General features: G+C 52.0%; 115 protein-coding genes and 3 pseudogenes (1 of these 118 cut by a window edge). 64 read left to right on the plus strand and 54 right to left on the minus strand.

Annotation, left to right across the window (positions count from 1 at the left end):
* A pseudogene (locus tag Abin_RS07500) lies at positions 1–271 on the minus strand (IS701 family transposase); the annotation flags it as partial.
* A 14-nt stretch (positions 272–285) separates the two neighbouring features.
* Positions 286–1,605, minus strand: a complete 1,320-nt coding sequence (locus Abin_RS07505; protein WP_048845748.1) for an AIPR family protein — start codon at positions 1,603–1,605, stop codon at positions 286–288.
* Between the two features lie 300 nt (positions 1,606–1,905).
* On the opposite strand from Abin_RS07505, the gene Abin_RS07510 reads away from it, so the two are divergent.
* On the plus strand, positions 1,906–2,607 hold the full coding sequence (locus Abin_RS07510; protein ID WP_084593531.1) for an SCO family protein: 702 nt from the start codon (positions 1,906–1,908) through the stop codon (positions 2,605–2,607).
* A 2-nt stretch (positions 2,608–2,609) separates the two neighbouring features.
* Here Abin_RS07510 and Abin_RS07515 read toward each other — a convergent pair whose 3' ends face one another.
* The 7 genes from Abin_RS07515 to frmR all read right to left on the minus strand — a co-directional run bounded on the left by Abin_RS07515 (position 2,610) and on the right by frmR (position 9,727).
* Positions 2,610–3,959, minus strand: a complete 1,350-nt coding sequence (locus tag Abin_RS07515) for a PepSY-associated TM helix domain-containing protein (RefSeq protein ID WP_048845749.1) — start codon at positions 3,957–3,959, stop codon at positions 2,610–2,612.
* An 11-nt stretch (positions 3,960–3,970) separates the two neighbouring features.
* Positions 3,971–6,301: a TonB-dependent receptor family protein gene (locus Abin_RS07520; RefSeq protein ID WP_255319342.1), complete on the minus strand. Its 2,331-nt coding sequence runs from the start codon at positions 6,299–6,301 to the stop codon at positions 3,971–3,973.
* Between the two features lie 70 nt (positions 6,302–6,371).
* Positions 6,372–6,761: a hypothetical protein gene (locus tag Abin_RS07525; RefSeq protein WP_020936718.1), complete on the minus strand. Its 390-nt coding sequence runs from the start codon at positions 6,759–6,761 to the stop codon at positions 6,372–6,374.
* 226 nt (positions 6,762–6,987) lie between these two features.
* The gene (fghA, locus tag Abin_RS07530) at positions 6,988–7,815 is read right to left on the minus strand and encodes an S-formylglutathione hydrolase (RefSeq protein WP_025829447.1); all 828 of its coding nucleotides are present in this window, start codon (positions 7,813–7,815) and stop codon (positions 6,988–6,990) included.
* Positions 7,816–7,839: 24 nt separating this feature from the next.
* On the minus strand, positions 7,840–8,241 hold the full coding sequence (locus Abin_RS07535) for a VOC family protein (RefSeq protein WP_048845750.1): 402 nt from the start codon (positions 8,239–8,241) through the stop codon (positions 7,840–7,842).
* Between the two features lie 59 nt (positions 8,242–8,300).
* Entirely contained in the window at positions 8,301–9,410 is a 1,110-nt protein-coding gene (locus Abin_RS07540) for an S-(hydroxymethyl)glutathione dehydrogenase/class III alcohol dehydrogenase (protein WP_003618980.1), read from the minus strand.
* Between the two features lie 41 nt (positions 9,411–9,451).
* Positions 9,452–9,727, minus strand: coding sequence for a formaldehyde-responsive transcriptional repressor FrmR (gene frmR, locus Abin_RS07545; RefSeq protein ID WP_025829448.1), 276 nt, complete (start codon positions 9,725–9,727; stop codon positions 9,452–9,454).
* Between the two features lie 733 nt (positions 9,728–10,460).
* On the opposite strand from frmR, the gene drt3a reads away from it, so the two are divergent.
* Positions 10,461–11,693 carry an antiviral reverse transcriptase Drt3a gene (gene drt3a, locus Abin_RS07550; protein WP_048845752.1) on the plus strand — a complete coding sequence of 411 codons (1,233 nt, stop codon included), beginning with the start codon at positions 10,461–10,463 and terminating at the stop codon, positions 11,691–11,693.
* A complete protein-coding gene (drt3b, locus tag Abin_RS07555) occupies positions 11,686–13,692 on the plus strand; it encodes an antiviral reverse transcriptase Drt3b (RefSeq protein WP_146867676.1) in 2,007 nt (668 codons plus the stop codon). Before drt3a ends, drt3b begins: the two co-directional genes overlap by 8 nt.
* Positions 13,693–14,147: 455 nt before the next feature.
* On the opposite strand, the gene Abin_RS07560 is transcribed toward drt3b, so the two are convergent.
* Positions 14,148–15,368, minus strand: a complete 1,221-nt coding sequence (locus Abin_RS07560; RefSeq protein ID WP_048845754.1) for an HNH endonuclease — start codon at positions 15,366–15,368, stop codon at positions 14,148–14,150.
* Positions 15,369–15,731: 363 nt separating this feature from the next.
* Here Abin_RS07560 and Abin_RS07565 point away from each other — a divergent pair, with 363 nt between their 5' ends.
* Both Abin_RS07565 and Abin_RS07570 read left to right on the plus strand, forming a co-directional pair.
* Positions 15,732–16,307 (plus strand): P-loop NTPase family protein, encoded by a 576-nt coding sequence (locus tag Abin_RS07565; protein WP_146867679.1) that lies wholly within the window; start codon positions 15,732–15,734, stop codon positions 16,305–16,307.
* A 520-nt stretch (positions 16,308–16,827) separates the two neighbouring features.
* On the plus strand, positions 16,828–17,355 hold the full coding sequence (locus Abin_RS07570) for a hypothetical protein (RefSeq protein WP_146867675.1): 528 nt from the start codon (positions 16,828–16,830) through the stop codon (positions 17,353–17,355).
* A 103-nt stretch (positions 17,356–17,458) separates the two neighbouring features.
* On the opposite strand, the gene Abin_RS07575 is transcribed toward Abin_RS07570, so the two are convergent.
* Positions 17,459–18,274, minus strand: a complete 816-nt coding sequence (locus tag Abin_RS07575; RefSeq protein ID WP_048845755.1) for a hypothetical protein — start codon at positions 18,272–18,274, stop codon at positions 17,459–17,461.
* 320 nt (positions 18,275–18,594) lie between these two features.
* On the opposite strand from Abin_RS07575, the gene Abin_RS07580 reads away from it, so the two are divergent.
* The 6 genes from Abin_RS07580 (at position 18,595) to Abin_RS07605 (ending at position 25,049) form a co-directional block, all read left to right on the plus strand.
* Positions 18,595–18,915, plus strand: coding sequence for a hypothetical protein (locus Abin_RS07580; RefSeq protein WP_048845756.1), 321 nt, complete (start codon positions 18,595–18,597; stop codon positions 18,913–18,915).
* Positions 18,916–19,760: 845 nt separating this feature from the next.
* Entirely contained in the window at positions 19,761–20,111 is a 351-nt protein-coding gene (locus tag Abin_RS07585; protein ID WP_048845759.1) for a hypothetical protein, read from the plus strand.
* A 6-nt stretch (positions 20,112–20,117) separates the two neighbouring features.
* Entirely contained in the window at positions 20,118–21,626 is a 1,509-nt protein-coding gene (locus Abin_RS07590) for a tyrosine-type recombinase/integrase (protein ID WP_048845760.1), read from the plus strand.
* A 376-nt stretch (positions 21,627–22,002) separates the two neighbouring features.
* Complete coding sequence (locus Abin_RS07595; protein ID WP_048845761.1) at positions 22,003–22,926, plus strand: replication protein RepA; 924 nt, start codon at positions 22,003–22,005, stop codon at positions 22,924–22,926.
* Positions 22,927–23,134: 208 nt separating this feature from the next.
* The gene (locus tag Abin_RS07600; RefSeq protein ID WP_048845762.1) at positions 23,135–24,178 is read left to right on the plus strand and encodes an Aca2/YdiL-like domain-containing protein; all 1,044 of its coding nucleotides are present in this window, start codon (positions 23,135–23,137) and stop codon (positions 24,176–24,178) included.
* A gap of 4 nt (positions 24,179–24,182) precedes the next feature.
* A complete protein-coding gene (locus tag Abin_RS07605; protein ID WP_048845763.1) occupies positions 24,183–25,049 on the plus strand; it encodes a ParB/RepB/Spo0J family partition protein in 867 nt (288 codons plus the stop codon).
* Positions 25,050–25,159: 110 nt separating this feature from the next.
* On the opposite strand, the gene Abin_RS07610 is transcribed toward Abin_RS07605, so the two are convergent.
* Complete coding sequence (locus Abin_RS07610) at positions 25,160–25,369, minus strand: hypothetical protein (protein WP_146867674.1); 210 nt, start codon at positions 25,367–25,369, stop codon at positions 25,160–25,162.
* A gap of 59 nt (positions 25,370–25,428) precedes the next feature.
* Here Abin_RS07610 and Abin_RS07615 point away from each other — a divergent pair.
* The 19 genes and pseudogenes from Abin_RS07615 (at position 25,429) to Abin_RS07705 (ending at position 45,718) form a co-directional block, all read left to right on the plus strand.
* Positions 25,429–30,555, plus strand: a pseudogene (locus tag Abin_RS07615) (DEAD/DEAH box helicase family protein).
* Positions 30,556–30,742: 187 nt separating this feature from the next.
* Positions 30,743–32,647, plus strand: a complete 1,905-nt coding sequence (locus Abin_RS07620) for a ParB N-terminal domain-containing protein (protein ID WP_048845764.1) — start codon at positions 30,743–30,745, stop codon at positions 32,645–32,647.
* Between the two features lie 308 nt (positions 32,648–32,955).
* A complete protein-coding gene (locus Abin_RS07625) occupies positions 32,956–33,357 on the plus strand; it encodes a DUF6876 family protein (protein WP_035379820.1) in 402 nt (133 codons plus the stop codon).
* Positions 33,358–33,454: 97 nt separating this feature from the next.
* Positions 33,455–33,775: a hypothetical protein gene (locus tag Abin_RS15820; protein ID WP_258027420.1), complete on the plus strand. Its 321-nt coding sequence runs from the start codon at positions 33,455–33,457 to the stop codon at positions 33,773–33,775.
* A gap of 47 nt (positions 33,776–33,822) precedes the next feature.
* Positions 33,823–34,194, plus strand: coding sequence for a hypothetical protein (locus tag Abin_RS07635; RefSeq protein ID WP_048845765.1), 372 nt, complete (start codon positions 33,823–33,825; stop codon positions 34,192–34,194).
* Positions 34,195–34,530: 336 nt separating this feature from the next.
* Positions 34,531–34,692 (plus strand): hypothetical protein, encoded by a 162-nt coding sequence (locus tag Abin_RS07640; protein ID WP_158319902.1) that lies wholly within the window; start codon positions 34,531–34,533, stop codon positions 34,690–34,692.
* A gap of 22 nt (positions 34,693–34,714) precedes the next feature.
* On the plus strand, positions 34,715–35,620 hold the full coding sequence (locus Abin_RS07645; protein ID WP_048845766.1) for an ArdC family protein: 906 nt from the start codon (positions 34,715–34,717) through the stop codon (positions 35,618–35,620).
* Positions 35,621–35,631: 11 nt separating this feature from the next.
* The gene (locus Abin_RS15825; RefSeq protein ID WP_231551665.1) at positions 35,632–36,006 is read left to right on the plus strand and encodes a hypothetical protein; all 375 of its coding nucleotides are present in this window, start codon (positions 35,632–35,634) and stop codon (positions 36,004–36,006) included.
* Positions 36,007–36,049: 43 nt separating this feature from the next.
* Positions 36,050–36,439: a hypothetical protein gene (locus Abin_RS07655; RefSeq protein ID WP_052948192.1), complete on the plus strand. Its 390-nt coding sequence runs from the start codon at positions 36,050–36,052 to the stop codon at positions 36,437–36,439.
* A gap of 265 nt (positions 36,440–36,704) precedes the next feature.
* Positions 36,705–37,100 (plus strand): single-stranded DNA-binding protein, encoded by a 396-nt coding sequence (ssb, locus tag Abin_RS07660; protein ID WP_048845767.1) that lies wholly within the window; start codon positions 36,705–36,707, stop codon positions 37,098–37,100.
* Between the two features lie 34 nt (positions 37,101–37,134).
* Positions 37,135–37,356 carry a hypothetical protein gene (locus Abin_RS07665; protein WP_048845768.1) on the plus strand — a complete coding sequence of 74 codons (222 nt, stop codon included), beginning with the start codon at positions 37,135–37,137 and terminating at the stop codon, positions 37,354–37,356.
* Positions 37,353–38,729 (plus strand): DUF3991 and TOPRIM domain-containing protein, encoded by a 1,377-nt coding sequence (locus Abin_RS07670; RefSeq protein ID WP_255319341.1) that lies wholly within the window; start codon positions 37,353–37,355, stop codon positions 38,727–38,729. Before Abin_RS07665 ends, Abin_RS07670 begins: the two co-directional genes overlap by 4 nt.
* Before the next feature lie 355 nt (positions 38,730–39,084).
* A complete protein-coding gene (locus Abin_RS15620; RefSeq protein WP_064776430.1) occupies positions 39,085–39,423 on the plus strand; it encodes a hypothetical protein in 339 nt (112 codons plus the stop codon).
* Positions 39,420–41,477, plus strand: a complete 2,058-nt coding sequence (locus Abin_RS07680; RefSeq protein ID WP_048845771.1) for an ATP-dependent helicase — start codon at positions 39,420–39,422, stop codon at positions 41,475–41,477. Before Abin_RS15620 ends, Abin_RS07680 begins: the two co-directional genes overlap by 4 nt.
* Positions 41,478–41,685: 208 nt before the next feature.
* Positions 41,686–42,570: a DNA/RNA non-specific endonuclease gene (locus tag Abin_RS07685; RefSeq protein ID WP_052948193.1), complete on the plus strand. Its 885-nt coding sequence runs from the start codon at positions 41,686–41,688 to the stop codon at positions 42,568–42,570.
* Between the two features lie 96 nt (positions 42,571–42,666).
* On the plus strand, positions 42,667–42,876 hold the full coding sequence (locus tag Abin_RS07690; RefSeq protein WP_048845772.1) for an antitoxin VbhA family protein: 210 nt from the start codon (positions 42,667–42,669) through the stop codon (positions 42,874–42,876).
* Positions 42,877–42,886: 10 nt separating this feature from the next.
* The gene (locus Abin_RS07695) at positions 42,887–43,975 is read left to right on the plus strand and encodes a Fic/DOC family protein (RefSeq protein ID WP_084593532.1); all 1,089 of its coding nucleotides are present in this window, start codon (positions 42,887–42,889) and stop codon (positions 43,973–43,975) included.
* A 106-nt stretch (positions 43,976–44,081) separates the two neighbouring features.
* Entirely contained in the window at positions 44,082–44,462 is a 381-nt protein-coding gene (locus tag Abin_RS07700; RefSeq protein WP_048845773.1) for a S24 family peptidase, read from the plus strand.
* Positions 44,459–45,718 carry a Y-family DNA polymerase gene (locus tag Abin_RS07705; RefSeq protein ID WP_048845774.1) on the plus strand — a complete coding sequence of 420 codons (1,260 nt, stop codon included), beginning with the start codon at positions 44,459–44,461 and terminating at the stop codon, positions 45,716–45,718. The genes Abin_RS07700 and Abin_RS07705 overlap by 4 nt, the downstream gene beginning before the upstream one ends.
* Positions 45,719–45,752: 34 nt before the next feature.
* On the opposite strand, the gene Abin_RS07710 is transcribed toward Abin_RS07705, so the two are convergent.
* Positions 45,753–46,412 carry a PIN domain-containing protein gene (locus Abin_RS07710; protein ID WP_146867673.1) on the minus strand — a complete coding sequence of 220 codons (660 nt, stop codon included), beginning with the start codon at positions 46,410–46,412 and terminating at the stop codon, positions 45,753–45,755.
* Between the two features lie 668 nt (positions 46,413–47,080).
* Between Abin_RS07710 and Abin_RS07720 the strand changes: the two genes are divergently transcribed.
* The 3 genes from Abin_RS07720 to Abin_RS07730 all read left to right on the plus strand — a co-directional run bounded on the left by Abin_RS07720 (position 47,081) and on the right by Abin_RS07730 (position 48,766).
* The gene (locus tag Abin_RS07720; protein WP_048845777.1) at positions 47,081–47,695 is read left to right on the plus strand and encodes a hypothetical protein; all 615 of its coding nucleotides are present in this window, start codon (positions 47,081–47,083) and stop codon (positions 47,693–47,695) included.
* The gene (locus Abin_RS07725; protein ID WP_146867672.1) at positions 47,692–48,069 is read left to right on the plus strand and encodes an ABC transporter substrate-binding protein; all 378 of its coding nucleotides are present in this window, start codon (positions 47,692–47,694) and stop codon (positions 48,067–48,069) included. The genes Abin_RS07720 and Abin_RS07725 overlap by 4 nt, the downstream gene beginning before the upstream one ends.
* Before the next feature lie 61 nt (positions 48,070–48,130).
* Positions 48,131–48,766: a hypothetical protein gene (locus Abin_RS07730; RefSeq protein WP_048845779.1), complete on the plus strand. Its 636-nt coding sequence runs from the start codon at positions 48,131–48,133 to the stop codon at positions 48,764–48,766.
* Here the strand turns inward: Abin_RS07730 and Abin_RS16165 are convergent.
* On the minus strand, positions 48,721–49,323 hold the full coding sequence (locus Abin_RS16165) for a nuclease-related domain-containing protein (protein WP_084593533.1): 603 nt from the start codon (positions 49,321–49,323) through the stop codon (positions 48,721–48,723). The genes Abin_RS07730 and Abin_RS16165 overlap by 46 nt on opposite strands.
* Before the next feature lie 526 nt (positions 49,324–49,849).
* Here Abin_RS16165 and Abin_RS07740 point away from each other — a divergent pair.
* Positions 49,850–50,596 (plus strand): hypothetical protein, encoded by a 747-nt coding sequence (locus tag Abin_RS07740; RefSeq protein ID WP_146867671.1) that lies wholly within the window; start codon positions 49,850–49,852, stop codon positions 50,594–50,596.
* 167 nt (positions 50,597–50,763) lie between these two features.
* Positions 50,764–51,417, plus strand: a complete 654-nt coding sequence (locus Abin_RS07745; protein WP_048845782.1) for a hypothetical protein — start codon at positions 50,764–50,766, stop codon at positions 51,415–51,417.
* A 551-nt stretch (positions 51,418–51,968) separates the two neighbouring features.
* Here the strand turns inward: Abin_RS07745 and Abin_RS07750 are convergent.
* Positions 51,969–52,508, minus strand: a complete 540-nt coding sequence (locus Abin_RS07750) for a MucR family transcriptional regulator (RefSeq protein WP_052948194.1) — start codon at positions 52,506–52,508, stop codon at positions 51,969–51,971.
* A gap of 852 nt (positions 52,509–53,360) precedes the next feature.
* A complete protein-coding gene (locus Abin_RS07755; protein ID WP_048845846.1) occupies positions 53,361–53,708 on the minus strand; it encodes a hypothetical protein in 348 nt (115 codons plus the stop codon).
* A 585-nt stretch (positions 53,709–54,293) separates the two neighbouring features.
* On the opposite strand from Abin_RS07755, the gene Abin_RS07760 reads away from it, so the two are divergent.
* From Abin_RS07760 to Abin_RS07805, 10 genes are all read left to right on the plus strand, one after another.
* Positions 54,294–54,974: a hypothetical protein gene (locus Abin_RS07760; RefSeq protein WP_048845784.1), complete on the plus strand. Its 681-nt coding sequence runs from the start codon at positions 54,294–54,296 to the stop codon at positions 54,972–54,974.
* A 59-nt stretch (positions 54,975–55,033) separates the two neighbouring features.
* A complete protein-coding gene (locus tag Abin_RS07765; RefSeq protein WP_035379253.1) occupies positions 55,034–55,333 on the plus strand; it encodes a hypothetical protein in 300 nt (99 codons plus the stop codon).
* Positions 55,326–55,472 carry a hypothetical protein gene (locus Abin_RS07770; protein WP_166443789.1) on the plus strand — a complete coding sequence of 49 codons (147 nt, stop codon included), beginning with the start codon at positions 55,326–55,328 and terminating at the stop codon, positions 55,470–55,472. Before Abin_RS07765 ends, Abin_RS07770 begins: the two co-directional genes overlap by 8 nt.
* A gap of 724 nt (positions 55,473–56,196) precedes the next feature.
* Positions 56,197–56,685: a single-stranded DNA-binding protein gene (ssb, locus tag Abin_RS07775; RefSeq protein ID WP_048845786.1), complete on the plus strand. Its 489-nt coding sequence runs from the start codon at positions 56,197–56,199 to the stop codon at positions 56,683–56,685.
* Positions 56,686–56,747: 62 nt separating this feature from the next.
* On the plus strand, positions 56,748–57,185 hold the full coding sequence (locus Abin_RS07780; RefSeq protein ID WP_048845787.1) for a hypothetical protein: 438 nt from the start codon (positions 56,748–56,750) through the stop codon (positions 57,183–57,185).
* Positions 57,182–57,598 (plus strand): hypothetical protein, encoded by a 417-nt coding sequence (locus Abin_RS07785; RefSeq protein ID WP_048845788.1) that lies wholly within the window; start codon positions 57,182–57,184, stop codon positions 57,596–57,598. Before Abin_RS07780 ends, Abin_RS07785 begins: the two co-directional genes overlap by 4 nt.
* A gap of 70 nt (positions 57,599–57,668) precedes the next feature.
* Positions 57,669–57,941 carry an antitoxin gene (locus Abin_RS07790; protein WP_048845789.1) on the plus strand — a complete coding sequence of 91 codons (273 nt, stop codon included), beginning with the start codon at positions 57,669–57,671 and terminating at the stop codon, positions 57,939–57,941.
* Positions 57,938–58,348: a type II toxin-antitoxin system VapC family toxin gene (locus tag Abin_RS07795; RefSeq protein ID WP_048845790.1), complete on the plus strand. Its 411-nt coding sequence runs from the start codon at positions 57,938–57,940 to the stop codon at positions 58,346–58,348. The genes Abin_RS07790 and Abin_RS07795 overlap by 4 nt, the downstream gene beginning before the upstream one ends.
* 48 nt (positions 58,349–58,396) lie before the next feature.
* A complete protein-coding gene (locus Abin_RS07800; protein WP_048845791.1) occupies positions 58,397–58,900 on the plus strand; it encodes a hypothetical protein in 504 nt (167 codons plus the stop codon).
* A 369-nt stretch (positions 58,901–59,269) separates the two neighbouring features.
* Positions 59,270–59,434: a hypothetical protein gene (locus Abin_RS07805; RefSeq protein ID WP_255319340.1), complete on the plus strand. Its 165-nt coding sequence runs from the start codon at positions 59,270–59,272 to the stop codon at positions 59,432–59,434.
* A gap of 64 nt (positions 59,435–59,498) precedes the next feature.
* Here Abin_RS07805 and Abin_RS07810 read toward each other — a convergent pair whose 3' ends face one another.
* The 10 genes and pseudogenes from Abin_RS07810 to Abin_RS07855 all read right to left on the minus strand — a co-directional run bounded on the left by Abin_RS07810 (position 59,499) and on the right by Abin_RS07855 (position 67,202).
* On the minus strand, positions 59,499–59,954 hold the full coding sequence (locus tag Abin_RS07810; RefSeq protein WP_148315670.1) for a hypothetical protein: 456 nt from the start codon (positions 59,952–59,954) through the stop codon (positions 59,499–59,501).
* A complete protein-coding gene (locus Abin_RS07815; RefSeq protein WP_048845793.1) occupies positions 59,902–60,714 on the minus strand; it encodes a hypothetical protein in 813 nt (270 codons plus the stop codon). The genes Abin_RS07810 and Abin_RS07815 overlap by 53 nt, the downstream gene beginning before the upstream one ends.
* A 96-nt stretch (positions 60,715–60,810) precedes the next feature.
* Positions 60,811–61,275, minus strand: a complete 465-nt coding sequence (locus Abin_RS07820) for a hypothetical protein (RefSeq protein WP_048845794.1) — start codon at positions 61,273–61,275, stop codon at positions 60,811–60,813.
* A gap of 2 nt (positions 61,276–61,277) precedes the next feature.
* Positions 61,278–62,126, minus strand: coding sequence for a hypothetical protein (locus tag Abin_RS07825; RefSeq protein ID WP_048845795.1), 849 nt, complete (start codon positions 62,124–62,126; stop codon positions 61,278–61,280).
* 116 nt (positions 62,127–62,242) lie between these two features.
* Entirely contained in the window at positions 62,243–62,959 is a 717-nt protein-coding gene (locus Abin_RS07830; RefSeq protein WP_174766859.1) for a hypothetical protein, read from the minus strand.
* 549 nt (positions 62,960–63,508) lie between these two features.
* A pseudogene (locus tag Abin_RS07835) lies at positions 63,509–64,438 on the minus strand (Tn3 family transposase); the annotation flags it as partial.
* Positions 64,439–64,530: 92 nt separating this feature from the next.
* Positions 64,531–65,115 (minus strand): recombinase family protein, encoded by a 585-nt coding sequence (locus tag Abin_RS07840; protein ID WP_040133501.1) that lies wholly within the window; start codon positions 65,113–65,115, stop codon positions 64,531–64,533.
* Positions 65,116–65,385: 270 nt separating this feature from the next.
* A complete protein-coding gene (locus Abin_RS07845; RefSeq protein ID WP_040133499.1) occupies positions 65,386–65,787 on the minus strand; it encodes an ester cyclase in 402 nt (133 codons plus the stop codon).
* An 11-nt stretch (positions 65,788–65,798) separates the two neighbouring features.
* On the minus strand, positions 65,799–66,569 hold the full coding sequence (locus Abin_RS07850; RefSeq protein ID WP_040133497.1) for an MBL fold metallo-hydrolase: 771 nt from the start codon (positions 66,567–66,569) through the stop codon (positions 65,799–65,801).
* A 54-nt stretch (positions 66,570–66,623) separates the two neighbouring features.
* The gene (locus Abin_RS07855; RefSeq protein ID WP_040133494.1) at positions 66,624–67,202 is read right to left on the minus strand and encodes a TetR/AcrR family transcriptional regulator; all 579 of its coding nucleotides are present in this window, start codon (positions 67,200–67,202) and stop codon (positions 66,624–66,626) included.
* A gap of 359 nt (positions 67,203–67,561) precedes the next feature.
* On the opposite strand from Abin_RS07855, the gene Abin_RS07860 reads away from it, so the two are divergent.
* From Abin_RS07860 to Abin_RS07880, 5 genes are all read left to right on the plus strand, one after another.
* Positions 67,562–67,996, plus strand: coding sequence for a hypothetical protein (locus Abin_RS07860; protein WP_255319339.1), 435 nt, complete (start codon positions 67,562–67,564; stop codon positions 67,994–67,996).
* 183 nt (positions 67,997–68,179) lie between these two features.
* Positions 68,180–68,488 (plus strand): hypothetical protein, encoded by a 309-nt coding sequence (locus Abin_RS07865; RefSeq protein ID WP_048845796.1) that lies wholly within the window; start codon positions 68,180–68,182, stop codon positions 68,486–68,488.
* Complete coding sequence (mobF, locus tag Abin_RS07870) at positions 68,485–71,691, plus strand: MobF family relaxase (RefSeq protein WP_048845797.1); 3,207 nt, start codon at positions 68,485–68,487, stop codon at positions 71,689–71,691. The genes Abin_RS07865 and mobF overlap by 4 nt, the downstream gene beginning before the upstream one ends.
* A gap of 65 nt (positions 71,692–71,756) precedes the next feature.
* Positions 71,757–72,029, plus strand: a complete 273-nt coding sequence (locus Abin_RS07875; protein WP_048845798.1) for a hypothetical protein — start codon at positions 71,757–71,759, stop codon at positions 72,027–72,029.
* A 212-nt stretch (positions 72,030–72,241) separates the two neighbouring features.
* Positions 72,242–72,532: a hypothetical protein gene (locus Abin_RS07880; protein WP_146867669.1), complete on the plus strand. Its 291-nt coding sequence runs from the start codon at positions 72,242–72,244 to the stop codon at positions 72,530–72,532.
* Here the strand turns inward: Abin_RS07880 and Abin_RS07885 are convergent.
* From Abin_RS07885 to Abin_RS07975, 20 genes are all read right to left on the minus strand, one after another.
* Positions 72,525–73,838: a DUF1173 family protein gene (locus Abin_RS07885; protein ID WP_048845800.1), complete on the minus strand. Its 1,314-nt coding sequence runs from the start codon at positions 73,836–73,838 to the stop codon at positions 72,525–72,527. The two genes, Abin_RS07880 and Abin_RS07885, sit on opposite strands and share 8 nt — an antisense overlap.
* Positions 73,835–76,186, minus strand: a complete 2,352-nt coding sequence (locus Abin_RS07890) for a type IV secretory system conjugative DNA transfer family protein (RefSeq protein WP_048845801.1) — start codon at positions 76,184–76,186, stop codon at positions 73,835–73,837. The genes Abin_RS07885 and Abin_RS07890 overlap by 4 nt, the downstream gene beginning before the upstream one ends.
* 1 nt (position 76,187) lies before the next feature.
* Positions 76,188–76,814: a hypothetical protein gene (locus Abin_RS07895; RefSeq protein ID WP_048845802.1), complete on the minus strand. Its 627-nt coding sequence runs from the start codon at positions 76,812–76,814 to the stop codon at positions 76,188–76,190.
* 12 nt (positions 76,815–76,826) lie between these two features.
* A complete protein-coding gene (locus Abin_RS07900; protein WP_048845803.1) occupies positions 76,827–77,975 on the minus strand; it encodes a secretion/conjugation apparatus DotM-related subunit in 1,149 nt (382 codons plus the stop codon).
* Positions 77,972–78,487, minus strand: a complete 516-nt coding sequence (locus Abin_RS07905) for a lytic transglycosylase domain-containing protein (protein WP_371862216.1) — start codon at positions 78,485–78,487, stop codon at positions 77,972–77,974. The genes Abin_RS07900 and Abin_RS07905 overlap by 4 nt, the downstream gene beginning before the upstream one ends.
* Before the next feature lie 2 nt (positions 78,488–78,489).
* The gene (locus Abin_RS07910; RefSeq protein WP_048845805.1) at positions 78,490–78,921 is read right to left on the minus strand and encodes a hypothetical protein; all 432 of its coding nucleotides are present in this window, start codon (positions 78,919–78,921) and stop codon (positions 78,490–78,492) included.
* The gene (gene icmT / locus Abin_RS15625; protein ID WP_048845806.1) at positions 78,918–79,166 is read right to left on the minus strand and encodes an IcmT/TraK family protein; all 249 of its coding nucleotides are present in this window, start codon (positions 79,164–79,166) and stop codon (positions 78,918–78,920) included. Before icmT ends, Abin_RS07910 begins: the two co-directional genes overlap by 4 nt.
* Positions 79,166–80,332, minus strand: coding sequence for a type IV pilus twitching motility protein PilT (locus Abin_RS07915; protein WP_048845807.1), 1,167 nt, complete (start codon positions 80,330–80,332; stop codon positions 79,166–79,168). Before Abin_RS07915 ends, icmT begins: the two co-directional genes overlap by 1 nt.
* On the minus strand, positions 80,329–81,363 hold the full coding sequence (locus tag Abin_RS07920) for a type IV secretory system conjugative DNA transfer family protein (RefSeq protein WP_048845808.1): 1,035 nt from the start codon (positions 81,361–81,363) through the stop codon (positions 80,329–80,331). Before Abin_RS07920 ends, Abin_RS07915 begins: the two co-directional genes overlap by 4 nt.
* Complete coding sequence (locus Abin_RS07925; protein ID WP_035381384.1) at positions 81,356–81,814, minus strand: DotD/TraH family lipoprotein; 459 nt, start codon at positions 81,812–81,814, stop codon at positions 81,356–81,358. Before Abin_RS07925 ends, Abin_RS07920 begins: the two co-directional genes overlap by 8 nt.
* A gap of 136 nt (positions 81,815–81,950) precedes the next feature.
* Positions 81,951–85,034 carry an ATP-binding protein gene (locus Abin_RS07930; protein WP_048845809.1) on the minus strand — a complete coding sequence of 1,028 codons (3,084 nt, stop codon included), beginning with the start codon at positions 85,032–85,034 and terminating at the stop codon, positions 81,951–81,953.
* A gap of 12 nt (positions 85,035–85,046) precedes the next feature.
* Positions 85,047–85,322 carry a hypothetical protein gene (locus tag Abin_RS07935; protein ID WP_048845810.1) on the minus strand — a complete coding sequence of 92 codons (276 nt, stop codon included), beginning with the start codon at positions 85,320–85,322 and terminating at the stop codon, positions 85,047–85,049.
* A gap of 362 nt (positions 85,323–85,684) precedes the next feature.
* On the minus strand, positions 85,685–86,131 hold the full coding sequence (locus tag Abin_RS07940) for a hypothetical protein (RefSeq protein WP_255319338.1): 447 nt from the start codon (positions 86,129–86,131) through the stop codon (positions 85,685–85,687).
* Positions 86,132–86,224: 93 nt separating this feature from the next.
* Positions 86,225–86,761: a hypothetical protein gene (locus tag Abin_RS07945; protein WP_048845811.1), complete on the minus strand. Its 537-nt coding sequence runs from the start codon at positions 86,759–86,761 to the stop codon at positions 86,225–86,227.
* Positions 86,762–86,771: 10 nt separating this feature from the next.
* On the minus strand, positions 86,772–87,950 hold the full coding sequence (locus Abin_RS07950; RefSeq protein ID WP_048845812.1) for a hypothetical protein: 1,179 nt from the start codon (positions 87,948–87,950) through the stop codon (positions 86,772–86,774).
* Positions 87,951–88,023: 73 nt separating this feature from the next.
* Complete coding sequence (locus Abin_RS07955; protein WP_048845813.1) at positions 88,024–89,259, minus strand: DotG/IcmE/VirB10 family protein; 1,236 nt, start codon at positions 89,257–89,259, stop codon at positions 88,024–88,026.
* Complete coding sequence (locus tag Abin_RS07960) at positions 89,259–90,239, minus strand: DotH/IcmK family type IV secretion protein (protein ID WP_048845814.1); 981 nt, start codon at positions 90,237–90,239, stop codon at positions 89,259–89,261. The genes Abin_RS07955 and Abin_RS07960 overlap by 1 nt, the downstream gene beginning before the upstream one ends.
* Positions 90,240–90,243: 4 nt before the next feature.
* Positions 90,244–90,879, minus strand: coding sequence for a DotI/IcmL/TraM family protein (locus tag Abin_RS07965; RefSeq protein WP_048845815.1), 636 nt, complete (start codon positions 90,877–90,879; stop codon positions 90,244–90,246).
* 135 nt (positions 90,880–91,014) lie between these two features.
* Positions 91,015–91,902: a hypothetical protein gene (locus Abin_RS07970; RefSeq protein ID WP_146867668.1), complete on the minus strand. Its 888-nt coding sequence runs from the start codon at positions 91,900–91,902 to the stop codon at positions 91,015–91,017.
* 417 nt (positions 91,903–92,319) lie between these two features.
* Complete coding sequence (locus Abin_RS07975) at positions 92,320–93,165, minus strand: helix-turn-helix domain-containing protein (protein ID WP_048845817.1); 846 nt, start codon at positions 93,163–93,165, stop codon at positions 92,320–92,322.
* A gap of 217 nt (positions 93,166–93,382) precedes the next feature.
* Between Abin_RS07975 and Abin_RS15830 the strand changes: the two genes are divergently transcribed.
* From Abin_RS15830 to Abin_RS08005, 6 genes are all read left to right on the plus strand, one after another.
* Entirely contained in the window at positions 93,383–93,862 is a 480-nt protein-coding gene (locus tag Abin_RS15830) for a hypothetical protein (RefSeq protein ID WP_255319337.1), read from the plus strand.
* Between the two features lie 407 nt (positions 93,863–94,269).
* Positions 94,270–94,833 carry a hypothetical protein gene (locus Abin_RS07985; protein ID WP_052051449.1) on the plus strand — a complete coding sequence of 188 codons (564 nt, stop codon included), beginning with the start codon at positions 94,270–94,272 and terminating at the stop codon, positions 94,831–94,833.
* Positions 94,833–96,008 (plus strand): hypothetical protein, encoded by a 1,176-nt coding sequence (locus tag Abin_RS07990; protein WP_084593536.1) that lies wholly within the window; start codon positions 94,833–94,835, stop codon positions 96,006–96,008. The genes Abin_RS07985 and Abin_RS07990 overlap by 1 nt, the downstream gene beginning before the upstream one ends.
* A gap of 14 nt (positions 96,009–96,022) precedes the next feature.
* Positions 96,023–97,399 (plus strand): hypothetical protein, encoded by a 1,377-nt coding sequence (locus tag Abin_RS15835; RefSeq protein WP_255319336.1) that lies wholly within the window; start codon positions 96,023–96,025, stop codon positions 97,397–97,399.
* A 7-nt stretch (positions 97,400–97,406) separates the two neighbouring features.
* Positions 97,407–99,800, plus strand: a complete 2,394-nt coding sequence (locus tag Abin_RS08000) for a DotA/TraY family protein (protein ID WP_048845819.1) — start codon at positions 97,407–97,409, stop codon at positions 99,798–99,800.
* Between the two features lie 25 nt (positions 99,801–99,825).
* Entirely contained in the window at positions 99,826–100,221 is a 396-nt protein-coding gene (locus Abin_RS08005; protein WP_035379645.1) for a hypothetical protein, read from the plus strand.
* Positions 100,222–100,602: 381 nt separating this feature from the next.
* Here the strand turns inward: Abin_RS08005 and Abin_RS08010 are convergent, their stop codons facing one another.
* The 3 genes from Abin_RS08010 to Abin_RS08020 all read right to left on the minus strand — a co-directional run bounded on the left by Abin_RS08010 (position 100,603) and on the right by Abin_RS08020 (position 102,576).
* Positions 100,603–101,217: a hypothetical protein gene (locus Abin_RS08010; protein ID WP_048845820.1), complete on the minus strand. Its 615-nt coding sequence runs from the start codon at positions 101,215–101,217 to the stop codon at positions 100,603–100,605.
* Complete coding sequence (locus tag Abin_RS08015; RefSeq protein ID WP_255319335.1) at positions 101,214–102,017, minus strand: thiol:disulfide interchange protein; 804 nt, start codon at positions 102,015–102,017, stop codon at positions 101,214–101,216. The genes Abin_RS08010 and Abin_RS08015 overlap by 4 nt, the downstream gene beginning before the upstream one ends.
* Before the next feature lie 250 nt (positions 102,018–102,267).
* Positions 102,268–102,576: a conjugal transfer protein TraA gene (locus tag Abin_RS08020; protein WP_146867667.1), complete on the minus strand. Its 309-nt coding sequence runs from the start codon at positions 102,574–102,576 to the stop codon at positions 102,268–102,270.
* 338 nt (positions 102,577–102,914) lie between these two features.
* Between Abin_RS08020 and Abin_RS08025 the strand changes: the two genes are divergently transcribed.
* Positions 102,915–103,193, plus strand: a complete 279-nt coding sequence (locus Abin_RS08025; RefSeq protein WP_048845822.1) for a DUF2312 domain-containing protein — start codon at positions 102,915–102,917, stop codon at positions 103,191–103,193.
* A gap of 396 nt (positions 103,194–103,589) precedes the next feature.
* Here the strand turns inward: Abin_RS08025 and Abin_RS08030 are convergent, their stop codons facing one another.
* Positions 103,590–103,889 carry a hypothetical protein gene (locus Abin_RS08030; RefSeq protein ID WP_048845823.1) on the minus strand — a complete coding sequence of 100 codons (300 nt, stop codon included), beginning with the start codon at positions 103,887–103,889 and terminating at the stop codon, positions 103,590–103,592.
* A gap of 70 nt (positions 103,890–103,959) precedes the next feature.
* On the opposite strand from Abin_RS08030, the gene repC reads away from it, so the two are divergent.
* From repC to Abin_RS08045, 3 genes are all read left to right on the plus strand, one after another.
* A complete protein-coding gene (gene repC / locus Abin_RS08035) occupies positions 103,960–105,279 on the plus strand; it encodes a plasmid replication protein RepC (protein ID WP_048845824.1) in 1,320 nt (439 codons plus the stop codon).
* Between the two features lie 152 nt (positions 105,280–105,431).
* Positions 105,432–105,725 (plus strand): hypothetical protein, encoded by a 294-nt coding sequence (locus tag Abin_RS08040; protein ID WP_048845855.1) that lies wholly within the window; start codon positions 105,432–105,434, stop codon positions 105,723–105,725.
* Positions 105,722–106,768, plus strand: a complete 1,047-nt coding sequence (locus Abin_RS08045) for a Fic/DOC family protein (protein WP_048845825.1) — start codon at positions 105,722–105,724, stop codon at positions 106,766–106,768. The genes Abin_RS08040 and Abin_RS08045 overlap by 4 nt, the downstream gene beginning before the upstream one ends.
* Before the next feature lie 12 nt (positions 106,769–106,780).
* On the opposite strand, the gene Abin_RS08050 is transcribed toward Abin_RS08045, so the two are convergent.
* From Abin_RS08050 to Abin_RS08065, 4 genes are all read right to left on the minus strand, one after another.
* Positions 106,781–107,866, minus strand: coding sequence for a Fic family protein (locus Abin_RS08050; protein WP_048845826.1), 1,086 nt, complete (start codon positions 107,864–107,866; stop codon positions 106,781–106,783).
* A 2-nt stretch (positions 107,867–107,868) separates the two neighbouring features.
* Positions 107,869–108,159 (minus strand): type II toxin-antitoxin system RelE family toxin, encoded by a 291-nt coding sequence (locus Abin_RS08055; RefSeq protein WP_048845827.1) that lies wholly within the window; start codon positions 108,157–108,159, stop codon positions 107,869–107,871.
* Positions 108,156–108,398, minus strand: a complete 243-nt coding sequence (locus tag Abin_RS08060; RefSeq protein WP_045543213.1) for a type II toxin-antitoxin system RelB/DinJ family antitoxin — start codon at positions 108,396–108,398, stop codon at positions 108,156–108,158. The genes Abin_RS08055 and Abin_RS08060 overlap by 4 nt, the downstream gene beginning before the upstream one ends.
* 131 nt (positions 108,399–108,529) lie before the next feature.
* Entirely contained in the window at positions 108,530–109,036 is a 507-nt protein-coding gene (locus tag Abin_RS08065; RefSeq protein WP_048845828.1) for a hypothetical protein, read from the minus strand.
* Between the two features lie 497 nt (positions 109,037–109,533).
* Here Abin_RS08065 and Abin_RS08070 point away from each other — a divergent pair, with 497 nt between their 5' ends.
* The 4 genes in view from Abin_RS08070 to Abin_RS08085 are tightly spaced (at most 22 nt apart) and all read left to right on the plus strand, a layout consistent with a single transcriptional unit that may run on beyond the window.
* Positions 109,534–109,800 (plus strand): metal-sensing transcriptional repressor, encoded by a 267-nt coding sequence (locus tag Abin_RS08070; protein ID WP_048845829.1) that lies wholly within the window; start codon positions 109,534–109,536, stop codon positions 109,798–109,800.
* 22 nt (positions 109,801–109,822) lie between these two features.
* Positions 109,823–111,064 carry a TolC family protein gene (locus Abin_RS08075; protein WP_084593538.1) on the plus strand — a complete coding sequence of 414 codons (1,242 nt, stop codon included), beginning with the start codon at positions 109,823–109,825 and terminating at the stop codon, positions 111,062–111,064.
* The gene (locus Abin_RS08080; protein WP_048845830.1) at positions 111,061–112,218 is read left to right on the plus strand and encodes an efflux RND transporter periplasmic adaptor subunit; all 1,158 of its coding nucleotides are present in this window, start codon (positions 111,061–111,063) and stop codon (positions 112,216–112,218) included. The genes Abin_RS08075 and Abin_RS08080 overlap by 4 nt, the downstream gene beginning before the upstream one ends.
* 5 nt (positions 112,219–112,223) lie before the next feature.
* Positions 112,224–114,664 carry the 5' portion of an efflux RND transporter permease subunit gene (locus Abin_RS08085; protein WP_048845831.1) on the plus strand. Its footprint extends 643 nt past the window's final position, so 2,441 of the gene's 3,084 nt are visible here — the first part of the coding sequence; the start codon lies at positions 112,224–112,226; its stop codon lies beyond the right edge, outside the window.

Below are 114,664 nucleotides of genomic sequence, written 5' to 3' on the forward strand. Positions count from 1 at the left end.
CATCGCGAAGGGCATCGGCATCCCAGTGCCCGCGCCCCAGAAGCGCCTGCTGCCGCCATGGACCAGGATCTCCTGCAGCTTCCGCTCGCATCCATCCCGTCTTGCGTGGTTCATTGCCAATCAGAACGTCAAGGAAGGCGCACGCAGAAGCCGCAACACGCTTCTGCCTAAACAGCGGCGCGATCCGCTCCTTGGCGGACCGAAGCCCGGACGCCCACAAATCCAGCGTCTCTTCAACTGACGCACCGCCACTCATCATATCCTGAATCATGGTTACCCATAGATTCAGAACTCAATACAAAATGCAACTGTAGTGCTAGTCCTCAAAGCATCAGAATACTCACCGCGCTTCGGTTCATAGAGTAGTCCGGTCTTCCTGAAGACGATTTCCGCGATCTCGCGGTTTTGATCATTGCTCGCGGTGCGGTCGATCGAAGACACTGCCGTCTGCGAATTCGTGGCGGACGAGATGCTCAGGATGAGGTTTTTCTTTGCTTCTTCGTTGATCTGCGGCAACGTTATGATCCTGACCATCACTTCCTTACCAGAGAAGAGACGTTCGCGATCGATGTCAGATCTTTCGTCAAATATCCGCGCAAGGGTATATGCGGTCTGCCCGCCGTTGATAATCTGAGGATTGACGATCTCCACTTGAGCTCGGTTCTGAGATCCGACACGCTCGTTCACGTAAGTCTCATCCGAGACAATGGTAATCCCGTTATTTAAAATCGCAAACTCGCCGGTATCGATGTCGACGATGCTATGGTAGATTCCCTCGTTCGTCCGCTGCTCCCTGAATTCGAGATAAGACCTCGGATTATAGCGCAGGATGGAGTTCTTGTATCGTGACATGATCCTAGCGATTTCGATCGTCGGCACAAGAACGACTGTAACCTCACTAGGTCCGTGTGCTGTGATGATCTCCGCACTCAAGCGGGAGCGGTTGGACTTGTTGCTCAGATCAATCTGGAGCCGCATGCTTGAGGTGTAATATTGCTCGCCGCGGATGGTCGGCATAACCAACTCGCCGTAGCAGCGGTCGAAGTTGACGATGTTGGTCTCGTCTCCATGGAATAGCCGCTCGACAAGAACATATTGCTCAGCCTTGACATTCGCGAGAATTGTAACTCGTGTCTTGTACCGCGCGATGTCGGAGATCTTTTGAAGCTTTTCGATGAATGCCAGAATGCGACCATTGTAATTCTGCCCGTCGATGCTCTGGCGATGCCCATTAAGTACCCGGTCCAGATCGATCGACATGATCTCTTCCGGAGAAATATTTTTGGACTCAAAGTTGCTAGACCCGACCCTGAACTTAGACTGGATGATGTCTAGAATCTTGTTTTCAGTGTCTATGTGATAAGCGTCGATCCCACCGTCATAGCTCCCATCCGTTATCGTTAGTTCACGGTCTTCGAAACTCAGTATTCCGTAGGTCGCGGCCAGGTAGAGATGGATGAACGCTCGAGCTCGCGCCTGATTTTGCCGTTCTTCCGTACTGCTGTCGAACAGGGAGCTACGTTTCTTAACCCCCTTCCCCTGTCGCACATATTCATCAAGGATATGTGTCAGGATGGCGTATTTTCGAGTCTGTCCCGCATTCATTTTTGGTCCCTATGTAGCCGACTTCGTAATCACCGATCCGGCCAAAACTGATTGCTATTCAATATCGCGGGAAGATATCCATACAGCCGCCCGGAGACAATGTTCGGACGGTAGATAGATTCCAATTGCCAGCCGAGCGCAGTAAGATTGATGTCTGCTATGCGGAAAGCGATATTAGCAACTGTATGCCCGATATGAGGGCGTCTGCCGCCTGTCCGCTTCACGTTTCTTGAGCGGACAGGCAGTTCAGGGGGGAGAACGGAAGGTCGGCTTTATGTTTGAAGGCAATAAAAAGCGGCCATGGAAATTGAAAAGAAATGTCTTGCTGTCGTCCGACGTACTGTTTGCTACGATGGCGCGATGACTCGCAAGAAACCCATAAAAATTGCATTAACCAAGCAAGTCCCTCTTTCGAGACGACAGGAGTGGAAAAAGATATTTCCTCTTCTTTGTATCATAATGTTCCTGTTTTCTGGGGCTGCGGGACTAAGACTATTTCTGACGTCGCAGCAGCATACACAGATTGGCGGGCCTTACACTCTGGTTAATGGTCATGGGCAGACTGTCAGTCAGGCGGATTTTGAAGGGCATTATACGCTTCTGTATTTTGGCTATACGCACTGTGTAGATATCTGCCCGTTGACACTAGCGACCGTGTCAGCCGCTCTTGATGAGCTTGGTAAGCGGGGACAAAACATTATTCCCGTATTCATTTCAGTTGATCCCGAACGTGATACTCCTGCAGTGTTACAGGAGTATGTTGAACGTTTCTCCCCTCATATTGTCGGTCTGACTGGATCCGAAAGCCAGCTTCAGCCGGTTATGAAGGCATTTCATGTCTCAGCACGACGTCGTGCCCCCAATGGTTCAGGCTATCTCGTCGATCATAGTTCGCTCCTTTACCTCATGGACGGACAAAATCATCTGGTTGGCATGATCCCCGTTGATGCCAGTGCCCATCAGATTGCAAGCGAACTCAGACGGCTTTTACCATCCTCCTGATGTCAGGTCGGGCCTAATCTCGCAAACATCCGGTTTGCGAGAACCAGAACAAATAATGCGACCCCCAGTTCTGGTAGAAGCAGCCCCAGAATGACAAGGGTCGTCATACCGACAATCCCATATTTCTGAGAGGGCATGGCCGGCGGAACCCCCAAGGAGCCCACAGGTTTGCGTTTAAGCCACAACACTGTTGCTGCACTGCTCATCATCAGTAAGCCGACTGCCACTAAAAGGTTGATAGCCTGATTTATCCCTCCAAAAAGTTGGCCCTCATGCGCCGCTACACCGTAGCCAATGATCCGATCCATAAAGCCTTTCTGGGCAAACGTTTCCTGTGTCATCACATGGCCGTCGGGTGTTACCGTCACACTTTTCCGCAAAGGTCGGTTTTGTGTGTCGGAACGCACCGTCCACAGAGAGCCAGACGGTGTAATGATTACCGGAGCAGGCAGGGAAAGAGTGCTCGCAGTCTGTACAACAGTATTCAGGCTGCTTAGCAAGTCTCCTGCCGGAAAAGTGGAGACGGTTGGCATGTCCATACCGGGCATATCCATACTGTCTTTTACGGGAAGGTTATGTGGTTGTCCGACCGGGTACCCTGCTATGACCGTGGCGGCTGGAATCGCGCCAATTTCCCACTCCTTGACAGAGGTCAGGCGACCAACCGTGTTCTCGACCGATTGCAGGGCATGTCCCCAGACGAAAGACCACGGTAGACCGGACACCAGAAACAGCACCAGAAATACTGACGTCCAAACACCAGTGACCGCATGGAGGTCTCGCCAACGGGTCCGTCCCTTTGTTCCAAGACGTGGATAGACAACGCCTGCCAGTCCGCGCTGATGACGTGGCCACCACAGCAGCAGGCCTGTCACGATGAGCATAATGGTCCATGATGCAACCATTTCCATAATGACAGAACCCACATTACCCAAAAGCAACTGGCCGTGCAGCCGAAAGACCAGCCGCTCAAATCTGCTTTCTTCCAGAACAGTTTTCAAAATGGTGTGGGTGTTCCTGTCCACATAGACCCGCACGGCCTCTCCGTCTGGTCTGCTGACCAGAATACGTGCGGCACTCTCCGAAGTCCGCGGAAGTTCATAAGCCAGGAAAGCCCCCTGCGGCACTGCTGATAAAGCAGCCTGAACGTCATGCTTGGGAGAGGGCGACTGAACTGTGGGCAGATGGTCATATCGCCAGTCAATCCAGTCATCAATCTGGGGTTTGAAAAGATAAACCGCCCCGGTCAGAGAAAGAAAAGCCACAAAAGGCAGGCAGAACAGCCCTGCGAAGAAATGCCAGCGCCAGAGCGTGCGACGGTCTGGCCAGAGAGTGGCACTGTGTATGGTCATGGTACTATCCCTCAAAACCTGATGCGCACGCCGCCGAAATACGCACGGGGCGAGCCTGCGTAGATGGAACCTGTGCTGTTCATGAGTGTCGTGGCACCAGCCTGCTGACCACTGGCCTGTAGTTTATCGCTGATGTTGGTGGCACCTGCGATATAAGTCTGGTTAGCAACGTTCTGCACCTCGAAATACCAGTGCAAACGATGCGCCCAGCCGAACCGGGCGGGAGGATCATAATGCATTTCAAGATTAAGCAGCGCATACCCCGGCGCTTTCAGACGATTGGCGTTATCTAGCCAGTAAGAATCACGCCACGTAACTTCCGCATATCCGCCCAGCCCTTCCAGTAAACCGTCAGGCTGGTCGTAAAGAAAGCGGGCATTAAGAAAATTGGGAATGACCCCAGGGATATAGTGCCCATTACGGCTGAAGCTGCGTGAGAGCGTGCTGTTGGAAAGAACCTCGGTGTAATTGGTATAAACCTGATTATCGTAGGTGTAACTCAGTTTAACCCGACCGCCGGGAAGCATTTTCGGCATAGGTTTCCACTCCACACCAAGAACAACACCACGATGTTCAGACGCAGGTGCGTTGAAAGTGTAGGAGCCAACGGTGTTGACCCCGGCAGACTGGCTGACCAACTCATTTTTATAAAACTCGTAAAAACCTGTTGCCTGAATGCTGACCGTCGAGGAGGGGTGCCAGTCGGCGCCCAGATCAATACCGACACTTGTCTGGCTTTTCAGCTGTGTATTGTTCCCGTATTCCCCTTGTTGCGTAATGAAAAGATTGGAAGAAGATGGCGTGCCATAGGCTGTGCCGACACGGGTATGCAGTGTCCAGTCTTTTGACGGCGTATAAATCAACGCGCCTTCTGGCGCGAGATTGAAATAGAAACGATTGGCTGTGATGGCTCGCTGGCTTCTGGCCATCGCGGAGTAGCCATAGAGTGTTTCGGTTGCGCCAATATCGGAATATGTGCCGCCAAGCCCTACGACGATGTGCCAGTCAGGTGCAAAATGCCAGTCTTCCTGAAAGCGTACGCCAAGATTCCACTGGTGCCCGTAGCTTTCGGAACTCATGGCCCCCCGTGTCGCACCGCCAAGGGGCATGATGTTGTAAGTCTGCGAACCAAAATCGAGATAATCAAAACTGACGCCAGCAAACGTTTCCAATGCTCTGCCAGCAAGTTCGGCGTGGTTGGTGATGTCGCTACTGACATTATAGGAATTATAAGGACCGACATACGCCGTGGGCGACGTGGGTTGATCGATATGGCGCTGATCGTAAGTAAACTGGTTTCGCCACGTTGTGTGGCTGTTGAAATCATGCTCCCAGCGCAGGCCAACCACCGTGCGTCGATCAAAGCGGCCCAATCCGGCGGCTTCAGGACTCATGGCAACCTTCGCGCCATAGCGGCCATTGACCAGCAGATTGACAGACGCGCAGCCTGCCGCCGCACTGGACGCATTGGTGCACCCTTGCTGGTAAGGATTGGCCCGATACTGGTTGAGTGACACTCTTGCTGGCAGAAAAGCATCCGTGACGTTGTTGACGAATTTCAGGATAAGACGATCCGATGACGTCAGATTGACACGCAGCCGCATATTTTCTGTCGAGGTATTATAACGGCTATTGGCAATGAAGCCGTTTCCACGCACATCGCTGCCAAAGATCATCAGATCATAGTGTCTATTGCCAAAACCGAGCGTTGCATAATTGTTGAACATCCCGAAACTGCCGAAATCGGAGCCCAGTTCCAGTCCGTGGATGTCTGTGCCCTTTCGCGTGCGGAAATTGATGGCACCATTAATGGCGTAATTACCATACAGGGTTGAGGCAGGCCCCTCGAAAACATCCACACCCTGATAGGCATGAGGATCAATCAAATCGGCCCGGGCGGTCCCATCGGGTTGGGTCATGGGGAACCCATCTTCCAGAACCTGAATATTTTTAAGTCCCCATGATTGACGATCTCCTGAGCCACGAATGGACACGTTCGTATCGCGAGGGCCATTCCCCTGAGTGAAGCTGACGCCAGGAATGGTCACCACCATATCGGCAACACTTTGGCTAACCTGGTTCGCGAAACTATTTCTGTCGGAACTATAAGTCGTCTGGCCCGCGGGACGCGTAAGGGCAGAGGATCGACTTAATCCCGTTACAAGAATCTGTTCAGTTTTGAAGGGATTTTTTTTGGTTCTGGACGCAGGAAGAACACGGTTGCTCAAAGGTGGGCGAGGCTTCTCTGTGCCGACGGCAGCGTAGGTAGTGGTAGCCGAGAAAATGGCGGCAGCGACCATTGTCCCGTAAAACGGGAGTGAAAAATAAATAATACGAAACATGTGAAGGGACCTGAAGAGACAGCACAAAATGCTCACCTGCATGGCAGGTGAGCGGCTCTTTCAATTCAGATCAGGCAGGAGGTCCCTGCGGGCAGAGAGAAGTCCGTTTTGGTGTTGGCGGCCCCCGGATGAATGTGAACATCCATGACTGACGAATGGCAGCAACACATAATCCCACAAAAAGACAGAAAACGATGCCTACAACGAGCAGGTCCAATGCTTCGGACAGAAGAAAGCCGTCATCATCGGGGGCAGTTGAGCGATGGTGCTGTCCGTCTGGATCAGACGAAGTGCTTAGATCGTCGCAAAGAATGCTCAGCTTTGTAAGGGTGTTGAGGGGATCGTCGATTAGTGTCGCAGGGGAAGCAATTCCGCCAAATGTCAGGCGTGCAATCAGTGCAAGCAATACGAGAGGCCAGAAGGCCAGCAGGTAAGTTGGACTGTGAGCACGTGGAGTCATGTGTCACCGTTACATCAAGTTCTCTCTGTTAACCAGTCCATACCGATCGCTTCAATCCTACCATTCAATGACGACATCTCTGATCTTTGAGCAACATTGCATGTCTGATTCCGGATAGAAGGAGCAGAAAGCTGTCAGCTGATTTTACAGTTTGAAAGATGCCCCTAACAGATTTCATCTCCACTCAAAGCCAAAAAATTCCGGATCCAAAAAACTCACAATCTATTCATCGTAGTTTACTCACGAAATATCTGAGATGATCTGCAATAAAACTGGCTACAAAATAATAGCTGTGATCGTAATCAGGACGAAGATTCAGGATAAGTTCCTGCCCTGCATTCCGTGCGGCTTCCTGGAGCAGTTCTGGCCTGAGCTGTTCTTTCAGAAACTGGTCCGCCAGACCCTGATCTATCAGAACAGGTAGTCTTTCCTTCGCTGTCCGCACAAGTTCAAGCGGGTCATAGGCTACCCAACTGGCACGATCCGGACCCAAATAAGCACTGAATGCTTTTTCACCCCATGGTACCTGCGTTGGCGCCACAATGGGTGAAAAGGCTGACACAGAACGATAGCGGCCAGGATTACGCAGTGCGATCATGATGGCGCCAAATCCACCCATCGAATGTCCCGCAATGCCTCGCTGCTGCGTAACCGGAAAGCTCGCCTCAATCAGCGCAGGAAGTTCCGTGACGACGTAATCATACATCCGATAATGCGCAGCCCACGGCTCCTGCGTCGCATTGAGGTAAAATCCGGCACCCTGTCCAAGATCGTACGCATCGTCATCAGCCACACCCACGCCCCGTGGACTGGTATCCGGCGCGACAATGGCGATGCCCAGTTCTGCGGCCACGCGTTGCGCGCCAGCCTTGCCAATGAAGTTCTGCTCCGTACATGTCAGACCGGAGAGCCAGTAAAGAACGGGAACCTTTTCAGTTTTTGCCTGCGGCGGCAGGTAGATCGCGAAGTTTGCTTCCACACCCAACGACACGGACTTGTGTCGCCAGACTTCCTGCACGCCCCCAAAAGAGGCGTGTGTTTCCTTGCGTTCCATGGCTCTCACTGCCTTTTGCGCATGTCAGTTACCGTCCGTGAAGGTATAACTGCAGATCTTGTTCCCTGCCGGATCCCGGAGATAGGCAGCGTAAGCGCCCGGTAAGTGGCTTCGCGGGCCGGGTGCGCCTTCATCGGTTCCCCCATTGGCAAGACCTGCGGCATGAAAAGCCTCCACTTCGGCGGGTGTCGCTGCTGCAAAACCGATGGTGACACCGTTGCTTGAGGGCGCTTCACCGTTGCCAGGACGTGCAATGATGAAGGCTGGCTTTTCGCGGCCATACAGAATCCACCCATGCCCGAACGGCCCCAGGTTTTTTATGCCCAGAGCCGCAAGCGCGGCGTCATAGAATTTCGCGGATACCGCAGTATCCACTGCCCCAAGAAAAACGTGAGAGAAAACATCGTCACCGGAAATAACTGCCATGATCGTTCTCCTGTAATTTCCAACCATTGGAAATGATGTTGCGCGGTGAGACGTAGACCTTAGAAATGAATGACGGAACGGATGGATTTTCCTTCATGCATCAGATCGAAGGCCGTATTGATGTCTTCGAGCGGCATGGTGTGGGTTACGAAAGGCGCAAGTTCGATATCGCCACGCATGGCATCTTCGACCATGCCGGGAAGCTGGCTGCGTCCCTTGACCCCACCGAAAGCCGAGCCGCGCCACGAACGCCCCGTCACAAGCTGGAAGGGACGGGTCGAAATTTCCTGACCGGCCCCTGCCACTCCGATGACGATCGACTGCCCCCACCCACGATGCGCGGCTTCTAACGCCGCGCGCATGACGTTGACGTTTCCGATACATTCAAATGTATGATCAATACCCCAGCCGGTCATTTCCACAAGAACCTGCTGAATCGGTTTGTCATAATCCTTGGGGTTGAGGAATTCCGTGGCGCCGAATGCTTTAGCAAGTTCAAACTTTTCCGGATTGGTATCAATAGCGAAAATCCGGCCAGCCTTTGCCTGTCGCGCTCCCTGAATCACCGCCAGACCAATCCCGCCCAGCCCGAAGACGGCAACCGTATCTCCCGGCTGCACCTTGGCCGTGTTGTGTACCGCACCAATCCCTGTGGTGACGCCACATCCCAACAGACAGACATGCCCTGGATTGGATGCGGGATTGATTTTTGCCAGAGAAACCTCGGCGACAACCGTGTATTCGCTGAACGTCGAACACCCCATGTAATGATGGATCGGCTGACCTTTGTAGGAGAAGCGTGTCGTGCCATCCGGCATCACACCTTTACCCTGTGTGGCGCGCACTGAAATGCAGAGATTGGTTTTTCCCGACTTACAGAACAGACATTCACCGCATTCCGCCGTGTAAAGCGGAATGACATGGTCGCCGGGGGCAACGCTGGTGACCCCTTCTCCGACCTCGATGACAATTCCCGCGCCTTCGTGACCCAAAACGGCTGGGAACAGTCCCTCGGGATCATCCCCTGACAGGGTAAACGCATCAGTGTGGCACACACCCGTATGCGTGATCTGCACGAGCACCTCACCAGCACGAGGAGGCGCTACATCGATCTCGACAATCTCAAGGGGCTTACCCGCCTCGAAAGCAACTGCGGCCCGTGATTTCATGATTTTTTCTCCAAATAACCTATCAGCCAGCATCGAGGGCATTACCGGAGATAGGATCGAACGAGTGACACCACATTCTCGATCGAACCACTGGCAGCATCACGATCACCGGCACACTCAACAAATTCTTCCCGCAGGTGGCTTTCGAGAACACCGGCCATTAATCCGTTGATCGCTCCCCGGATAGCCGCCACCTGTTGCAGCACCGGACCGCAATCAGTTCCCTTCTCCAAAGCCTGTTCCAGCGCATCAAGTTGCCCGCGAATACGGCGCACGCGGGTCAGAACGCGCTTTTTCTCAGCTGGTGTGTGCGGCACGAACGCTTACTCCCGAATATACTACCCTTGAGTATCCTCGTCATACTATAGGGCAGTATGACGAGGATATAAGGGCGTGCTTGTCATATGATCCGATCACAATTCCGTATCGCTGAAATTTTCATCGCAACGTCCATGGGTTGCCCGTCTGTGTCTTGGGATCATTCAATAGGTGCAATCAGTGAGATCCAGACAATCTCTGCAACGAGGCTTTGAAGCGCTGATGTCCGCTATTTGGCAAACAACCTTGTGGTCCAAACGACCGACATGAGGCGAAAGCAGAAGGTCCGCTTAGCGCGGCGTAAGCAGACAAGCGGCAATCGCCCTCTTTGCGGACACGTGAGCCTATGAATAGCTTTCCGCGTAGCGGACATCAGGAAGGAAGCAGTCGGCTGGCAGCTAAGGCCTCTGGCGGTGCGGCGGATCGCGCCGTGACTGACCCGAGCCGACTCCCTTTGATGATGCTGGAGGTGCTCCGCCTTTTAGCTGGAGCCGAGAGGCCGGTTCCTTGGGAGCTGCCGCTCGTCACGGAAACCGCGTGCGGCAAGGGGCAGTGCAATGCAGACTTTCGGGCCAGATGCATGAAACACGGTTTGGACAAGAGTTGACGGAAGGTAGTCGTCCGCCGCATGTACGAAAGTTCCATAGGCCCTCCAGAAATTACATCTTTCCTATTCGATCAGTTTCATCATAGAATTGAACAATGTATTGTCTCGAACACCTATGAACTTTGATGTATGATCCCACATTCGGCGGCGCAGCACTCGCCCGACAGTTGAATAAAAGTGATTTTCTAAAAGAACCGGCCTTGAAGAACGAGGCCCACAAGGCCGCTATAGTAGCACAGGCTGTGGCGATTGCTCGCAATGGGTTTGCTTACTTGCCGTTGACCCCAAATAGCTTAGCAGGGCGAACGGTCTTCCAGGTCACCGATCTGGCAAGCGATCTGGTATTACGAAAGGCGGCTCAAAATATTCGTCGAATCACGGCGTCAAAGCAGGGAAGCCGGATCGAGATCATTCGTCGTCTAAAATTGTTCTGTGAAGAAGGCATTCCTTTCACCGTTGTAAAGATGGACATAAAAAACTTCTATCCTTCGGTTGATCAGGATTTTCTATCTATCCAACTAAACAAGAGGCTTGTGACCGCGCCCAGCACGGGATCGGTAATAAAATCCTTAATTAATCAATGTAGAAGTAATTCCGTGGGCGGTCTGCCCCCAGGATTGGCAATAAGTGCAGAACTCAGCGAGTTCTACATGCAGGATTTTGATTGCCATATGCGCGAAGTGCTAAAGCCACACTACTTTGCACGATACGTAGATGATATAGTTGTTATTTTGCCACATTTGGACAACCCCAAGGCACTTAAGAAATTAATTGAAGATATTTTACCTAATGGTTTGAAGTTAAACTTCTCAAAATCGAAGGCATATACTTTTGGAAATGCGAATATAAAGTCACCATCTATTGAGCATAGCTTCGATTATCTTGGCTTCAAGTTCAATGTTTATCAAGTGGGTAAAGACAGACCGTATTCGCGCCGAGTTGATCTGGATATTGCTTCATCGAAGGTAAAAAAGAACAAGACTCGAATTGTGAAGTCCCTTCTACAGTATTTATCTGACGGAAACTTTGACGACCTTAGAGATCGTATCCGTATATTGACATGTGGCTATCAGTTCTTTGATGAGCGGCAGCAAAAGAGACGAAGTGCGGGTCTACAACACACTTATAAACTCATCGAAGGCAATGCTCCGGCGCTTGTTGAGCTTGATAGGTTCCTTTCTCGGATGGTCCTTTCAAATTCTGGGCCCATTTGTGGATGGTTGGCACTCGCTATGACAAATCAAGAAAGAAAAGAATTGCTTAAGTACTCATTTTTCACTGGCTTTAATAACCGCGAACACTTCAGGTTTAGCGCCAGTCGGTTGGCACACCTAATGGGGTGTTGGAAGTATGCCTAGCAAGCGCAAGTCACGAGTGAAGCTAGATAAAGCGGATAAATGGCGCGTTGTACTTACAGATACATCACCGTTGGAGGTTCCGATTATCGTTAGCAACGATGGCTTCTACAAAAATCTTTATGGAGCAGCCAAGAAATCGGCGCATTTCAAGAAGATGATCACTGCTCTTGTGCTGGACGATGACGGTAAAGGATACACTATTCCTCTCAGGTACAATATCGTCAAGGATTCCCGTAGCGTCAGAACCTTGAGCCTCCTACACCCGAAGGGTCAGGCCATTTTGGCCGAGTTCTATCAAAAGTATGAGGAACTGATCTGCGAATATGCGGGACGTGGACCATTCTCCATTCGTGCGCCGAAGAAAGTTGGAAGTTCTTTTTTTGTGCCATCTTCGATGGAGGATAAAAACCGCTACAAGAACGCAACTGTCGATATGACCGGGCTGGACAAATTGGTCCGAAACCCGGCCAGCTACTTTTCATATTCAGGGTATGATCACCTATACAAATTTTTTTCTTCAAATGACCACATTCGCCTAGAGAAAAAGTATCGTTATCAACTGTCTCTAGATATAAGCAAATGCTTTGACAGCATTTACACGCACTCAATGGCATGGGCAACTAAGAGTAAAGATGAGGCGAAAGAGAATACATTCGCCTCAAGCTTCGGAAATAATTTCGACAAGGTAATGCAGCGACTCAATCACAACGAAACTAGTGGTATTTGCATAGGGCCGGAAGCTAGTCGCATTTTTGCTGAAATCATACTCGCCAAGGTGGATCAAAATGCACGTCGAAGTCTAGAGGAGAAAAGATTTCCCATACGTGATGGTGTCGATTACGAGTGCAGGCGCTACGTAGACAACTACTATGTTTTCACTAATGATCCTGCGACTGCCGATTTGGTGGAGCATGAACTATCAATCGCATTGCGGGAATATAATCTCCACCTGAATACTGGAAAGAGGGAATTCGAGAAGCGACCATTCTATTCAAAAAAATCACTCGTTATAGACGCGATCAACGAATCTCTCGCCAATCATTGGGAAAAACTCTTTGAGTCTGTCTTCTTGCCTGAAAGTGGCAGAAAGGCATTGTCTCCGAGACACATATACAAATACCGTTCGTTGTTTGGAAAACTCACCAGAGAGGTTAAGGCAGCATGCTTTGCCTCCGAACTCGGTTATGACGCAGTTGCAAACTATATAATCGGTGCCGTGCGCAGGAAAGCTATCGATATCGCAGAGGGATATGTTGGTCTTTCGGCTTTAAAAGATAGGCCTGTTTCCGATCTAAATTATCGACAGATGTTCTTTTTCTTGCTTGATGTTGGATTTTACTTTTTTACACTTCATCCAACGGTAGCGTCGTCGCTTCGCCTATCTCACACTATTGTGTGCGCTGCGCAGCATCTGCAAGAATACGATCCCGAAGGTTTTGATATTCTCAAAGAGGCCTCCCTTCGTTGGGCATCACAATTAGCTCGAGCGCCTAGCTTCGAAGGTTTACTCTCGAAAGAGTCAGTAATCCCAATAGAATTGCTCAATATTTTGATTAGTCTCCAACAGTTTGGGGCAGATGGGCAACTAGAGCATGATTTGATTTCACTCGCTAAACTGGACCGAAGGAGTGTGGGCTACTTCGAACTGGTCGTGAAGCTATTCATCTATGGTGACCGACCACAGTTCTCTGACCAGAGGGACGAAATCTGGGAAATTATCTGCCAGCGAGTTTCTTCAGAGAAGTCTCTGAATAGGTCTTCGGAGATAGTGCATCTTTTATTGGATGCGCTTGCTTGTCCGTATCTTGATAGAGTGAAACGAGCCGAATTGCTTCATGCTTCATGGAGTAGGATGGGCTCCAACCTCGGCAATTTAAGTGCAACGGAGGCCAAGACACTGGTTGACGAAATCCAACAGCAGCATTGGTTTGTTCGCTGGGATGGCGTCGACCTTTTGAATATGATCGAAAAGAAAGAGTTGAGCAGCGTTTACGCCTAAGATATCATAAGTGCGGGTGTCAGCCACGTTTTGCCGTAACTCGATTGCGGTACAGACATTCCGTTCAAACTGCGTGGACCGTATACAATCTGCGTAAGAGTTCGGTTTGAGCAGCAATGCACACACTTACGTTGGCTGGCATTCAAAAAGCCCTATTTTGTCGCCAACGCCCACAATCGTTCGTTACGCTGTAGTATCTGGAAGCTCACCCGAGAACTCCGCAAGGGGCTGGTTGTGTCGATCAGCCGCGACGTGAACGCCTTTGATCCACTGTTCGCTTCCTGCGCAAAGCGGTCGTCATACGCAGTTGAATGAAAGGCAGGAAACATCGCCTGGGAACTCCAAAGCGGTCAGACCGCCTTCCCCCCCTTAGCGGCCTATCTATTCGGAAAATGCGAAACAGGCACACAGATTCCGTCAGAACCAGCCACCTCTCTATTACGCCTTCGGTAGGACTATTCTGCTCCAGGTTGTTTTGACCGTCTCAATAGAAATTTTTCCTTGGTAGGAATCTGCATCAACGCGGCGACCAACTTCTGACTGATCTCGATTATGGCTGCTCTGCCCTTCTCATCCATCTCGATCATATCACCTTCATCGTAATAGTGCCCCAGGACATCATTGAGGACATTGTGGATAGTTCGTTCCCGGCTCACATCCTGATGGAGCTTGAGAACTGTTGACACGCGCGCAAGCGAGACGTCATTGAGTCTGCTGCCATCGGGTGCGTTGAGCCAGTCGAAATCGAGTGACACCTTGGCGGCCAGATCACCGTCCCAACGTGCCGGATTGAGTGGATCGGATGCGAGCCCGATCTCAATATTCCTTGGCCCACCTTTCTCAGCCAACACCATTTGCCAAGAAGCGATGTTAAATGCGTGATAATAGGCAAGAGTTCGCCCATAATCATCGCTTCTGACATAAATGAGATTGAACATCGGCCCATGGTTTTCCAGCAAATACTGATAGGCAGATTCAGGAAAATCACGAGCATCCACAGTGGTGAAGCACTGAAGGAAGTCTTCGCTCCCCTTGACGACGAAGTCGCGGGCTTGGGCAAAAGCCGCGTCTTTTAAAGGCATCGTCCCAACACGGGTTGCCAGCAAGACTAGGCTGGATTTTACCATCGAGCGGACGACTTCCTCACCGCCGCACTGGATCCGAGTGTGAAGTGTGCCGGGATATTCGTTCTGAAAGGAAGCGTACTGTCCCTCAATTTTGGCCCAGAAATGATCCTCGGTTACGCCTATAGCCGCTGCGGCATGAGCAACATATTTCCTAAATTCCTCCATGCTATCGACGCTGAAACTGACATCATAGCGCTCGTTGCCCAGTGGTGTGATAGTGAATGGTTTACCCCCAACGCGCTTGGGTCTACCACGAGAATCGAGAGTGATCGTTCCGGTCGATGCGAGGATTTTGGACAGACCGGGTGGAGGTTGACCGCTCCCGCTTTTCATCTGGAACATGTTGCGGAGCATGCGTAACTGCTCAGGCAGAACCTTGTCGATCGTCCCACCGAAGGATTGATTGCAGTGATTGCAATCAGCCCATTTGGTCGTCATTCGCCCACCTAGCGCGTCGAGCAGAATATGTTCAGGTTTAGTGCGAGTGCCCACTTCATTATCGCAGAAAATGCAAAGCACCTTGTCTTGTAATAACCTCTGCCGAATCATTATTAGCTCCAGTTACCCGTTGTGACGCGATAATTACGCCAGCGCCAACGTCACGGACGATTACAGCTTTTTCTGCCTTCAAAAGAACTTTTCGAGTCGGTGTGTGTAGTGAGCGGCAACAATATCGCACTATAGAGAGAAATCGGTCGTGATTAACAAACTGAATATGTTTTATACACGTACACTCAATTAAACGTTTAGCTCTAATTATTCCGTAACCAAATGCCGGATTCCGGCAAGTTTCTGGGATGGCCTCGAACAGGTTCAATATCTTAGCGAGCGTCGTCCATTTGAGTGTCCAGTTTACCGATAGCCTTATCAAAAGCAGACATTCCGTTCCCCCCCACTCCTGCCGTTTCGCAGATGTTGCTGTTTCATTGGGGCAGGCATAGGATAATTATCATGATGCTTGATGACCTAGGACCACGTATCTGCATTATGGGGCCGTCCAATAGCGGGAAGTCCACGCTGGCGGACGCGATCTCACGGGTGCGCGGTTTAAAAACCGTACATCTCGACCAATTGAGCCACCTTCCTCACACTGACTGGCTCTCCAGAAACTCAGAAGAATTTAAGGCACTTCATGACGCGGAAATTTTAAGTTCAAGTTGGATTATTGAGGGTAATTATTCTTCTTTGCTCCCACAACGCCTGGAACGAGCAACTGGATTTATCCTTCTTGATGTTCCCACTCCTGTCAGTCTATATCGCTATCTACGGCGCTGTTGGGTCAAGGGAGTGCGGCTGGGAGGGCTAGAGGGCAGCCATGACAGTATGAAATGGAGTATGATACGTCACATAATTGGCACCACCCGCTCCAATCGCAATCGTTACAAGCGTCTATTCAACGATATCAGCTTGCCAAAAGTGGAACTGAATACCACTAAAGCATTAAGCAACTTTTACCGCGTTAACGGTTTAAAGCTATTACAATCCTAAGGCGCATACCGCAAGTTTACTTCTGACTGCGTTAAATCCCATAAAAATAGCACTGACAAACAGTAGTCCAGCGATTGTAGTATATATCCAAAATCAACGGTTTTCCGCCACAAATTCTACGTCCGCTTCTACCATTTATCGCAAGTAGGTGGGCACACGGAAAAGGAAGGTTTTTTGTCGAGATCCCTTAATTGGGAGAAACCTAGTTTTCAGGCCGACCACCGCCACGAAAGTAACCTTGATCAGGATATAACAAGTCACTTAATTGGATTAAAATATGCCCGTTCTTCGTCGGACTTGTTTCACACCGAGGATGCTCTCCATGTCCGCCTTGGGGGTGAACGGGCAGTCGGCTTCTCGATTAAGACAACTTCGAAGCAAACGTTTATGTCGATCTCGCAGATGTTCACGTCCACTTGCAAGGCTTGACATTTTTTCGTTGAAAATTGACCCTATTTTCAATGCCTAGTCCATTTACAGGAAACAACTATTAAAAATTACGAATTAAGGAGATGATTTTATGAAATCAGGTTCAGAACGTAGGTCAATACCAAGAGCTCACATCTATATAGCAGGATCATTTTTTCATCTAGCCAGCCGAAATGAAGATGCTGCATATTTCTGGAAAGTTGGGAAAGCATACAATATTATTGACCGGTTCTGGCTTGCCCCCAACTCTTATTGCATGGAACATAGAGGACACGGTTATTATCCAAAGTATGTTTGGCATTGGGTAGAAAACGCAACTGCTACGGAAAGCAGGATATTGAATTCTCTTTCAGATAATATAGATCAAAGATACTCTAAAAATTTACCCTATAGTAGCGAAGTTGTATCCAATGTAAACGTAGAAATTATAAAAAATAAGATAATAGAAATAACAAAAACAGAACCAACATTTCATTGGGACGATGAGGATTACACTGCTGATTTATCAAAATTTCTTAAATCTGTCGCTCATAATGATAAAAAGCAAGCTTCGAAATGGGACGATAGGTCAATATTAAATGCTTTTATTAAGATGATGGGGCATGATTTTTCTTTATGAAAATGTGAACCTCAATCGCTTTGGACGATATTCATTTTCGTAAGCTAACTACGTCCGCCCTGCGGAATCGTAGACTAGCTCTCAGGTGTCTTCATTATTCTGTTTAAGGGATAAGATCTTCAGATGCATCCCAAGCCATTTCTATAGCCGCACCGGTGCCACCGACAGCTAGTATCATGACCGAAGTGCTCCAAAGCTCAAAGAAATTTGAAATTCGAAACGTCGATACCGTATGAGGGAACATTAACAGGACTAAGCTAATGGCCGTCAGGCCTCCTGCAAAGGCAACATACGCCTTCGCTGCAAGAAATACGCATGTGCCAACTATGTAGTATAGGTATGAACGGTAAGGAGGATTAATTCCTATTCCTCTAAGAAGCCCAACAAAAACTAGCCTTTTATACCATTTTGGTATCTCATTGACTTTCGTAGTAAGCCATGATTTCGCTGGTATTCCAAAGATGACAGTCAAAACCTTTACCACCATCTCAAGCAGGAGCAGGCTACCTAAAGTGGCCGAAAGTCCGTAAAATTCAGGTATAGGTTCCAACGCGAATTCTTGAAATTTAGCCGCGTAGCCGATTAACCTCTTTGAGGTTGATGCCTGTGATGAACCTAGTAGCTCGGCCGTGATTAGCAAAGCAGACATGACCACCAGAGGAAACGCATATGCGTAGCAGAATGCTCGAACCTTTTCGGGCTGCTTCTGGCTGGTATGAAAACAGAACCAGTACAAAAGACAAGGAGTGAAAGTCAGAAAAAAGAATTTGTCGTATATTGGCATCTCAGGAAGGGGGTTTATGTCAATGTGTGCCAACATCCAGCCGGATGCAATGAGGGTTGGAAACACCAAAAAAGCGCTAACTAAACCTTTATGCCGCAATAAAAATAATGCCGTATGATTCTTTGTTCGGTTCATATGGGGCCTCCGTGAGTTGAGCGACGCATGCCGGGACATTAGTGGTCATCTGGTTGACAGGCATGACGTAGTAGCTGTCCGGTCGGGAGCCAACGATAGTTATTTTACACTTTGCTGGCAGGGATGCCGGCTTTCTGCTTTCCCCTCATTGTTACCGTTCAATAGAGGTTGCTGATTTTTAAGGCACCCTGATCTTGTAGGCTCAGGCACACCTAGGACCAATAGAGATGTCTGTTTTCTACTTCCGCCTGCCCTGTTTTCGGTCGCATGATTTTACCCCAACTCTGAGTGTCATAAACGCGTGGTGATGGAGTTACGCAATGAATGATAACCAGACGACCCCGAACGATACGCTCGATTACACCAACTTGCGGATCGCTCTCGTGGCGAATTCGAATATGTGGACTTGCCGAACTTTGTCGCTGATTAGGGCAATCAGCGGCACACAGATCGACATTCGGAGCGAGACGCTTCTTGAAGACCTTGAAGGGAACGCGCCAGGGCATCTGGAGATTGGGCAGTTCCTTGAGGCGCTTCTCATATGGTTCTCTGGCGAGAGAGATCAAGCATTGGAGCAGCTTGCGTTGATCGCATCGGAGCCGCGCAGACTTATCGAAAATATTACCAGCCTTGAGCCTTGAGCCTTGTGTGCTGGGCCAAGATCGGTTCTCAGGTTCATTTCGCTTGAAGGATAAGCCTCGCCATACCGTGAAAGTTCGCGAGTTGCCGGACGGTGAGGGCGGAAGAACCATAGGCACAACAGAATATGTTTTGCCGAAGGCCTAAGCAAATGCCTGACAAGCAAACGATACGGCAGGACAGCCCCACAATGGGAACGTTGATCGTAAGCATGGTACTCGGCATAGCCGCGTTCGCGCTCGGCTACCATTTCGGCGCGTTCGACTCCCTTATAGCGACCTGGACGCCAGCAGATCATCAAGGCGCCCTCGCACAACTGAAGTGGGGATAACGATGGCCGACAACCAGACAACCCGAAGTAGTCTTAAGGCATGGCTGTCTGAAACGAAGATCTATTCAAACGGAGCGACATTTAGTCGCAAGGAAATCATTATATATTCAGCGTCATGTCTGGCGGCGTTACCAGTGATAGTAACAAGTGGATCTATTGTCGATGAATGGGCCATTCGTGGCCTTGCGAGGCAGTCAGCGATATTGACAGCGGTACACGCTATCAAGCTGACATTGATTGGTTTGATTGGTTGAAAAAGGTGAAAAAGATGACTGAAACTTTAGTCGTGAAGATAACCCGGATGCCCATTATAAAGTGTGTTTATGCAGCCGTAGCTATTATGACATTTCTAGCAATAACATTTGTTGTTCCTGATTTTTTACCAAAGACATCAGCGTCGGCGCTAGTGCTTTGGACAATTGCTAAGCTTGTTCTAGGTGCTTGGGTAATTCTCTCCTTAGGCGTGCATGCCGGCGAGGGAAGCAATGACGGATGTTCCCGTTAAGGAGGCTTTTGATGAGAAGTGACAACCTGACGACCGAGGCTAACTTTCCAGCGTCCCTTCACCCCGCGCTTAAAGCCCTTGTCGCCGAAGCCGTAGCAAATGCAGCATACTCAGAAGAACTTGCGTCCGCTTCTGAAGAAGAATTTGTCACGGCCGCCATGGTGAAAGACGGGCTAGAAATGGTCGGTCTCAATCTTGAGATAGGCGCTACATATCAAATCTGGTCCTTGATCTCTCTCAATTCTCAGGCCGGTTGGCTCGATGGACCTCGTGATGCGGCGGATGCGCTGGTCGCGGTGCAGCGACTGTGTCAGGATATTGCTGATGGGTCTGACTATGCGGGTTTTTCGGGAAAAGGATAACGAGCAATGCTGGATGCTCTACACCTGACCGGATCCTGGCCTGTTCTACGCTCGCGTGTTCTCGAACAGGTAGACCGCCTCACTAGGCAGCGTTTGGCTCAATCTGTCATTACGATCGACGTTCTCCGTCCCATTCTCTCGACAGCCCGCTTCTCCCCGCCCCTTCCAGTCTTTATCGCCGGCAGCATGCTTCCAGATGGGTCTGCTCTGCCCGATACTGAATTGCCCTACTGCGCCGAACACACAGCCAGTGCGCGTAAACTTCTTGAGGGGGCGCTTTCCTCCCTCCCCAGCGGCTACCATCTCGAAGTAGCTCTTGAGATCGATCGACAACGCTTAGCGTTTGTCGCGTCGCTTGTTTCGTCGGACCAAAAAGAAAGACCATCTTTCCTTCCGAGCAAGGACAAGGTCAATTCTATCCCGACACCTGCACCTATCGGACAAGCTCCAGCTAATGTTGTCCGCTGGTTTTCGGCTTTGGCCGAAGCTGAAGTTCCCAAACATGACGGCCAACTGGAGACATCACAGGCAGCCGTAGGCACATTCGTTCATATCGGTAAGGCCGCTAACACCCGCCGGGCCTACCGCTCGGCCATCCGTGGCTGGTGTGCATTTGCTGAACGTCATGATCTCCCTGCCCTGCCTGCGCGGAGTGAAGATGTTGCAACCTATCTCGCGGACTTGGCTTTGCGCGGACGAAAGCCAGCAACTATTGAACTCTATAGGGCTGCGTTGCGCTATCTTCATCATGTGGCACATCTACCCATACCTACGACACACGCCCTCGTCTCTGAGATGCTGGCCGGAATTCATCGCTCACCAAGCAAGACGCCACAACGTCGGGTAAAAGGTTTGACTTGGGAAATGCTCTGCGAAGTCGTTGATAAGATCCCTATGACATCGCTGGTGGATACACGTGACCGCGCCATTTTGCTTCTTGGCTATGGGGGAGCGCTTCGTCGCTCTGAACTGGCAGGGATCCAGCTCGAACACGTCACGCTTGATGAAGACTGCATGCGTATCACCCTACCCCACTCTAAGGGGGATAAGAAGCATCAGGGTACCTCAATAGTTATACCCCGTGGGATAACTATACATTGTCCAGTTCGTGCCTGGGAGACGTGGATACGACAGTCAAAATTGACACCACGAAGCAACACGCCAAGCGATACAAAGATAGAGAGCACAAACGAGACGACTGCCGCTTTCCCAAGAATTTGGCTGCCTGCAAAGGCGAAAATGAATGAGACTGCTCCCGATCCTAAAATCGGTAAGGAAAGTCTTTCGGACTTTTCGATAGCCACAATTATCAAACGTCGATGTCAGGCAGCCGGAATTGAAGGCGATTTTAGTGGGCACAGTCTACGTCGTGGTGCCATCACAACAGGCGCTCAGGACGGCATTGACCTGATCGCGCTCAAACGATTTTCCCGTCATCGCGATTACCGAGTTCTTGAAGCATATGTCGAAGAAGATCAAGCCTTAAGCAAACACCCAGGAAAGACGCGCTTTTAGATTAATTGCACAATTATAACATTAATTTGCATTACAGGAAATTAGAGCCAATCTATGCAACGTTGCATAGAGTCGGAAGTCGATTGGACTTTACTCACGGCTGATCGATATGGAAAGCGTCCAACTAAATTATCTAGGATAAAACTACACAGTGGGTTGGACTTTACTCACAACAGAAATGGACTTTTCTCACGCGAATCTACTTAATCCACTGGACCCTACTCACACAGCAAATAATATATATCTAATAATCTTCAATTCGCTTCGTGAGTATAGTCCAAAGGCCGTGAGTAATGTCCAACCCAAACACGGGGAAAACTGGTGTGAGTAAAGTCCAACTTGACCAACGCCCCTTTGCTACGTCAGGGTTGGGCTAATGGCAGATGTTCATCACCTCTTATTGCAACATGGCCTTGAAGAGGCCCGTCGATTACAAAACATCGACAAGAACTCCCGTGCTTGCGTCGATGCCGCACACGAAGTGCTGTGTGATGAACAACAGGCTATCGGGATAGCGCACGCAGGCTTCGCAATGGCAGCTCTTCCACACAAAAAACCTAAAACTGCCGTGTGGGAGCGCGATGGTGGGCCAGTAAAATTACTTATTGAGAGCGGCCTTGATGCGAATAAAGAGCCAGTTGGTATTCCTTATGGCTCAGTAGCACGACTAATACTGCTATATCTTCAGACACAGGCTGTAAGAAACAAGAGCAGGCAGATTGAGCTAGGCGCATCTATGAATGCCTGGCTTTCTGCAATGAATCTATCAATTGGAGGAAAAACTTACAATTTAGTGAGGGAACAGAGTCGAAGAATTAGCCGATGCCGCTTAACTTTTTTCAGAACTGATGCTGGAAACCAGTATGTCAGCAATGGAGCATTTGTCCGAGACGCTATATTCCCACTCGATCCGACAAACTCAGAACAGCAGTCTTTGTGGTTAGAAGTAGTAACGCTAGATGAGTCTTTCTATAATAGTCTCATTCAGCATCCACTACCTCTGCGTGAAGTGGCAATTCGCCAAATTTCAGGTAGGTCAATGGCTATAGACCTCTATATTTGGCTTGCTTATCGCCTCCACGTTCTTACAATGCCTATAAAAGTGACTTGGGCAGCCCTTAAGAGTCAATTCGGTCCAGATTATCGAGAACTTCGTTTTTTTAGACGCGATATTATTCCTTCTCTGAATCTTGCTTTGTCTGTTTACCCTGAGGCCATTGTAACTATAGATGACCGCCAAGGGCTAACTCTGTTTCCTTCGCCTGCACCCGTTAAAGAGCGCAGCCGACGCTTGCTCTAAAAAATTTCACTCAATTGGACTTTTCTCACGGTTCACTTTTGATGGACGAGAAATTTTACGCAAAAAAATAATTTCCATTTAATCCAATTGATTACTCACAAAAAAATGGTCCGTGAGTATAGTCCAGTACCTTCCTGTTGATGTTGAGTGTTGACAGGGGGGTGTTGATAGATCAACACTCACTGTAATTTCTGACAGGTGAGTGGTTATGACGGAAAATAATGCGGGTAATACTCTAAAAAAAGTTAGGCTGAGCTTAGGTCTCTCACAGGCCGAGTTAAAAACTTTGCTGAACGAAAGACTTTCTAGAAACTATGATAGACACACAGTCTCACGCTGGGAAAACGGGCGTCAGCCTATTCCCTCTGAGGTATCTAACGAACTAGAGCAGCTTGTCGAACGCAGACCTCAGCCATTGCAGGTAATTGTCTTTGCCAACCAAAAAGGTGGAGTTGGTAAAACAACAAGTGCATTAAACATTGCTTATGCTTTAAGTCGTCTAAACTATCGCGTATTGTTAATAGATGCTGATCCACAAGCAAGCGCAACTTCAGCTCTCGTAGGCGATGCTTTAGTTCAGCTTTATCGCAATGGTAGAACACTGGATGCGGCCTTACTAAAGGGGGCTTCATTTTCAGACGTCATACTTGATAAATCAGCAGAACTTGAAAACGGACGAATTCTACCGTTTTCTTTTATACCAAGTCATATTGATTTGGCTGAAGTAGATGTTCGCAGGGAACCTGGAACAGAAGGTCTGCTACGTGAGGCCATTCAAGGGGTTCAGAATGATTTTGACTACATTATTATTGATAGCCCGCCCCACCTTGGCTTTCTGACCTGGATGGCATTAACAGCAGCAAATCAGGTTTTCATTCCAGTTCGTACTGAGCCCTATGACGTGATGGGGGTAAACCTGATTTTAGACACTATTTCCAAAGTAAATCGCCGATCAAACCCACGTCTCAGAATTGGTGGAGTAATTCCGACACAATATTCGTCAAATCAATATGTTGATGTGGGAATAATTGAACACCTAATTTCGTCTCTCACAGGAAAGGCTGATGTTCTGGAGCCTGTTCCAAGTAGTACAGCTTTCAGTAATGCTGCCTGGGAAGGTAAAATATCTGTGGAGCTAACACCTCTGAACCCTGCCGTCCGTCCCTACGTGCGGCTCGCTGAAGCGATTGGCACGGGAAAGCAGCCTGTGCTTGCAACCGATGTTTTGGACCTAAATCAGACAGAGGAATAAGCCCATGGCTAGAACTTTCAAAAAGAGAAGTCCCTCTGCATTTCTTGAATCGCAGAAGGGGGTAACTACCTCTTTTGCAACTCCTTTTCTCGGCAAAGGAAAATTTAATCATAGCTTTGAGGTCCAGCTTACAGAATTGCTTCCTGATCCGGAACAGCCTCGTAAAAATTTCAATTCGGAAGAAATTGAAGCGTTAGCATCGTCTCTTACAGAGCAAGGAATTCTACAGCCTATTCTTGTTAGAGAGGCAGCAGAAGGCTCTGCAAAATGGATTATTGTGGCAGGTGAAAGGCGGTGGCGAGCTGCTGTTAGCCTTGGTTGGGAGACGCTCCCAGCAATAGAATATGATGGAAATTACAGAGCAGCCAGCTTGGTTGAGAACTTACTGCGAACTGATTTGTCTGCAGTTGAGGAAGCGCGCGGTCTGCGTAGCATTATGGACCTAAATCACTGGTCACAAAGTGAAACAGCAAGACAGTTAGGATTGAGTCAATCCAGAGTAAACCGCACACTGCGGGTTCTTGATCTCCCTAGTGATTTTTTAGATTATGCATCTGCGAATGCCATTCCTATTAATGTATTAGTCCAAATAGTGCGTGAAGAGGATGCTCATAAGCAACAGGCCTTAATGGACCGTGTAATATCTGGTTCTGGGTCTGTCTCTGAATTGCTGGACATACGCCAAATGTCCAGCGCGCAATCTCAGAAAGCAACAGCAAAGAAAGTAGGAACAGGGCTTAAAGCTTTTAAAACCATTCGCAGATTCATCAAAGAAACCTCTACAATCGCTGACAAAAAGGTAGCATTGTCTGACGAAGAGAAAAATGACCTTCGCCAAGCCCGTGATATGATTGACCAGTTGCTAGCTTAACTGAGAGAAATAATCCGATAGCTCCAAGGCTATGCAACGTTGCATAGCCTTTTTTTTGATTTCGACCTCAACTCCTATGCAACGTTGCATAGGACAGAAGGACAGAAGGTTCACCAGCCCTGAGCGTGCGCCGCAAGTGGTTGGTGCTCGCCATGCTCGTCCGCTGCGCGGCCTGTGCGTGGCTCCGCTCCCGGCGCTTCGCACCGCACTTGCGCCCCCCACTCCGGCCCGGTTGTCAGGAAGGCATAAGGTACAAGGGATGAAGAGAGTAGACGCTCCCCTTCCCGCTCCTTGCCACTAATCCCGACAAACCTATGCAATCAGGCCCCCGACCCTTTCTAAGGCGTCGGGCGATGCCGATTGGACGGAGTGCGCCATCATGTCCATGTCAGCCTCGCAACTCAATCTGTTTGATACCACTGTACTGTCCGGTGAGCTCGCATCCCTCTGGTCTCTAGACGATGACCAGCCCCTTCCCGAAGTCAGCCTCCCCTCCCCTCACTCTTTCCGTATCCCTCAGCGAGATTTCCGGCTGAAGGGACTGCGGGGTCTTGCGAGCGGATGGAAAGCCCGTGCTGAGGGTAATCTGGCAGCAATTGCCCTTCTCGGTGAACTTGAGCGCGAGGATCGTAATGCCACTGAGGCAGAGCAGGACGTGCTCGCTCGTTTTACAGGTTTTGGTGCGGGTGAACTTGCCAACAACCTCTTCCCGCCAACAGGCAAAGAAGTGCGCAAGGGATGGGAAAGTCTTGCATCAGAACTAGAACAGCTTACGACGGAGACTGAAAGGGCTGGCCTGCAGCGCGCCACACAATATGCACACTACACACCAGAACTGATTGTTCACTCACTGTGGGATATGGCTCAGCGCATGGGTTTTCGTGGCGGTTCAGTGCTTGAACCGGGTTGCGGAACCGGGGTCTTTATAGCCGCACGACCTGAGAAACTGGAAGGCAAGATCGCCTTCACAGGCATTGAAAACGATCCAATCTCTGCCCGGATAGCGCGCAAGCTCTACCCGAACCAATGGATCCGCAGTGAGGATTTCACGCGAGCCCAGCTCCCACAGGGCTATGATCTGGCGATTGGTAATCCACCCTTTAGCAATCGCACGGTGCACGGTCGTGATGGCTTGGAGAAGCAGGGACTAAGTCTTCATGACTTCTTCATTGCCCGCTCACTCGAAGCTTTACGACCAGGCGGTATCGCCCTGTTCGTGACCTCCCGATACACACTGGACAAAACGGATACTAAGGCACGACAGATTATCGGCGAGAGCGCTGACCTGCTTGGCGCTGTGCGTTTACCTGAAGGCGCAATGCGTGACGATGCCGGGACAGATGTGGTGGTCGATATCCTGGCATTCCGCAAACGAGAAGTGGGAGAAGTGCCGTCAAATGAGAGCTGGGTTCAAACTGCAGACATCCCAGACTCAGACGAGGGAAATGGTCCGCTCGTCATAAACCGGTATTTCCTTGACCATCCCGAACAGGTGCTCGGCTGTCATATTTGGACGACAACACAGTTTGGTCCTGGTTACACATGCTCTGCCACCGCCGGAGCAGAACTAGATCTTCTTCTTCCGCAAGCCCTGAGCCGGATTGCGCCCAACGTTCATTTTCTACAGCCGCTAGAGGCGCGCATTGTCCGGCCAGCAGGTGAGGGCGTTACGGTTGGAACCGCGGCAAGTGGTGCAGACCTCAAGGAAGGAAGCTACTTTGTAGAACGGGGTGTTCTGCACCAGATTAGCGAGGGACAGGCCCAGATCGTCCCGATCCGCAAAGCAGGTCAGGCAGAGGGGATTTTTGCCAAGCATGCTCGGATCATCCGCGGGCTGGTGCCCATCCGTGATGCCGCACGAAGTGTGTTGCGGGCTCAGATGCAGAACCTGCCTTACGGATCGCAGCAGCGCACACTGAAAACAGCGTACCAGAGTTTCGTGCGTGAATTTGGCCCCATCAATCATACCCGCACCACGCTGCGCGAAAATCCTGAAACTGGGAAAACACGGGAAACCCAGCGGCGTCCGAACCTGCAGCCCTTTCTGGATGATCCTGACGTTTGGTTGGTGGCTTCGATTGAGGACTATGACGAACGCACGGATACGGGCCGCATGGGGCCGATATTTTCTGAGCGTGTCATTCATGCACCGACAGAGCCTGAAATACACGGAGCCCATGACGCGCTGGCTGTGTCCTTGCATGAAACGGGTCGTGTAGATCTGCCTCTCATTGCCGAACTGCTGGGACGGAGTGAAGCCGATACGTTGGTTGAACTGGGCGAGAGTGTTTACCTTGATCCAGAACGTAGCACACAGGGCAGGGACGTCTGGGTCACGGCCGATGAGATGCTCTCAGGTGCCGTGCGGACCAAGCTGGCTTTGGCACGTGAGGCCACACAACTTGACCAACGGTTTGCACGCAATGTCAGCGCCCTGGAAGGCGTGCAGCCAGCGGATCTGCGACCCTCTGAAATTACAGCGCGTCTGGGAGCGCCCTGGTTGCCCGTTACGGACATTCAGGACTTCGTACAAGAGGTCATGGGGATTGAAACAACCGTTCGTCATACCCCTGAAGTGGCATGCTGGAGTATCAACCGTACGCCTTTCCTGTCTCGCGCTGAAGCAACATCTGTCTGGGGCACAGAACGACGGAATGCAGCGGAACTGTTGGAAGACGCGCTCTCTCAGTCCATTCCCAAAATCTGGGATCATTGGCGCGACGAAAATGGCAACGAGCAACGCGAACTCAATACGCAGGAAACGGAAGCGGCCAAAGCAAAACTGGCTGCAATTAAAAGCGCGTTCGAAAAGTGGGTGTGGCAGGATCCCGACCGCTCTGATCGTCTCGTAAAGCTCTATAACGAGACTTACAACAATCTGGTGCCACGGGCCTTTGATGGCAGTCATCTGCGTCTCCCTGGCGCAAGTAGTGCGATTACACTTCGTGCTCACCAGAAGCGCGTGGTCTGGCGGATTATTGCCTCAGGGCGCACTTACATGGCCCATGCTGTGGGGGCAGGAAAAACCTTCTCCATGGCGGCTGCCGTGATGGAGCAGAAACGCCTTGGACTGATCAGTAAGGCCGTTATCGTGGTTCCCGGCCACTGCCTTGCACAGATGGCGCGTGAATATCTCATGCTCTACCCTACAGCGAGAATTCTCGTGGCAGACGAGACAAATTTCGTCAAAGCAAAACGTCAGCGTTTTATTGCCCGCGCAGCAACTGAAAACTGGGATGCGATCATCATCACCCATGACGCTTTCAAGTTTATTCCAGTGGAGGCGGGTTTTGAACGGGGGATGATTGAAGATCAGATTGCGTCATACGAGGCCATTCTGTCTGGCCTGGATGGCGATGACCGTATCTCCCGCAAGCGCATTGAACGCATGAAAGAGGGGATGGAGGCTAAACTGGAAGGATTAGCCGCCCAGAAGGATGATCTCCTTCATATGGGTGAAATGGGCATCGACCAGATCCTTGTGGATGAAGCCCAGCTCTTTCGGAAACTGTCTTACGCGACCAATCAGTCCGATCTGAGAGGTGTCGATCCTAACGGCTCACAGCGCGCATGGGATCTTTTCGTTAAAACGCGTTATCTCGCAAAGACTGATCCAACACGTCCACTGATCATGGCTTCAGGTTCGCCGATTACGAATACGATTGCCGAATTGTGGAATGTCGGACGGTATATGGATCTGGATGCTCTTGTCGCCCGCAATCTCCATGAATTTGATGCTTGGGCGGCCAACTTTGGGGAAACACGCACCGAACTGGAGCTTCAGCCCAACGGTCTCTACAAACCGGTCACGCGCTTCACCGAATTCGTCAATGTGGCCGATCTTATGGCCATGTATCGTGACTTTGCGGACGTCGTTCAGTCAGACGAGTTGGCCCGTTATGTCAAGCTGCCCTCACTTAAGGGCGGTAACAGACAGATTGTGGTGGCCGAAAGCACAGAAGACTTTAGGGCATTCCAGCAGACCCTTGCAGAGCGGATGCGCGCGATTGAAGCCCGTTCAGGTCGTCCACAGAAGGGAGACGACATCATTCTGAGTGTGATGAATGATGCCCGGCATGGTGCGATCGATCTGCGCTTTATCGCACCATGGGCGGATAGTGACCCACATTCCAAGCTGAATGTGATGATCCGGAAGGTGTTTAAAATCTGGCATGAGACATCTGCCAATCGTTACACCAATCCCGAGACGGGCAGGGCTTACGATTTACCGGGGGCGGTGCAGATGATCTTCTCCGATCTCGGCACCCAGGCCTCCCAGACCAAGCGCGGGTTCTCGGCTTATAACTGGATCAGGTCAGAGCTGATCCGCATGGGTGTCCCAGCCGAGCAGATTGCCTTTATGCAGGATTACGACAAGGCGGCAGCCAAGCTACGACTGTTTGGTGATCTCAATGCAGGCCGCAAGCGTATCCTGATCGGTTCAACAGCCACAATGGGAACAGGGGTCAATGCCCAGCAACGCCTAAAAGCCCTGCATCATCTCGACGTGCCCTGGCTTGTGGCGGATATCATGCAACGTGAAGGTCGGATTGTGCGTCAGGGCAATCAGCATGACGAAGTGGAGGTTTACGCATACGCCCAGCAGGGATCCGTGGACGCCACCAACTGGCAGCTCCTTGAACGGAAGATGCGATTTATCGGCCTTGCAATGTCGGGAGACCGGACCATCCGTCGTATTGAGGATGTGGGCGGTGAAGGCAACCAGTTTGCAATGGCCAAGGCGCTGGCATCAGGCGACATGCGTCTGATACAAAAGGCTGGCTTGGAAGCCGATATCGCGCGTCTTGAGCGTTTGCAAGCCGCACATTTCGATGATCAGTTCAATGTGCGCCGGCAGATCTAGAGAGCTGAACGCGACATCAAGACAGCGCAGGCACGGATTCCGAAAATTGAGGCGGCACTCACACAGCGTATCACCACGAAAGGCGAGGCGTTTGCGCTTCACCGTGACACCAAGGTGGTTGAGAGCTGTGAAAAAGCTGGGGCATGGATACTGTCGCAGGCGCGGCTCGCTGAACGGGAAGGCCGGACCGGGCAGTGGAGCATGGGTCGGATCGCCGGATTTGAAGTGATGTGCGAAGCTCATGAACAGCAGTTCAGAACGTCCGATAAGAGAAAACCAGAAGTAGTCTCCTCGATCTATCTGGATACACCTGCCGGGGAAATCGAGGTTGAGACCGATCGTGAGACCAGGCCTCTGGGACTGATTTCACGGATTGAGCACGCAGCCTTACGTCTGGACAGCGATCTGGCTGAAACACGTCGCAGTCTGGATGAGGCACAGCGGCGACTGCCAGCTTATCGCGCACGAGAAGGACTTCCTTTTGCAGAAGCCGACGATCTCGCGGCGAAATGTGCCGAGCTATCCGCATTGGATGCTGCGCTGGCGGCTGAAGGCAAGGAAAAGGAAGCTGCGCTGAAATCGGCCACAGCAAATGATGATACTGCTTCTGCGGTTGCAGAGAAAATTGAACAGGTGGCTTAAGAAAATAAGAAAAGCACAAAGCCGAAAAGGGAAGGGCGGGCCACAGGCCGCCCACACGCCGCAAGGGTTCGCCCCGTTCCGGGGCCGCGCTGACGCTCGCCCTTGCCCCGTGTAGGCGTCTGCGACCGTGCCGAAGGTATGAGGTCAGAAAATTACACCTCATGACCCTGAAAGTGAGGAGAGTATCATGACGGAACTTCGCCGCGTCGATCCCAGAACACTCGTACCAAACCCGAATAATCCACGTAAGACCCAGCCAGATCCTCGTGCGGAACATCAGCTTGCGCTGAATATCAAGACGGTGGGCCTGATACATGCGCCCTGTGTGCGTGAACTTGAGGATGGTCGGTTGATGATTGTCGCTGGTCACAGGCGGGTGCGAGCCAGTATTGCGGCGAAATTGCCTGAAATTGACGTGCATGTCCGTTCTGGTGATGAAAAAAGCGATACGATGGCCGCTGTTGCCGAGAACGTCGTGCGTGCCGATATGACGCAATCCGAACAATGGCGTGGTGTGCTGGATATGCGCGAGAAGGGCGCTACTGATACGGAAATCTGTCGGGCTTTTATGGTCACACCAGCTTATCTTCGTGGCTTGATGCTGTTGTCCCAAATTCATCCGCCCATTATTGCGGCAATCGATAGTGGGATTGGGCCTTCCTATACTGACCGGAACGCAATTGCGCGCACTCCGCTGGAGCGCCAACGTGATGTATGGGCCGAGATCTGGGCGGAAAGCGCTGACGAAGGAGCAGATTCGGCCGACTATGAGATGAGTAGGGAAGACGCCACACATTTCGACTGGTCGGAATTTGTAAGATATCTTGATCAGGTCGAATTATATGCTCGCAACTACGAGTTTGACGACGAGACTGCAAAAGAAGCTGGTGTCGTCTGGGAAGAAGATCTCTTCGGGCAGGGTGGAGAAGATAATCGATACTGCACCCAATATGCCGCTATGTTTAAGGCGCAGCAGATTTGGGCAGAGAAAACTAAACCTGAAGGAACCATTTACCTCCAGAGCAACGAATATGGGGAAGGAATTGCGCCAGACGGATACCGGAAGGTGGGGTCCTGGGAAGCGGAATGGGACGAAGATATCCCGGCGATCTGGGTTAACCCACGCACACTGCAGATTCAAAAAGGACGGCTTCGCGAACTAGGAGAACAGTCCTCCCGCGGGAGAGAAAATGGCTCACTCTCTTTACCGTCTGCCCAAAACCCCGAAAAACCTAAAGAGCGCGCTGATATTTCAGGCACAGGGCTTAAAATTATCGGGGATGTTCGGACACAGGCTTTGCGTCAGGCGCTGGATGCTGCACGAGTAAATGCTGATCCTTGGGATCTGGTTGGTGCTTTCATTCTGGCCCTTAGTGCCAATAATGTAAAAGTCCACGGTGATGATACATATGAGCCTTATGGGAGTGTTACTGAGCGTGACCTGGCTGTCGCCCGCATCTTCCCCGAAGGTGTGTTAGTTCGTGATCCGGATCTTCTCAGAAACGCAGCTTTGGGTGTTCTCAGCAATTTCATGAATTGCGGCCTTAGTCAGCACAGCGGTAGCGGTCTACCCGCCCAGATCCTTGGGGTGTTGTTTGGTGCGGACGAGTATATGCCCACAATGGCCTTTGAGGAATTTCTTAAAAGTTACAGTAAACCGGGAATTACCAAAGCTGTTCAGGCTGAAGGTCTAGAAGAAAAACCTACTGGTAAAGCGATGCGCGAAGCGCTGATGGCCCATTTAGGCGAAAAACGATGGGTGCCAGAACCCGCTACATTTGCAGCAGGTCTTCCAGAGTGGAAAAGCAAAATAGAGGATCAGGCTGCGCGGCTGGCAGCTCGGGCACGTTTTGCGGAGCAGATGGAGGAAGAAGAAGGTGATGCCGATACTGACGTCATAACTGATAGTGAAGAGGATGATAACTGTGAGGAGGGTGGGGAGCTTGACGAAGGCCAGACTGATCAGGACAGCCTGTCTGATGGTGATGACAGTTCGCACCACGCCACTATTCCCGACGATCCACGCATCCCCAGCGAACTGACAGAGCTGGCCCGTGCGATGCCTGAACGTCTTGAAGTTATTATGGTCTGAGTAATAAGGCGATCCGTCCCTACGGGTCGCCTTATTTGTAATATCCTCTGATCATTTGAAAGGTCATTCAGAAAGTTCAGAAAATAAAAGGGGATATTTGAAAGAGAAGGGCCATAGTCTGGAGGCTGAAGCAAACGGTGGGTTCTCTCCATGCTCGACCGCGTAGCGGTCTGCGCGTGGCTCCGATCCCGGTGCTTCGCACCGCGTTTGCCTCAGCCTCCAGACTATGACGGCCGCTCTGGTATCAGAAAGTGTACTCTTAAAAAGGATGCATTTTCTGGAAATAAACCCAGATTACGGAGAGTTTTATGTCCGATATATTAGAACCGACACACGCTCTTACATCCCAGGCCCTCGCCGGATTTACAGGAACAGTGAAGTATTACCGGTGGCATAGCGGGCTCATTCTGACTGATGGCGCACGTTACATCGCAGCAAATGGTGCCGCGTGGCTGATTGATATACTGGCAAGCGTTCAGCATTTGCCGACTATGCGCGAGGAAGATCGACAGTTCTGGACCTTGAAGGTTGATCTCGAAAAACACACAGCCGTTATTATTTGCACCGATGGAGATAAGACAGGGGATGGGGAAGTCGAACTCTATCGTCAAGACATCCCTTATACGGATTTCCCCCTAAAAGAAGCCAAGTTATACGCTTTCAGTGAACCTGGCATAGGGCGAATTGTTCTGCTTCCCAGCGAATACTGAAAACGCTGACGCTCTCTTGTGTAAGGCCGCCCTGAAGGGCGGCTTTTTTTTATAGCTGTGGTGATAGGGACGTTTTGAAATGTGCAAGACACTCGATGTGACACGACAGACATGTGGTCGATATGTTGTGGAAACTTGCCTTCGACCTGATGGAGCCGTTTTTTTACGCACCCCGGAAATATTCCCGGTCAATGCCCGCAACTGGCATGGTCCGTATGAAAATATGAATGCTGCGATCACTGATTTTTTGGACCGGACGGCAATACCGAAAATAACCCGCAAGAAGCTCTCCTCTCTACGCGATCACGGCTATGCCGGGGATGTTGGTGGAAAGGAGATGATCCTCCATCTCGATCGTTGGACGGGAGCCACAACACTGAGTGATTTCGAATTGGTCGAGGAGAGCACCCAGACCTGATTCCCTTTCACCCGCATCTCTCATAAATTTGTCAGGAGAATGATCTCATGCTGAAACACAGGATCGTTTCTGGAAACCACTGGCCCCGTCCTGCAAAGCCGACCCGATGGATCTGTACAGATGAACCGGTCACATGTCGGCGTTGCCACATCGAGTGGCTGGATGGCGACCCGGCATTATCCATTGAGTGTAGTGGCTGTGGTGCGGAAGCTGGCTATCCGTGCCAGCGCCCCCAAGGCGGTAATGAACGTGTCTGTTTTCAGCGTGACCGTCAGGCTATTCGCAATGGTTTGCTGATGCCATGCGAAGGCTTATCGTGGGATGGACGGCACGATAAACGCCTTATGATGACGTTACATCCTCACCCTCACGCCATTCCAATTCTGAGTGGCGCACCAGTAAGCCGCTTTACTGCGTAAGGGATCATCTCACGTGATTCAAGTGTGTCCAATATGGGCACATGTTCAGAATTTTCATGTTGAAGAAGACGTGTTTTCTAACACGAAGGATGAGGCACGTCACGTCCTGTTTCATCGTGTAGACAAAAATTAAATCAAAAAAAAAGAAAGAGAAAAACAAAAACAACAAAGAACGAGCACCAGAGCGTCGCGTCGGGGGCAAGAGGTGGGTTCTCGCCATGCTCGGCCGCTGCGCGGCCTGTGCGTGGCTCCGATCCCGGTGCTGGCGCACCGCTCTTGCCCCCGCCACGGCGCTCCGGTCGCGCGAAGGTATCCAAAAGAAAAAGGACACCGACGATGCGCGATACGAAACTCCCTCTTCCCACAACAGCACGCGATTATCTGGAACTCGCAGGTTTCCTTGCTGGGACAATTCTTCTGGGGCTGACACTTATCATCCTGATTTGCGGACCAGCATTCATACTGCCCCACAGCATGACCTTTGCCGGCTTGGGTTAACGTCTAAGGAGAGGAATAGATCATGACCAAACATGAACGTATTGATCTCTATCAGGATGTGACCAACCGCATCGTGGAGCAGTTAGAAAACGGAGTAGCCCCATGGGTGCAGCCTTGGTCTAATACCGCTTCAGGCCCGTCACTTCCACTCAACGTCACCACAGGTCGCCGATATAGCGGTATCAACGTGCTCCTGTTGTGGGGAACCGTGCAGATGTGCGGTTTTACCTCTCAGAGATGGCTGACGTTTAACCAGGCACGAACAGTTGGTGGGAGTGTAAGGAAAGGTGAAAAAGGCACAACCGTTTTTTATGCTGACAGCTACGTGCCCGGTGGAAATGAGGCTGATGAAGAAGAGCGTGCCGTTCGGTTTCTGAAGCGCTATACGGTTTTCAACATTGATCAGTGCGAAAACCTGCCCGAAGACATGACAGGATCGGTCGCATCGTTACCGGAGCGCGAAATCGTCCCTCATGCAGAAGCTTTGCTGCAGGCCACAGGTGCGGATATTCGAATTGGTGGTGACAAGGCATTTTATGCCCCAGATCCAGACTACATCCGGCTTCCCCCACAGACTGCTTATTTTGAGCAGATCAACTGGTATCGCACGGCTTTCCACGAAACCGCGCACTGGAGTGGCCATAAAAGCCGTCTGGACCGAGACCTGTCAGGTCGGTTCGGTTCTCACAAATACATGGCAGAAGAGATCGTGGCTGAGCTTACGGCGGCCTTCGTTCTTTCCGACCTGAACATCTCGCCGACAGTCCGACACGCTGACTACATTGGGAGTTGGATTGCCCTGTTGAAGGAAGACAAGCGTGCCGTTTTTGCAGCAGCTCGTCTCGCGACACAGGCAGCGGAATACATACTTGGTTTCCAGAGTAAGGCTCCACGGTTACCCGCAGAACTTTCACAGATGGCGGCCTAATGGGACGAGGGATGCGGGCACTCGTGTCCGTATTCTGGGCTAACCCGAATACGATGCCCCCTCCAACAAGTGACACATTGCCGGACGGCAAGAGTTTATGGCTCTGCACCATACTAGACCGGAGTGTAGAGCGAGAGATCATCTCTCACTATGCACCACGTGTCCGCCCTGGTTCGGGGTGGTCACACAGCTGGTCTCCTTTGCTCGACCCACCCAAACGCTGGAGTGGCACACGCAAAGCGGCAGCACGTCGTCGCAACCTGCGCCGACGGTTGGAAAAGGCAGTTCCACTCTTTGCCGATCAGTTCGAGAAGCAGGAACTCCAACGAAGGCCGGACTACTTCGATCCAGACAGTATTGAGCGCGAACAGTGCAATAAAAACTGATTACTGATCGCTCAAAATACCCACGCACGGGAAAAAACTGATCATGAATAGACAATATTACACGTCACCTTTTCAGGGGGGAGACAATCCGTTGCGCGTCGGAACCATAGCCCTTGGTGCAATTTATCACATGCCACTTGGCGATTTTATCGGTCCGCGTGAGCCATGGATCGTCGAAGCATTTTTGAACGGCCAGTATCATGCTGCCCGTCGAGATCCTCAGACTGGGAAATGGCAGAGTGTGTTTGTTAGCGGCCGGTCAGACCGTGCTCAACTTCGTAACCTTGCTACAGGAAAACGCATGATATTGGCCACTCACTGGTTGGTCAGTAGCGCGCGGCAATTTGGTGATGAGAACTCTTATCCCAACCTTCCCGATATCGGAAAATTCTACAGAATATCCGAGAGAAAAGGGAAAGAGATACGAAGTTAAAATAAAGAAAAAGAAGAAAGAAAGAAAAGACAACACACTGCCGCACATCTTTCCGGGTCTGTGCGGTGTGAAGCGGCCGTCGTCGTGGTCAAGCCCCAAGCCTTCGGTCGTGACGGCACCGTGAAGCCGCAAGCGGCTTCCGCACCACTGCCGTCCCGAGGGCCTGACCCCGCCGCCTATGGCCGCTTCTTAAGGACCGCACCCGGAAAGATGATGCGGCAGCGGGCCGTCTCAAGATCCGGGAAAAACAGAAAGAAAATCTGTCATGCGCGGAACCGTCAATCGCGTCATCCTCGTGGGAAACCTCGGCAAGGATCCCTTACGAGAAGATCAGGAAAATGGGGGAAGCCGGGTTTCATTCCCTTTGGCGACCTCAGAGATCTGGTCAGATCAGTCTCAGGGCAAGCGGAAACAAATGAGAGAATGGCATCAGATTGTCTGTCTCGACCAACGCCTTGCCGACATGACGATGCGCAAATGCCGAAAGGGCACGCAGGTTCTGGTTGAAGGACGCCTACGCGCCACACTCGTCAGTGAAGGGCCAGCTCAGTGGGTGCGAACCGAGATCGTCATTGATGGGTCTGGTTGCGACATCACAATTCTTGAACTGAGCAAACCAACCAGGCGGAAGGCCAAAAAACCACGGGTTCGCAAAAACTGAAATCCAGAAATTAAAACAGCAAAGGACAAACGTCATGACGATGCAGATGCAGATGACCTCCTTATCTTCCGTACGCCCGAATGCTCGTTCGAGCTGGCGCCAACTGTCGTCTGAAGCCTCTTTCCTGGATTACAGTATCGGGTGCCATGCTCTTCCGTCCCGATTTGAGGCGGCCTTGCGGCGCAAAGCGGAGCGGGCACGGCGTAAAGCCTGGGAACATATGCTTGATAGCAGCCACCCGGAACGTCGGTCATGAACACATCACAAATCGTCATTAGCCATAAATTTTCAAACTCGTCGCATCATGCACTCGCAGGATGGATCTCCGAGAGGGGAGAACCGACATGCACCGAACTGCCTGCAGGCCGACTGCCAACGGTCAAACGAGCTTACAACATTCTGGGCTTACGGAAAGAAAACAAAGCTTTCTGGCCTCGGGGAGTGCTGGTCATGGTGGATAACCGTGCCATCGACGCACAACGGGATGAGCTTGCAACACTACGTGAGCGTGTTCGGTGCGAACTGGTCCTTGAACGCGAAGGCTATCGTCTTGACAAAGAAGCCACAGCGCAACGGTCGGCCAAAAACCTCAAATTCCGCCGTGGTGAAGGCGAAATCATCATTGTAAACCACGGTGGTAAAGGCTGGTGGGATCCGACAAATCCAGATCGCAGCGCGCGTGGTGATGTCATCAAACTTGTTCAGCACCTCAAGCCCGGTCTTAATCTTGGTCATGTTCGGCGCGAGTTACGCAACCTGATAGGTCTGGAGCCCAGCTACGAAGTCAGGGAACGGGTCAAACCGACTTCGACAGACGCGAACCAGAAACGTGACCCAGCATGGATGTGGGAACATCGTAATCCACCCCAGCAGGGATCAGCTGCATGGCGCTATCTTTCAGAAGAAAGAGGGCTGCCTGATCGCATACTGGACGCTGCGGCGAAACAAAACCTGTTACGAGAAGGACCCAACGGGACAGCCTGGTTTGCGCATCGTGACAATCAGGGACAGTTGAGCGGCATGGAAATGCGTGGGCCTGAGTATCGAGGCTTTTCAACCGGGGGCATTGGCAAGCGGTTATTCCGGTTTGAGTCTGATCCCGGTGTACCACCCTCACGTGTCGTCGTGGCCGAAGCAGCAATAGATGCTCTGTCTTTCGCCTCCATGGACCGTTTTTCCCGCAACACGCTTTACCTATCCACGGGCGGAGGCATGAGTCCGGAAAGTGTCGGTGAGCTGAAGCAGGTTCTGGCGGATGTAGCAAAACGTCCAGAAGGGCGTCTTGTTATCGCTGTCGATAATGATCAGCAGGGTGATCACTATGCTGCACTATACTCACAAATGGCACAGGAGGTCGGGTTGTGGAATGGACGGGCCTCTCCAAAAACACCCGGATCTGACTGGAATCAGGTTTTAAGGGCACGCGGAAACAAGGAAAGTTCAGCCCCGCGCCCTTTTGGCGAACTGGCGGGATCAGCGACATCCACCACACCAACCCCTCAGGTCGCAGCAGGATGGGTCGATGAACTCAAATCACGCAAACGCCAACAACCTCAGCCCGTCCCTCAGGCAGATCAGGCAGCGCCATCCTTAAAGCGCTCTGGCTCACCCTCAATGGGAGGTCGATAACGCCATGTTCGCCCAGAATTATCATGAACAAAAAAGCGAAATCCACGATCCGAAGTGGAGACGCGCAATACTGACAGTTTTTCACAACACTGAAGGCGCAAGGAATGTGTGGGAAAAACGATGTTCCAATCCTGCTCAGACACCTTGCCAGTTTGTCAGCTGCACCGATGGAACACGTGATCTGGTTGGCGTGGTGATCGGTGGAACGATGCCAGAGGCTGCAGACTCAAGGCTCTGGGACTTAGACTGTGCGTTCACCTTACTCACTGAAAATGCCGAAATTCTCATTGTTAAAGGCTGGTACGCCACAGCAGTCGAACAGGTCGTTGAGGATATCACAGAAGGAATTGAAGCCATGAAATCAAACGAACAAACATATCGCGATGACGTTCTTGACCTTCTGGTTATCAAAGCGGGTCTTGCGCAGCAGCTTGATCAGTCCCCAGCTGCTAAAGCGTTCTGGGATATCCATCTTGAACGCCTTGGAGCAGCAAAATGGCCAGAGGGGCCTCTGCCACAATGTCTTGTGCGTTTTGATGAGCGAACCGGTGCCAAACTCGGTCTCGTTATCAGTGGTGTCTGGGTTGAGCGTTTGGGAGACTGGGATCTGAATGAACCGTTCCTTGTGCTTTCAACGGATGGAGAAATCCAGCGGTGTGAGGGGCGCGTTGTGGAACAGGTGAGCGTGTTATGAGCGCCGCTCTCAGCATTCCACCGCGACTTGCTCCTGTGCTGGATGACCTCACTCCAGCGCAGCGTGCTGCCGCTTTGGCACTGGGGCGCGTTCTGGTGCTTGCAGGTGCTGGGACAGGGAAGACCAAGACCCTGACGGCAGGTGTTGCCGCTCGGATCGAACTGTATGGCATGGAGCCATCACGTATTCTTTGCGTGACGTTTACAAACAAGGCAGCCCGAGAAATGCGGGAACGTATTACAAGGGCCTGCGGAGAAGGAATGGCGCCATCATGGCTGGGAACATTCCATGCACTGTGCGCACGCCAGTTGCGGGCGGAACCCGACATTGCCCATTTGAGACCAGGGTTTGATATTCGCGACGCCGATGACACGCTTGCGATTGTTCGTCGTCTGATCAAGGCCACGCCCGTTGAGCAGTTGCCCCGCCCAGAGGAGGGAGAACCCGGAGATGCGCGTCAAATCGCCAAGATGGCCGAACGGATTTCTCGTTTGAAGGAAGATCTGGTGACGCCTGAGATGGCAGGGCATCATGTTGAAGCCATGATAGCGCGAGCACATGCCCAGAAACGTTTTGTGGACGATGCGGGCTGGCGCTATGTGGTTGGGTTGTATGGTCGTTACCAGAGTTTGCTACGCGAGCAGAATGCTGCAGATTTTGGGGATCTGTTGATGTGGCCGACATTGGCAATGCTTCACAATGATGCCTATCGCTACCGCTGGTCACGCCGTTTCACAGCCGTGATGGCAGATGAGTTTCAGGACGTCAATCGAGCCCAGTTTTTATGGCTTAAAATGATTTCAGAGGTGTCAGCAGAGTTCTTTGCTGTAGGTGATGACTCTCAAAGCATTTATTCATGGCGTGGGGCGAAAATAGGATTTATCCGGGGGTTTTCAAAAGAATTTCCAGACGCGCAGACATTTAAACTGGAAGAAAACTTCCGATCGACAGGTCATATACTTGATGCATCGAATGCAATCATCGCTCAGGATCAATCGCGCATTCCCAAAACTCTCTATACGCGCAAAGGGGCAGGTCAACCCGTTGAGGTGCTGCAGTTTTCCTATATGAGCGAAGAGGCTGATGCGATTGCCGCTGAAATTGGTAGACGTGCAGCATCTGGGTGCGCTTGGCATGATATAGCCGTTATTTACCGACAGAACAGGCTCAGCCGTGCCATTGAGGAAGCTCTGATCCAGGCCCGTGTTCCTTATGAAATTGTAGGAGATGTTGGGTTCTACCAACGTGTGGCAGTTAAAGATGCTCTTGCACTGCTCTCTCTTGCCGCCCGCCCGGATGACCGACAATCCGATGAAGCCTTCCGTCGGGTAGCAAATAAACCCACGCGCGGGCTTGGAGCCAAGGGGTTAGGAGCTATTGAACTGAGAGCCCGTGATCAGGACATATCCTTATTGGCTGCTGTCAGTGAAACACGCCTCTCCCAAAAAGCTGCGGTCGCCCTGGGAGAGTTTGAGCGTGTGGTGAGGGAGATTGGCGCACAAGAGGATCTGACTGTCGGGGATCGGATGCGTCTCTTGCTTGAAGATACCGGTTATTACGACATGCTCCGAGCTGATGACAGTGATGAAGCTGCGACGCAGATGGAAAACCTCGCGGAGTTGGCCGACGTTGCTGACCGTTATCGTAAGATTGATCACTTGATGGAGCATGCCTCACTGGCTTCCGGCGCCCCAGGGGAAAAAGGTAAGGAGCGGGTGCAGTTACTGACAATGCACCGCGCTAAGGGTCTGGAGTTTCGTCACGTTTTTCTTCCAGCTTGGGAAGATAATCTCTTCCCAGGCACGAATGCTCGTAATCTGGATGAGGAACGTCGCCTAGCCTACGTTGCGCTGACGCGCGCTATGGAGCAGGCGACAGTGACCTCATGCGATTATCGGCAAGGAACATCCTCCACTCCCTCGCGGTTTCTCAATGATATTCCACCGGGCAATCGGGTTTCACACTGGAACTGGCAGGTTGGGCAAGGAGCGATTCCAAGCACCAGATCTGCCTGGGAGCAAACAAGACGTGAACTTGACGCACTAGGTTTGTGAGAATGGACGATAGGCCTGAACGACAGAGGAAGGCTCCAGATCTGGCAAAGGCAAGGAGTTGGGCGCATTATTGCTGTATCTGTAACGCCGGTGCCGCATTCGGCGCAAACACACGGACTGGAGCAACCGAGTGGTATTGTCGCGAGCATAGCCATCTGATGCGCCCCGTGCCACCGGGGCCAATGCCTCGTGCTGCAGGCCGCAACTCATGAGCAAAGGGTTCCACAAGGGGCTGAAGCTCATGTTCCTCTTCCTGATATACGATGTGCAAGTTGATTGGGCCTACGGAAAAGAAACCTGTTCCAATTTGTTTTTCGCAGGAGAGATCCCCACTCTAGAAGGTGAGTTTGGTCATGGGACTGTCCTGTGCAACACCGCTTATGCAGTAATGGACTCTCCAGTAACAAAAGGTCCGATCTGGTCGGCAGAGTATATCGTCGAAGAAAACCTAGAAGTTGCGGCTCGTACCAAGCGAGAAGGATATTTCTATCCGGATGCCCGGCTTCCTGCAGGATATCGTGGGGAGTTGGCCGACTGGAAGCATAGTGGCTGGGATCGAGGACATTTGTCCCCATCCGGTGACTTCGCCGGTCTGGCAGCTCAGCAAGAATCCTATGCGTTATCTAATGTTGTCCCACAGGCACCGGGTTTGAACCGCGGAGCATGGGAAGGAATTGAGGCCGCGGTTCGGGGGCTCGCGAATGCTGAGGGAGAACTCTATGTTGTCACAGGAGTGCTGTTTTCTCATGAAAGAGCCAGTGTCGGCCCGGATAGAGTCATGATCCCGTCAGGCATGTGGAAAGCTGTCTATGATCCCATTGCAGAAGGAGCCGCAGTGTATGTCTGCGCAAACACAAATCTGCCCGATTGCAAGATCGTCTCTTTAGATGTTTTGTACCGTTGGGCCGGTGTAGATGTATTTCCATCTCTGGCACTCTCTATCAAACAGCACATCATGCCGATGCCCGCCATAGAAGAGAGCCCATATGCAGCAAGCGTTCGAACCGAGCAGTCACGAGCAAATGGATTTAACTGGAATAATCGTCACGTCAAAGAAGTGTTGCGTTTGCTGCAGAAAGCACTTGGTCGATAGGTTGTAAACCTCTGTTATTTACAGATAATTACCCAAAACTCTTTGAATTTTAAGAGGGATTAAAGTATTATTGCAGAAATTACAGGAGGTGTAACAATGGAAAAGACACTTATCGCACCGACAATTACTCAGGAAGAATCACAGCGCCGTCGGCGAGCTGTTGAAGAAGCACGAGCAGCAAATTTCCGCCAAGGCTACCTTCATGATGCGGTGCTGGAAGAAGCGAATGAGCGCTTTATTCAGGGTTTGATTTCGCTTGATGATTTAAGAAAAGAAATGCGGCAGGCCATTCAGAATAACCGTTGAGCGCTCTAGGATGTCAGAGCATGATTTAAAGCACGGTTACACCTACCCCAATGTGTCAGATGACCCGGATCAGCGCGATGTCTTGAGGAACCGCTTAGGTATTCGCAGTCATACAACACTGAGCCAAGCCGAATACCGTATTACAAATGATCGATGGATCGAAATTCAGTTTGGTATGGGACCAGAAGGAAATTTCGGAACAGCGCATCTCAAAGCCATTCATAAGCACCTTTTTAATGATATTTATGAATGGGCAGGTCATACACGTAATGAAAGCCCTGTTGTTGATGGTAAACCAGTTGAGACCATTGGCATTCTGAGGAAAGGTAAAACGACTTTCCTGCCAGGTTCACGCATCGAGATGGGATTAACAGAAGCGCTCAGACCTCTTGTAAAGCCCGAGCTACTGAAAAATGTATCAGTCCGACGTTTCGCGGCCGTCGCAGGCAAGGTTCTGAACGAGTTGAATTATGTCCATCCTTTCAGAGAGGGGAATGGCCGAGCTCAGGAAGCTTTTATTTCTGAGCTCGGGCGGCAAACAGGTCACGACGTGCGGTTCTCGGTGATTAGTAGACCGCGAATGATGGCCGCCTCTATTGCGGGCATAGCTGATCCCGACTGCAAAGCTATGCAGGATCTGCTGGAAGATGCTGCTGATCCGCTTCGTAGCGCTGCGTTGACTGAGACATTTGGTTTTCTCAGACAACTAGGGATAGAGCCTCTGAAATGCGATATCCGCACTGCACGGTCGGGAGAAATGATCTCCGGGACAGTGATGAGCATCGCGGCACAAAGCTGTTGCCTAGATAGTCCAGAGCAAGGAATGATAGTTATTCCGGCTCATGAGGCACAATCCTTCAAAGTGAAAGCAGGGGATCCCGTAACCCTGACAACGGCAGCGCATTTTGAGAGAGAGGGCGGGTTTAGCCGCCTTGCTGCTTCACTGGCACCCAAACCTAGTGATCCTGCTACGTCTTCTTCCGAGTGGTTCGAGCGGACAATACGGCCCAGATCTGACCAGGATAGCCCATCAACAGGTCCAACACAGGCCGATCATTCAGTCACACGTAAACGTCCATTTTCTCCTGGTGATCGCTAATCGCCGATTGTTTGTAACGATTGGGTATCCGGAAAAAAAAACTACATCAAGACGGCTCTTGCTAGGTGTTGCGTGTTCTTGTTATGTTCCGCACAGGAGAGCAGCTATGAGTGATTACAAAGGGGATCGTACGACTGGTTTCGCTTCGCCTGCAGCTGATGCAGTCGAAGGCCCAATTGATCTGGCGGATGTGCTGGATTTACGGCGGCCCAGTCGCTATCCGGTAAGGCTGCGGGGTGCAACATTCAGAACACGTGGGATCATGGACGGTGATATTTTGATTGCCGATACGTCGGGCCAGCAGATTTCAGGCCAGCTTGTGATTGCTAGTGTTTCTGGCGTGTTTGTCCTGGCGGAGCTGCAGTCCCGCAAGGGTGGCTGGTGGCTGATCTCTGGGGATGATATGCGGGAGCCTGTGCGTGTTGACCCTGCGTTGGACGTAGAAGTCTGGGCCAATGTGTCTGGCGTTGTGCGCGAAAAGCCATGACAATATATGGTCTGATTGATTGCAACGCGTTCTACTGTTCGTGTCAAAAAGCTTTTGACGCGCGCCTGAAACGACTGCCTGTGGTCGTTTTGTCAAATAACGACGGATGTGCGATTGCACGATCATCTGAAGCTAAACACCTCGGAATCAAAATGGGTGATCCGTGGCATTTGATCAGAGATCAGAAGAAACTGGGCGAAGTAAAGTGGTTCAGTAGTAACTATCCATTATATGCTGATATGTCTCGTAGAGTGTATCAAGTTCTGACAGAATATACTCCGAAAGTAGAACCTTATTCTATAGATGAAATGTTTCTCGACTTAAGCGGGTTATCCGGCTCCCTGAGCGAGCGGTGTGAAACAATTAGAAGCCGTGTCGAACAAATTACAAAAATCCCAACATGCATTGGGTGGGGAGCAAGTAAAACAATCGCTAAACTTGCAAACTATATTGCAAAAGACAGACCCGAATTAGAAGGCTTGTGTGACTTAACTGACGATCGCGTCAGAGAGCGTTATTATCGTAATTTACCAATAAGTGAGATTTGGGGAGTTGGTCGGAGACTTGTACCACGCTTGAATAGTGTAGGCATACGCACCATCGAACAGTTTGTAAAAGCTGATCCCGCGCAAGTCCGCCAGATCATGACAATGACAGGCGTAAGATTGCAAGCTGAGTTACGTGGAGTTTCCTGCCTGGAGCTGTCAGAAATGGCTGATGTTCGCAAAGGTCTGGCATCCACGCGTTCATTTGGTAGGCCTATCACATGTTTCTCTGAAATGGCGGAAGCTGTGGCGGGATTTGCAGTGAGGGTGACTGAAAAGCTTCGTGCTGAAAAGCTTGATGCAGGGCACGTGAGTGTTTTTGTCCAGACAAATATACATCAGCGTTCCAACGGATGGTATGCCAACCAAGCCAGCATAACCTGTGCTCCGACTCAGGATGCTTTGACGATGATCGGTATTGTCACTCGGTTACTTCGCACGATCTGGAGAGATGGATACAGATATAGCAAAGCAGGCGTCCAGCTCAATGATCTTGCTCCTTGTGGGCGACAATCCTCTTTATTTGATAAGCCTCACGAACAGACATCTGCGTTGATGACAGCCATGGACACTCTTAATAGGCGATATGGACGGGAAACAGTCAGGCCGGCTGCTACAGGCGTTGTAAGGTCATGGCGTCCACGGCAGGATATGCTGTCACCCCGATATACGACAGAGCTTTCTGAAATAACTGAAGTTAGAAGTTTTTGAGAACAAAGCAACTTCAGTTATGTTTCAGTCCCGTCTAAGGCAATGAATAGACTACGCGCTTTCCATCGAACAAAATTACCCCATTTTTTTCTAGGTCAGTAATGATTTTTTCAGCGGACATGGTGATTTTATTTGCTGATACCTTGTTCATAGTCCACGAAATAAGAGATTGACGGGACGCTGGACGACTTTTGTCATGCTTCTTAAGCATTTCCAAAATGAGCTGTGTATCTAATTTAAGAGGCGGTGGATGTTGAGCAGAGCGCAGTCCTCGGGACGGTAAGGGCAATCCCAGGTGAGGCCTGCGGTTGATAGAGACGCCGCGTTTGGTCAGAAACTGGATAAGGGGGTCATACCCCTTGTCTTGGGATATGATAAGGAAACGAGCTGAGGGCATACGGGCAAGAATAAAACCAGTATGATGCGCAATGCACATGTCGAGAGCGTTTTGTCCTGTTCCTTCAATTTGAATGTATTGTGCGCGGGAACCCAATGCCTGCATCTGGAGCGCCAGTTTCGTAGAGATTTTCGTTTGTAAGGCACCCATAAACAGTAATAGATGCATGTCGGGCTGACTTAGGTAACTCAAATCCTCAGTCTGAATATTCTCATAATCAATTAGTACAAACAAAGGTTTGTCGTTCCCGCTTTCAACTGCAGAAGTGCAGTGTTGGCCGTTAGTAATGATATCCATAACCGTTACCACTAATTGTTGCGATTTCTATAAAATGAAATTTGTTCTTTTAAAAAGGCATATTTCCTTTTTACAATACCTGTAAGCCAGTAATTGGCTCGATAGAGAACATAACCCAATACCGCAAGCGTAAGGAATAGGCCCCAGGCAGCGCCCATGGTGAGTATAAGAAGTGACCTTTCTACCCGATCGGGCTCAATGGCCATTGTGCATAAATCACGCTGATGTCGTGTTTCGCTACTCAACTGGACGGAAGGGGGGAGACCTTTTTCGCCTTCGCGCATTGCTGGAAGGGTTGTGGGCAACCAGGCTCTGCAGCTTTCAGTCATAGCTCGGGTTTGGTCCCGCAAGAGCGGAGAAGGCTCCGGAATTGTGCTCGTAGGCTGTGTCGTTTTAGGGGCTGGTGACGTGGTTTCTGCTACCGCGAACGCAGGCATGCCCCCAAGCAAGATGAATAGAGGCAGGATAAGTTTTGCAGTGCGGACGGCTCTGCCATGGCTGGCAGTGCAGTGGGGATGAGGCATGAGTGGTTCTCCTTCAAGGAGGAGTATTCCCTCTCATCATGCGACCAGATTCTCTTTTTTAAACGAATCTGGCGAGACTAAGTTTTTCGTCGCATCCTGTGACGCAAAGATAGGGGCTCACGGGAATAAGGAGACGAAACTGTTATGCAACATGGCGTCAATCCGAGTTGTGACGCGCTGTGCACCTGGGAAGATACTGGAATACAGGGTGAACACCTGAAACTGGAGGAAACATCCACCAGTGTGGTGACATTCCGCACTCCAAGTTCACCAGAGGTGAGAGCGCGTTATAGGCAAATTGCCCAGGATGGAGAAGGAAACGTACCGCACCCCCGTTTTGGTGATGGGTGGCGGTTGCGTGTCGATATCCTGGGTGAAGATGGCAGCATAGTCGATGGGAGTGTCTTTTTCAGACTGTTCCGTGGATCTGAACAGATCGTCAGACCATATTTGTTAGGGCTGATGACATGGGACGAAGACATGCGTCTTGGAGTGTTGATGACTGCCAGCTTACTAGGTTCCCTTGGATATGCTCAGGGAAAGATCAACCCGACAGACAAACCCAAAGAAATCAAAAAGAGCGGCAGACTTCCCCAACTTATTACCCTGATTTCAAACACGCCGCATGGGCCGCGTCCATCTGAAGCGCCGCATATGATGGAACTCATTCACGAAATTGCCGCCGTCCTCATGCAGGAAGTGAAGAGGCGGGTTGGAGAAATCGCTCCCCCACCACCTGTGGTGAAATTCTGTCTGTGAAGGAACTTATTGTGAAATTAACGTATAGCCTGCCACTGGCAGCTCTTGCTGGTTTGGTGACACTGTCACAGCCGGCTGCAGCGCAAAACATGATCAGCAGCGGGACGAGCCAGTTCGCACCAAAAACCACGCCACATGCTGTTCCCACTCTCTTTTCTGAACATCCAGCCTCCTTGGAGCAGTTGCTGAATTCTGGATATGAAATCCGTTCCAGCGCCAGTAGCGAAACAGGTTCATCCATGATTCTTTTCCGACCGGCCCAGCCAGACCAGAAGGCATCATGGGTAAGGTGTGAATTGATTGGCGACAAAAACGGCAACGTCGTGTTGCGTTCGAGTCATAATGTTACATCAGACTGTCGAAATTTGAACTGAGAAGACCAGGCGTCTTGCGGTATTCAAACACTCGTTTTTTAGTCAACCACACAGGTCCGTTATGACAACCAAGAAAACTTCTCACACCAAAAAACCAGTCGTCTCCAAAGTTCCAGAAGATCCTGCACGGCATCGTTATACAGAAGAAGAAATGGATGCGCTTATCGATAAAGCGTGGCCAGAGGAAAAAGTGGAGGCATATTTCCAAGCCGAGCGAGACGATGCACCTATTCCTGTTGTGCATGATTTCGCTGTGATGAGGCCCCAGACGGCGCGGTTGGCAAAGGCTCTTGCCGACATGTTTCCTGGCCAGTTTAAAGGCGTGGAAATCGGCGCGTGGCCCCCGATCAATGCAGAAGATGGCATGATAGATGTGATCTATCTCGGAGAGAGCTGGATTGTACAGCTTGGATATGACGGGTACGAGCCCTCAAGACTTGGTTTTGTCAATGCGACATGTGACGGGCTGGACTACCTGGAAGCGCTCGAAATTGATTGTGGTAGCTACCAGAAAGATGGCTTTGATTCCTATGAGGCTGAGTTTCCGTTGACCGATGAAGACCGGGAGGAATTCATTGATTACATGCAACGCAATTTTAACCGACCGGCTGAAAAGGTCATTCTTGTTCGGGAAGATGATCGCGAAGCAAATCAGGCAAATGGGGATAAGGTCGTTCCTTTCCGCAAGCCCTCATGATGTTTTGCTACTTCCGTTAGACGTTCCCAGGCATGCTGGAGCAGCTCTGAAACAGAGTTGTTCCGTATGCTTTTCAGCTCCTTCGTAAATGTTTCACTTGTGTGCACCACTGAGGAAAGCTCGGGGGCAACTTCTGCAGTCCCCGTCATGACAATTCTACTGAGTGTCTGAATCCGAGAATCTATGTGACGGACGATCATATAGACGGCATCACAATGGCCGGCATTTTGCCGAACAGGACTGTATATTTTCTCAGACCACCCACCCGGCAGAGTTAGCCGCCAGTAATCGTTGCGAACATCCCCACTCAATCGGCCTCGTAAGTGTTTGGTTTCAATGACGAGTATGCCAAGCGCCGTCAGCGCGATATGATCAATCTGCGTCGCGTTTCCAGATCGGGTTGGCAACACAATATCATGGAGACTGGGGAGACCACATTCAGCAAGAATGTTCTTGACGTCCGTCTCACCTTTGCGCCCCTGAATGTCAGATTTGAAAGCTTTCAAGAATGAGTTTTCTCGTGCAGACCGCAGGGCAGGACCGTATCGCCGACGCATCAGATGTCCCCCTTTTTTTGGGAGACTTGCAATACTTGCTTGCGGCGTCTGGCTTCCCGCTGGCGTGCACAAACTAATTCACGGTTGCGAGCATAGTATCGTTGATGCTTTGACATGTTATCGCCAGAGGTTCGTGGGTAATGAGTTGTTTTGTGCGGTGAACCATTGGGTGCAATGACAATGCTTTCAGTTTCGACATGGGACGTCATGACCGAAGGCTGATGACTGGATTTTCGCGGCATTAGAAACTCCTCACTGATCGGGAGACAGTTTGGAGTGTGGTGATGCGACGAAAAATACTCATTTCTTCAGGAAAGAAATTTTTATGATGCCTTGAGCGCACAGAACACCACGTTCGCCGCAATGGTGCGGCCTGACGGCCCGCGCCCTTAATGGCGCGCCATTGCCCCGACCGGTTGTCTGTGCCCCACGAAATTGAGACCAAAATTAAAGGATCTCAATGATGAGTATATCCACAATATCAGTCCAGACACTCACTGGCCCAGCCTCGCTCCTCAACAGGCTCGTGAAAGAACTTGTTGAGGGATACTGTCACTCCGAAGACATCATGTTTCTGGATGACAATACGGTACAAATTTCACTTTATAACGGCTCTGGTTCGACCCTTCTCCATCATGCAGATGCTCTTTCTGTAGAATATCCAGCACTGGAAATCCGAGCCGTAGAATGGGTTGATTGTTTCGAGGACGTCAGTGTTGCTTATTGGAAAAGCGGACGTAAAATCTACCAATGCGATTTGTGCGAGATCGTCTCGTGTGAGAAACCTGAAGGCTACAGCGGCCCGTTAGCCGATAAAAGGATCAGGTTTTGGCAAGCCGTGCCCGATTTAAAGATGGCGATAGAGCATATCCTGCCTGATTACGATCTGATGGCACTCTCAGGGCTTGTAACGTTGGCTGGTGGTTGGCTTGCCCTGCATAATGCAGACAGCAAAGTTCTCTTACGGCTCCCTTCGCAACCCGACCTGAACGATGGATGCTTTGTCCAGCTTTCATCTGAAATAGGGCGCGTTGCTATCGTGCAGGGCATAGATCGCTACGGATGTTGTGCGTCTGAACATTCAGTTTCTTATGCGGATGTAACAGCCCGTTGGCCAGAGTTGCGACCGTTTCTGCGCTCGTATTGGCGCTCAGGAAAAAAGCAGCGCACACGCAATAGAAGATGGTATCGACTTCAACAGAGAATGGCCGGAAAGCCAATGAAGTGGAGATTATCGCTTAGACACAGTGAGGATCTGGATATTCCTTTCTAAAACAGGATCCCTCTGACCGAAACGGTCTCTCGCATCAAGCGGTGGCTCCTCGTCCGTCTGGCTGCGCCAGACGGCCTGCGGTGCCGGCGCTGCGCGCCGCGCATGACCCGACAGCCCGCTCCGGTCGGACATGAAGGAGTTCAAAACTCCTAAGAAAGCGACATCTCATGTCCTATCGTATTGTTTACGACCTCGCAGCCACGAAGTTTTCTTCGGACACTCTAAACGCAGCGTTCCCAGATCATGGGTTTTCTAGTGACCAGTATCTCTTCTTCGAATTGGGTGGCGACAACAACCTCTATGAATCCTATGCGTCCCGCCAGCGCACCCTCCAACGGCGTGTCAGAAACTGGTCACTGATTGCAATGGGATCAGAGTGGGAAGTGATGCGTCAGCTCGTCACTTTTGCTGCGTCATGTGAAGGGGGCGGTATGCGGTTCAGTGGGGCATCTGAAACGGCCGCCGAGACATACATACGCAAATGTAGGGTAATAGTCTCTGAGGCAGTAACGCCTGATACCCTCTTGCAAAGAATGGGCTGTGGGGTGTCCCTGCAGATTGCCACACTCGGTGACGAGTGTCCTGAGTGGAGAAAGAGGAAAATCGAGACGCTGACGGCACTTCTTGGTCAGCCTGGAGGAACAGACACTCACCAATGGTTTGTCCGGCCCCTGCATGACATGAAGGATGCGGCCGCTTTATTTGCCTTTGGCTACATGGACGGTAGGCCAATTTACAACATGGCAAGCGTCTCAGTCGTCCACCAGTCCAAACGCCCTCTGATGAAAGACTTGGCGATGCGGAAACAGCACGCATTCTAATGCCAGAGTTATCCCACCTGCATAGTCTGTTGTGCAGGTGGGAGGAGAGCGCTTCATCGTATCTGCGCGGCTTTCATCATGAAACCCCAGGCTAACATTGCTGTCACGGTGGTAGGAATCAGCATCAATTGGGCAATGGTCGTGTGACCAGAACAGGCAAGGCAAATGGCGGTGCAGCCTATCGCTACTTCTGCAAACTAGTAAGTTAGGCCTTGGGTTATCGTGCGTGTGTTGTCGTTGTGATCCATCATAAAGTGTTATCCTTTTTAGGGCACATTGCTGAACAGTGAGTCCGAGCCACCACACAATGCCGCCAGAAAGGCAGGAACTGTTAGTAAACAGAATGCGATTATACACTGTCTGCGTTCGCTAAACCAAAGCCTTGTCACAATAAAAACCACAACAGAGTAGAGCAACAGAATTAAAACTGCGTTGAGACTAACGCTATCACTATCCATGCCTCGCTTCCCATTCCTGTATCGATGCTTCAGGTGTCATCCATCGTCATGCGACCGAAAACGCGAATGGGACATTTTATTGAATAGTCAGACTTATTTCGTTTTAGACGTGCGAGTGCGGCGATCTTCTATGCCTTTCACTTTCGCACCAGGACTACGTCGCCCAAGAGAAGTGCGCTTGGCAATCGCTGCCCGTTGCGCAGAGTAGTTTGGGGCTACCATGGGGTACTCGGGAGGCAATCCCCACCGTGTTCGATAGTCTTCAGGGCTCATGTTGAAATGTTTCCGAAGATAAGACTTCAACATCTTGGTTTTCTGACCATCCTCAAGACAGATGATGTAATCCGGGAAGACGGAACGCTTGACCTCAACGGCAGGAGAAAGAGCCTGTTGGGGCTGTAGGACAGTGTCATCCAATGGCTTAGAGGCCGGTGGTGTAACTGTCTTCTCTTGAAACGCTTCAGGAGTAGGCTGGGGCAGGGTGAGTGTCTCCAGCGTTGAATAAACCGATCGGATCAGACCTGGGAGTGCGTCAGCACTAACCGTGTTATGACCGACATAGGCTGATATGATTGCTACAGTCTGATTGAATTTATGTGTCTCAGTGTCATGCCCTGATACTGATTTTGCCATTACGCTGCTCTCTTTGGTTTCCAAATGCCGTCACAAGACTAAATCTTTGACCTGTAATGGTTTGACCTGTTTAACATGTTGCCTCTCTCCGGCAACTTAGTGATGTTCTTATGACGTTAACCCGTCATTTTGGCCGTTGCAGGGCTCACAGGGTATGCCCCTTAGAACATGTGTTTTGTTCTGACGCTCAATCCAGCCGCTTTCCCATCCGCACCGCTCACACGAAAAGAGGGCGACACACGTGTTTCCCGGTTTATAGACGCACCCGTGATCTCCGACATCAATCATATGCGCCAGAAACCGCCGGGGTGACCGTGGCTTTCTATAACCGAACAGGTCCGGTTGGCGAGGTTTGTATTTGCTCGCGGAGTGAGGAGAAACCATCAACAGCTCACTGGCTATCTTCGGGCGGGGTGTTCTGCTTGAGAGATTGGTCACTTCTTTGGTCTGACAGGACACAGAAGGAGGTCAGGCCAGCTTTAGACCTTAAGACATCGAAATGGGCAGACTGCTCTCGCGGAAAGGGAAAGAAGGGGTTTTCGCCAGAGGCGAGCTCAATAATACAGGGTCTGGCCCAGGGGCTCTTTGGGAGTTCCTCAATCGTCATCTTGTAGTCCTTTCAGATAATAAAATTCCGTTCTGCGTTTCTGTCAGGCTATGATGCGACCGAATAGATAAAAAACAGCCCGTCTTCAAAATTATGAAGAGAGTTCAGATCAGGTTGGGCTTTGCCTGTTGCAAGTTTCTCGTTTCCGACAGCGCTTGGTACATACGGGCCGGCCTCCATACCGGCACACTGTATGAATCCGATGAGATCAGATTATGCTTTGAGCTATCCAAGAAACCCAGCGCCTAGATTTCTTCGATCATTGAAGCGAGAAGATCCAGAAGCCAGCCCCCAAATCCGGCCATCAGCGCCACGTCGAGAGCGCTGAGCGCCTCTTTCTCATGGCCCAGAAGATAGAGGCCGAGCGAGAGAACAGTGCAAAGCGCCGTAACCGGAACAGCTAGGAAAACAGCGTAGCGGGTTGAGCGGCGGAGCCACAGCATCATCGTCGCCATGCCCGCCGTAGCGATATCGAAAAATGCAAAGGGAGTGCCGAGCAACTTGGCGTTGTTTCGCTCACGAATGGCCGCGATAAGCCATTGGACACCAAACAGAAGGAGAAAATAAGGCCAAAAAGTCGGTATGGTAAGCATCTGTATCATGTCCTTTTGACAAAGCAGACGCCTCGAATGAGGACGTTTCTTCTGCTGATGAAGGGCAGAGTGACGCGCAAAGATGCGACCGAATTGATAAAAACAGTCTTTCTTCAAAATTATGGTGAGAGTTCAGATCAGGTTGGGCTTTGCCAGTCGCAGTTTTCTTGTTTCCGTTTGCCCAGGTCTTGCGTGTGTCCCTTCAATAAGGATCCGGGACGCCCCTGTCGGGGTGCGTTCGCTCAGCATCTCTAGGCGGCCGAGCCGCCAAGAGATGTCGAGCCCCCTAAACGGGGTCTCGCCACTTTCGTGCTAATGCTCACCGTCGTTCTTTTCTATACTTGTCTTTACTGTCTTGCATGAAAGTAAATAAAGGGCATGCGGAAAAGAAAGCGGAAGTTATTAGGCAAGTAAACAAAAATAATTCATTTATTTTGTTGGTTTTATTGCATTTTATGCTTGCAATAGTGGGGCGGTTTGTACTATCTTTTACTTGTGAGAGGGAAATAACTCCCAAGCACAAAGCGCCCCGAGCCAGTGGTACGAACACTGAAACGGGGCTAACGCCAGACAGGAGACTAGATCATGTCAAACGCTGCTACCGCTATCGCTCAAGCCCACACCGAAGCGCAAGAGAAGAAAGCCAACAAGGCCAATAAAAACGCACCCCGCGTCCGTTCCTTTCAGGAAACCGTTGACCGCAAGGCCGCTGCCCCTATCGCCAGCCTTGAAGCCGTCAAGGCACTCATTCCCACCGATGCACAGGCCGCAGCCATTGCCCGCGCCTTTGCCATTGAGGAAGTGGACACCGATGAAGTGTTCGGAGCCGGTTTCAATTCCGTGATGGAAGAAATCAAGATCATGGAACCCATTCTTGCAACCACCGTAAACGGTGAAAAGAATTACCGCGCTCTTGAAATGCACATGCAGCGCATCGTTGGCGCACGTGTGGCCTCTGCTTTCGGGCAGGCCCAGTTCTACGAAACCAAGCGGCAGGCCGCCCGTGAAATCTCCTCAGGCTTTACAAACGACAACCGCGACGAAGATCGCATGGGCGTTGACGGGCAGGCCAACCGCGCCGCCTTCGCCCGCGAATTTGCCGCACAACTCGGCATGAAAGCCTATGGCCTGTCAGCCCTCGCAGAAGGTGCTGCCAAGGCTTACGCAGAATATTTTGGCTCTGAATGGAAGCCCTACAGCCGCACCTCTGCCCGCTCTCTTGATCGTCAGATTGCCGATGCACAGGCCGACGCTCTCGGGTTCTGATACAACCGCCGGGCGGCTTCGCCGCCCGGTTTTCTTTCCTTCAAACCGGATAGAATTTGATGGACACGAACCAGATTACAGACCGAGAGCGCCGCTTTCTCCGGGCTATTCTGCCCCCAAGGCAGACCCGGAAATCTCAGGAAGATCGGCTTAAGGCAGTAGCGTCAGCCTTGCAGACGATGTCGCTAAGTGTGATTGGGGTTGGTATCATAACCCCGTTTTTTACCTCACAAATGGGGGTAAATTGGCGTATGATGATGGTTGCCGCTGGCGTGGCTTCATCGGTGGAAGTAATTTCCTTGCTAACTCTGGCCTATATCCAATATCCTCCAGACAAGGAGAGCAGCGACCATGAATAACTTCACAATCAATATGATTGGCATCGTCGTGCCGTTCTGCATCATTACCGTTGTAGTGGGGTTTGCTCTCGGCCCAATACTCCGCCGACTGAACAAATTACGCGACAGGCTAGACGCTCAGGCGTCCCATCATTCCTGACAACTAGGCGGCCTCAGTGCCGCCTTTCTCTTATGCCTTGCACCAGCGCGGGGAAAAGGGGGCCAGCAGAGCTGGCCAACTATGAACGGCCGGGGCTGCGCCCCGGCAGCTCTTGGACTGTTCTCACGCTCTGACGATTCAGCCTCCCTGTTAGCTCAGTCAGTCTCTGCTCATGAGGGGGATCACTGCACCCTATTTCCTCTTTATGTGAGGCTGGGTGCGGGGGAGGGCGTTCTGGATAGTCTCACGCTTATGGCCGCAGGGCTGTATCGTTCTTGCCATGACCGGCATGACCTTATGTTTCCTGTCGGGTTGCTTCTTTTCTTTCTGTTTGTTTCAGCTTTTCCGGGTGGTTCTCTGCATTGTCCGGGGCGCCCCTGTCGGGGTGCGTTCGCCCAGCATCTCTAAGCGGCATAGCCGCTAAGAGATGTCGAGCCCCCTAAACGGGGTCTCGCCACTTTCGTGCTAATGCTCACCGCCGTCCTTTTCTATACTTGGTATTTACTTATGTATTTGTAAGTAAATAAAGGGCAGCCGGAGAAAAAAGGGGTTGTTTATTGGGGTTTATCCTCAAAAAACATAGATTTTATTGCGGGTTTTGTCATTTTTTTCTTGCACTCTTTCCGTATTCATATTATCTTTTACTTGTAGGCGGAAGAAACAACACCGCCAACGGCCAGTAAAGCCGGTTTCATCTGAAGTATAGCTGTGTAGGAGAAGTGTTATGGCTGGTTCCGTTAATAAAGTTATTCTTGTCGGCAACCTCGGCAAAGACCCGGAAGTGCGTCACTCACAGTCTGGGCAGAAGATTGTTTCTTTCACCCTGGCCACGTCTGATACGTGGAACGACCGCCAGTCAGGCGAACGGCGTGAACGCACTGAATGGCACAAAGTCGTCGTCTTTAATGATCGTATCGCAGATGTCGCTGAGCGTTTCCTGCGCAAGGGTCGCAAGGTCTATCTCGAAGGCTCACTCCAGACCCGGAAATGGCAGGGGCAGGACGGAAAAGATATGTACACCACGGAAGTTGTAATTCCTCGGTTTGGCGGAGAGCTGACCATTCTGGATACGCGACACACTGAGGAAGGCGAACAGACTGGCGGATACAGCACCGCCCCACGGAACTCTGGCGGCCGCAGTAACGGCGGTCAGGCGGGGGCATGGGATGCTCCTCAGTCAAACGGTGATCTGGACGACGAGGTACCGTTCTGAGTGCCCTTTTTTTCCTCTAAGGCCGGGGAGGTGCCCCGGCCAGTTCAGCCGGAGTATTCCTCATGTGTGATGTCGCAGAACTGTATGAAAGAGCCAATTCCGCCGCCAGCAAGGGCTGTGGCTGCTCTTATGAACTCTATGTTCAGAAACTGACAAGAGAGATTGATCACACAGCCTCTCAGCTCACTCCTGATCAGGCCGCCGCCCTGCAAGAGTATGCCAGACAGAAAGGGGACTATGCCCCAGACGCCGAGGAGGGGCACCTTGAGGGGTTCTGCTGTCACGGCATTGAATACGGCTGCTGCCCCGCAGGATGCGACGCGCCAGAGGAGGATGAGTGGGAGAGTGAGGACGAAGAGGCTGCCAGAATAGCCCTCAATCAGGAGATCATGGCAGAAATCGAGGCTGAGGAAGAGTTGGCCCGTTTGTCCGCCATTGCTGTACGTGATGCCCAGGTGCTTGACCGTATCAGCTCAATCCGCAGGAGATTGGCAGCATGATGCAGCTTGTCCAGGAACTGGGGCGGACGGCATTCCATATCGTGAATGGGATGCCCTCACCTTCCTTTGTCACTCTTTCCACACTCAGGCGGTTTGAAGGGCTGTTGCTTGATATTCAGGAAGACAGGCAGGCCTCTGCGTTGCTTCGGTCTTTGGTACCAGAGCAGGATCCAACGCCTCATGATGTTGCACGCGGGCTGGCCGACCTTGTTCCACTCCGGTTCCAGTTGCGTGGAGATCAGTCCTTCAGGCCCTTTTCAAGAGGCAGTGCGCTGGCCTTTATCGCTGCACGCCGACACGAGGCTCTTGTGGAAGGGTTGCAGGGCCTTGCTGAGCCCCTCTCACTCGCAGGAGCGGAATATATGGTGCACTACTTGCGGGGGCAGGATGGCGTGGTCGTTGGCCACCTCTGAAGGCAATCAAAAGGCTTGAAGCCTGAGTGTCTGGCATATACAATAAGGGATATACACGCAGGAGGCCATTATGCCAGTTCCTAAAGTGACTCCCCGACCACGCGAAGTAAAACTGTTTTGGAACAACCGCAGTCAGGCAGTGCGGATCCCGGTTGAATTTCAAATGCCAGGTGATCGGGTGCTGATCCGCCGTGAAGGTGAGAAACTCGTTCTGGAGCCAGTGAAAACGCCTCCTACGCTGAAGGAGCTTCTCATGGCATGGCGTGAAGAGCCGCAGCTCAGTCCCGACGATGATTTTCCTGATATTCAGGACGTTGCCGCCACACCGGAAGATATTCTGTGAGCACCTATCTTCTTGATACCAACATCATCAGTGATCTGGTTCGCAATCCTTCCGGCTTATGTGCGCAACGCATTGAGCTTATCGACCCCGGCGACCTTTGCACCAGCATCATTGTGGCTGCTGAGTTGCGTTATGGATGCGCAAAAAAAGGCTCTGTGAAGCTATTGAACCGGGTTGAGAGCGTGCTGGCGTTTATCCCCGTCCTGCCACTCGATATTCCTGCTGACGGTCAATACGGTGGCATCCGTGCCGAACTCGAAGCCGCAGGGCAGACGATCGGCATGAATGATCTGCTGATCGCGGCGCATGCCTACACCCTCAAAGCAACTCTGGTGACGAACAACACACGTGAGTTTATGCGTATCAGAGGCTTGAGGCTCGAAAACTGGCTGGAGAATGAGACGTGATCATCAAGCAAATGCTTGTCTTGCAAGACCGTTATTGAGGAGTTTCACATGCCAGAAGAGACTTATAAGCCAGAAACGATTGTATCCATGACTGTGGCGGATGATGAGGCTGAATCACAGTTCGGCAGTCTGATGAAAGCGGTCAGGAGAGAAGAAAATTATGACCCCAGCAGGCCACTAACAGTTATCGTCGAGCAAAAATCAGAGGGTTATACGAAATCACTGGTGGGCTGCTATCATGTATCCCAGAAAATAGTGGCTCTACTGGGGGATAAAGTCTGCGGAATTGAGCCTCACGATCCGAACCACCACGATAGTTCGGACGTCCTGTGGTTGTCTGGGTATCCAGAGACGGAATTGTCACTGGGTCGGGCTATCTTTGTGACCCCCGATACATCCATGGAAAAGCATTGGATGATTGACGATTGCAATGTGAGCAAGGTCGGCAGGAATGGAACATACTGGACCGTCACAGTGCCTGGGTCAGAAGTTATCGGCGTCGTGGAAAAGCTCTACGGCGGTAGTCCAGTTTGCGAGAGAGGTATGTCATGAATCTTGCCCGTGCAATCATGATCCGCAAGGAGCGGAAACGGCAACGCAGAGAGGGGGCAACCCGACGAGAGAGGCTGTCAGTCTCGCCTTTGCTATGGGATAGCCTTGCGGCAGACAGGCAACTCCAGCGGACCTGGAGGGCAGAGGGGGTGCCATTCTGGAAGCGGTTGCTCAGGGCCTTCCTGATCCAGGGATAAAAAACAGTAAAGGTTGGTCGGTCGCATCATGGCCAGCCAACATCACACTATGAAAACGACAGACACCCCCTCTTCTTCCGAACGCCCAGCTCTACGGCTCTCCGGTCGCCGACTGTTCCAGTGTCTCATGGTGTTGGGTTGGACAGAACGTCTCGCGGCCGAGAGATGCGATATGCATCGCACACAGTTTCGACGCGCCATTGCCGGGACATCGTCATTGCCTCCTGATCTCTCGGCATGGTTGCTCGATCTGGAAGCAGCATTTCTAGCGCGACCATCACCCCGTAAACGACTGCATGATCCGGCCTTTCAGGATCGCAGTTTGAGCACTGTCTGAACCACAAAAAAAGCCGCCATAGGGCGGCTTTTCTGTTTCTACGTGGTCGTGAGTTTTATACTAATTAGTGACCATATTTGAAACCAAGATGGCCATTTGACATGACAGTAGGAGTACATGTTGCAGAGGGATCTGCCTTAGCGTGATAAGGCGCAAGGTATTTCTGTGCGACCCAGCGTGGACGGAATGCAAAATCAAAGGTTTCGACATATCCATTCATGACACGGCCACCAATTTTCACGGCTATCTGATTTCCGACTGGTGCAATATCGGGCTCAGTGTCAAAGGGTCTTAACTTGAACGAAACAGGATGTTGGAAGTCCATTGCCTGTGCTGCGGTTTCATTCAGCATCATACACGTGTACCCAGCCAATGGTTTTACTGGTGTCAGGCCTGCAGCCAGAGCTGGCATTGGAGCAAGTGCTAGGACTAAGGCCAGTAGATTTCTTAATTTCATAATACCCTCATTAACTAGCAAGGATTGGAGAGGTTGCTGCTGATCCCATTTTGGAAGAAACATTAGCTTTCCATTGTCCGACTGTCTCTCCCGGTGAAATGCCGTTTTTAGAAAGTTGATCAGACGACATATTGGATAAAACTGAGGCCATAGAAGCGTTCTCGTCGGCCTGGGCTAGCTGAACTCCTGCGTGCGGCCCAAAGTTATAATAGCCTCTGGCATCAAGAGCTGTCGGGTTGCTAATTCCCGAATTCTGCAGCGTAGTGGCAGCATCCTTGAGATACTGCGCAGCGGCAACGGCCTGAGTGGCCGGATCCTGCTGGCCAGAAACTCCCGTGTTGGTGATACTGGATGCAAGGCTAGGGTTAGAGGCCAACGCCTTTTGCAGAGCTTCATTGTAGGTGCCGTTCGACATTTGAAATGCACCAGTAATGGATGAGTTGCCGTTTGCTGTATAAACGTTACGACATCCTGACTCGACAACGCAGGTTGCGGCCAGAGCATCTGGATTGACCCCAAGGGCGCTGGCATTTTGGGCTGCTGCATATCCCCACGACTGGGAATACATCGATTGCAGAGCATCAGTTCCGCTGCCATTGGATGTCGTTGTAGAGACCACGGACCCGCTACCGCTGATCTGCTGTGTTGTTGAGGAGGTCGGTGGTGTCCAGCCTCCCATCCCAACTTCCTGATAGGTTGCATTGACCGTTGGCGGCAGACCTGCAGGGACATTGACGGTCTGTGCCAATGCAGGATAAATAAAGAAGGAAGAGCCAAGCACAGGCCAGACCTTCCATGCGGATCGTCTCTTTCTCACGAGCATCTCCTCTGGTTGCGATGCAGTGATTTTCCCCCATCATCATGCGACGGAATTAAAAAAAGAGCGGGTAGGGAAAGTGTGTCCATTATGGTCACACTTTCATGGAAGACGCCCCAGTACGAAACCGATGAGAACAAGCACCATTCCCCAGAAAATGATGAGGCCAGTTGATCGCCATTGATACCGGTCGGCGATCAATTTTGCCCGCCGACTGATCTCAGGTTGCAAGGATTGGAAAACCTTGCTGACGACATCCAGAATGCGTTGCTCAACCATCCGTTCGTTGATCTGGTTCAGCGCCTTCGCAGCATCCACACCGTCCTGCAAGGTCAGCTCGATTGAGCGGCGTTCTGCCTTAACCAGGACGAGAGCCTCATTCAGGCACCTGGGCATCGCTTCGAGTGTGCGGTTTTGTGCCTCTAGCACGGCCAGTATGGCCAAGAAGAAACGCCCATTCGCACTATCCGGCCTGACAGTGAAGTGCTGAAGCGCATGCTTCAGCTCCTCAATTGCCTGCGCGGGAGTGGGTGGACTTTCCGGCTGTCTGTCGTTTTTCAGGCTCATGGTTACTCAAAGTCTTTCGGGACCGGCAGATCTTTGGGCATATCGGGAAGGAGACTAGGGTCAATCTGTGCAAGAAATTCGGGGAACGAGCGATGGAACCAGACTTCTGCCCGCATACGGTCAAAAAGACCGCTGGGTGGATGGCCCTCGACGTTCTTGTCATCAATGAAGTCTGCGTATGACATCCGGCGATCCGTGATTTCGTCCATACCGTCCAACTCGGGCAAGAAGTAAATTCCGCCATCCTCATCTGACACATCTACCGTGGCGTTCATGACAGCCGGTGTCTGACGGATTTTGTCGAAATGGCTGTTGTTTGTGTAACCCAGCGGCAGCAAGCCGCGGTTCATCACGATGATGCTGTGGCCGGGAAGAAAGCGACGCTTTTCCTGAAGATCCTGCAGATAGTCAGCGTCAGCCAGTTCTGTGCCGAGCATATACACCACAACGACCTTGATACCCAGTTTGGACAGTTGCGGCACAAGAGGGGTGCTGTTGATGATTTCGTGGAAGGCCGTCCATCCGCCCCCAATGTCCAGAATTACGTCCTTCTGTCGCTTCACCATCCCTTCGATCTGCTGTTCCAGCCAGGATTTCTGTTCCTTGAGATTGCCGGTAGCGGGTTTCTTTGCATTAGGATGGAAGTGCGAGATGGAGTGGGAGACATTCAGATGGTCCGTGTTCCAGACCTCCACATCGCCCCCTTGACGTGTAACGGTTTCCGTCAACGCATTCAGGAAAACAGTCTTGCCGGTGCGCTGCCGACCAACCGCAGTCAGGAGCACGGGTGGTTTTGTACGGGCAGGCTTGGCGGGTTTGGCCTGAACTGGGTCCACTTTGGTTGCAGTCATTGAATCGTCCTCTTCTGGTACGGCTCTTCTCAGTAAGGAGTGTGCCGTTCAGAAGGATTTCATCGTGTCATCATGCGACCAGATAGGATTTCTGGAAAAAAATTCAAAAAGCCCGCTCAGTCAGAATATTCTTCTTCTTCTCTCTCGCGAGGCGATTTGAATTCCAGCTCTTCGTCGGGAACATCCTCACCAGCAAGGAGGCGGTCATAAATGGCCCGTCTTTGTTTGATGATCTCCCGCAGGCCTGGGAGTTTTGCTTCCCCTTCCTTTGCAAGCATTGGAGCCCCCTGACTGTCGTTCAGCCGGATCTGTTCTTTTGCCATCGTGAGGTCGAATTTCGCCTGACCAAGGGTGAAACGGGCTCTGTCAATTTTCTGCTCCATAGTCTTGGAGGCGTTGGCCTGCAGTTTGTCGCGCTTGACCGTCAAAGCCTGACTTTGTGGTGCTTGCTGGACGGGTTGAGCGTCAGGTTGGGGTATCTCCACGAATTCTGGTGTCCAGTCAGATGGCAGTCGGCTGGGCATGATGGGCCCTGGCTTAGAAGGAGGAACTTGCACCCGATGACGTTCTTGCTTGTTCTGTTTGTGTGAAATCGCACGACAGACAACCCGCCATTTGCGTTCAATCTTTTTAAGATCCTGACGTGACGTGCCAATATTGATCCCATCATCAGCAGCCACAGTTGCGACGATTTTCCAGCTCGTTGTAACGAGCCGAAGTTCGGCAATAGCCTCGTGATGTTGATATAACCACTGGTACAATTCTCCACTTAGCGGCGGGCAGCTCGATTGTTGGGCGAGTTTGACGAGTTTTTCTCTTACAGACGCCATCATGTCCTCCTTGCTTCATGTCAGCATGTCTTTTCATCATGCGACCGAAACCCCCTCCCCATAATTTTCCTGTGGATGGCCGTACGTTTGCCGTCTGATCGCCAGTGGTATGCCCCTCGCTTGCCGCCATGATGCCGTCTGGTGTGCCGTTACATTGCCGTAGGGCTGCCGTGGTGTTGCCGATGGGATTGCCGCATGATTGCCGTAGGGTCTGCCGTAGGGTTTTTTAGGGCCTTCATACACCATTGCACCCTCAGTGCGGGCGGCTCCGCCGCCAAGGTTGGGCAGGCGGAGAAAGGGTGTCAGAATCGTGACTCCCTTTGGGGGGCCAATTCGTCTGATTTTTTTCGGAGTGAAGTCTGTTTTCCGTCGCATGATGGGCGGCAATGCTCGCGATCTCGAACAGCTGGAGAGAGGGTCAGATTAATGAACAGCGAGAGCGCGCAGCGGAGACTCCAACATCACAAGAAGCCGTTGGTCGTTGAGACTGATAGTCTGCGTTTTGAGGAACAAGGACTGGGAGCAGTATCAATCGAGGGCAAGCGCTGGGTTCTGGCAAAGGAAATTTGCAACGTATTGGGCATCAGGAACCCTATACAAGGGCGCAAGGGCCATTTCAGCTTCGTCTGGCGTGACGGCCCGAAGCGGCGATATCCGCAGCTTGCCGCCCGAGAGACGTACATCTTCGAGTGCATCGGCCGCTGCCTTTGCATCGACCTCGGCCAGTCTCTGGGTGAGCAGGGCCTTGCGTTCCGCTAGCCAAGTCGCGGCGGTTTCGGCGACCGGGATGGGCAGTGGCCCCGCCGCCCGCATGGCAGCGAACACAGGCGCGGAAATAAGCTGCTGCTCAACCGCTCTATATCGCCGGCTGCCCTCGACCCACATGTCGCCGGCGCGCAGCCGGTCTCGCAATTCGGTAAGAACACAGAATTCGAAGATGCGACGGTCAAGACCGGCTCGGTCGATCCGCCGACGCCAGGCGGGGCGCACGAAGCCGAGCGGGACACCCACGGGCAATTTGCGCAGCCGCCCACTGCCCAGATCGCGCATCGTAGCGATGGCACGAGCAAGGCCCGAGCAGGCAGGAACTGCGCCGAAGGTGAAGCTGGCGACAAAGGCCGGACCGATCTGACGGAGGATCGGAAGGTTGGATCGCGCAAGCTCGACAGGATCGAGCGGATCGGGACGCACAAGTTGCCTAGCCTCCGCGATTTCGGAGCCGAGGTCATCCCACCCGATTATCTCTGCAATGGCGCCGAAAGGATCCGAGCCGTTTGCCCTTGCGTCGATGATCGCGGTTCCGAGGCGGGCCAGCAGGCGGATTTTGCCGTTGATGGTGCGCTTGTCGCGTTTCAACGCCGCCTCTTCCCGGCGTTCGGCGCGCCGGAACATCTGTCCGATCAGTCGTTCGAACATTACCACGGCATCGTCGGTCAGGGCCACCTGCATTTCGATGACGGTGGCGATCGTCGGCACCGAGCGTCCAATACCGCACCAGGTCGGCTTCGTTTTCGGGCAAGGCGAACAACTCGGCATGTTGCGCCTCGGTCAGGACAGAACGGCGGGGCATCTGCTCAGGCCTTGGCTGGCCCCGTCCAGCCAATCCGATCGAGCGTGCCGATGAGGGTAGATCGGGGCACCTTAAAGGACCGGCACACTGACGCCTTGCTTGCACCAGCATTGAGTGCATCCGTGATCTGCTCGATCGTTTCCGCGTCGATGCTAGGTGGACGCCCCCCGTGCCGACCGCGCCGCCGAGCTGCGGCCAAACCCGCCATCACCCGTTCGCGCGTGAGCGCGCGTTCATATTGAGCAAGCGCGCCGAAAAACGAAAACAGCAATTCTCCATGGGGCGTCGACGTGTCCATCTGCTCCGTAAGTGATCGGAACGCCACGCCCCGGTCTTTCAGGTCGGTAATGATCGTCAGAAGGTTGGCCAGGGATCGCCCGAGGCGGTCGAGCTTCCAAACGATCAGCGTGTCGCCATGCTTCAGGTATTCCAGGCAAGCCTTCAACCCGGGGCGATCGTCCCGGGCGCCCGATGCTTTGTCGGAAAAGAGATGGCGCTCATCGACGCCGGCGGCGATGAGAGCATCGCGCTGCAGGTCGACAGACTGGCGATCGTCGACCGATGAGACACGCATGTACCCGATGAGCATGTGCGACAAACCTCTAAATTGATGTTGTCGCACACTAGATCAAAGCGACAGGGTTTGTCGTGCATAATCGGCCATCGTCATCGGGTTGCAGTCTGTTCGCGCCGCCGCCTGTCGACAAACATGTGATTTCCGCCAGGGTGGCTAGGCAGCTCCCGACAAAAATAGGAGGTTCCCTGGGCGTGTACGAATGTGAAATCGGCCATCCGCCAGTTCAGCCCATGAATGCGGCAGGACCGATGCAGCAGGACGTCCCGCTGCATCGGCGTCCGTTCAGGCAAGCTGGTTGCGAATATCCATGCGGTCGAAGTGCGCCCGCTTTTCGATGATCTTGCCGTCCTTCAGAGTCAGCAACATCAGCAACGAAAAGCGAAGCTTCTTCCCGGTCGCCGGGACTCCTTGATGCAGTCCGCTGTGAATGCCTTGGAAGACGAGATAGGCGGCGACCTTGTCGCCTTCGGCGATCAATTCGACAATGGGCATGGTCCAGTCGTCGAAGGCGTCGAAATTCTGCTTCTCCGACGCCACGAACCCTTCGACCCCGTGATGAGGCGTGTCCATCTGATGGTAGAACTTGAGGTCGGAGTGGCAATATTGCGCGAGAAGGTCGAATTCCCGGCGGTTGATCGCGTCGTAGAATGCCTGGACGACGGCCTTGTTTGCTTCGGTGGTCATAATCTGTCCTTTCAGAATGAATAGGCTTCGCCGTCGGCCGGCACGAGCACGCGGTCGGCAAGATCGTGCTCCGCGACGAAGGCATTGAGCTCGGCGCGCGTCAGCACGGCGTGGTTGACGGCCTCGAGATGGCTCGCGATCACGGTCGCGAAGGGCGCGGCATCATGGGCGCGCTTCACGTCTTCCTTGCCCATGATGATCGGATCGAGCCCCGGAATCTGCGCGTCGCCGGCATTGAGGATGATGATGTCGGGCCGCGCGTCGGCCAGGACCTCCTCGACCGACGCGTTCCAGACGGTGTCGCCGGCAAGGTAGAGCGTCTTCTCGCCTTCGGCCGTGAACAGCACGCCGCAGACCTCGCCGAGCACTTCCCCGGCGGCGGCCATGGTCGCGTCCGATCCGTGCTGGCCGGCGGTGCGGGTCAGGCTGACGTTCTTGAAGCCGGGTTCGTCGGCCAGGTTGCGGACGTCCGCGAAGCCTTGGCTGCGGAACAGTTCGGCGTCCGCCTCGTCCCGCGCGAAGAGCGGCAGGTGCTTGGGCACGAGAGCGACCGCAGCCTCGTCCCAGTGATCGGGATGGCTATGAGTGACGATGACTGCATCGACATCGAGAATCTCGCTCATCGGCGTGGCGAGTTCGACCCGCGGATTGCGGATGTGGCTGTTCATCGTGCCCTCGAAGCCCGGATAGGTATCTTTCGCCGCGAGATAGGGATCGATGAGGAAGCGCTGGCCGCCGTAATCGATGCGCAGCGTGGCGTTCCGGATCTGTCTGACTTGCATTTTACGTCTCCTTGTTGAGGACCAATTGGTCCAAAATGATCAAAAAAAGGGGGCTCAGCTATCGAGCAGGATTTCGATCTGCCTGATTGCGGTCCGCAGGAAATCGCCGTCGGCGAACGAGCGCGCCATCACCTGCATCCCGGGGAAGAGGATGGTCAGCAGCCGCGCGAGTTCGTTGGGCGGCCGCCGGGTCGCGACCGAGCCGTCCGTCTGACCGCGGGCAATCGCGGTGGCCAGAATGGTTTCGATGGTCGCGAAGTCCTGCCGCACCCGCTCCCGCACCTCGGGGTCATGCGGGGCGAGTTCGACGGCCTCGTTGATGCTCATGCACCCTTCGAACCCCTCCGCCCGGGCATCCTCGACGATCTTCTCGAAAAAGGCCAGAATGCCCGCGCGGGCATTGCCGTCACCGGTCACGCGCCGCATTTCTGCCTCCCGCTCGGCCCGATAGTTGTCGAAGGCGGACAGCATGAGCTCGTGCTTGCTGCCGAACGTCGCATAGAGACTGCTCTTGCTCAGCCCGGTCGCAGCCAACAGATCGCTGAGCGAGGTCGCCACGAAACCCTTCTGCCAGAAGAGCTTCATGGCTTTGTTCAAGACCTGCTGCTTGTCGAACTCTTGCGGCCTGGCCACGATCGTTATCCCTGCAATGGCATGCTGTGGGAGGGTGTATAGTCATTTAGGACCGTTTAGTCCAGAAAAATATTCCGCTATGTTTCAGTCAGTTACGAAATTTCGATTATTGACCTGGCTCGCTCGTTGTTAGGCTAGGCTCGAACGGTCTGAAAACGTGGTTAAAACGAAACCTGACACTTAGGGTCACGGTCGCGACCAACGGCTTTATCGCAGAGCAGGTCATTTGCGGTCTTGCGCGGCAAACAGGTGTTTTCCGACGCCTTCAAGCCTTAGCGTATATCTGTGCCCCTTTTATGTGACGCCCCCATCTGACGTTCATAGCGACGAAACCCGTAGCCAAGCGGTTCCGGCGCTGGGTGACAGATGAGGTTCTGCCGCAGATCAGTCGCACGGGTGAATACAGGCAGGATGCAGGTGCGCAAGCCGCCAATGACGCACCCAAGCCAGAGATCAGTGCGGCCGATCTACGCCTCCTAGCGGAGTTGAAAGAGGGTGATATCTATCAAGCAACCCGTCACCTTGTGACCCGCATGAATGGAAAATTCTCCGTTGAAAGAGCGTTAAGCGAAGCAAAACGTCCGTGGTCCTATGATCTGGATATTCTAGAACTCATTCACTTGGTAAAACTTGTGCAAATCAGTTGGTTCGCTCTCGGACAAAATAGTGAGCGGTCTGATCAAATGCGCCAGTATATGTGCCGTCTATCCACCGTTATGCGGCTTCTGGATGATAAATTTGGCACCGGTCCCTACTTTGAGCCGGTTACTACTATATCACCTGTGGGGGCCTGATCCTCTTCCATTACAAAGCGGATTACTGGTTCCGAATTTAGGACACCAACACCTATGCCCAGGTAAACGTGAGAGCGCTTTCTTTACTCGGAGATAGCGCTCTTCTTCTCCGTGAGCCCTTTTTCGTCGCATCATCTTTCATGATCCTGAAGCATCAATTTCGGGTCTACAGGATAGAATGTGATGACAAAGCCTTCGGAACCAACAATAGCAGAATGGCGTGCTCACGTTGATGAGCAGTTTGATGCGATCCATGAATCACTGCGTGCTCTGCATCAACGCCAGACGCTCATACTCGAACTGCTGACCCCAGAAGAACGAGAGGGTCCATCGCTGGATGATCTGCTGGCGCGAATTGTCACCCTTATAGCCGACCAAAGACCTGTTCTTCGCCGCATTGACCATACCACTGGCGCATCGCTGGATCTTCTTGAAGGACGTACACCACGTTCTCACCCGGATTCATCGGGAGAGGAAGGTTCAGAGGAATGATGACCTTTCGGAAAATCTCGGCGGCCTGCAGAGGGCAGATAATCTCTAATTACTATCTACAGGATATTCCTGATCCTGAGAGTGACTGCCGTCTGGATCCGACCAAGACGCCTGACAGCGACGGCGCACGTTTGACAAATTATTATACCGGCCGTGATGGTCGTGCGTCCTGGCGCCCAGATATGCCGTGGCGTGCTGCTGAGGCATTAGGCATTGACCGTTTCAAGCCTCCCACCCGAGAACAGCTTTCCCGTCTCTATGAAGCCAAACGGGCTGACAATGGCGAGGAATGGTCCTCGCACCAGCGGAAAATCAGTGCCTATGATCTGACATTGGCCCCTCATAAGTCTGTGACCCTCGCTGCAGAGTTTGCCGAAACTGACGCAGAACGCGCCGCTATCTGGCATGCCATGCAGATCGCTAACGACGAAACCATGCGATACGTTGCTCGTGAACTGGGATTGGCCAGACGCGGCAGGGGAGGGAAAGACGGCGCTGAAGAAGGTCATGTGACATGGGTGACTTACCGCCATACAACAGCACGCCCAACAGTCGAGGCGTTAGACCCTGAGAGCAATCAGACTTACCTGATTGATACGCCGGCTGGTGGTGATCCTCATGCCCATTTTCACAACACGATGTTCAACATGGTTGTTACAGACGACGGTCATGTTGGGTCTTTGGATACAAAACAGCTCCGGTCGCGTGTCCATGAGTTTGGTGCTTACTTCCAAGCCATTCTTGCTCAGGAATTGCGTAAAATTGGTATTGCCCAGACGTATGACGCCAATGAGCAGGCGACCGTCGTCTCCGCAGTACCTCAGGAGATTTCGGATTTTTTCAGCAAAGGTCGCCGCAACGTCCTGAAAGCTGCTCAGTCCTACGCCTCGGAACAAGGTTTAGAATGGGACCAACTGTCAATTGAGCGGAAGCAGAAGATGCTTTCCATGGCAGGACTGGCTGCTCGTTTAGGTAAGGATCTAGACGCTGACGACCACGATATCTGGAAGCGTCAGGCCAAGGAGCTGGGTTGGGTTGATCAAAGCCTGATGGGACCGGAGATCGATCCGGGGTTAGATCGCCACCAGAGGCTTGATCAGGCATGGCGTTTCGTTGCCAGACATCTTGGTGAGGAATTTGAAACAGCCGCAGTTATCGATCACCAGAAACTGCGAACCTATGCCGCACGTGGTCTTATTGCGACCGGTATTGAAGGCGGAATTTCTGACATAGATGACGTGGTTGATCTGACGGAAAAACGCGGTATTGAGGTTCGTGGCCAGAAGGTTCAACTCGTTATTAAGATGAAGGGCGAGCGTGAGCGTGTCACGCATTCCGAACAAATCAGACTGGAAGAAGATCTCGCAATTCATATTGCCCGAGCAGCGGCCGACAGAAGCGGGGCTCTCGGAAAGGAAGCTATAGAGGATGCTATTGAACGTTCTGGACTAGATTTTAGTTCTGAACATGGTCAGGCGCAGCGTCAGGCAGTTCATACTTTGGGACAAAGCGGCAGGATAGCCATGCTGACAGGTGTTGCCGGAGCTGGGAAGACGACCCTGCTGAAGCCACTGGTAGATGCGTGGCGCAATGATACTCAGGGAAACCCATCAGGACGGCGCATACTTGGCGTGGCCAATGCGTGGCGTCAGGCAGACGCCATGAAAGATGCGGGTATTGATGAAACCTACGCGCTTTCCCCATTTTTGGCCCGTATTGATCGGGGCGACCTCAAATTGGATGAGCATACCGTCATAGCCCTTGATGAAGTAGGGCAGGTGGCACCGCGTCAGATGTTGCGGCTTCTGGAACTGCAACGTGATACGGGACTGACCTTACGTATGATGGGTGACAGAGAACAGGCACAGGCTATCGAGGCCGGTGATGCTCTTGAAATAATCAAGAGAGTGCTGGAGCCTGATGATCAGGCCGAACTCCTGTCCACAGTACGTCAGAAAACTAAGCGCAATCGTGATATTGCGGCTCTTTTTCGCGGTGAAGAGTCTAGTGATGAGCAGCTTAAAGCACTTGAGACAAAGGGCAAAGCCGTCGCCGCCGAGACTGATGAGGACCGTGATGATGACATCAGAAACCGTTTCCATACCGAGGAAGTCAGGCAGGCCATCGAGATGAAGCGCCAGGATGGCAGCATCAGTTTGGTCACAGGAGACCATCAGAATGTTCTGGAGACCATCGCTCAACACTACGTGTCCCGTAAAGATGCTCTAAAGGCCCAAGGCCCCAAGGCTGATGGGTCATTCAAGACGATCACCATGTCAGCGCTGACGAACAAAGATGCTGCTGATCTCAGTCTTGCGGTACGCCAAGTGTTGCAGAAGCGCGGTGATATTGGTGCAGACCAAAAGATCATCAAAGCCATAGATCAGCGAGGCGAGGAATATGACATGGCTCTTGCTGTTGGAGACAAGGTGCGACTGTATCGTCGGGTCTGGGGACTTGTCGGAGATAAACGCACGTGGGTTGGGAATAACGGAGATATCTGTGAGGTTCTCAGCGCATCTGACAAGGGGCTGAAATTGAGGCTTGCTGATGGGCAGGAAGCACAAGTGGAATGGCGCCGTCTATCAGATCCACGCTCTAATCGCGTTCTGTTGGGATTTGGTCATGCCATGACAATTGATGCCGCACAGGGGCTGACGTCTGACGAGCATATCAACGCCATGCCACGCGGTGTCGATCTGGCGACAGGGTTCACGTCCTATGTTGCGGAAAGTCGTGCCCGAGGAACAACATGGACGATGATATCTGATGGTGCGACCTTTGAGGCGGTCAGGAACGGTCGCGCACTGGGGGATCAGGAACCTATCACGAGTGACCAGTTGTGGGATTATGTTGCTAAAAAAATGGCAAATAAGCCCTATAAGGCTTTGGGTATGGATCTGCCTTTTCGGAAGAAAAAAGATCGAGACAAGAGAGTCCGTGAACTCATTGAGATCGGCCGGAAAATAGAGAAAGCCCGTATTGAGGGCCGGGATATTGGTCGTGAGAACCAGATGGCGCTAAGAGGCCGCCAGATTAACACCGCACATCCCGACTTGATTAGGCGGCTTGATAGTGAATTAAAGAAAATACTGGAACAAGCTCCCGAAGTGATGAGCCGTCAGGAAAAAGATATTCGTCATCAATACGCAAAAATCGTGACTATGAAACCTTCCGGCCAATCATCTCCCTCTGTGTCCTGAAACTTGCACCAGGCTTTGCTGTTGTCATAATGACCTTGTAAGGCCATGGCATAAAGGAAGCCCTCATGCTCTTTCTGGTTTTGTTCGGTTTTTTAGTTCTATTGGGTTTGGGCGTGGGCTTTCTAGGCAAAATTGCTCGCATTGAGGATCCGGCATCGTCAGTAGCAACATCACCTGTGCGATCTGCAGTAAGGGCAACTGTGTTCCCAAGACGAGATATGACTGCCGAGGAACTGGATCATCAAGCTGAGCTTGCGAATATCAAAGCAGATGCCGGAGCGCGTGAGTCCGTTGTCAACGCGATTCAGGTGGCAGGTTCGTCCAGCCATAAGACTTAAAACGAGTTATTTAGCTTTCTATGAATATGAGCCATAGTCTGAATATCAGATTAGCGTTCACGACAGCAGATAATGTGTTTGCCTGACAAAGAGGTGAACCGTTGGACTCTCTCCATCAGATCATGAATTTGCAACAATGATGTACAACTGTCCTTGCCGATCACGATGGGGCAGGCATTCCTGAATAATTTTGACTCATGAAAGGTTTGAGTATGTTGAAAAAAAGTATTCCCGTGGCCCTGGCTCTAGCAACCTTGGTTTGTGGTTCAATACCTAATGCAAAGGCTGATCAGCCGACAACGGAAGCACCAAAAGTTCCAACGAAAAATGAACCTGTCCAAACACCTATGTCCGACCTCTTGAAAGATGGGCATGTTGAGGCTGCTCTGGTAGATCCTGCAGGGGGTATGTATATTATTTCGACGCCCAAAGGCCATTTCCGATGCGAAATTCAAAATTTGCACGGTCAGCAAGCAACCTCACAATGCTATGCGATCAGCTGATCGGGTCGGATGTCTGAGCTAGAGAAACATTAGGAAAAGGCGGAATGGGTGCGTTATGGGCAGCGTCCCATGACCACCATCCGTCAACTCCAAAGACACGTGCGTAGTATCTTTCTTTTTCTGCTTTGCGCGCGAGATATTTTTCATCCGTCAGCCCAAATACTTCCATTGGGTAGCCTTCTTTTTTGCCCATATCAGTCAAGATAAAGTCAGCCCGGACAAGCTCTCGTGCTGCATCAAAGCGGAGCGGCTTTATAAAGGTCCGATCCTGTTGAACTAATAACTCCACAATTTTCGCTTCATAGTGGCTTTCGACCGGAATAAGTTGCTCAGTCGTTGTCATGAGAGCAGCGTCTTCGATTTTAACGGTACTAAAATTACTATACTTTCCTTTTTTTATTGGATCTATGGTGACAAGGAATAATCCAAAAACTGCAAGCCCTTCCTCATTCCGAGAAAACTCTGCCAGTTCTCTGGAATACGATTTTTCCAATCGCTCCCATTTGGCCTGTGAAATCGACATGAACATTCGGTATCCATCTCGTATTCCAGACAGTTCGATGTTGTATCCTTTTCCATAAGGATCGCCTTGAACACTACTCAAGCGCCCAATCACATACAGTTTTAATGTCTCTGAATTATCTTTGATGGTTCGCTGTGTAGAGTACAAAATACCCCGATCATTGGAGACGACCGGACAGAGCACCTGCTCTAGCGTGATGCCGCGCTGGATCTTGATGTTGCGAGATGTCGCGCAAGCCCGCCTGAGCGCTTTTGGGTCAGTGCGGTGTCCTGTAAACTGTGGGCGCCAGTAGTGCAGACCTGCACGCTCCCATATGAGGTGCAGCAAGCCAAGAGTGGTCATGCGTCTCTGGGTTCTACTACCAGCTCGTGGACCCGCAGGCAAAGGAGCAGATGATACCGGACTCTTCTCAATATTCCGTTTTAGAGACGTAATTAGTTTGACCCTAACTTCGTCGTGCTCTGGGTCTTCCTTGATGACGCCATCCACATAGGCGGCCTGTCCACTTTGTTCGGGGTTAGGTTTATAAAATGGGCAGGTTGGTCTGTGATATGGTCCTGTATTTGGCATGCACGCAAAATAGTAACTCTCTTTTAGCTGCCTAATCTGGAGCTCCAGATAACGTCCCTGGTGGACACAGAGGCAATGTGCTTTTTCCCCTGGTCCAGCTTTGCCATTGTCAGCATGCTTTGCCTTGAGGCGTCGCTGAAATCGCTCCGGATCGGATAGTTTCCATTCCAATGACAGTTTTTCTCCTCCAGGGAGAACGACAATATCATTCATGCAACGAGCCTTTTCGAAAGCTTATGTATCTGACGTGCCAGTTCCTTGTGATCCATCTGTGAGGAAATATCATCCTCGTAGCGCTTTTGCGCGTCAATCACACGATCGCGTACCCCAAGCAGCAGAAGTGCCTGCTTACGGCCAATGCCTGGTCTGGGATCAACTGCGCGTTCAATCGCGTCCAGTGTGCCAAGAAGAACACCATCAAGGGGCGGACGGGGAGAGGGGATCTTTTCGTATCCCGGTTTCGGGTTCATGGCAGCATCACGCAGCATAAGCGTAAACGGGGTCTTTTCCTCCTCCGGCCGTCGTGATGGGAAGTTTATCAGAGTATTGTCATTTCCCGGTATCGCGTCCACAGACAACCCGACTGTCGCCTGAGCAATGAGCGGAAATTTTGCTTCAATTGATGCAGGTGTGCTGCCAGCAGATTTAACTTCTGCAACAAGACGCTCAAAGGCCGGTTCTCTCACGGGAGCATGGAGCTCGGAACGATAGCTACCGTTCTCTATGGTCTCCAAAACGGCGCAGGTTTCATCATCAGGTGCGCTCCCATCCAAAACCAAAGGTGCCGACAGCATGACAGGCTGTGCCGTGCGGATTTCTCCACTCCGGCCATTTACCGCAGCAAAGAATGTTTTTGAATGAACGACACGGCCGCCGAACATCGTGATGGCCTCACCTTCAATCAGGGACTGAAGATCGGCCCATGGAATACGGGCGACCTCCCTGATTTCCGCACCTCTCCCTTCTCGATAACTTCCCGCTGAGTTTCCTTCGAAGTGTGTGGCCTGTGTAACCTCCACTCGGTCGGACTGTTTTTCAATCCACTCACGCGTCCGCATAGCATCCTGCAGACGCATAGCGTGGGTCAGGTTGGCGTTGCCGAGCAGTGTAAACGCCTTGTCACCAATACGACTTGTTAAGCCGGGCAGATCCTGAAAGCCCAACCAGAACATGCAGTTTAGCCCACGCCCCATAGCAAGCATCCGGTCCATGCCATCTGTGGCGTAGGCGCTGAGTTCGTCAAAGAAGAATTGATAGGGTGCGTCCCCTGATCCTGCCTTGAGCTTGAATATCTCTGATGCAGGCCCGTTAAGACGTGCGCCTAAGAGTTGCGCCATAACGGCTCGCACTGATGCCACTATAATCTTACCAAGGCCGGCCAGTGTGTCAGACGAGTTTTCCAGTGATGGTAGAATGACGACCAGAACGCGGCGGTTCAGCACCACATCACGCATGTCGATATCACCGTTTTCGCATTTGAAAATATGGCCAAGTGAAACGGCGAACTGGGTGAAGATTTTAGAGAAATACATGGTTGCGAAGCCATGTTGCTCAGAGGGACGGCTTTCTTTCTGCTGATTCCATTCCAGTCCGATATCGTAGCCGGGAAGCTCACCCAAATAGGCCTGAAAAGGGTAGAGAACGTCATCGGGAATGTCAGGGACCGGGATCTTGATAGGCTGTGGCTGACCGGGGTTGCGGATAAGAAAGATTTTGTGCCGAGCCAGCGTTGCAAGCCACCGGAGTTCCGTTGCGAACCGAATGGTCTCGATGTTGATGGAGACACCATGCCGGTCCCGCATCCAGACCAGTGCAGGCGTTAGCGTTCCAATTAGATTGACTGCACGATCACGGAAAACGCCGTTGGCATCATTGGCAACAGGCTCGCCCAACTGGCTGACAAGCATTTCTCGGATGGCGTCAGCATTGCCAGTGGCGAAAGGATTAAACGTGTTTGATTCCCTGATCGAGCTGGCCGTCAGCAGATTGAGCGTGAGAAGCTGATCATCCAGTCCAAAGCGCCTGAGAAGGGCGGCAACATCGCCGTAAACCGTGTTGTCACCTTTGCCGTCGATGAGCAGAAATCCCGATCCGTGCGAGAGGGGGTTAGCCATGAGAGAGAGCGCAGATGTGGTTTTACCTGCCCCCGTTGTTCCGGGCATTGCGGCATGCTGTCGGCCAGCATCTGAGGAAAACCAAAGCTGCTGACCTGTATGCGCATCCGTGCCGAGATAGATGATACCGCCCGCTTTTTTCGGTTTGCGGGTACTGGGATCAAGATCATGTTCATCAGGCAGCCCAGAGTATCGGGGCAAATGGAAGGGGAGTACGGGCCTGCGTGTGAGAACCCACCATGTCAGACCGATCACGACAGGGAGTGTCAGTCCTATGAGGGCAGGGACAAACCAGCTCAATCCGGCCACGATCAGGATAACAAAACCTGATGAGGACGTCCGCATCTCAGCCGTAAAACGCTCGAACAGGGGACGCGTATCGCGGTAAGTCGATCCCCGTTTGACTTGTTGGTGCCCGAGTGGGCCTCCTATCTGACGTTTAGCCATCTCAGGGCTCCAAGCCGAAGGGTGAAGCGTTTCCTTTGCCGCCCCTTTCGGATCCTGCCGCCTGGGGCATACCTACGACCGGAGCGCCTTTGATTGCGGGAGCGACACCGGCAGTTGGGGCACCGCCCTGATTTTGCGCTCCACCTTGGCCTCCAGCTTCCTGTGGAGGCATGCCCATGCGATCTGAGGAGATAGCCCTCTGGGTGTCTCTGACGGTTTCATTCACACTTCTTGGTCGTTCACTGCCGTCCGGCCCGTAGCCGCCTGAAGGAGAGGCGATTCCAATCGGGCCACCGGAAAGAGGCGGAAGCAGGGGTTGCTGGGGCATGGTGCTGCCTGAGTCCTGCATCATGGGAGTTGGGATCTGGGGCGCTCTTGAATTCATGATCACGATAGCTGCGAGAACACCGAGTGCTACGCCCGGAACGTAGCTTCTGAAGCGATTTTTCCACCCGGTAGGTGGCACTGTGACTTTTGGTGTAGTCTGAGAGACGGGGGCAGGCGGAGAAATGGAAAGGGGCTGTTGATGCGCCAGGTGTTCCTGTCTTCCCACAGTCATGGAGCTGGCACTTCCCACAGTAATAATAATAGGGGCCTGACCTTCGGTTTCAATTGTGATGGTCGTCATGATGGTTGTCCTTCAAGCTTTATCGGAGTTTTTTTGGAGAGTTGCGACAGCAACCGAGACAGCAGGAGTGTATATTGGGCGCCGTGCCTTGCGTTCGGCTTCCCAGTGAGCACGGGCACCAGCAGCTTCAATGCGTGGGTTTGGGTGAACGTCTTCTTCAGGGCGCTCATGTGGGAAACCCAGTGAGTGAAGGGCATACCAAAGAAGCCGATCAATCAGTTTGACGATGGCAAAAGCAGGAGGAGCAAGGACCCCGGCCTTTCGCCGGGCTTCAGTCAGCAACGTCATGAGCGCCGTTGTCGTCCAGCCATTGCGAGCGCATATGGCGTCTATTTTTGCACCAACACCGGGAATGCTTAGCTTTTCATCAGCTATGGCTATGATCTCACCGGGAACAGTGAGGGCTTCTTTCGGACCTTCTGGACCGTCCAGACCACTTTTTCTGAGACTTTCAGAAAGCCGCCCAAGAAGCTCCATGGCCTCAGATCGTTCTTGATTGTAGTGAGCGAAGAAGGCGGCAAACAGCACACGTTCTACGGGAGTGGTCGCTTCCAGTCCTGTCCAGTGCCTGCCCAACTGTGCTGTAAACGCCGAGACGGCCCCCGCCTCGCTGAATTTACCGCTCCGATCGGACGCAAAGCGTTCGCGCCACTCATGAGCATGTAGTGCAGGATCAGCTGGGCGGGGCATGCCAGCAGCCGGAGCGATGAGTTTTGTCATGCGCCGCTCTGCAAAGCCGCGTAACGTTGGGAACATGCGGGCCTGCACATCGATCAGACCTTCCAGATCAAGAGCTTTTGCAAACCGACCGGGAGCGGCCCTGACGATGCAGGTTAGACCCAGAAGCGCGATAAAAATGGCAGCCGGCCACCGTAGGGCACCACCAAGTATCATCAGCCCATACCAGAGCTGAATGGCTCTGACGTGACCCGGAGACCATGATGCTGCGACAAGCTGTTTACGGAGCTCAACGATGGGCAGCGAGTGCAAGTGGAGAAAATCAATCTGCCACACGAGAAGCCGGATATAGAAAAGCGAAATCTCAGCGTGCCAATTGGACCACACCACGTAAGACAGCCCGGCGCCACCTACGACAATAGCGATTAAGGAAAACAGGGCGTAGTCATCGCTGGATGACCATGGGGTGCTGCTGGAGCTCATGATGCACGGCCTTTGCGAGAGCGCACCATCATGTCTGTAGCGATATGGTAAAATCGCCGCAGATAGGCTTCACCATACCGAGGCGTGTGCGAGTGGTAATACGCAACAGCCTGCCAGAGATCACCATGCGTTTCGGCGAGAGCCTGCCCGAGGATCCAGCTTCCTGCTTCGATGTTCGCGCAGACATTATCGCGTAAGGCGTTATAAGTGCGCTGAGGTGTGCTGTGCCAATGTTCCGCTACTTTGCGCACCCACGTTGAGTTGACCTGCAGAGGCCCGAGATCGACTGTCCCATTTGTGTTTGTACTGATTTTGCCAGGGCGTCCGTCTTCGACGTAGAGCAGGACAAGAAGAACTCCCGAAGGTACATGGGCATTTGAGGCCGCAGCGGAGAGACAGGCCTGAATCCGCTGGCCTTGCAGCAAAGCATCGTCCTGGGCTGTCTGAGCGTAGCATGGGTGTGCGAGACCTAACCCTAGAGCACTGAAGCCAATAAGAGCGAGATGTTTCATCATCAGCTTGCTTCCTGTAGCGCAACAGGGACTGTCTGCAGCCGCGACCGCGCATTCCCCCAGATTTCGACAAGATCATTAAGGCAGAGTGTTTCGCCCTTCAGGGCAAGAGCCTCAAAAAGGTCGATGATGCAGAGCATTACAACTGACCACGAACCTGCCCTGATACTGCTCAAAGTATAGCCGAGTGTTGCCTCAGGATTTTCCCGCACATCGAGCCCAAAGCCAGTACCGGTCAGGTCAAACCACAGAGCCTCGGCTGCCACAACAATGACCGGCAGATAGCCATCTGCACGGGCAATTTCTTCGTGACTGATAGATGCCTCTTGTCCAGTAGAGCGGTCCACCACGATAACAGTTTGCTCAAATTCGGACAGAAGAGACATGACTGACCGCGCTACATCATCAACCCTTACAGCAGAGAAGACGCTCATGAGTATCTCCTGCGGTTCCATGTCGGGCGGGCTGTACGTCTTCTGCCAATCAGCCACCTGCGGCCAGTACGCAGGGCAGCAGGAAGTGTCAGGCCAAAGAACGAAATCGTACCAAAAAATACCGTTCCCACCACGCCAATGATCAGCGTCGTCAAGCTCCAATGCAAAACTGCCAGCAAAATGGGCAGGCAGCTCCGGGCATCAAGGATTAGAAATCGTACTGGTAATCCGGTTCCACGCCACATCAGTCATCTCTCCTTTTTGCCATGAGTGCGACTTCTTCGGTGATCAGATCCTGTTCCAGCCGAGCCTCAATGGCGCGTGCGAAACTTTGACCATCTGTTTTCAGCACATCGTTGATGAACTCAGGCCAGGATTGGGGATCTGTGCGCATAAGTTTAAAGCGTAGGTCCCGATCAAAAGTCAGGAATTCACGGATCGCGACACGTCCTCCTCCTTTCCGTGGAAGAAGCCGCTGATTCAGACAGAAACGCATTGACTGAGCGAGGGCAGAGACAAGGTTATCGCGTTCTTCGCGGGCACAGAGCGATACGGCCCTCTGCATCATCAGTCCCACATTGTCCGCGTGAATTGTAGTGCCAAGAATACCGCCCGTGATGGCGCAGTTGATTGCGGCGTCCATGGTTTCGCTGTCGCGGCACTCGCCGACAATCAGTTCGGTCATTTCGCGTCGGGTTGTGCCGCGCACAAATTTAGCAAAAGTCATGTGCGGGGGGTGGATAGGGGTCTGGGTAATCTTTGAACCTGTTGGTGACCGGATATAGTCCATCAGGAACTCAATAGGATGTTCGCCCGTAGCAATGTTATAATTTGCGTCCGGTCGCATGACTTTTTCTTCTGCCAATGCAAAGGCGAGTGACGATTTACCTGACCCGGTGACACCCCCGATCAATTTCATACCGGATACGATGTCATTACTTGCCAGAACCTCTGGTTCAACCAATTGGGATTCCAAGCTGGGCGGACGGGAAGGAATTGGACGCATAACGATATTCACGCCCTGTCCTCGCATGACCTCACAAGGGGTGAAGTTCACACGGAACCGCAGAGTTTCACGACGGTTGAGTGATACTGAATATGCGCTGTCGAGATCGTGGGAGATGGCCAGCATTGACATCCCGTCCTGCGCATACATGTGGCTGACAATGTCCGATATTGCGAAATCGTCCGTAGAGAAACGTGTCGCAAAAAGAACCTTCCCATGAACCATGATAGTGACAGGATGACCTGTCTTGAAATCAATGCGAGAGGCACCAAGGCCATAAGCCCATTTGAGTAGGTCATCGAGACCCGGCGCTTGTTTGCGACGTTCGACCACCCAGCTATAGGCTGGACGTCCTTCATTGGGCCAGGTTTCTCGTTCAGCTTTAGATGATGTGATGAAATTCATCGGCAACGCTCCGGGTAGAGAGGTGCGCTATAACCATAGCCCCGATCACGGCGCAGGCCCCGGAGACCCGGCTGACTGGTAATCCGTACAACCCGATCACCTACGTGAAGCGTGTCGCCTCCGCCGACAGAAGCTTTCTGTTCAAACACGACATGAGGTTCTTCCACGCGCCCATTGGCCAGCAGAACCCGATAACGGGCCATGCCCACGATATCGCGCTGAAGTCGTGAGAGGTCTGATAGAAAAATTTCCGAGGCCTGTTTTTCTCCGGAAGCCCAGCCTTCTGCGACCCAGTCATTCCAGTAACCAACCTCCTTTTTGTTCATAGGAAGAGCCGCTGAGGCAGGGTGACGAGGCTTCTGCCATGATCTGACGAGATAGGTTCGCCAGTTGGGTGCAGCTGATGTCAGTTGTGCTTCTCTCGTGATTTCAAAAACGCATTGGGTTTCATGCGCGACCTGCCCTGTGCCGTTCAGGGCGAATGCCATTTGGGCTTCGGTGACAATTGGGGGTTGCATAAGGGTCTGCCCGCCGCCAATGGGCAATACCAGAGACCGGAAATCGTAAGTGCTATCAAGCGTGTCTTCATAGCGTCGGAGCATTTCGTTGATCGCAAAGCTTCGTGCAGCAAGTCCTCCTTGCGCACCATAGATATGTGCCGCCTCCTGAAGAGCTTCTTTACGACCCGGCTTCAATCCATCGGACTCAAGATCATTAGGGCGAGTATTTTGCAGGGCCTCTAATGAGAGTGGACGATCGCCACCAACAATTTTGTCGAGTTCCTGGGCTCCCGTGATGGGTTTATTGATTGGATTGGCCAAGGCGGGCTCTGCTTGCTCAATATCATCCGCTGCTGGTTGCGGGGGTTGAGGCATTGGAACCAGGGTGCCGCTCCTTGCTGGTGGCGGCGTACTTGATTTGAATGGGATTACGCGGCCGTCAACTTTGACGGTATCTGCGGCCAAAGCTGGTTGCCCGAAAGCGACCATCATGGTGCAGGCCATAAGAGAGAAGTAGGGTGTTTTAATCATGATACACCACCGCGATCTGATGATGGAGGGGATCGACTTGCACCGTGGCTGCATTTCCGGCCTGGTCTCCGAATGACCGGAGAATATCGAGTACAGGGGCAACACTGTTTGTTTGCACCGTGATATCGTGGCTCTTGCCAAATACGGTCACTGTGTAACCGATTTCCTTACCCAACTTGCGGATGCCGGCGTTTAATGGCCCATTCCAGACGAACCAAATTCGACGGTTAATATCATCGGGAGTACTAGATTGGTCTGTGACCGGAACTACAGGTGCGGTACGGACCGTGCCAAGTTCACGCAGATCCGACGTGGTTGAGGCTATGGAACGTTGTAAGGCCACTTCCGGACTGGCCATACCAGTCGTTTCGATAGGGCCGGGTTTTATGTGTCCAGAACAGGCTGTCAGCCCGATACTGAGGGTAGCATATAGAAAGGAGGTCTTTTTCATGGTCATCTCCGTTTATGAAAAACAGAGTGACCGTTCATGATGCGACCAGTTTAAAAAAATTGAGGCTTTAGAAAATTTATTCTGACAAAAATGACGCTAAGGAAATAATAGAATTACTTCCTTAGCGCCCGAGCCTTTACTCCGCTGCAATAGGGGTATCGCTATCCTCATCCATTGAACGAACTCTATCGTGAACGCCAACGGCAATCCCTCGACCGTCAAGAATTTCATGGGCGAGATCGTCAATCACGCCTCTTTGCGCTTCCTCTGCAGAAAGACCAGTCTCGCTTATGCGTATCTGCCGACGTCGAGTAATCTCGTCTACAGCCGATCCCCCAGGGAATACCGCAGCAAGAAATCTTAATGCAAGTTGTGGGCTTACTGCGTTGAAGAGCCTAGAACTTAGTGCAGTATCCTCAGGTGTTGAGCTAAATCCCCACAGTTCAATAGGGCCGAGGACGTTGACCAACTGAACTTCATATACTCCTTCAGCGGCGTTCAGCTGTAAGAAGAACGGTGCGCCATTCCGCCCTGGACCACGCAGCGCATTTTTAACAACCCAAGCGCTGGCTGTTGATAATTCCCAGCGAGAAATAAGCTGTTCCGCATCTTTGCCATCCCCCTTTTTGAGAACCCAGCGCCCTGTACTCTGTCCCATAAGATCATCGGAGAAATCACGGGGACGCTGAGATATAAAACCAAGCTGAACATTGTGTTTTCGACCTTCACGGGCATCACGTACTGCCTGCGCGTCTACTTGCGGAGCAGATTCCGCACGATGCCATTCGTCGTAATCAAGCCGTTTAACGGCCTCTTTCATCTCAGTGAAACGAGCAAGATGATAGTCTCTCATTTTCGCAGGCATCACCGGTTCATCGGCATATTCTGGATGAAGGAAAAAGTTTCGTGCGATGAGGTGTCTGGCAAGCATATACATCAACGCGGTTTGACGATCGGCGGCGGCTGAACCTTTAGGGGCAACTTCTGCGAGATCAATCATGATCACACGAGCGTCACCCATATCAAGCTGTGTAGGGGCTGCTAAGGTGGGGAAATTCTTAATAACGTTCATGATATAGCGGTCAAAAACGTCAATAAGGCTTTCGCCGGTTTCAATCTTGATTTTTTCGTACCGCTTTGAGATTTCAGGTGTACGTGCAGCACGCAGAAGATCCTGAAGAACAGGCACAGCATGACGCTGGGCGATACCGGCAGTACGGTAGTCACCAACATCAATTAGGGCGTTAACGACGTCACGCCACCAGGTCGGATCATCAATTCCCCCATGATGGGGGAGTGACAGGTTATGATGGTGGATTGCGGCATCAACCAGAGGTTCCGTTCCGGACCGGTAGAGCTTGGGTTCTCCCCCTGAGACGTCAGTACAAAGCCTGTAAGCTTCATCAATGACGTCCTGGACAAGATGATCCATCCCTTCAAACGGCGGTTTGCCGAGCGGGGTCGCAAGAAGTGAAATAAAGTTTTCAAGAAACACGCGCTCAAGGGGAAGCGGGTATTCGAGGCCCAACTGCACATCAAAGACGTTGACTTCATATCCTTGGGTTTTCTGCATTTTTAAATAAGCCGCTTCATGAGCGCGCTCTGGTCCCAGTGCAGATTGCAGTAATGCGACAAATCCCTTTCCACCTGGACCAATATCGACCTTGCCTATCAAAGGGAGTTTAGCGCCATTTCCTGAAAGTGCGGCCGAACTCAAGACAAGCCCTAGATTAATCGTGTTGCTCATGACGGTCTTCCCCCCACCAGGAGGGGCAATGATGATATCAACCACTGCTTCTCGCAAACCGCCACCAGTTGGATCGAATGGCCAGATTGACCCATCGGGCCTCCGGAAAAGAATACTTCCCTGTTGCCATGGGGATGCGCTCCGTGCCCATGGCATCATGGTAAAAGCTTCGCCTAAAGGTGCGAGTGAAGGATTGGCTGTGCTGCCTAGAGAAAGTGTTGGCACCGAACCCATAGCCGCTTCCAATGGATCGCCGCTGACCCGTGTTGTCTTACAGTTGCCCCATCCTTCAATAGCCTGTGATAACGCTGAGGCTTGTCGGCGTAGTTTGGCATCCTCACCTATGGGAGCCCATGTTGCGGCCGACATACGCATGCGGACTGAATTGTGGTTCTGCTTTTCCCGCATTGTCTTTAACGCGGCAAATGAGCGCCGGATATCTTCATTCCCCGGCAGCATTGCCAGAAATCCTGCGCCGACCTCCTTAAGGGCGAAGGCGGCTCCCCCACCGCTTTCCAAAATCATCGCACTGCGCCACGGGATACGCTTCCGACCGAGGGTGGCAGATAATTCCGAAAATGGGCGCGGATCTTCAGGTCCAAGCTCCATGTCCACTGGAGCGTAACAATAGTCGCCAATATTGACCAATTGCCCACCAATTGTATCTGCATCTGAATGAAAAACCTGATCAGGGATTGATGGCCAAAGTTCACCTTCAGGCAAAGGACCCGTTGCGTCAGGATCATCAGGCAAGCGTGGCATAAGTGGGTCACCGATTAGGGAAGGCTTCCACTTTGAGGCAGCAGTTTCGCGATAAACCATTTCGCGCGTGATACGTAGAGCGGCGTGTGGGGGGATCAATGTGCAAGATATATCCAGACCATTCAACGCCCCCTCAATACGATGGACAGCAGCAGTATGCCTAGCCAGCATGATTCCGCTGCGCAGAGCAAACCGTTGGGTATCGCCAATATTTGGAAAAGCTTTCGCTGTTGCGGCCTGTTCTTCTGAAACCTGCTTACGTTCCTCCCTACTCAACAATCCCTTGCGTGTCCAAAGCACATAATATGCTACTTCTGAGCGCATGACATTCGGCCAACGCTTGCTCCGTTCTCCAAGAAGATCGTTGAGATCAAGCCCCTGTCTGGTGGCAATAGCACGACAAGAGCTGAGGCACAGTTGATTAATTTCCTGCAGAGCGGTGTCTGGGTCAGACAAGTACCATCCGACCAGTGCATGGCCTTTCTCTTCAAGTACACCCTGCAGTTCGATCCGCTGTTGCTCTGCCAATTCGGCAATTTCCTGGCGGGTACACATTCGACGTAAGCCGTTAATGCGCAAAACAGAGATATACTCACCCCGTTTGGTCACCAAGTGATCATCGTGCGTTGTTTCAACGTCACAAAATGCCTGTAGGGGTTGCCGGAGAGACAGGCTGAGGCCTGCGAGAAGTGTGGAAAGGTAGCCTGCCATTATCTGAACCTGTCAGGAGTTTGTGGGAAGAAGGCGGAGGCGCGCTTCAAGAATATCGGGATAGATATCATCAGGCCCATCGTAGAGACGGCCCAAGGGTAAAAGTTTCAGGTTATCGAGCAAGAAATCCAAACCATCTTCCACATCCTGTCTGGAAGTATCAGCAATCTGCATGGCGATACTAACGTGAGACGGAGCTGAAGATTGCAATCGTCGGAATGCTTCATCTGATCTGGAAAACAAGGTACGGAGTGTCTGAGCTGCGGCCACGCCGGCCGGCGGTAACATTCCTGGTTCCCTGCCTTCTGCCAGAACTGTAACACTCTTTTCCCACGCACTAAGTTTCCGACCACAAGCCCGATAGAGGGCAAGATGGGCATGTGCTGTGAGGGCAGAGACCTGTCTCTGATCGAGTTCAGGACACCAGATCAAAAGAGCTTCCCGATCAATCGTCGGACGGTTCAGTGATTGTAGCAGATTACAGACCTGGCATATGCGTGTGTCTGTTCCACGCCAGGAAAAACTAACCCCGCTGACTGGAAGGCCACAGCACGCACAAGTCGAGGTGCCGGCTTCCGCCTTAACAGGCGGAATATTTCTGAAAGGCTGCACGCTAAGGCGGAAAACCGGCTGTCTCATTGTTTTAGACCTCAGTTACCCCCCGTGAACTCATAAGCCTGAGCACTGGTACCCACTGTAGCTTGGCCACCAGAAGCCGTATTGGCGGCTTTGTTGATCCATTTTGGCCCGGTGGCAAACAGACCGCAGAGCACAAGGCCAGCAATCCCCATACCAATCTTTCCGGGACTACGGGTTTGCTGATTGCGACTTTCCCAGAGTGCCCAGACACCCGCAATGAAGCAGATAAAAGCCAGTATATACATTGCGGCTGAAGCAACAGTGCCCCCAGTCGTCAGGCCTTCCTGTGACATGCTCTGGATCTGCTTTCCGAGACCATCACCTGTCGGTTGGACGGCCTGCGCCATCGCGTGAGTTGCTGCAAGCATCAATGTCGTGCCGCTGATAGCGGCCAGACGGGTGGACCGTACGATGATGGACTGAGGAGCCTTTTCGTTTTTAACGGTAAGCGTGTTCATGAGTGTAACTCCAAGTGTCATGACATAAGGGTTTTTGCCCCAATGGCGATTAAATCTGTTCATGATGCGACGAGAAACAGAGTTTCTGATCCGTCAGTGTGGCCAGTAGCTGAGTAACCAGTTCGCTTCTTTGACGGGATTAAGCAGAACGACACCAAGGGCGAACTGACACAGTAAGCCAAGCTTGGTGCGATTGTTCTTGCCGGTCATGGCTCCCTGCCAGGAGATCAGAGCAAAAAACGCAACCCATGCGCCGAATGTCTGGAAAAAGAGCGAAAAATCTTTAACAATTTGCAAGATGGCATCGTGGGGACCAGCCCCAGAAATAGGAGAAGTGCCTCCAGTATAGCCCGTGGGCGATGATGAGTTCAGGCTGACCTGCATGTCCAGTTTGGCTGACTTTGCGGCTTTCGTCAGAATGCGATCAAAAGCTGCAAAGGCCCCGGATAAAAGTAGGACAACATACGGGACCCATGGTTTACCGACAAATGGGTTTTGTGGCTGTCGCTGCTGCCACATACCCCAAACAGCATAAAGAAAGCTCATACACGCGGCGATATAGCATGCCGTAGGCAGAAGCCATGAACCTGCGATGGCAATATCGTTTAGGAAATTGACGAGACCTTCCACGTCTATCTCCTCAATTAATCAGACCATGATCAGTTTTGATCACCCAGTTGGTACCAGCCTGATAAATAGACTTAACGACACCGTAGCCCCGTAAATTTGTTCCCGGCTCAACTTCGTACTGGCTTTGCTCACCAGAAGGCGCGTTATCATCCTGTACCATACCCAATAAGGGAGATGCAGAAACAATGCGGTAGCGCGGTACCCAGTTATGGTTTGTCCGCGGTTGTTCTGAGGCCGGTGCTGCCTGCGGAGCCAGAGAGGACGGGCTTGCGGAAGGAGGCGGTGCGCTATTCTGCTGACTGTTCATGGCAGCCGCTAACGCGCGTTTGGCCTGATCTGCGGCATTCTCTCTAGCTTGATTTGGGAGATCAGTTGCATCCGCGACAGCCTTCCTGGCCTCAAGCAGGGCTAGACGGCGCGTAAAATCGGCACGGGCTTTCAGCGCCTCATCACGTTCCTTCTGAAGTTCCTGACGGAGTGAAAGCATCTCTGTCCGTGTATTTTGGACAAGTGCGGCTTCCATGGTTACCAGTTGTAAGACATCAATCTGATCCTTCGAGCTCATTGGAGCCGCAATGAGGTGACGTGCAGTCTCGGTTGCTGTTTGTGGTGTCAAAGGAGGTGGTGGGGAGACGGGATCAACTGCCGCTGCTTGTTCTGCCTCGCGGGACTGTACGGGTGGCGACTGGGGCGGTGCCGGTGTGTTTTGTACGGTTTTCGGATGTGGTCCGGCCGCGATCATTGCGCTGAGATCATCAGTCGGTTGCGCCTGTTTGGCTTCAACTGTTTCTTGACGACTGGCTACATGAACCGGCGGCTGAGAGCGTGGGGCAGGTTGGTGTTTCTGCGGCACGGCTGGGGTAGGCAGCGTTTGGGCAGTTATACCAACTTCCTGTCCAACTGGCTGCATGGTGCTGGGACTGGAATGAAAACCCCAGAAACCAGCCAAAAGTAGCACTAGAGCCCCTGAGGCTGCGCCAGCCATAAGGATACGTTTATCGGGCAGTTTCTTCTTTGCTTCCGCCTGCCCAGAATTGTCTGGGATAGTGTCTGCTATCTGGTCCTGTTCGTTCTCAGAGGAAGCCTGCTCTGAGGGTTCGGATGCGGTTTGTTGATTTTGCGGACGTAGGTGCCGGATTGTTCCGGTGTCATCCTGCGGAAATGCAGTCTGACGGGGTTCTGCTGACATGATCCTGTCCTTTGTAGGTGAAACTAGGGACAGGATCACGCATCATCATGCGACGAGTTTAAAAAAAACAGATTTAGTTTTTTGTTGCTACGTTTGTTGTAAACACGACACCAACACTGACATTGGCTGCCATATTAACTCTTGCCTGCGTTGGCATCTGTTGCATCAAGGCACTATTAACCTGGTTAGCTGCCTGCCCGGCCGCGACACCAAGTTGCTGGGGAAAATTGAGGCGTTGGACGTAATTAACGTTCCCAAGTCCACCGATTGAACCAACCGTATTCGATGTTGTTTCAAGCGCAGACCCGAGACCTTGAACAAAGGCGGCCGCTCCTGGCAGTATGAATCGTTCGACGTAGAGTTGATCAACGCTAGACGCAACTGCTGCCTCCATTGTTTTAGGTGCTACGACCATCCCAGTGACAGTAAGTGGGTCTCCTTTGTGGTACACGGTTTTAACTGACAGAACCAAACGATTCATATGGCCGCCTGCGCGTGAGACCGAAGCTATCATTCTGTCGCCTGCAATCGGACCGGAATCCGCTTCCAGTACAATTTCGCCATTCAGATCGCTGTTTGTAGCGGTTACTGTGTGGGCATAAATCCCTCGTCCTGCGGGGATCAGCACATGATCTTTGGACACAACCGAGTTGCGTGCTGACTGAGATAGAGAGCTCGCTGAGGACTTATCGTTCTTGTTGCTATCAGCAGCATCACTCTTAGCAGTCAGATCCTCCTGAGTGAACATAACGGAAGTGACAGGAACGTGTCCCACCATACGATTTCGGAGTGCGTTAATGGCGCCCGTATACTTTGCTATAGCTGGGTTAGGTCCCTGACCGTCGGATGAAGGCGCTACAGCATAGGCTGGCGCAGTCTGGACAGGCGCCTGAACGGGCGTGGGAGCAACTTGAGCAGAAGGAGTGGGCAAGCGTTTTGCCATTGAGGGGTCTTCTTCCTCACCCACTTCGTGGATTGGCTCAGGTGGGGTTACTGACTTTCCCGGAGCAAAATCAGGAGTGTAAGAGTTCCCCGTCTTTTGGGCGGTGCGAGCACTGTCCTCAATCTCTTCGCGTCGTAGTTGCTCCTGTTTTGGCGTCGCGTTGAGGCCACCAGGCAAAGGGTTGATAGTCTGTGTCGTACCCGCATTGGATTGCGGCATTTCACGGTGATGAATGGAACTTACTGCTAGTACAACGATGACTAAAGACGCAACGATCCCGCCAATTATAAACAGCCGACGATTACCACCTTCTCCAGCTCGGCTAAGGATGTGTCTGAATTTGATCTGTTTGAAGTTGAAAGACATTACTGAGCCTCCCGAATGCTGGCCGAAACGGTGCGTCCTGAATCTGACAGCAGAACATAGGGCGTCTCATGAAACGCATAGATGGTGTAACCACCTTCACCATGCTCTGAGCTATCCCATGCAGGCGTCATAAGAACGAGCTTAGTTCTCAGATACATTTCGTTGCCAATTTTCCACGCTCGAACATCGTCGGGGGAAACGCCTTCAACGCTTAAGGGAACTGCAGCGGCTGGTGCAATGCCACTTAGCATCGCATTGAGATAGGGGTCTCCTGTAGCCGGAGCACCTGGTCGGGTATCAATTTCAACTTTTGCGTTGGGACCATCGCCAGCGACACGGACTGTCAGGTTGTCATCATAGGACCCACGACCGGCCAGCAAAAGAAAGGAAATAGGTTTAGGTGCATCCTTCAGAGTAACCAACAAACCACCGCGAGGCTGAAGCGAAAGCGGTTGTATATTGATTGTATTGCTGCCTTTGTATGGCACGCAAACGTAAAAACCTGATGTTTCCACTGCCGGAGAGCCAGATTTCTCAGAGGATCCATTGGCAGACGCACCACAATTGGTCCCGCCAGAAGGATTGGCCGTCATACTACCGAGATTCCACGCAATCGGCCAAGGCTGTCCAGTGCGGTCTACAAAGGAAATTGCAGTTGGATACCCTTTAGCAGTGAAGATGATGCTTGTTTGTTGGCCTGGTTGGAAAGAGACACGAATTGCCGGTCTTACGTTCGGAGTTGCCATCTCGGTCTGAACAGCTTCTTGTGCGCGATCGACCTCTTTCAGCCGCTTGCCAAGCCTCATGATTTCCTCAGGTGTTAACGGAATTGCCTCACGTTCAGCCTGTTGACGTGCCAATTGATCTTGGTCTGGCATGCCATTGATCTGTGCAGATTGGCTGGCTGTCACGTTCTGGGCGTGGGCTGCCATAGGGAACAGGGCAAACGGAAGAATGAGGAGAGTTTTTAGTGTTTTCATGGCCTTAATTCCTCACCGGCCCAATAACCAGTTGGCTTATGGCCAGCCCATCAGGGTGATCCATATCGTCAACACGATCTATGATCATGGTCGCCATCAGTGTTTGGGTATTCTGCTGGTTGACGTTTTCGCACGTCTGAATGAAAGGAAACTGGACAACGTAATGCGCGCGTCCGTTCACTATCTTCTGGTCACGAATAGTCGCAGCGCGTGTCGGCTGAGCAAAGCATAGTAATTTTGCCTGTTTCAGCTTATCAAGATTACCTGCTTTAATAAAAGATCGAGCGAAACTGTTCCATCCATCAATAGTGTAATGCGCTCCGGCAGTATTTAGCTGCGAAGGGTAATCACGGTAGTTGATGTTATAGGGTGCTATGCCCCATCGCACAGCCCACGACAGGAGCTGGTCCTGACCCAATATAGGACTATCCAACGGCACAGCGGGGCGCGGCGGGTTTTGTCCATCCACATAGAAAAACTTTGGGCGTGGTGGATTGGCCCAGATGTAAACATCATGAACAACAAACACCGTGATGAGGGCAACGAGAGTAATATTTACCCACAATGATCTTTCAACAACACGTCCCTGAAAATCCGGGTCACTGAGACGCCGGAGAATGGCCTGCTTCCGACTTTTCATAGCGTCCACCCCCCAAGGGCGCGGACAATTCTATTTAGACCTATCATCGATCTGTCCTTCTTAGATGTTTCTGAGGACAGCCTGATAGTTTCAGATGCGACCAGATGCTTTTATTTTCAGTTCTGCTAAATTTTTTTAAGCTGCAAGATCATATGCGGCCACGAGGCTACGCAAACGGCGGGAATTTCTTGCGCGACGGCTGATCCGGCGAAGTTTACTGTTTGTCCAGAAACGTGCCCCTTCCATGACGTTGCAATCCCGACGAAAGATTCCACGATCTTTAATATAAGAGATCGCATTTTCGCAGATAAAGTAATCCAGTTTCTTACGTCTTGATTCAGGAATGCACTCTTCCAAGCTGGCATGTGACCTGATGGCGTCCGATGTAAGGAGAAAATCCTTTGCAATGATATGATGGCTTTGAAGTGCAAAATATCGATGAGCGCATTCAATATTGGCTGCCTCATTCCAACGAGTTTTGTCAGACCTTGCCATGCAGGTGATGGTCACAAGGTTTCTGCAGCAGCGCACACGGTAGGTCCGGCCACGCAATTCTTTGCGTGTGAGAACACTGGCCTGTGCCCAGGTCAGCAAGGTCTTTTTGCTAGATTTGAGCGCACTATTGCGTAATTCTGTTTTGTGTTTCTCTGCTGTCTCGCGCGAGACTTGTGTACGGGCAGGAAGTCCCAATGCTCTACGTTTTCCAGAAACACTGGAGCGGGAGCGCTTAAGTGTTTTTGCGATGTCCCCGGCTTGCTCGCCTCTAGTCCACATTTGACCGAGGATAATCAGTTCCTCCGCTTGCCATGCCTTTTGACGATCAGGCACCCGGTAGCCATGCATGACGGGCGCTTTGTCCCAACCTTCATACGCAGCTTCCGCTTCCTCAATAGTGACCCCAAGCAGTTCTGAGGTGAGTGTGAAATCACGTGTCAGACGCATAACCTTTCTGATCATCTGTATGGAAACAGACTGAGGAAGCCAGAAGCGATCATTTCTGGTGATGACAGCGCAATCGAGCATGACCAAATCCCGTCATAAGGTAACTGATTTAGTCCGAATAGCATGAAAAGAACTTCAAGAGTCAACAAAAAATGCGACTAGGAATGACCACCTGTGGTCGTCAAAAAAATCACTCCCGTCAGAAATTCTGAGTATGATTTTTCGGAGTGACAGTCTGACGGTGGGGGTTGTCTATTTGATAAATCTGTTCTGTATCAGACAAGCGTCTGTAATTTATACATAATTTATTGAGTGGTCAGTTGGTCCAGACTTCCGCTGCCAGAACGAAGTGGATTGTGTCGCGCGTCTTCAGTTATAAATCAGCCGCGGTGTTGGTCTCACGCTAACGTGATATTTTTTCTGATTTATTTATGAAATTTCGCTCTTGAATAACTTCACCCCGTTCCCACTGAGGAATAACGGAGCGAAGTTTGAGGATTAACTAGTTAGTGTATCCTTCATCGCGTCAGCCGGGCTGGTTGTGCGACGTATGTATTCGAGCGTGGCCAACAAGTCACTCACCTGACTAATTTGATCACCAGCAATCATAGATGCTGCACGCCGCTCAAGGTCGATTTGTTGTTTTGCAGCTACGTCATCATATCTTATAAAAAAGGCTGGGTGAACATTCAGTGCTTCGGCAAGTTGGTAGAGTGTCTGAAGTGATGGATTTTGCATACCGGCTTCAATGACAAAGATTGAACCTAATGCTACACTTGCGGCGTTCGCCAAATCTGCCCTTGACCATTCTTTTAAAATTCTCAAACTACGCAGACGTCGGCCAAAAGTGATCAAGCTCTCAAGTGAATTCTGAGGAGAAACGTTATAGGTTTCCTCAGCCGTAAAAACAGCCAACGCCGCATCCATGTCTGGTTTAACAACCCGAGCGACATCCGTAAGAGATCTAATAAGATCTAGAATCTGAGGCTTGAAGGTTTTCAGATTCTCGGTCGATTGCAATAGCAGCTTCACCTTGCTGGCGGTTAGTTTAGGTGGAAATTCATCAATTGAGCCTCCGTGTGGTGGTAGAATTTTCATCGGATCAAGTTTCATGGCCTTTATCAGTCCTGCAACAGTTCCGACAGAGAACCCTTTTCCGTTTTCACGGCTTGATTCGAAATATTTTATAGTGGTTACTGTGACCCCTGAAATCAAAGAAAGTCTCTTCACCGTTAGTCCAATGTTTTTACGATGTTCAGTGAGCTCTGTACTTATCCTTTTGTATAGAAGACTATCGATAAACAGTCTTGCATTGGCCTGCGTCTCTTTCGGTTTCTTAGCCATATCATAACTCTTTCTCGGCAGGCGCCCTGACCGCCATAAGATCAGGGACAAAACACCGTCATTAAGGTGCTTTTAACAGCGCGTGTGGTCCTTTCGTTCGTTAAACTCCACTCAAGTCAATATCAGTCAATACCAATATATCGAGTGTTAACTCGACTTAATATGGTTTTTGGTCGCATCATAATGGGTTTCATATGGTTTCGAAGGAGAGAAACCTATGATTATCCCCACTATCTGTCTTACAGTCGGCCTATTAGCGAGTGACTATCATCGACAGTCGATGTTCCATAATACCGCATTTGAACTGGTTCAACCAAGTCAATCGACTACGACAACCAACCACAAGCAAGTCGATTCAACAATCGACGCTAAATCGATTGATAAAACCCATCAAGCGTCAACTGTGACTCCGAACAAAGACACAGTTAAAGCGACACATAACCATTTCCGTCGTGTTGATGGCTTTGGGCAACAAGTTCCATTGGACTTTGCCGTAAGACAGATTGTGCCACCTCACGTCAAAGTAACGTTTGCGCCGGATGTAGACCTCTCCAGACAGGTGAACTGGGCAGGCGGAGATACATGGAACAGAGTATTGGCTTCCGCTGTGGACCCTCTCGGTTACGCCATCGACGTTGGGCACAATTCCGTCCGAATTCTAACAAAAAAAGCTGTTTCGTCGCATCATGATCACTGACGGTTGCCTCAATACAGGAGGTAACCCATGGCGCAGGCGACAACACCGCACGGCAATCGAGACAGAACGCAACACGGCGATGTCTTGATGGCTCTTGAAAACCTTGCCCGAGACATTTCCCAGCAAGGTTCTGATTACACTCTCCATCGTCTTCAGGACCCCGAAGTCCGATTAGTCTGGACCAGAACGCTAGAGTTAATACCACCCCAATATTGGAATGAACTGCGGCAAGCTTTGGATGAGCTGACGGGTCCTCATGGAAGTCTATCCGGGCTGCTTAGTGGGGATTCACCGTTCACGAGAGGTGTCTTCGGTCGCGCAAGGGTGGAAACACTGGGGCGTCTGATAGCTCCTGAACGCTTGCAAACCCTCGCTAATATCATCCCCTCACATGCAAAGACTTCCTCATGAAGGTAAGAGATCACCTTTTCTCAGCCGTCATTTTTGCTGGGCTTCTGTCGAACCCAGCTTTGGCGCAACAGACTGAACAGGGAAGTGTCGGCTGCGCCGATTTAACCCAGGCGGCGGCAAACGCTATCAACCAACGCGTACAGGCTAATGATGCCTATGAAAAACAACCTGAAAGCGTTGGTGCGCTCTCCTGTCTGGACGGCTTCCTCCATGGCCAGGGCCTGAATGTCATTACGAGCGGCCTGGATCCGGCTTCTCTCATCCAAAGTCTTGAAGACCAGTTGGGATCGCAGATTTGTCAGGCTGCTCAGAGTGCCTGGGGAAGCGCTATGGGCGGCACACAGTGTAGCCTGAGCTTATCAGGCATCAATCTGGGCCTTGGTTTTGGAAACGTCGGTAGTGGCACGATGTGCCCGTCACTCAATTTTGGCGGCGGTGGTCCACCACTGGCATCAGGTGGAATTGGCACAACCGCGGGCTCAGGATCGCTTTACGTCCAGAGCAATCCACTCCTGCCGGCCGGTTATAGCGCCAACAGTATCATGGATGGAGTGTTCTGATGCCCAAACAGATCACAAGGACTTTCCTCCTTGCAGCCGGTGTCTGCGTCCTGACAACCAGCTTACAACCCAGACAAGCTTATGGTTTAGGTGAGGCGGCTGTCGTTTTTGCTATCCACGCTTTGCAGAGCTTTATGGGAAAGCAGATGGATAAGGTTGGTGATAACATCACCAACAGCCTCAATGACATGAGTAATCCTCATTCTGTCTCGTCAATGATCCGCGATGCAGCAACCCAGCAAGCTAATTATGCCAAAGGCCAAGTCGCCGCACAAAGCCGGATTGCCGATGCGCAGAACACCGCTATGGCGGCCTTCCTCAGGCGACAACAAGAAACAGGCATCCGTGATGAACACATGATGTCGCCAGAGTTCTGCAGTGGATTGGACAGTCAACAAGCCACCATGGCTGCAGCGAAGGCTTCCAGATCAGCCCTGGGGGCTATTACAACGATTGTTGAGCCGCGTGGTGAAGCCGCAAAAGGAACGCCCTCATATTACGGCCGCGCTCAGGGTGTCGATGCCAATACAGTTTTCCATCTGAGACGTTACTGCTCTCAGGAAGATGTTGACGCGGGGCTATGCAGTTCTGTTTCCCGTCTGCCCAATGCAGATCAGCGGGCAAGCACGCTTTTTATGAGTGATACACTCTCCAATGATGGGGCTGTCGATGCGGCCAATGATTACTCTACCAGTCTTATCCAGCCTGTAGCTCCAGCTGCAATTCGAGGTGAGCAAGCGACTAGCACCATGGGTCGTGAGCAGATGATCCAACGGCGCTCATACAATGCCCGTATGTCTCTGGCACGCTTTATTCTCGCTTTTATTACGGCGCTTGAAACTCCTTCTGTATCGCTCACAGCAGATCAGAAGAAAGAAATGCAGGCAGAAGGACTCAAGCCTCTTGATCGCGCATCATGGCTTCAGGCCATGAGTCTCGAAGTCAATCGCCGCGTATCCAGCGTCAGCTGGAATGCATCATTACAGGCTATGCCAACCGCAAGTGTTCTGCGTGAAATCGCAACAGAGCTGGCACAATCGAACTATCTGGCCATGCAAAATTACCGCCTTGGTCTTTATCAGGCGTCGGTAGGTGCGACCGGTATCGCACAGACAGAGGAAGCTCATATGCAGCATGCCTCTAACAAAATGCCCTCTCCGACAATCAATCCTTAGAACAAGAGAAGATTATGTCTGACACCATGAATCCCATCCACAATCTTGCCAGCGTCATTGACTATTTGGAGCGGACGAAAGACATCGTGCGTGAACATGCACCTGATGTTGCTCAACGTTTCGAGCGCCTGAAAGAGAGAGTTTCACAAGATCCAGAAGACAATCCTTATCTACGTAATGATGTTGCCTACGCTGTACAGGATTTCTCGCGCGTTGTTGGTCAAGTTCTGCCAGATAACCATCCTCTCTCCCAAGAAATGGCGGAACGGGCCACTCAGTCACCAGAAATAAAGTCAAAAGAATTACAGAATTTACTAGCCAGCACGTCATCGTTGACTGATCAAAGGCTGGTAAATCAGATAAGAGGGGTGGTTGATGATATGACCTCTGGAGTAGCTGATCCAGAGCATCCCGACTTTCAGTTTTCGGTTGAAAAATTAAGCCGTGCGGTAGAGGCGGCCCAAAAGACTGTTGGATCCGCATCTACCGCTGAACCCCAAACCGAGGAAGTAAAGAAACCGGGTCTCCATCCGTCTCCAGGAGGAGGGCAATCGGAAGGCAATGGGTCACCATCAAGTCAGACTGGTCCGAAACAGGAGCCTGATAGTGCTAAACCTAATACTGAAGGGGCAGCACCACGAGATCCAGCAGGCGGCGATAAGAACGCTAGTTCGAAAAAGCCAGAGCCTGACGCACAGACCGAGCCAGAGCAACCCGTGGTGCAGAAGATGAGCATGGGCGCGGCGCTCGTTGGCGGCTTTTCCCGGCTTGCAGGCGCTTTAGCTAGTAAAATTGAAGCAGAACCCAGTTCTCTCTCCCCAGGATGGCTCGACAGAGCGCGTGAGAAGAGCAGCCAGCATGACGCCGCAAGAGCTGAGAAAGATATGGATCGCACGGCTCAGCTGGGCTCAGAAGCAGTGGAAGCTATGCAAGCCCTGCGTCAGGGACCAGGTTCCAGCATTATGGCCGCGATCGCTGAAGCAGCAGCAAACAACCCTGGCGGGATGTCAGCCGTACTATCTGAAATGAAACCTGGTGGGAGATATGAATCCCTCCATGGGCAATTCGTCTCCGAAAAAGAGAATAATCAGGCATTCGCAAGTAATCTCGAAAGCGCAGCCGAGAAGCTTGGGGCCTACGGAAAAGGAAGGGAGGCGGCGCAGAAAATTTCAGAATCGATGGGAACAACAGCCCGCGTTGAACAGCGGTTTGCACAGATTGACGCCCAGATAGGTAAGGAAGCTGAAGGATTGCCCGGAACCAAACCAGGCACCTCAATGATAGAGGAACTTAGCGAAAAAACTAAGGAGCTGGTCAAAAAGGCAGCCGAAACCCTTGCTTCAATCTTTCGCGCCGCACCGACAAGTGGCCCAACAATGTCACCAGGCTGAGAAAACCATGACTAAGACGCTCCGAAGGGTTCTGGCATCAGCGATTATGGTGCTCGGACTAATAGCATACCTCCCATCTGCGTTAGCTCAGACAGGTTCTGTTACTGGGGGGACGACCCAGAATTCCGCTGCGGGTTCTTCATCAGATGCATCCGGATCTCATACAGTCACCTGGGATCTGCTGGATCCGGGAAACGATTGGGCTGCTGTGGTGGTGCGATCTATTTTTCCGGTATTCTCATCTGGTGATTCTTCTATTGGTTCCGAAAATACCGTCATTGGCACAATGCTTGCGTGGCTTTCCGCGTTTGCTGGCGTGATCGCAGCAGGTTGGGTGACTTACCTGTGGTTTACAACGAACTTTCGGGGCGCAGAGACAGCAAAATTATTGGGAGATAATCAATCCCAGATGTCGATTGTTAAGATCGGACTGGCTGCATTGATGATGTTTCCAACGGTATCAGGTTTTGGTGGGGGGCAGGCTGTAGTCGTTCAGGGCTCTCTCTGGTCCATTGGTATGGCAAAGACCATCTATCACTATGCTGTGAAAGCTATAGGGCCGGATGGAAAAGCCATCGCGACACCTATTGTTCCGGGCACAAAGGGTATCGTTCTTAATCTTGTTAAAGACGAATTCTGCCGATCTCTGCTCAATGCTGCATCGAACAATCCCGATCTTATCCCCATCCCAGTAGGACGCACAATCAAGGGCATTTCAGGGAACTCAGCAGGGGTTGTTGTCAACTATGCCTACAACATGACTTTAGGTGATGGCACTCCCACTTGTGGTGCCATCAACCTTGAAACACCGGCAATGGGAAAGACCAACCTTGCTGGTGTATCCGTAGACACAGCGACAATGCAGCGGAATGTTCTTGATGCTGTTCTTGCGGCAGATATCCGCGGGCAGGTGGAAACTGTTGCCCGTAATTTCTGGATGTCCAAGAAGACGCAGGATCTCGCCCCACTGTTGGATATCGTGACAACTGCGACAAATGATTACACGTCACGATTGACTGAGAAAGCGGCGCAGATGCGCTCTGATCTGGAAAAAACAGTCAGCGACCGTTCAACCACTTTAAACCAATGGGGGCTTGGTACGAACGGAGATGCGACCAACACGGCAAACCGGCTGGATAGTCTGGGCTGGTCTGGGGCAGGGGCCTATTATCTGGAATTTGCCAGATTGAATGGTCAGACCCTGAGCCTCATGACAGCCACCCCGAATGTCACAACTCCCAGTTATAGTGGGCTTGGTTCTGCACTCTCTTCTGACGTAGCGCCTCTTATCCAGTCGGCACATACCTTTCTTGGCAATATTGATGCCATGGTTGACACCACTGATGGGCTGAGTGCGCCGGGAGGTAATAGCGATCTCTATTCAGGGGCCATGCCTGGTGGCGATGGCTCAAGCACAGTCACGCAGCTCTTCCGTGCGCTGCATCTTAACGACTACGCACTCCAGATGCTGATAGGCTTTATGGAACCATCAGGTACTGGAGGCTACTGGATTGATCCTTTTGGGAACCTGATGTCGCTGGGACATTGGCTGATTACGATATCTGTTACGACCATGGGGACTGCTTCTGTCCTTTCTTCGACTGCGGGCACAATCGGCACTGGCATTCTATCCCTGATGGCAGGCCAGCCTGAGGGCGCAGTGGCGGCCGGGATTGGACACATAGCGATGCAGTTTTTCTCAACGCCTATAATGCTTGGTTGTATGGCCATGTTGATACCAGGTTTGACATTGGCTTTTGTTCTCCCGATGGTTCCCTATGTTATGTGGATGGCTGGCATCGCCAGTTGGCTCATTCTGGTGTGTGAAGCTGTTGTGGCAGCACCCTTATGGATGCTGGCGCACATGACACTTAATGGAGAAGGTCTGCATGGGAACGCACGTCAAGGCTATGCGCTCCTGTTTGATGTAGTGTTCAGACCGACCCTGATGCTGTTTGGCCTGTTTTTTGGCTACTTTGTGTTTGATGCCATGTCATGGCTGGTACATCAGACATTTGGTGTTGCAGCAGGATTTGCGCTCTCGCACGGTTGGCTGGTCAGCAACTTTCTGGGCATGCTCCTTTTGGTGTGGATGTTTGTACTGCTCCACATGATCCTCGCACTTGCATCGTTCAGATTGATCGCAATCATCCCGAACCGTGTTCCACAAATCCTTGGTTTTGGTGGTGGAGAGCGAATTGATGTTGATGCGTTTAGCAGGGATGTTGCTGCGGTTGGTATGGCCGGCGCGATGCAAAAAATGCAGGACGCTTTGAGACCAAATGTTAACGACCATGGCAGCCAGAACGTACCTCCAGCGGGCAATAAACAAAAATTATCTGGTGGAATTGGTCATACCGGCGCTATTGGTATAGACACTACAATGAACAAAACGTCGTAACTTAGGATGAGAAAGGAGATCGCTAATGTCTGAGTCAGGTTTTGGTGCACTCTTCGCTTACGCCTTGGGACGAAATGCCTCGGCCGATGCTGCTTTTTCGTCGGCCTTCAAACGCAAGATGAGTGGTGAGCGGACATGGCGTGATGCTTATCATGAATTGGAAATAGCTCATAATAAAGATGTAGACACAGCCCGCCAACAGTTTGCAAAGTATGAAGCGAGTATTGCAGAAAAAGAGAAGAAGCAAAAATATCTTGAAGAACAGTTATCAGCGGCAAATGTGGCGAATGACGAACTGAAACGACAGCTTGAAGCTGCGAAAGCACATGCCGTTATGCTCGATGATCGTTTGTTCGATATTACACGGCGCCATGTCAGGTTGTGCAAGCAAACTGGCACCAAAGAAACGCCCTCCACATAGCTGTTTCTTGTCGCATGATGAGGCCGCATCGTCAGATCCACCATAATGGAGAAGACAATGCGGTCTTATTTTTATCTTCCGATTGCCCTGATGTTAGGTTTGAGTGCCTGTGATGGGGGAAACGTTGAATCGGCGTCCCGCGCCCATGGTCCGAAGCCCCCTAAGCTCCATAATTTGTATTATGAGCCCAACGGAGCATACGGCTCTGCAAGAGCTATCTGGGCACCACCAGTTTACAATCGCCAAGGCACCATCGTGAAACCTACGGATACACGTAACGATACCGGCCGGGAGGATTATGAACATTCGCCTTGGGCGACAGGAGCAAGCGGTGGCGACCGGAACGCCCCACCAGGAACTTGGTAAATAAAAAGGGCCGCTCTATTTGAGCGGCCCTTTCATTATGGGCAGTCGGGGAAAAATACTCTCTGCTCTATCCATGAATTGTCTGAAAGTTGCGATCTGTCCAGTCCGTAACTGCCAGTTCAGTGAGCAATTCCACAAAGAGACCGATCCGAGAAGGGCGAGGAAAGGTAGGAACGCAATGGAGGAGAGAAGCCGGCTCCCTGTCCACGGAAAAAAAATCATTTCCAATGCCCACAGCCCAAACAGAACTGTGGCAATCAGTCCAGCACTATAGGCGCGAATAAAGGTCTCTTTCTGCCGTCTCATGATCACAAGTGCCAGATCTTGATCACTGAGGTGACTATATGAAACAGCCTGACGAATGCTGGGCAATTGCTGGCCGACAACATCGGCCTGATCAGGGCGGTCTAAAATCTCCTGCCCTTTGCCATTTACAGTCTCTTCGGGATTTGGCCGCGCAGATAACTTTAGAATTGTCCAAAGTAACCTGATGACATTGAAATTACTTATTATACGCCGCCATCCAACAGCTTCCGCGGGAGAGCCTGTGATGTGGGTGGCTACTTTAACCGAGGTCCGGATGATCCCTTTTTTTGCAGTCTGAGGCGGCGGGTTGTCTTTTTTGCTCATTTGCTCAGCTCCCGCACAAAGGACTCTTTATCAGTCGGGTTGCCCTCAAATCGGCCCAGTGACCCGTCTTTTTTGATCCATAGAAATGTTGGGGTTCCTTTCAAGGAAATGCTCTTTGCAAAAGCCCCATTCGACTCAAGTTGGCCTGCTGCCTCTGCTGAAGGTGAGTCTGCCCGCTCATGTAAATGGCCGTCGATCCAGGCGCGTACCATCTCCTGAGGTGAATAGGACAACATGGCCTTGGCATTGAGGGTGCTTTCACCGCGATCTTCATAATCAAGAACTGAAAGGGGCACGACTTTCAGATGAAGTTTACCAGACTGGACTAACGGCATAAGATTTTGAGCCGCCCGGATAGAGTACATGCACTGTGGATCTATCAACATCACTGCAGAGGGAGCAGAAGCTAAGCCAACTTCCCCACCATGCAAAGAAGCAAGAGCGGTCTGAGTAATCTGTGCATTGTCCATATGCACAGTGGGAACAGCTCCTGGGATGTGCTGGATCTGTTGTCGGGTGATATCCCGTCCGGATGCGTCCCAGAGCGAGCCTGCTATAGCGGCCTGAGCATCAGGCGTGGCATAGATTACCTGAAAATGTGTTCCGTTCTGCAGAAACATCCCCCGGATACCTTGCCAAGGTTCGAGATCTGTTGCTCGCTTTCCTGAAAGAGATCGCAAAGTATCATACGGCACTGGGATGGCTGTGCCGCCCAGTACGCCTCTACGATCTTTAGGCATGAAATAAACGAAGACACGATCTGGGGTGTACGCAACACCGGTCTCAAAACCATGAAACACACCTTGCCCAGAAAGCCGAGCACCTGAACCTGTAAGGTGCTTTAAGGCATCTTCTGTATCAGGTGTGTCTTTGTGTGGTGCAGGGGGAGGGGTTACTGCTGTGGCCGGAGATTCAGTTTTGCCATCAGTCGCGACAGCGCATTGTTGCGCACAGGCGAAGGTCGGAACGACCAGTGTAACAGCAAGGGCAAGCGGATAAAAACGTAGCACGATATTCTCCCAACGTGATGTTGGGAGAAAATTTATCGGGTCAGGATGCGACCGAATGCTTTTTTTCTATTATTTCTATTCTTGTGGCGATCATAGAAGGGCCTGAGCTAACAGGCTCACTCGTTTCTTCTGGTAGTAGTGGTTTTATGATTTTCATGAAACGTGTAATCAACTTACGATCGTTAACAGAAGCAGAGCGACGATAGCGTCTGATCGCTTTGATGAGATATCCCCAATGTTGCTGCGGATAAATAACTTGTACTGCTTTTGAGCCAATACAAATTGGATAAGGTAAACCAGGCACCGAACGGCACATACTTGTTTCTAGGAACAAGATTGCATCACGCACACAGGAAGGTAGTTCCTCCTTTAATAGTGGAGCCAGATCCGCAATACTTCGGTAGAACTCCCCATGCATAAAAAATACCCCTGATATTATCGTTTTTTGACTAACACTTCCTTCCCGCAACGAAAATGTTACGGTTTATTACTGAATGCGCAGTTAAATAAACCATTTTTCATAAATGTCTGGAAACCCCAGTACACGTAACCGTGAATGGCTAAACTTTCTAAGAGTTTAGTATGTGTCATTTCTGTCACAATCAATCATAGTAGCGCCGTATTTTCTTTCTGTTCGGTCGCATGATTGGTCTGCACATTTTCTTCATAACGTGAGGAGGAGAAAATATGCTTGCTACCATCGAAAATCAGGAAAGTGATTCAGATACGCAGGTAGGCGGTATCGCAGCTGATCGGTTGCGCTCAATTATAGAACGAGTTGAACGTCTTGAAGAAGAGCGCAAAGCACTTGCTGCCGATATCAAAGATGTCTTCACCGAAGCAAAGTCAGCCGGGTTTGACGTCAGAACCATCAAACAGATTATTCGCCTGCGTAAGCAGGAGCCCGCGGAGATTGAAGAACAGGAAACGCTTCTCGATATCTACCGGCGCGCTCTCAGCATGTGAGCCTGTTTCTCCTGACCACAAACTCGGCTGCTTAATCCTCAATATAGCAACCTGACCCTTGCTACGGCCATTATGGAGCTAAAACCCATGTGAGGAGTGGATCCTGCGACAACCAGTGTGGCCGAAAACCGCGACTGGACCGCCATTTCTGGTTTTGACTAGAAGGTTTGATTTGTGAACTTTCGGAATCCATGTCGCAAGAATCCGGTGGGCGGCGGCGGGTGGAATTTGTTATTCCACGACTCCCTTTAGGGATCCTTCTAGCCCCGGTTTTCTGGGCATAAATGTCTGTTTTTCCACAAATAGTGGTGCTGTTTGTTGTGGAATCAGTCTCAAACATTTATGCCCTTGTGGTTGGTCGCATCTTGATTGTGCATCCTGTCGCATGACGAGCACCTAGTGGGCGAGCCAACCAAAGGTCTCGTTTGCATCGGCTTTTCCTATTGAAAGGAAAAGATCGTGTAGTGAGGAATATGTAAGAGGTGATGGATAAGGCCAGCCAGTGCGGTCTGGTTCATCAATATGACTGAGAGGAAGAATGAGCCATGACATAGTTTCCCCCAAAAACGACTGAGGCCCCGCTTTCGCGAGGCCTGCAGACACAAAAAACATTCCCAAGGGGATGTCGGAAAAAAAACGTTTGGCGACAATTTTTCTCCGACATTTGCCGTAAAATTGCAAGTCTTTTCTTGCCATAGGGAACGTTTGTCCTGCGGGTCAGGAGCGCGACGGGGGTTTTTATCCCATTCGTCGGACAAAAAGAATAATGATAACAGAAAGTTATACCCGGTCTGCGGGTATCAGAAAAATCACGCCTGCCATGGTTGCTGCGCGTACAACAGCTGAGGCCCTACCGCTGCAGGCCGTGGAAATGAGCGACCTTTATCGCTATTTGCGTCAGGGACGGTCGATTCTCGGCCTGACATGCCAGCAGACAGAACTGCTCTGTTATCTGATCGCATTTACCCAACCTGCCGACTGGTCAGGTGAGGATGATGTTCTGCCCGTCTCGACGGCTTCTAATCTGGATATACAGCAACGCTTTGATCTCGGCCGAACCCGCGTCAAAACTCTGTTGCGCGAACTTGCCGAAGCAGGGTGGCTTCTCTACCGGGATAGTCCCAACGGTCAGCGGTACAGGCGATCAGGGCCATTTGCTCCAAGGGGACAGCAGGCTTACGGTTTTGATCTTTCTCCGCTCACTCGCCGATTTGAGGATTTGGAACGCGCGGCACAAACGGCACTGTGGCGGCAACAGGAAGGTCGCCGTCTGCATCGCGAAGTCACGATGATTGCCAGGACTATCTATGCCCTTTTCCAGACGGCTGATGAGGCAGGGCTCACGGTAAAAGACAGACAACAGATACTCGCTCGCACCTCTGCATTGGTCGGTCAGCGTGGGACAGATCGCGATCCTCAATGGCTTGACCCGATATGCCAGGAGTTACGCCAGTTGCACGACCAGCTGGAGAGGGACATTTCGTATCTTCAAGAGGTCGAACATCCATCTGAGGAGACCAAAGCTTCTTCTCTTTTATCTGTGGAAAGTGACCCCATGGGGTCACCTGAGCGACCCCAATATACTAATACAAACCCATCCACATTAGCTAAAGCTACTGTAAAAGCAGACGGCTTCGCCGAAAATTGCATTGAAGCTACGCGTAGTCGGCCGTCCTCGTCTTCCCGTGTCACAGAACACCAGATACAACCCCCTTCTGTGGCGGATCCATTGAGGGGATTCCGGGCCAAGCCGACATTCGTGCTGCATATTGCCCCGATTTTCCGTCAATATTGCAGTTCCGATAAGCCGGCCGAGACGCAGATCATCCAGGCAGCGCTCTATGCGTGCGAACAACTGGGAATTTCCAGACATGCCTGGGCACAGGGGCAAGCTGTATTTGGGGATTATCCGAATGCAGTGGTGATCGCCGCAATTGCAGCACGGACAGATGCAGGAGAGGTCCGTTCACCGGGAGGACTGCTCCGTGCGATGATTTCGCGCTACCTGTCGGGTCAACTCGCACTGGATCGTACGCTCTACGGGCTGGCGGAGAAGCTGAAAAACGGTCCGACAATCGTGCAATAGACGTCGGTCAGGTGTTTTCAGGCTCAAGCAAAAAGTTGTTTCTGGTCGCATCATGCTCAGGCTGACTCCTGATCGTAGGAGATCATACGATGCAGACGATAAGGGATCTGTTTCCCCCTTCGCTCGGCACAACCGGGAGGACCGAGGGCACCATGCTTGAACCAACACGCTTTCCACGGGTCGAGCGTTATCGAGACGAACTGGCAACCCTAAGGTTTGAACCCGTTTCTGTCGAAATGACGTCATTTTACAAGGCTTTGGTTCAGGATGCGATTAGTGCAGCCGCCAAACAACACGATGACTCCCTAAAACATGTGGGAGAATTACGATTAATGCTGACGATCCTTATAAATGCCCGAGTGCCGGCTGATATTTTTTCAGATCTGCTCGATAGGCTGCTTGAAGAACAAGAGACGGACGTCATTCCAACGGAAGGAGATGAATGATGCCTGTCAAGGATCCCTATCTCTACCCTGGCACTGATGTCCTCATGAACAAAAAGGGCTATCAGAATGCTGATCGTCTTCGCATTTTTGAAGCAACCCGGTATCTAAGCCGTGCGATAACCATGCCCACGGACACCAACTCGACGTCCGCCCTTAAAGATTTGCATCATCATCTCTTTCAGGATGTCTACGACTGGGCTGGGCAGTACCGGACGTGCGACCTTGCTGTTGGTGGTCGGAAAGGTCTTCAACCCGACCGGATTTCCCAGTCGGTTCAAGGCGTATTCCAAAACCTGAAAGCCAATAATGGTTTGAGAGATCTCTCTTCTGACCGCTTTGCGCGGGGAGCTGCCACCCATATTGCCGCTTTGGATAAAATCCTGCCTTTTCGGCAAGGAAACCAGCAGGTCACCCTGCTTCATCTCTCACACCTTGCTCGGAACGCCGGTCATAATTTTGATCTCAGCCAACTCGATCACGATCAATGGAACAGAGCCAGCGGCAAAGCCGCAGTCAATGACGAGCGTCTTATGATGCATACTATCGCGACGTTATTTAAGTCTGGCCGAACAATGACGCCCGACCAGGCGCGTCGTGAAGCTCTGTCGCTCCGTGATCCAGCACGCCACGAGCTGCAATCCGGGATTGATGCGGCCACCAGAACACTTAACGCAGGCCAGGCAGATAGTGTCACATTGAAAGAACTCAGGGGCTTACGGGGAGAATTGAAAGCTCTCGAAAGCGACACGCAGGTTGGTGCCGTTCTGCGTCATATCGATCAAGCGCAAAAGGCGGGCATTGAAAAGTTGACCGTTCTCCCAGGACGCGACGGTTCTGCGCGTGACGCCATTTACGCCCTCGGGCGGGCTGCCGTGCGTAGTCTTGACTTGCGTGACGATCAGCGAGCGGTGCAGGGTATGAATTCCCAACAGACACAATCCCCAGCATCGTGGTTCAATCGTGCCAGTCAGAAGCTTTCTGGGCCGGAAGAAACACCCCCTCAGCCAAATAGCCCAAAATCACGTGGCCCGCAGTTTGGCTAGTTCCTGCTGAACTTAATCAGGCCGATGGCGTCTAATGAGACGTTCTGCGTGATCTATCGCACGCTCCAGTTCCTCATAATTGATGGGAGCAAACGTGGGCACCGGCTCTACCGGCCGCATGTCCACGTTCTCATCTGGAGGACAGGTTTCCTGACTTTCTTTTTTCCCCGGTCGCCCACGTTTCCTGCCAGGTTGAGGCCTTTTGGGAGGACGGACGATCTCGCGGAGAGGTTCCAGATCTTTCAGTGCGAACAGACGTCGGGCTGCGCGATGCGTGACTTCAACGATCAGCCCCATTTCCAGAAAACGTTCCAGATAGATGTAGGCAGCTTTCAGCGTCAGGCCGAGCTCGGCTGAGAGGCGTGTTGCCGAGACTACTGGATAGGCTGCAAGCAGATCTATGACCTTGCCAGCCCGGGAGGTACGACGCTGGCCACCTGATTTTAATCTGGCCTGACGCCAGCTTTGTTCCAGAGCCCGTGTGCGGTCCTCAACGGCCGCGATCTCTTCATTCAGGCAGTTCAGGAAAAAAGGGAGCCATGCTGTTGGGCTCCAAGGTGCTTCAGGTACGAAGGATCTGGCTCCAACAAGGGGGAGCGGAAAATGAAGAACATTGGTCAGGCGCCAGTGGCGGATCAAAGCGGCCCGCATCGGGGCACGAGTATGTCCTGCTTCTATCCAGGCATGAAAGGCGCTGGCAGCGCCAAGAAGAGGGCCTGAGCTGACAGTATACTTGCTAAGCCAACCTGAAGCTTCTTCTATGGCGTTGCTTTGCCTATCTGTTGGCATAACCAACCACTGATATTGCTCAAATGCAGCATGAAGGGCGTCAACTGACGTTCCACGTTCATACATATCACATCCGAGCGGTACTGATCTCAAACCTTCCAGTTCTGCCGCCAACCGCCACGGATCTATGAGATGGCCATCAACTGCTGCACAGGCTCTTGCAGCTTCCAGCCGCTCCCGAAACAGGATTGCAGGGAGGAGAGGATGATGACGCAGGCGCTGATCAAGTCTGCCTATGGCTAGTCCAGTCTGGGTGAGACTTTCGTATAACTTACCGTCAGGAGGTTTGACTGAGGTTATCCGGAACATGCTCAGACGCGGCGGGTTGCATCGTCGTAAACCTCATTGGCATCCCTGCGTCCAATCGCAACAACCAGCACTATGAGTTTCCCGTCATGAACCTGATACACCAGGCGGTATCCTGAAGCCCGAAGTTTGATTTTATAGCAACTCCTCAGGTCACCTGTCAGTTCTGCTGATACAACATGAGGCTCATCCAGCCGTTTGGCCAGTGCCTTCTTGAACTGGATCTTGACGCTTCCGTCCAGACTATCCCATTCGCGTTTGGCCCGTGGGTCGAAATGGAGCGCGTAGCGGGTCACAAATCGTCCAATGAGACTGGAATAGACGGTTCAGGCGAGGCAAGGCGCTCCCGAACGACGGCAAGGAGCTCCAGATCGTCATCCGATACAACAGTGCGACGGACGGGGAGCTTGCCTGTGGCGACGACATATTCAAATGTCTGGCGAATAAGGTCAGACGGGGTTACGCCGAGTTCTGACAGACGATCGTAGGCCGCTTTCTTCAGACTGTCATCGATGCGCAGGTTAATTGAAGCCATGATGTGTCCTCCAACAAACACATCACCTATTTATGCCTTTACGTTTGTAAAGGCAATGTAATAAGGACTGTGACCAGATCGTTCCGGTGAATAAAAAAGCCACCTAACGACCTGATCAAGGCCATTATGAATTATCTCCGAAATTGATATAGAAGATAGCCCATCCTTCCCAGATGCAGTGCAGCAATCCCAAGAGCGACATAAGTAGGGTATTTAAGGAAGGCATCAGATGCCCACCAGGTCAGATCGCCCCATATCGGCTCATGCAGAAACTTTGAATCCAGACTGGTGATCTGACTGATGAGCGGCGGGTAAACCGTGGTGTGTATCTTCCAAAATGCAAAGCCTTGAGAGATCACATTCCACAAAGATGCAAACACGATTGTGCCGACAAAGGGGGTAAAAATAGGGTCAGTAGATAGAATTCTCACACGCTCCGAAAACGGAGTGTAACCGTCTAAATCGACGACAAGCAGCATTGAGCTGATAGTCATGATCGTGATTGCAACATATAGAGGCCACGCGCACACCAAAGACCATGATAGATCGCTGGTAAATACGCACCACGCGGCAATAAGACCGCCAAAACCAGCAGGAACACCGGCCCAAGTTAGAAGCCTTTTTTCATTCGAATACATAGAATTTCTCCGAATAACCGAACATATAACTCATTTGAGACCTGCCTAACAGAAAGTCCGCCAGTGCAGCGAGGCGTATTCTATGGGGTTATTGCTTCTCAAAACAACAGTAATGTTCTGGGCCTGTAGCACTTGTTATTCCAGAAACATGGGTCCGAGTTACTCTATAAAGCAGTTAGCTTCAAAGAACGTCATTTTATTAAAAACAGCCCCCTTCCCCATACCTACTTGCGATAATACCATTTATCGCAAGTAGTCTGGCACACGGAAAAGGAAGGATTTTGGGAACCAGAAGATAGTAATAAATTCCCTTGATGCACGGAAACTCCACTAACGATGCCGACAGACCCAGACATTCCGCAGTCACCCTCATAGCGGACCTTATTTTTCGTAATTATGCCGTCGCTAAGCGGACTCCTGCGGACAGATTTGATCAATAATACCTGAAGGCATAAATGCGCTTGCAATACCCTCCCCTATAGGGTAGGTAATAATGCATGGCACATGAAACCCATCCGCTGATCAAAAGGCGTCTCAAGCAAGCGTACGGACACCTCGCAAAAGTCATGGACATGATGGATGCAGGACGGTCGTGCTCCGATCTGGCCCAGCAGCTTGAAGCAATCGAAAGCACCGTTCGCAATGCCAAGCGGCTTCTGGTTCAGGATCATCTTGAGCATTGCATTATTGACGCCATCGCCGACGGCCAAATGAGCAGAGAAGAAGCCATGCAGGAATTCTCTTTCCTCACAAAATACTTTTGAGATCCTGAACGTGACTGCAAACATGCGGTTAAAAATTCTGCTTTGTTGCGTCAGTTTCGCGGCAGGCCTGACTTCAGTCGCACATGCAACTGACGACCCACGAATTTCTTTCCGCGATGCGCTGACCGCCGCCTGGGCTAACGATCCGGTACGCCGGGAACTCGCCACCAATTCCCAATCCGCCGACGCTCGTGCGGAGGCGGCTAAATCGTGGTTCGCCGGCGGGCCGATCCTGACCGGCAGTTATTATGACGATCGCGCGGCAGGAACGAATCTTGGATACATTACCTGGCAAGGAGGTGTGTCCGTGCCTCTATGGCTGCCCGGTCAGGGCACCGCGACGGAGCGCGTGGCAGAGGCGGATTCACGGGCGGCGCTGTCGCGTGTGGATGTCGAGCGAATGGCTGTTGCGGTTCGCGTTCTTGAGCAAGCGGGAACGACAGTTCTGGCCCAACGCCGCGTCGTTGTCGGACGCGCTCTCGTGAAGTCCTTCGAACATATCGTTGCTTTGGCTGCCCGCGCTCAGGCGCGTGGTGAGATCAGTACCGTGGAGTTACAGGCCGTAACGGCCCAGCTTTCCGATGCTCGTGGCGAAGTGGCGATGGCAGAGACGGCAAGAACCGATGCCGTGGGCCGCCTGAGAACGTTGCTGGGCATTGCGGGCGTACCCGATCTGATGGCGGCTGATCCGCGCTGGCTCAACCGCATTCCGATGGGCGATACGCGACAGATCGAGGAGCGAGATCCTCGTGTACAGGCTGCGCATCGCACAGTTATGGCCGCGCAAGAACAGATGCGTCTGGCGCGCGCCAGCTACATGCCCAACCCGGAAGTCGGGGTTGGAGCGATTGATCAGGGACAGTACGGCAGCCCATGGGCCACTCAGGTCGGTGTGAATATCCGCGTGGCGCTGCCCAGTGATGTGACGAACACGCCACAGATATCAGCAGCGCGCGACAGGGTTGCCGCATCGGATCGCGCCGAAATCGAGGCCCGCAGGGCCGTGCATGACGAGCTTGGCCAGGTCATGGCGCGCCTGACCGGAACGCGTGAGGCCCTTCTTCAATCGCGTACCAGTGCGTCGCAAACAATGCAACGTGCAGACGCCATGGAACATTCCTGGATGCGGGGCGAAACCCCGCTCATCGAAGCATTGCGCGCCCGGACCGATGCCTGGCGGTCTCTTCTTGCCCTGAATCAGGCCGAGGTGGCCTGGTCCAGCGCCATCGTTCGCATCGGCATTTCTACAGGAACCCTTCCTTGAAAACCAGAGATATTCTGGCGGCGGCTATACTGGCGGCTGCACCGGCTGCCGCCCACGCTGAGACCCCCGCCTGGCTACGGCCCGTGCATCTCGCCGTCGATGGGCAGGAGAGTGAGAAACTCGTCATTGTTCCGATACACTCCGGTGAACTGCGGGCAACCATTCCAGCCATGGCGTCGGTGACAAGCAATACGGCGCGCTCCATCGTCATTCGGCCGGCAGGCAGCGGGAAGGTCACGAATGTGTCGATCACACCCGGCCAGCACGTCCGTCAGGGGCAGGTCATGATCACCTACACGGATCACACGCTGCACGAACTCTACCTCCAGCGGGATCAGGCGCGGGCCGCGTTGATGTCGGCGCGGGCCTCCGTTGCCGAAGCTAGTATAGCGTACCAACGGGGGAGGGACCTAAGTGGCAGCACGGTCTCGGCTGGCGAAGTCCAGAAGCGACTTGCCGCAAGACAGCAGGCTGACGCCGCGCTTGCGGCACGTCAGGCCGATATCGGAACGATCGAGCATCGCCTGACCGAGGAGTTCACATCCGTTACGGAGACGATCGGTCATGGCGAGGACTCGCGTCTGATCTCGCCCGTCAACGGTGTGGTACAAAATTTGAACACGGCTATCGCGGCCGACGTTACGGCAGGAGAAGCCGTTGCCGTGGTGACGGATCTTTCGACGGTCTGGATCGTAGCCCAGGTGCGACCACAGGAGGCGGCGACACTGGCCATCGGCGGTCGGATGACCGCGCGGCCCGCCGGAAATGAGGGCGCAACACCGGTCGTTGCGGCGATCAGCACGATCGACGGCATGGCCGACCCCTCTACCGGGCTGTTACGTGTCGTCAGCGTCGTCGACAACCGTTCCGGCGATCTTCGCCCTGGAGAAATGCTTGATGCGCAGCTCGAAACGACACGTGGCGTTTCGGGCATCATTGTCCCGATAGCCGCCCTCCAGGACATCGACGGCCACAGCATCGTCTATACTCCTCATGGAAAAGATGAGTTCCGTGCTCATGAGGTTCGCGTCCTGCTGGCGACGGACGATCAGGCGGTCATCCAGAGCGACCTGAAGTCTGGAGACAGGGTGGTTGCAGCAGGCAGTTTTGCTCTCAAGGGCACGGCGCTGCTGGCAGACGAGAGCGGTGGCTGAGAACCATGCTCGAGTTCATTCGCAGAAATGCCTTCATGCTGCTCGGACTTGTCGCAGCACTCTTCATCGGTGGTCTGCTGACGATTCCTGGACTGCCCGTAGAGCCCGTTCCAGACATTTCGCCGCAGCAGGTCATGGTTTCCGTAACGGCGCCGGGTCTCGCGACGGAAGAGGTCGAACGCCTCATCACCTTCCCACTGGAATCCAGTCTGACGGGTATACCCGGCGTCGTTGATCTGCGTTCCATTTCCCGCACAGGCGTTTCGGCAGTTTATTTGCAATTTGGCGATTCGACCGACATTGAGATCGATCGTAGCCGTGTAAGCCAACGTCTTCTTCTTGCCAGAGACGCGATCTCGGTGCCGGGCATTTCCATCGCAATGGGGCCGCTGGCCACTGGCATGGGCGAGATCATGCAGATCCAGATCAAGGGCGACGGCTACTCGCTGATGGATCTCAACCGGATCATGACCTGGACTGTCGTGCCGCAACTGCGGCTCGTTCCCGGCGTCGTAGACGTCAACGTCAATGGCGGCGCGGAGGAGACGTTTCAGCTCACTCTCGATCCATCCCGGATGATTGCGTTCGGGGTCTCGGTTCGCGACATCATGCAGGCGATCGACAGCAACAATGCGTCTGCCGGCGGGGGATGGATCGCACACCAGGACGAGCAACAGGTCATCGTCGCCCGAGCCCGCGTCGGAGGCCTCGCCGCCCTTGGCGCGATCCCCGTCAAGATGGGGCGAGCGGGCCATGTCATCCGCGTACGCGACATGGGCGTTGTGGAGACCGGCGCGCGGACGCGGCTCGGCGCCGTGACACGGGATGGTCAGGGAGAAATCGTCAACGGCGTTGTCCTCATGCAGAATGGCGCCAGTTCGAACGCGACACTGGCCGCGATCAATGAGGCGCTACCAGGTATTCGGAAGTCGCTGCCAGCAGGCGTGACGCTCGACCCGTTCTACACCAGAGCAACCCTGACGTCCGAGACGATCGGAACCGTCAAGGAAAACCTGGCTCTGGGTGCGGGACTGGTCGTCGTCGTGCTGGTTCTGGTGCTCGGAGACTGGCGTGCCGCAATCGTCATCGCTTCGGTCATTCCGGCTGCCCTGGTCTTCGCCATGGCGGGCATGCGCTGGTTTGGCGTCTCGGCCAATCTGCTCAGTCTGGGCGCAATCGATTTCGGGATGATTGTTGACAGCTCACTGGTTGTCGTGGAGCACCTCCTGGCAACCAGTGACAAGGCAAGTGACCGGCGCACATTCAGGGATCTGGCGCGAAGTGCCCTGGCCGTCGTCATTCGACCCGTCAGCTTTGCGATCCTCATCATCATTCTTGTCTATCTGCCAATCCTTACGCTCGAAGGGATCGAGGGCAAGATGTTCCGCCCCATGGCACAGACCGTCATCATGGCTCTGGTGGCGTCACTTCTCTACTGCATCGTCTGCGTGCCGACAGTGGCAGCTCTCGTGATGCGCTTCGGCGGTGAGGACCGTGAGACACGTTTCCTGCGTTTCATCCGCCGTTATTACGAACCCGCCCTGGCCTGGAGCGAGCATCATGGACGTCTGCTGATCGCAATCACGGCGGGTGCATTCATGATTGCAGTCTTTCTCGCTACCCGTCTGGGAGGCGAATTCGTGCCGCAACTCGATGAAGGGGCGCTTCTGGTGACATCGATGCGTCTTCCGAGCGCTTCCCTTGACACTGTCGTCCGGGGCGTGACGGAACAGGAACGCATTCTCAAGAGCTTTCCGGACGTGGCAACAGTTGTCAGCAACACTGGCACCTCGGCAATCCCGACGGATCCCATGGGAACGGGTGAGACGGATACGTTCATTTTTCTCAAGCCGCGCGGACAATGGAAGACGGCCCGTACCGAGGCGGGCATCGTGGAGAAAATGAGCGAAGCCCTGGCTGAACGCCTGCCAGATGCCGACTATTCCTGGACCCAGCCCATCCAGATGCGGATGGACGACCTGCTCTCGGGTGTACGCACACAGCTGGCTATTTCGATTTACGGGGATGACCTTGAAACCCTGTCCGGTCTCGCGGACGAGACAGTCGCAGCTGTGAACAGCGTGCGAGGTGCCGCCGACGTCACGTCGGCTGGCGAGGGCACGGTTCCCTACATGCATGTCGATGTCGACCGTGATGCGGCGGCTCGCCTGGGGGTCGCGGTTCCCGACATTCTCCAGACGATAGAAGCCGTGGGTGGCCGCATAGGAACCACAGTGACGCTTGATGAGGCGATCATCCCGACGCAGGTGCGTTTCGTACATGATGCCGTCCGGTCAGCGGACAGGATCGGCCGCTTGCAGGTTCGCCGTGCTGACGGCAACGGCTGGGTTCTGCTGGGGGATGTGGCCCACATTTCGATCCTTAATGGGACATCGCGGATCGATCGCGACAGTCTGCGGCGCCGCGTCATCGTTCAGGCCAATGT

It is taken from the genome of Acetobacter indonesiensis, assembly GCF_000963945.1.
In the GTDB taxonomy this organism is placed as follows: domain Bacteria; phylum Pseudomonadota; class Alphaproteobacteria; order Acetobacterales; family Acetobacteraceae; genus Acetobacter; species Acetobacter indonesiensis.

What these genes read in the sequence shown, in the direction of transcription:
- Abin_RS07525 (WP_020936718.1), bottom strand. Translation starts at nt 6,761, where the DNA reads ATGACTCCACGTGCTCACAGTCCAACTTACCTGCTGGCCTTCTGGCCT.
- Abin_RS07940 (WP_255319338.1), bottom strand. Translation starts at nt 86,131, where the DNA reads ATGAACACGCTTACCGTTAAAAACGAAAAGGCTCCTCAGTCCATCATC.
- Abin_RS08060 (WP_045543213.1), bottom strand. Translation starts at nt 108,398, where the DNA reads ATGGCTTCAATTAACCTGCGCATCGATGACAGTCTGAAGAAAGCGGCC.
- Abin_RS07510 (WP_084593531.1), top strand. Translation starts at nt 1,906, where the DNA reads ATGGAAATTGAAAAGAAATGTCTTGCTGTCGTCCGACGTACTGTTTGC.
- Abin_RS07635 (WP_048845765.1), top strand. Translation starts at nt 33,823, where the DNA reads ATGCTGAAACACAGGATCGTTTCTGGAAACCACTGGCCCCGTCCTGCA.
- Abin_RS07745 (WP_048845782.1), top strand. Translation starts at nt 50,764, where the DNA reads ATGTCCTATCGTATTGTTTACGACCTCGCAGCCACGAAGTTTTCTTCG.
- Abin_RS07560 (WP_048845754.1), bottom strand. Translation starts at nt 15,368, where the DNA reads ATGATTCGGCAGAGGTTATTACAAGACAAGGTGCTTTGCATTTTCTGC.
- Abin_RS08030 (WP_048845823.1), bottom strand. Translation starts at nt 103,889, where the DNA reads ATGGCAAGAAAAGACTTGCAATTTTACGGCAAATGTCGGAGAAAAATT.
- Abin_RS07955 (WP_048845813.1), bottom strand. Translation starts at nt 89,259, where the DNA reads ATGTCTTTCAACTTCAAACAGATCAAATTCAGACACATCCTTAGCCGA.
- Abin_RS07885 (WP_048845800.1), bottom strand. Translation starts at nt 73,838, where the DNA reads ATGAATGATATTGTCGTTCTCCCTGGAGGAGAAAAACTGTCATTGGAA.
- Abin_RS07540 (WP_003618980.1), bottom strand. Translation starts at nt 9,410, where the DNA reads ATGAAATCACGGGCCGCAGTTGCTTTCGAGGCGGGTAAGCCCCTTGAG.
- Abin_RS08000 (WP_048845819.1), top strand. Translation starts at nt 97,407, where the DNA reads ATGACTAAGACGCTCCGAAGGGTTCTGGCATCAGCGATTATGGTGCTC.
- Abin_RS07925 (WP_035381384.1), bottom strand. Translation starts at nt 81,814, where the DNA reads ATGAAAAAGACCTCCTTTCTATATGCTACCCTCAGTATCGGGCTGACA.
- Abin_RS07930 (WP_048845809.1), bottom strand. Translation starts at nt 85,034, where the DNA reads ATGGCAGGCTACCTTTCCACACTTCTCGCAGGCCTCAGCCTGTCTCTC.
- Abin_RS07605 (WP_048845763.1), top strand. Translation starts at nt 24,183, where the DNA reads ATGGCTAGAACTTTCAAAAAGAGAAGTCCCTCTGCATTTCTTGAATCG.
- Abin_RS07565 (WP_146867679.1), top strand. Translation starts at nt 15,732, where the DNA reads ATGTTGCTGTTTCATTGGGGCAGGCATAGGATAATTATCATGATGCTT.
- Abin_RS07535 (WP_048845750.1), bottom strand. Translation starts at nt 8,241, where the DNA reads ATGGCAGTTATTTCCGGTGACGATGTTTTCTCTCACGTTTTTCTTGGG.
- Abin_RS07815 (WP_048845793.1), bottom strand. Translation starts at nt 60,714, where the DNA reads ATGCTCGTGAGAAAGAGACGATCCGCATGGAAGGTCTGGCCTGTGCTT.
- Abin_RS07825 (WP_048845795.1), bottom strand. Translation starts at nt 62,126, where the DNA reads ATGACTGCAACCAAAGTGGACCCAGTTCAGGCCAAACCCGCCAAGCCT.
- Abin_RS07805 (WP_255319340.1), top strand. Translation starts at nt 59,270, where the DNA reads ATGCATCGCACACAGTTTCGACGCGCCATTGCCGGGACATCGTCATTG.
- icmT (WP_048845806.1), bottom strand. Translation starts at nt 79,166, where the DNA reads ATGTGGCGTGGAACCGGATTACCAGTACGATTTCTAATCCTTGATGCC.
- Abin_RS07700 (WP_048845773.1), top strand. Translation starts at nt 44,082, where the DNA reads ATGAGTGATTACAAAGGGGATCGTACGACTGGTTTCGCTTCGCCTGCA.
- Abin_RS07800 (WP_048845791.1), top strand. Translation starts at nt 58,397, where the DNA reads ATGCCAGAAGAGACTTATAAGCCAGAAACGATTGTATCCATGACTGTG.
- Abin_RS07900 (WP_048845803.1), bottom strand. Translation starts at nt 77,975, where the DNA reads ATGAGCTCCAGCAGCACCCCATGGTCATCCAGCGATGACTACGCCCTG.
- Abin_RS07960 (WP_048845814.1), bottom strand. Translation starts at nt 90,239, where the DNA reads ATGAAAACACTAAAAACTCTCCTCATTCTTCCGTTTGCCCTGTTCCCT.
- Abin_RS08065 (WP_048845828.1), bottom strand. Translation starts at nt 109,036, where the DNA reads ATGTATTCGAATGAAAAAAGGCTTCTAACTTGGGCCGGTGTTCCTGCT.
- Abin_RS07920 (WP_048845808.1), bottom strand. Translation starts at nt 81,363, where the DNA reads ATGATTAAAACACCCTACTTCTCTCTTATGGCCTGCACCATGATGGTC.
- Abin_RS07780 (WP_048845787.1), top strand. Translation starts at nt 56,748, where the DNA reads ATGTGTGATGTCGCAGAACTGTATGAAAGAGCCAATTCCGCCGCCAGC.
- Abin_RS07520 (WP_255319342.1), bottom strand. Translation starts at nt 6,301, where the DNA reads ATGTTTCGTATTATTTATTTTTCACTCCCGTTTTACGGGACAATGGTC.
- Abin_RS07765 (WP_035379253.1), top strand. Translation starts at nt 55,034, where the DNA reads ATGGACACGAACCAGATTACAGACCGAGAGCGCCGCTTTCTCCGGGCT.
- Abin_RS07880 (WP_146867669.1), top strand. Translation starts at nt 72,242, where the DNA reads ATGTTGAAAAAAAGTATTCCCGTGGCCCTGGCTCTAGCAACCTTGGTT.
- Abin_RS07580 (WP_048845756.1), top strand. Translation starts at nt 18,595, where the DNA reads ATGAATGATAACCAGACGACCCCGAACGATACGCTCGATTACACCAAC.
- Abin_RS07655 (WP_052948192.1), top strand. Translation starts at nt 36,050, where the DNA reads ATGAATAGACAATATTACACGTCACCTTTTCAGGGGGGAGACAATCCG.
- ssb (WP_048845786.1), top strand. Translation starts at nt 56,197, where the DNA reads ATGGCTGGTTCCGTTAATAAAGTTATTCTTGTCGGCAACCTCGGCAAA.
- Abin_RS15825 (WP_231551665.1), top strand. Translation starts at nt 35,632, where the DNA reads ATGCGGGCACTCGTGTCCGTATTCTGGGCTAACCCGAATACGATGCCC.
- fghA (WP_025829447.1), bottom strand. Translation starts at nt 7,815, where the DNA reads ATGGAACGCAAGGAAACACACGCCTCTTTTGGGGGCGTGCAGGAAGTC.
- Abin_RS07990 (WP_084593536.1), top strand. Translation starts at nt 94,833, where the DNA reads ATGCCCAAACAGATCACAAGGACTTTCCTCCTTGCAGCCGGTGTCTGC.
- Abin_RS07845 (WP_040133499.1), bottom strand. Translation starts at nt 65,787, where the DNA reads ATGACCACCGAAGCAAACAAGGCCGTCGTCCAGGCATTCTACGACGCG.
- Abin_RS15620 (WP_064776430.1), top strand. Translation starts at nt 39,085, where the DNA reads ATGAAATCAAACGAACAAACATATCGCGATGACGTTCTTGACCTTCTG.
- Abin_RS15835 (WP_255319336.1), top strand. Translation starts at nt 96,023, where the DNA reads ATGTCTGACACCATGAATCCCATCCACAATCTTGCCAGCGTCATTGAC.
- Abin_RS07910 (WP_048845805.1), bottom strand. Translation starts at nt 78,921, where the DNA reads ATGAGCGTCTTCTCTGCTGTAAGGGTTGATGATGTAGCGCGGTCAGTC.
- Abin_RS07895 (WP_048845802.1), bottom strand. Translation starts at nt 76,814, where the DNA reads ATGACGACCATCACAATTGAAACCGAAGGTCAGGCCCCTATTATTATT.
- drt3a (WP_048845752.1), top strand. Translation starts at nt 10,461, where the DNA reads ATGTATGATCCCACATTCGGCGGCGCAGCACTCGCCCGACAGTTGAAT.
- Abin_RS07585 (WP_048845759.1), top strand. Translation starts at nt 19,761, where the DNA reads ATGAGAAGTGACAACCTGACGACCGAGGCTAACTTTCCAGCGTCCCTT.
- Abin_RS07620 (WP_048845764.1), top strand. Translation starts at nt 30,743, where the DNA reads ATGACGGAACTTCGCCGCGTCGATCCCAGAACACTCGTACCAAACCCG.
- Abin_RS08070 (WP_048845829.1), top strand. Translation starts at nt 109,534, where the DNA reads ATGGCACATGAAACCCATCCGCTGATCAAAAGGCGTCTCAAGCAAGCG.
- Abin_RS07755 (WP_048845846.1), bottom strand. Translation starts at nt 53,708, where the DNA reads ATGCTTACCATACCGACTTTTTGGCCTTATTTTCTCCTTCTGTTTGGT.
- Abin_RS07830 (WP_174766859.1), bottom strand. Translation starts at nt 62,959, where the DNA reads ATGATGGCGTCTGTAAGAGAAAAACTCGTCAAACTCGCCCAACAATCG.
- mobF (WP_048845797.1), top strand. Translation starts at nt 68,485, where the DNA reads ATGATGACCTTTCGGAAAATCTCGGCGGCCTGCAGAGGGCAGATAATC.
- Abin_RS07505 (WP_048845748.1), bottom strand. Translation starts at nt 1,605, where the DNA reads ATGAATGCGGGACAGACTCGAAAATACGCCATCCTGACACATATCCTT.
- Abin_RS07750 (WP_052948194.1), bottom strand. Translation starts at nt 52,508, where the DNA reads ATGGCAAAATCAGTATCAGGGCATGACACTGAGACACATAAATTCAAT.
- Abin_RS07690 (WP_048845772.1), top strand. Translation starts at nt 42,667, where the DNA reads ATGGAAAAGACACTTATCGCACCGACAATTACTCAGGAAGAATCACAG.
- Abin_RS08040 (WP_048845855.1), top strand. Translation starts at nt 105,432, where the DNA reads ATGCTTGAACCAACACGCTTTCCACGGGTCGAGCGTTATCGAGACGAA.
- Abin_RS07890 (WP_048845801.1), bottom strand. Translation starts at nt 76,186, where the DNA reads ATGGCTAAACGTCAGATAGGAGGCCCACTCGGGCACCAACAAGTCAAA.
- Abin_RS07810 (WP_148315670.1), bottom strand. Translation starts at nt 59,954, where the DNA reads ATGTTTCTTCCAAAATGGGATCAGCAGCAACCTCTCCAATCCTTGCTA.
- Abin_RS07680 (WP_048845771.1), top strand. Translation starts at nt 39,420, where the DNA reads ATGAGCGCCGCTCTCAGCATTCCACCGCGACTTGCTCCTGTGCTGGAT.
- repC (WP_048845824.1), top strand. Translation starts at nt 103,960, where the DNA reads ATGATAACAGAAAGTTATACCCGGTCTGCGGGTATCAGAAAAATCACG.
- Abin_RS07670 (WP_255319341.1), top strand. Translation starts at nt 37,353, where the DNA reads ATGAACACATCACAAATCGTCATTAGCCATAAATTTTCAAACTCGTCG.
- Abin_RS07705 (WP_048845774.1), top strand. Translation starts at nt 44,459, where the DNA reads ATGACAATATATGGTCTGATTGATTGCAACGCGTTCTACTGTTCGTGT.
- Abin_RS07720 (WP_048845777.1), top strand. Translation starts at nt 47,081, where the DNA reads ATGCAACATGGCGTCAATCCGAGTTGTGACGCGCTGTGCACCTGGGAA.
- Abin_RS07645 (WP_048845766.1), top strand. Translation starts at nt 34,715, where the DNA reads ATGACCAAACATGAACGTATTGATCTCTATCAGGATGTGACCAACCGC.
- Abin_RS07640 (WP_158319902.1), top strand. Translation starts at nt 34,531, where the DNA reads ATGCGCGATACGAAACTCCCTCTTCCCACAACAGCACGCGATTATCTG.
- Abin_RS07865 (WP_048845796.1), top strand. Translation starts at nt 68,180, where the DNA reads ATGACAAAGCCTTCGGAACCAACAATAGCAGAATGGCGTGCTCACGTT.
- Abin_RS07915 (WP_048845807.1), bottom strand. Translation starts at nt 80,332, where the DNA reads ATGAATTTCATCACATCATCTAAAGCTGAACGAGAAACCTGGCCCAAT.
- Abin_RS07595 (WP_048845761.1), top strand. Translation starts at nt 22,003, where the DNA reads ATGGCAGATGTTCATCACCTCTTATTGCAACATGGCCTTGAAGAGGCC.
- Abin_RS07875 (WP_048845798.1), top strand. Translation starts at nt 71,757, where the DNA reads ATGCTCTTTCTGGTTTTGTTCGGTTTTTTAGTTCTATTGGGTTTGGGC.
- Abin_RS07760 (WP_048845784.1), top strand. Translation starts at nt 54,294, where the DNA reads ATGTCAAACGCTGCTACCGCTATCGCTCAAGCCCACACCGAAGCGCAA.
- Abin_RS08005 (WP_035379645.1), top strand. Translation starts at nt 99,826, where the DNA reads ATGTCTGAGTCAGGTTTTGGTGCACTCTTCGCTTACGCCTTGGGACGA.
- Abin_RS07970 (WP_146867668.1), bottom strand. Translation starts at nt 91,902, where the DNA reads ATGCTCGATTGCGCTGTCATCACCAGAAATGATCGCTTCTGGCTTCCT.
- Abin_RS07665 (WP_048845768.1), top strand. Translation starts at nt 37,135, where the DNA reads ATGACGATGCAGATGCAGATGACCTCCTTATCTTCCGTACGCCCGAAT.
- Abin_RS07905 (WP_371862216.1), bottom strand. Translation starts at nt 78,487, where the DNA reads ATGAAACATCTCGCTCTTATTGGCTTCAGTGCTCTAGGGTTAGGTCTC.
- Abin_RS07975 (WP_048845817.1), bottom strand. Translation starts at nt 93,165, where the DNA reads ATGGCTAAGAAACCGAAAGAGACGCAGGCCAATGCAAGACTGTTTATC.
- Abin_RS08050 (WP_048845826.1), bottom strand. Translation starts at nt 107,866, where the DNA reads ATGTTCCGGATAACCTCAGTCAAACCTCCTGACGGTAAGTTATACGAA.
- Abin_RS08010 (WP_048845820.1), bottom strand. Translation starts at nt 101,217, where the DNA reads ATGAGCAAAAAAGACAACCCGCCGCCTCAGACTGCAAAAAAAGGGATC.
- Abin_RS07935 (WP_048845810.1), bottom strand. Translation starts at nt 85,322, where the DNA reads ATGTTACCGCCGGCCGGCGTGGCCGCAGCTCAGACACTCCGTACCTTG.
- Abin_RS07985 (WP_052051449.1), top strand. Translation starts at nt 94,270, where the DNA reads ATGAAGGTAAGAGATCACCTTTTCTCAGCCGTCATTTTTGCTGGGCTT.
- ssb (WP_048845767.1), top strand. Translation starts at nt 36,705, where the DNA reads ATGCGCGGAACCGTCAATCGCGTCATCCTCGTGGGAAACCTCGGCAAG.
- drt3b (WP_146867676.1), top strand. Translation starts at nt 11,686, where the DNA reads ATGCCTAGCAAGCGCAAGTCACGAGTGAAGCTAGATAAAGCGGATAAA.
- Abin_RS07695 (WP_084593532.1), top strand. Translation starts at nt 42,887, where the DNA reads ATGTCAGAGCATGATTTAAAGCACGGTTACACCTACCCCAATGTGTCA.
- Abin_RS15830 (WP_255319337.1), top strand. Translation starts at nt 93,383, where the DNA reads ATGATTATCCCCACTATCTGTCTTACAGTCGGCCTATTAGCGAGTGAC.
- Abin_RS07685 (WP_052948193.1), top strand. Translation starts at nt 41,686, where the DNA reads ATGAGCAAAGGGTTCCACAAGGGGCTGAAGCTCATGTTCCTCTTCCTG.
- Abin_RS07575 (WP_048845755.1), bottom strand. Translation starts at nt 18,274, where the DNA reads ATGAACCGAACAAAGAATCATACGGCATTATTTTTATTGCGGCATAAA.
- Abin_RS07950 (WP_048845812.1), bottom strand. Translation starts at nt 87,950, where the DNA reads ATGTCAGCAGAACCCCGTCAGACTGCATTTCCGCAGGATGACACCGGA.
- Abin_RS07820 (WP_048845794.1), bottom strand. Translation starts at nt 61,275, where the DNA reads ATGAGCCTGAAAAACGACAGACAGCCGGAAAGTCCACCCACTCCCGCG.
- Abin_RS07785 (WP_048845788.1), top strand. Translation starts at nt 57,182, where the DNA reads ATGATGCAGCTTGTCCAGGAACTGGGGCGGACGGCATTCCATATCGTG.
- Abin_RS07515 (WP_048845749.1), bottom strand. Translation starts at nt 3,959, where the DNA reads ATGACCATACACAGTGCCACTCTCTGGCCAGACCGTCGCACGCTCTGG.
- Abin_RS07840 (WP_040133501.1), bottom strand. Translation starts at nt 65,115, where the DNA reads ATGCTCATCGGGTACATGCGTGTCTCATCGGTCGACGATCGCCAGTCT.
- Abin_RS07570 (WP_146867675.1), top strand. Translation starts at nt 16,828, where the DNA reads ATGAAATCAGGTTCAGAACGTAGGTCAATACCAAGAGCTCACATCTAT.
- Abin_RS08075 (WP_084593538.1), top strand. Translation starts at nt 109,823, where the DNA reads ATGCGGTTAAAAATTCTGCTTTGTTGCGTCAGTTTCGCGGCAGGCCTG.
- Abin_RS07730 (WP_048845779.1), top strand. Translation starts at nt 48,131, where the DNA reads ATGACAACCAAGAAAACTTCTCACACCAAAAAACCAGTCGTCTCCAAA.
- Abin_RS08025 (WP_048845822.1), top strand. Translation starts at nt 102,915, where the DNA reads ATGCTTGCTACCATCGAAAATCAGGAAAGTGATTCAGATACGCAGGTA.
- Abin_RS08045 (WP_048845825.1), top strand. Translation starts at nt 105,722, where the DNA reads ATGATGCCTGTCAAGGATCCCTATCTCTACCCTGGCACTGATGTCCTC.
- Abin_RS07790 (WP_048845789.1), top strand. Translation starts at nt 57,669, where the DNA reads ATGCCAGTTCCTAAAGTGACTCCCCGACCACGCGAAGTAAAACTGTTT.
- Abin_RS07710 (WP_146867673.1), bottom strand. Translation starts at nt 46,412, where the DNA reads ATGGATATCATTACTAACGGCCAACACTGCACTTCTGCAGTTGAAAGC.
- Abin_RS07600 (WP_048845762.1), top strand. Translation starts at nt 23,135, where the DNA reads ATGACGGAAAATAATGCGGGTAATACTCTAAAAAAAGTTAGGCTGAGC.
- Abin_RS07770 (WP_166443789.1), top strand. Translation starts at nt 55,326, where the DNA reads ATGAATAACTTCACAATCAATATGATTGGCATCGTCGTGCCGTTCTGC.
- Abin_RS07625 (WP_035379820.1), top strand. Translation starts at nt 32,956, where the DNA reads ATGTCCGATATATTAGAACCGACACACGCTCTTACATCCCAGGCCCTC.
- Abin_RS07590 (WP_048845760.1), top strand. Translation starts at nt 20,118, where the DNA reads ATGCTGGATGCTCTACACCTGACCGGATCCTGGCCTGTTCTACGCTCG.
- Abin_RS16165 (WP_084593533.1), bottom strand. Translation starts at nt 49,323, where the DNA reads ATGCGTCGGCGATACGGTCCTGCCCTGCGGTCTGCACGAGAAAACTCA.
- Abin_RS07850 (WP_040133497.1), bottom strand. Translation starts at nt 66,569, where the DNA reads ATGCAAGTCAGACAGATCCGGAACGCCACGCTGCGCATCGATTACGGC.
- Abin_RS07965 (WP_048845815.1), bottom strand. Translation starts at nt 90,879, where the DNA reads ATGAAAAGTCGGAAGCAGGCCATTCTCCGGCGTCTCAGTGACCCGGAT.